The sequence below is a fragment of the bacterium genome, from assembly GCA_016789445.1.
Lineage (GTDB): Bacteria > Patescibacteriota > Minisyncoccia > Phycocordibacterales > UBA2100 > UBA10103.
This window is the reverse complement of the sequence record JAEUQT010000002.1, coordinates 1-115,343: the sequence shown is the minus strand read 5'-3', so window position 1 is coordinate 115,343 and position 115,343 is coordinate 1. Positions and strand designations below refer to the sequence as shown.

109 protein-coding genes, 6 tRNA genes and 3 rRNA genes (1 of these 118 running past the window's edge) are annotated in these 115,343 nt (G+C 54.1%); 23 read left to right on the top strand and 95 right to left on the bottom strand.

What is annotated here, in order from left to right; translation table 11 throughout:
• A protein-coding gene (locus JNK62_02610; GenBank protein MBL8158397.1) for a hypothetical protein crosses the window boundary here: on the top strand, positions 1–979 show its 3' portion. The gene continues 317 nt to the left of window position 1, outside the view; only the last 979 of its 1,296 coding nucleotides appear in the window; the start codon falls outside the window, past its left edge; it ends in the stop codon at positions 977–979.
• On the opposite strand, the gene secA is transcribed toward JNK62_02610, so the two are convergent.
• The 3 genes from secA to JNK62_02595 all read right to left on the bottom strand — a co-directional run bounded on the left by secA (position 980) and on the right by JNK62_02595 (position 7,581).
• The gene (gene secA, locus JNK62_02605; protein ID MBL8158396.1) at positions 980–3,520 is read right to left on the bottom strand and encodes a preprotein translocase subunit SecA; all 2,541 of its coding nucleotides are present in this window, start codon (positions 3,518–3,520) and stop codon (positions 980–982) included.
• Between the two features lie 1,073 nt (positions 3,521–4,593).
• Positions 4,594–6,777, bottom strand: coding sequence for an O-antigen ligase family protein (locus tag JNK62_02600; GenBank protein MBL8158395.1), 2,184 nt, complete (start codon positions 6,775–6,777; stop codon positions 4,594–4,596).
• Positions 6,778–6,789: 12 nt separating this feature from the next.
• Entirely contained in the window at positions 6,790–7,581 is a 792-nt protein-coding gene (locus tag JNK62_02595; protein MBL8158394.1) for an adenylyltransferase/cytidyltransferase family protein, read from the bottom strand.
• A 91-nt stretch (positions 7,582–7,672) separates the two neighbouring features.
• Between JNK62_02595 and gmd the strand changes: the two genes are divergently transcribed.
• The 3 genes from gmd to JNK62_02580 are packed head-to-tail and all read left to right on the top strand — an operon-like array spanning position 7,673 to position 10,117.
• The gene (gene gmd / locus JNK62_02590) at positions 7,673–8,710 is read left to right on the top strand and encodes a GDP-mannose 4,6-dehydratase (GenBank protein ID MBL8158393.1); all 1,038 of its coding nucleotides are present in this window, start codon (positions 7,673–7,675) and stop codon (positions 8,708–8,710) included.
• On the top strand, positions 8,707–9,183 hold the full coding sequence (locus JNK62_02585) for an NUDIX domain-containing protein (GenBank protein ID MBL8158392.1): 477 nt from the start codon (positions 8,707–8,709) through the stop codon (positions 9,181–9,183). Before gmd ends, JNK62_02585 begins: the two co-directional genes overlap by 4 nt.
• Before the next feature lies 1 nt (position 9,184).
• Entirely contained in the window at positions 9,185–10,117 is a 933-nt protein-coding gene (locus tag JNK62_02580) for a GDP-L-fucose synthase (GenBank protein MBL8158391.1), read from the top strand.
• Here the strand turns inward: JNK62_02580 and JNK62_02575 are convergent.
• From JNK62_02575 to JNK62_02565, 3 genes are all read right to left on the bottom strand, one after another.
• Positions 10,107–10,709: a class I SAM-dependent methyltransferase gene (locus JNK62_02575; GenBank protein ID MBL8158390.1), complete on the bottom strand. Its 603-nt coding sequence runs from the start codon at positions 10,707–10,709 to the stop codon at positions 10,107–10,109. The two genes, JNK62_02580 and JNK62_02575, sit on opposite strands and share 11 nt — an antisense overlap.
• A gap of 42 nt (positions 10,710–10,751) precedes the next feature.
• Entirely contained in the window at positions 10,752–11,609 is an 858-nt protein-coding gene (locus JNK62_02570) for a glycosyltransferase (GenBank protein MBL8158389.1), read from the bottom strand.
• A gap of 239 nt (positions 11,610–11,848) precedes the next feature.
• On the bottom strand, positions 11,849–12,994 hold the full coding sequence (locus tag JNK62_02565) for a glycosyltransferase family 39 protein (GenBank protein MBL8158388.1): 1,146 nt from the start codon (positions 12,992–12,994) through the stop codon (positions 11,849–11,851).
• Between the two features lie 73 nt (positions 12,995–13,067).
• On the opposite strand from JNK62_02565, the gene JNK62_02560 reads away from it, so the two are divergent.
• Entirely contained in the window at positions 13,068–13,844 is a 777-nt protein-coding gene (locus JNK62_02560; protein MBL8158387.1) for a hypothetical protein, read from the top strand.
• Position 13,845: 1 nt separating this feature from the next.
• On the opposite strand, the gene JNK62_02555 is transcribed toward JNK62_02560, so the two are convergent.
• From JNK62_02555 to JNK62_02545, 3 genes are read right to left on the bottom strand one after another with little or no spacing between them, the layout of a single operon-like run.
• Positions 13,846–15,105, bottom strand: a complete 1,260-nt coding sequence (locus JNK62_02555; GenBank protein ID MBL8158386.1) for a methyltransferase domain-containing protein — start codon at positions 15,103–15,105, stop codon at positions 13,846–13,848.
• 8 nt (positions 15,106–15,113) lie between these two features.
• Positions 15,114–15,779, bottom strand: a complete 666-nt coding sequence (locus JNK62_02550) for a glycosyltransferase family 2 protein (protein MBL8158385.1) — start codon at positions 15,777–15,779, stop codon at positions 15,114–15,116.
• Positions 15,776–16,747 (bottom strand): SDR family NAD(P)-dependent oxidoreductase, encoded by a 972-nt coding sequence (locus tag JNK62_02545; protein MBL8158384.1) that lies wholly within the window; start codon positions 16,745–16,747, stop codon positions 15,776–15,778. The genes JNK62_02550 and JNK62_02545 overlap by 4 nt, the downstream gene beginning before the upstream one ends.
• Before the next feature lie 98 nt (positions 16,748–16,845).
• On the opposite strand from JNK62_02545, the gene JNK62_02540 reads away from it, so the two are divergent.
• Positions 16,846–17,361, top strand: a complete 516-nt coding sequence (locus JNK62_02540; GenBank protein ID MBL8158383.1) for an adenylyltransferase/cytidyltransferase family protein — start codon at positions 16,846–16,848, stop codon at positions 17,359–17,361.
• Here the strand turns inward: JNK62_02540 and JNK62_02535 are convergent.
• Positions 17,331–18,233: an NAD-dependent epimerase/dehydratase family protein gene (locus tag JNK62_02535; GenBank protein MBL8158382.1), complete on the bottom strand. Its 903-nt coding sequence runs from the start codon at positions 18,231–18,233 to the stop codon at positions 17,331–17,333. The genes JNK62_02540 and JNK62_02535 overlap by 31 nt on opposite strands.
• A gap of 76 nt (positions 18,234–18,309) precedes the next feature.
• Between JNK62_02535 and JNK62_02530 the strand changes: the two genes are divergently transcribed.
• Genes JNK62_02530 through JNK62_02520 form a run of 3 tightly spaced genes read left to right on the top strand, consistent with a single transcriptional unit; the run spans position 18,310 to position 20,187 of the window.
• The gene (locus JNK62_02530) at positions 18,310–19,008 is read left to right on the top strand and encodes an HAD family phosphatase (GenBank protein MBL8158381.1); all 699 of its coding nucleotides are present in this window, start codon (positions 18,310–18,312) and stop codon (positions 19,006–19,008) included.
• A gap of 11 nt (positions 19,009–19,019) precedes the next feature.
• Positions 19,020–19,469 (top strand): cupin domain-containing protein, encoded by a 450-nt coding sequence (locus JNK62_02525; GenBank protein MBL8158380.1) that lies wholly within the window; start codon positions 19,020–19,022, stop codon positions 19,467–19,469.
• The gene (locus JNK62_02520; protein ID MBL8158379.1) at positions 19,462–20,187 is read left to right on the top strand and encodes an FkbM family methyltransferase; all 726 of its coding nucleotides are present in this window, start codon (positions 19,462–19,464) and stop codon (positions 20,185–20,187) included. Before JNK62_02525 ends, JNK62_02520 begins: the two co-directional genes overlap by 8 nt.
• Positions 20,188–20,190: 3 nt before the next feature.
• Here JNK62_02520 and JNK62_02515 read toward each other — a convergent pair whose 3' ends face one another.
• From JNK62_02515 to JNK62_02500, 4 genes are read right to left on the bottom strand one after another with little or no spacing between them, the layout of a single operon-like run.
• Positions 20,191–20,931, bottom strand: a complete 741-nt coding sequence (locus JNK62_02515) for a hypothetical protein (GenBank protein MBL8158378.1) — start codon at positions 20,929–20,931, stop codon at positions 20,191–20,193.
• Positions 20,928–21,968 carry an alpha-ketoacid dehydrogenase subunit beta gene (locus tag JNK62_02510; GenBank protein MBL8158377.1) on the bottom strand — a complete coding sequence of 347 codons (1,041 nt, stop codon included), beginning with the start codon at positions 21,966–21,968 and terminating at the stop codon, positions 20,928–20,930. Before JNK62_02510 ends, JNK62_02515 begins: the two co-directional genes overlap by 4 nt.
• Positions 21,961–22,920 carry a thiamine pyrophosphate-dependent dehydrogenase E1 component subunit alpha gene (locus tag JNK62_02505; protein MBL8158376.1) on the bottom strand — a complete coding sequence of 320 codons (960 nt, stop codon included), beginning with the start codon at positions 22,918–22,920 and terminating at the stop codon, positions 21,961–21,963. The genes JNK62_02510 and JNK62_02505 overlap by 8 nt, the downstream gene beginning before the upstream one ends.
• Positions 22,917–23,957 carry a zinc-binding dehydrogenase gene (locus tag JNK62_02500; GenBank protein ID MBL8158375.1) on the bottom strand — a complete coding sequence of 347 codons (1,041 nt, stop codon included), beginning with the start codon at positions 23,955–23,957 and terminating at the stop codon, positions 22,917–22,919. Before JNK62_02500 ends, JNK62_02505 begins: the two co-directional genes overlap by 4 nt.
• 51 nt (positions 23,958–24,008) lie before the next feature.
• On the opposite strand from JNK62_02500, the gene JNK62_02495 reads away from it, so the two are divergent.
• Positions 24,009–24,752, top strand: coding sequence for a hypothetical protein (locus JNK62_02495; GenBank protein ID MBL8158374.1), 744 nt, complete (start codon positions 24,009–24,011; stop codon positions 24,750–24,752).
• A gap of 21 nt (positions 24,753–24,773) precedes the next feature.
• On the opposite strand, the gene JNK62_02490 is transcribed toward JNK62_02495, so the two are convergent.
• The 3 genes from JNK62_02490 to JNK62_02480 are packed head-to-tail and all read right to left on the bottom strand — an operon-like array spanning position 24,774 to position 27,558.
• On the bottom strand, positions 24,774–25,499 hold the full coding sequence (locus JNK62_02490; GenBank protein MBL8158373.1) for a class I SAM-dependent methyltransferase: 726 nt from the start codon (positions 25,497–25,499) through the stop codon (positions 24,774–24,776).
• Positions 25,496–26,746 carry an ABC transporter ATP-binding protein gene (locus JNK62_02485; GenBank protein MBL8158372.1) on the bottom strand — a complete coding sequence of 417 codons (1,251 nt, stop codon included), beginning with the start codon at positions 26,744–26,746 and terminating at the stop codon, positions 25,496–25,498. The genes JNK62_02490 and JNK62_02485 overlap by 4 nt, the downstream gene beginning before the upstream one ends.
• The gene (locus tag JNK62_02480; GenBank protein MBL8158371.1) at positions 26,743–27,558 is read right to left on the bottom strand and encodes an ABC transporter permease; all 816 of its coding nucleotides are present in this window, start codon (positions 27,556–27,558) and stop codon (positions 26,743–26,745) included. The genes JNK62_02485 and JNK62_02480 overlap by 4 nt, the downstream gene beginning before the upstream one ends.
• Before the next feature lie 87 nt (positions 27,559–27,645).
• On the opposite strand from JNK62_02480, the gene JNK62_02475 reads away from it, so the two are divergent.
• Positions 27,646–29,556, top strand: coding sequence for a GtrA family protein (locus tag JNK62_02475; protein MBL8158370.1), 1,911 nt, complete (start codon positions 27,646–27,648; stop codon positions 29,554–29,556).
• Here the strand turns inward: JNK62_02475 and JNK62_02470 are convergent.
• The 9 genes from JNK62_02470 to JNK62_02430 are packed head-to-tail and all read right to left on the bottom strand — an operon-like array spanning position 29,543 to position 40,968.
• On the bottom strand, positions 29,543–30,811 hold the full coding sequence (locus JNK62_02470) for a class I SAM-dependent methyltransferase (GenBank protein ID MBL8158369.1): 1,269 nt from the start codon (positions 30,809–30,811) through the stop codon (positions 29,543–29,545). The two genes, JNK62_02475 and JNK62_02470, sit on opposite strands and share 14 nt — an antisense overlap.
• Before the next feature lie 16 nt (positions 30,812–30,827).
• The gene (locus JNK62_02465) at positions 30,828–31,523 is read right to left on the bottom strand and encodes an NAD-dependent epimerase/dehydratase family protein (protein MBL8158368.1); all 696 of its coding nucleotides are present in this window, start codon (positions 31,521–31,523) and stop codon (positions 30,828–30,830) included.
• A 2-nt stretch (positions 31,524–31,525) separates the two neighbouring features.
• On the bottom strand, positions 31,526–31,930 hold the full coding sequence (locus JNK62_02460) for a cupin domain-containing protein (GenBank protein MBL8158367.1): 405 nt from the start codon (positions 31,928–31,930) through the stop codon (positions 31,526–31,528).
• Between the two features lie 30 nt (positions 31,931–31,960).
• On the bottom strand, positions 31,961–32,695 hold the full coding sequence (locus tag JNK62_02455; GenBank protein MBL8158366.1) for a glycosyltransferase: 735 nt from the start codon (positions 32,693–32,695) through the stop codon (positions 31,961–31,963).
• A 2-nt stretch (positions 32,696–32,697) separates the two neighbouring features.
• Positions 32,698–34,110, bottom strand: coding sequence for a glycosyltransferase (locus JNK62_02450; GenBank protein ID MBL8158365.1), 1,413 nt, complete (start codon positions 34,108–34,110; stop codon positions 32,698–32,700).
• Positions 34,111–34,113: 3 nt separating this feature from the next.
• On the bottom strand, positions 34,114–36,813 hold the full coding sequence (locus JNK62_02445) for a glycosyltransferase family 39 protein (GenBank protein MBL8158364.1): 2,700 nt from the start codon (positions 36,811–36,813) through the stop codon (positions 34,114–34,116).
• Between the two features lie 6 nt (positions 36,814–36,819).
• Positions 36,820–37,851, bottom strand: coding sequence for a glycosyltransferase (locus tag JNK62_02440; protein MBL8158363.1), 1,032 nt, complete (start codon positions 37,849–37,851; stop codon positions 36,820–36,822).
• 3 nt (positions 37,852–37,854) lie between these two features.
• Entirely contained in the window at positions 37,855–39,786 is a 1,932-nt protein-coding gene (locus JNK62_02435; protein ID MBL8158362.1) for a glycosyltransferase, read from the bottom strand.
• 36 nt (positions 39,787–39,822) lie between these two features.
• A complete protein-coding gene (locus JNK62_02430; protein MBL8158361.1) occupies positions 39,823–40,968 on the bottom strand; it encodes a glycosyltransferase family 4 protein in 1,146 nt (381 codons plus the stop codon).
• Between the two features lie 9 nt (positions 40,969–40,977).
• On the opposite strand from JNK62_02430, the gene JNK62_02425 reads away from it, so the two are divergent.
• Positions 40,978–41,826 (top strand): Gfo/Idh/MocA family oxidoreductase, encoded by an 849-nt coding sequence (locus tag JNK62_02425; protein ID MBL8158360.1) that lies wholly within the window; start codon positions 40,978–40,980, stop codon positions 41,824–41,826.
• On the opposite strand, the gene JNK62_02420 is transcribed toward JNK62_02425, so the two are convergent.
• From JNK62_02420 to JNK62_02365, 12 genes are all read right to left on the bottom strand, one after another.
• Entirely contained in the window at positions 41,819–42,868 is a 1,050-nt protein-coding gene (locus tag JNK62_02420) for an FAD-binding oxidoreductase (protein MBL8158359.1), read from the bottom strand. The genes JNK62_02425 and JNK62_02420 overlap by 8 nt on opposite strands.
• 247 nt (positions 42,869–43,115) lie before the next feature.
• Complete coding sequence (locus JNK62_02415; protein ID MBL8158358.1) at positions 43,116–44,324, bottom strand: glycosyltransferase family 4 protein; 1,209 nt, start codon at positions 44,322–44,324, stop codon at positions 43,116–43,118.
• The gene (locus JNK62_02410; GenBank protein MBL8158357.1) at positions 44,321–45,172 is read right to left on the bottom strand and encodes an NAD-dependent epimerase/dehydratase family protein; all 852 of its coding nucleotides are present in this window, start codon (positions 45,170–45,172) and stop codon (positions 44,321–44,323) included. Before JNK62_02410 ends, JNK62_02415 begins: the two co-directional genes overlap by 4 nt.
• Positions 45,173–45,193: 21 nt before the next feature.
• Complete coding sequence (locus tag JNK62_02405; GenBank protein MBL8158356.1) at positions 45,194–45,937, bottom strand: lamin tail domain-containing protein; 744 nt, start codon at positions 45,935–45,937, stop codon at positions 45,194–45,196.
• A gap of 1 nt (position 45,938) precedes the next feature.
• Positions 45,939–47,708, bottom strand: a complete 1,770-nt coding sequence (locus JNK62_02400) for a type IV secretion system DNA-binding domain-containing protein (GenBank protein ID MBL8158355.1) — start codon at positions 47,706–47,708, stop codon at positions 45,939–45,941.
• A gap of 20 nt (positions 47,709–47,728) precedes the next feature.
• Positions 47,729–49,027, bottom strand: coding sequence for a hypothetical protein (locus JNK62_02395; protein MBL8158354.1), 1,299 nt, complete (start codon positions 49,025–49,027; stop codon positions 47,729–47,731).
• Complete coding sequence (locus JNK62_02390; GenBank protein ID MBL8158353.1) at positions 49,014–49,247, bottom strand: hypothetical protein; 234 nt, start codon at positions 49,245–49,247, stop codon at positions 49,014–49,016. The genes JNK62_02395 and JNK62_02390 overlap by 14 nt, the downstream gene beginning before the upstream one ends.
• Positions 49,248–49,262: 15 nt before the next feature.
• Entirely contained in the window at positions 49,263–49,928 is a 666-nt protein-coding gene (gene rsmI / locus JNK62_02385) for a 16S rRNA (cytidine(1402)-2'-O)-methyltransferase (protein ID MBL8158352.1), read from the bottom strand.
• A gap of 2 nt (positions 49,929–49,930) precedes the next feature.
• Positions 49,931–51,202 carry a UDP-N-acetylmuramate--L-alanine ligase gene (locus tag JNK62_02380; protein MBL8158351.1) on the bottom strand — a complete coding sequence of 424 codons (1,272 nt, stop codon included), beginning with the start codon at positions 51,200–51,202 and terminating at the stop codon, positions 49,931–49,933.
• The gene (gene murD, locus JNK62_02375; GenBank protein ID MBL8158350.1) at positions 51,199–52,512 is read right to left on the bottom strand and encodes a UDP-N-acetylmuramoyl-L-alanine--D-glutamate ligase; all 1,314 of its coding nucleotides are present in this window, start codon (positions 52,510–52,512) and stop codon (positions 51,199–51,201) included. Before murD ends, JNK62_02380 begins: the two co-directional genes overlap by 4 nt.
• Positions 52,476–53,273 (bottom strand): aspartate/glutamate racemase family protein, encoded by a 798-nt coding sequence (locus JNK62_02370; GenBank protein ID MBL8158349.1) that lies wholly within the window; start codon positions 53,271–53,273, stop codon positions 52,476–52,478. Before JNK62_02370 ends, murD begins: the two co-directional genes overlap by 37 nt.
• A gap of 164 nt (positions 53,274–53,437) precedes the next feature.
• On the bottom strand, positions 53,438–54,508 hold the full coding sequence (locus JNK62_02365) for a pyridoxal phosphate-dependent aminotransferase (protein ID MBL8158348.1): 1,071 nt from the start codon (positions 54,506–54,508) through the stop codon (positions 53,438–53,440).
• A gap of 52 nt (positions 54,509–54,560) precedes the next feature.
• Here JNK62_02365 and JNK62_02360 point away from each other — a divergent pair, with 52 nt between their 5' ends.
• The gene (locus JNK62_02360; GenBank protein MBL8158347.1) at positions 54,561–55,985 is read left to right on the top strand and encodes a LamG domain-containing protein; all 1,425 of its coding nucleotides are present in this window, start codon (positions 54,561–54,563) and stop codon (positions 55,983–55,985) included.
• 6 nt (positions 55,986–55,991) lie between these two features.
• Here the strand turns inward: JNK62_02360 and JNK62_02355 are convergent.
• The 3 genes from JNK62_02355 to JNK62_02345 all read right to left on the bottom strand — a co-directional run bounded on the left by JNK62_02355 (position 55,992) and on the right by JNK62_02345 (position 57,690).
• Positions 55,992–56,073 (bottom strand) — tRNA-Leu (locus tag JNK62_02355).
• 39 nt (positions 56,074–56,112) lie between these two features.
• Complete coding sequence (locus JNK62_02350) at positions 56,113–57,417, bottom strand: UDP-N-acetylglucosamine 1-carboxyvinyltransferase (protein MBL8158346.1); 1,305 nt, start codon at positions 57,415–57,417, stop codon at positions 56,113–56,115.
• A 201-nt stretch (positions 57,418–57,618) separates the two neighbouring features.
• Positions 57,619–57,690 (bottom strand) — tRNA-Ile (locus tag JNK62_02345).
• A 185-nt stretch (positions 57,691–57,875) separates the two neighbouring features.
• Here JNK62_02345 and JNK62_02340 point away from each other — a divergent pair.
• Complete coding sequence (locus tag JNK62_02340) at positions 57,876–58,025, top strand: hypothetical protein (protein MBL8158345.1); 150 nt, start codon at positions 57,876–57,878, stop codon at positions 58,023–58,025.
• A 253-nt stretch (positions 58,026–58,278) separates the two neighbouring features.
• Here the strand turns inward: JNK62_02340 and JNK62_02335 are convergent.
• Positions 58,279–59,740, bottom strand: a 16S ribosomal RNA gene (locus JNK62_02335).
• Positions 59,741–60,264: 524 nt separating this feature from the next.
• Between JNK62_02335 and JNK62_02330 the strand changes: the two genes are divergently transcribed.
• On the top strand, positions 60,265–60,468 hold the full coding sequence (locus tag JNK62_02330; GenBank protein ID MBL8158344.1) for a hypothetical protein: 204 nt from the start codon (positions 60,265–60,267) through the stop codon (positions 60,466–60,468).
• Positions 60,469–60,502: 34 nt separating this feature from the next.
• Here JNK62_02330 and secF read toward each other — a convergent pair whose 3' ends face one another.
• Positions 60,503–61,408 (bottom strand): protein translocase subunit SecF, encoded by a 906-nt coding sequence (gene secF / locus JNK62_02325; GenBank protein MBL8158343.1) that lies wholly within the window; start codon positions 61,406–61,408, stop codon positions 60,503–60,505.
• Position 61,409: 1 nt separating this feature from the next.
• Complete coding sequence (secD, locus tag JNK62_02320) at positions 61,410–62,714, bottom strand: protein translocase subunit SecD (protein MBL8158342.1); 1,305 nt, start codon at positions 62,712–62,714, stop codon at positions 61,410–61,412.
• A gap of 161 nt (positions 62,715–62,875) precedes the next feature.
• Here secD and JNK62_02315 point away from each other — a divergent pair, with 161 nt between their 5' ends.
• The gene (locus JNK62_02315; GenBank protein MBL8158341.1) at positions 62,876–63,766 is read left to right on the top strand and encodes a hypothetical protein; all 891 of its coding nucleotides are present in this window, start codon (positions 62,876–62,878) and stop codon (positions 63,764–63,766) included.
• 29 nt (positions 63,767–63,795) lie between these two features.
• Here JNK62_02315 and JNK62_02310 read toward each other — a convergent pair whose 3' ends face one another.
• From JNK62_02310 to JNK62_02300, 3 genes are read right to left on the bottom strand one after another with little or no spacing between them, the layout of a single operon-like run.
• Positions 63,796–64,557: a bifunctional 5,10-methylenetetrahydrofolate dehydrogenase/5,10-methenyltetrahydrofolate cyclohydrolase gene (locus JNK62_02310; protein MBL8158340.1), complete on the bottom strand. Its 762-nt coding sequence runs from the start codon at positions 64,555–64,557 to the stop codon at positions 63,796–63,798.
• On the bottom strand, positions 64,554–65,465 hold the full coding sequence (locus tag JNK62_02305; protein ID MBL8158339.1) for an NAD-dependent epimerase/dehydratase family protein: 912 nt from the start codon (positions 65,463–65,465) through the stop codon (positions 64,554–64,556). Before JNK62_02305 ends, JNK62_02310 begins: the two co-directional genes overlap by 4 nt.
• A gap of 9 nt (positions 65,466–65,474) precedes the next feature.
• A complete protein-coding gene (locus JNK62_02300; protein ID MBL8158338.1) occupies positions 65,475–66,830 on the bottom strand; it encodes a sugar transferase in 1,356 nt (451 codons plus the stop codon).
• 59 nt (positions 66,831–66,889) lie between these two features.
• Between JNK62_02300 and JNK62_02295 the strand changes: the two genes are divergently transcribed.
• Positions 66,890–68,026, top strand: coding sequence for a glycosyltransferase (locus JNK62_02295; protein ID MBL8158337.1), 1,137 nt, complete (start codon positions 66,890–66,892; stop codon positions 68,024–68,026).
• Here the strand turns inward: JNK62_02295 and JNK62_02290 are convergent.
• The 6 genes from JNK62_02290 to JNK62_02265 form a co-directional block, all read right to left on the bottom strand.
• On the bottom strand, positions 68,012–69,136 hold the full coding sequence (locus JNK62_02290; GenBank protein MBL8158336.1) for a rod shape-determining protein RodA: 1,125 nt from the start codon (positions 69,134–69,136) through the stop codon (positions 68,012–68,014). The genes JNK62_02295 and JNK62_02290 overlap by 15 nt on opposite strands.
• A gap of 32 nt (positions 69,137–69,168) precedes the next feature.
• Complete coding sequence (locus JNK62_02285) at positions 69,169–69,954, bottom strand: hypothetical protein (GenBank protein MBL8158335.1); 786 nt, start codon at positions 69,952–69,954, stop codon at positions 69,169–69,171.
• A 59-nt stretch (positions 69,955–70,013) separates the two neighbouring features.
• Positions 70,014–70,119, bottom strand: a 5S ribosomal RNA gene (gene rrf, locus JNK62_02280).
• Positions 70,120–70,393: 274 nt separating this feature from the next.
• Positions 70,394–73,352 (bottom strand): 23S ribosomal RNA (locus JNK62_02275).
• 588 nt (positions 73,353–73,940) lie between these two features.
• On the bottom strand, positions 73,941–74,633 hold the full coding sequence (locus JNK62_02270) for a hypothetical protein (protein MBL8158334.1): 693 nt from the start codon (positions 74,631–74,633) through the stop codon (positions 73,941–73,943).
• Positions 74,634–74,748: 115 nt separating this feature from the next.
• A complete protein-coding gene (locus JNK62_02265; GenBank protein MBL8158333.1) occupies positions 74,749–75,351 on the bottom strand; it encodes a helix-turn-helix transcriptional regulator in 603 nt (200 codons plus the stop codon).
• 115 nt (positions 75,352–75,466) lie between these two features.
• Between JNK62_02265 and JNK62_02260 the strand changes: the two genes are divergently transcribed.
• Positions 75,467–75,871: a response regulator gene (locus tag JNK62_02260; GenBank protein MBL8158332.1), complete on the top strand. Its 405-nt coding sequence runs from the start codon at positions 75,467–75,469 to the stop codon at positions 75,869–75,871.
• A 227-nt stretch (positions 75,872–76,098) separates the two neighbouring features.
• On the opposite strand, the gene rplL is transcribed toward JNK62_02260, so the two are convergent.
• Together rplL and JNK62_02250 are read right to left on the bottom strand one after the other, a co-directional pair.
• Positions 76,099–76,455: a 50S ribosomal protein L7/L12 gene (gene rplL / locus JNK62_02255; GenBank protein MBL8158331.1), complete on the bottom strand. Its 357-nt coding sequence runs from the start codon at positions 76,453–76,455 to the stop codon at positions 76,099–76,101.
• A gap of 18 nt (positions 76,456–76,473) precedes the next feature.
• Entirely contained in the window at positions 76,474–76,983 is a 510-nt protein-coding gene (locus JNK62_02250) for a 50S ribosomal protein L10 (protein MBL8158330.1), read from the bottom strand.
• A gap of 191 nt (positions 76,984–77,174) precedes the next feature.
• On the opposite strand from JNK62_02250, the gene JNK62_02245 reads away from it, so the two are divergent.
• The gene (locus tag JNK62_02245; GenBank protein MBL8158329.1) at positions 77,175–77,393 is read left to right on the top strand and encodes a hypothetical protein; all 219 of its coding nucleotides are present in this window, start codon (positions 77,175–77,177) and stop codon (positions 77,391–77,393) included.
• Positions 77,394–77,424: 31 nt separating this feature from the next.
• Here JNK62_02245 and JNK62_02240 read toward each other — a convergent pair whose 3' ends face one another.
• The 5 genes from JNK62_02240 to JNK62_02220 all read right to left on the bottom strand — a co-directional run bounded on the left by JNK62_02240 (position 77,425) and on the right by JNK62_02220 (position 83,505).
• Complete coding sequence (locus tag JNK62_02240; protein MBL8158328.1) at positions 77,425–77,616, bottom strand: hypothetical protein; 192 nt, start codon at positions 77,614–77,616, stop codon at positions 77,425–77,427.
• 71 nt (positions 77,617–77,687) lie between these two features.
• The gene (locus tag JNK62_02235; protein ID MBL8158327.1) at positions 77,688–77,906 is read right to left on the bottom strand and encodes a hypothetical protein; all 219 of its coding nucleotides are present in this window, start codon (positions 77,904–77,906) and stop codon (positions 77,688–77,690) included.
• A 2-nt stretch (positions 77,907–77,908) separates the two neighbouring features.
• Positions 77,909–80,293: a hypothetical protein gene (locus JNK62_02230; protein ID MBL8158326.1), complete on the bottom strand. Its 2,385-nt coding sequence runs from the start codon at positions 80,291–80,293 to the stop codon at positions 77,909–77,911.
• Between the two features lie 146 nt (positions 80,294–80,439).
• Positions 80,440–82,401 (bottom strand): peptidoglycan-binding protein, encoded by a 1,962-nt coding sequence (locus JNK62_02225; GenBank protein MBL8158325.1) that lies wholly within the window; start codon positions 82,399–82,401, stop codon positions 80,440–80,442.
• Between the two features lie 624 nt (positions 82,402–83,025).
• On the bottom strand, positions 83,026–83,505 hold the full coding sequence (locus JNK62_02220) for a hypothetical protein (protein MBL8158324.1): 480 nt from the start codon (positions 83,503–83,505) through the stop codon (positions 83,026–83,028).
• A gap of 450 nt (positions 83,506–83,955) precedes the next feature.
• Here JNK62_02220 and JNK62_02215 point away from each other — a divergent pair, with 450 nt between their 5' ends.
• Genes JNK62_02215 through JNK62_02200 form a run of 4 tightly spaced genes read left to right on the top strand, consistent with a single transcriptional unit; the run spans position 83,956 to position 88,327 of the window.
• Complete coding sequence (locus tag JNK62_02215) at positions 83,956–86,178, top strand: DNA translocase FtsK 4TM domain-containing protein (protein ID MBL8158323.1); 2,223 nt, start codon at positions 83,956–83,958, stop codon at positions 86,176–86,178.
• 3 nt (positions 86,179–86,181) lie between these two features.
• Complete coding sequence (locus tag JNK62_02210) at positions 86,182–86,601, top strand: hypothetical protein (protein ID MBL8158322.1); 420 nt, start codon at positions 86,182–86,184, stop codon at positions 86,599–86,601.
• A gap of 52 nt (positions 86,602–86,653) precedes the next feature.
• Positions 86,654–87,721 carry a recombinase RecA gene (recA, locus tag JNK62_02205; protein ID MBL8158321.1) on the top strand — a complete coding sequence of 356 codons (1,068 nt, stop codon included), beginning with the start codon at positions 86,654–86,656 and terminating at the stop codon, positions 87,719–87,721.
• 39 nt (positions 87,722–87,760) lie between these two features.
• A complete protein-coding gene (locus tag JNK62_02200; GenBank protein ID MBL8158320.1) occupies positions 87,761–88,327 on the top strand; it encodes a hypothetical protein in 567 nt (188 codons plus the stop codon).
• A gap of 55 nt (positions 88,328–88,382) precedes the next feature.
• On the opposite strand, the gene JNK62_02195 is transcribed toward JNK62_02200, so the two are convergent.
• From JNK62_02195 to JNK62_02025, 35 genes are all read right to left on the bottom strand, one after another.
• Positions 88,383–88,580, bottom strand: a complete 198-nt coding sequence (locus JNK62_02195) for a 30S ribosomal protein S18 (GenBank protein MBL8158319.1) — start codon at positions 88,578–88,580, stop codon at positions 88,383–88,385.
• 9 nt (positions 88,581–88,589) lie between these two features.
• Positions 88,590–89,033, bottom strand: a complete 444-nt coding sequence (locus JNK62_02190) for a single-stranded DNA-binding protein (GenBank protein ID MBL8158318.1) — start codon at positions 89,031–89,033, stop codon at positions 88,590–88,592.
• 13 nt (positions 89,034–89,046) lie between these two features.
• Positions 89,047–89,538, bottom strand: a complete 492-nt coding sequence (locus JNK62_02185) for a 30S ribosomal protein S6 (GenBank protein MBL8158317.1) — start codon at positions 89,536–89,538, stop codon at positions 89,047–89,049.
• 62 nt (positions 89,539–89,600) lie between these two features.
• The gene (locus tag JNK62_02180) at positions 89,601–90,419 is read right to left on the bottom strand and encodes a TatD family hydrolase (protein MBL8158316.1); all 819 of its coding nucleotides are present in this window, start codon (positions 90,417–90,419) and stop codon (positions 89,601–89,603) included.
• Complete coding sequence (locus tag JNK62_02175) at positions 90,416–91,861, bottom strand: methionine--tRNA ligase (protein MBL8158315.1); 1,446 nt, start codon at positions 91,859–91,861, stop codon at positions 90,416–90,418. Before JNK62_02175 ends, JNK62_02180 begins: the two co-directional genes overlap by 4 nt.
• A gap of 9 nt (positions 91,862–91,870) precedes the next feature.
• The gene (locus JNK62_02170; GenBank protein MBL8158314.1) at positions 91,871–92,923 is read right to left on the bottom strand and encodes an AI-2E family transporter; all 1,053 of its coding nucleotides are present in this window, start codon (positions 92,921–92,923) and stop codon (positions 91,871–91,873) included.
• Between the two features lie 24 nt (positions 92,924–92,947).
• The gene (locus JNK62_02165; GenBank protein ID MBL8158313.1) at positions 92,948–94,258 is read right to left on the bottom strand and encodes a glycine--tRNA ligase; all 1,311 of its coding nucleotides are present in this window, start codon (positions 94,256–94,258) and stop codon (positions 92,948–92,950) included.
• A 38-nt stretch (positions 94,259–94,296) separates the two neighbouring features.
• Positions 94,297–96,273, bottom strand: a complete 1,977-nt coding sequence (locus tag JNK62_02160; protein MBL8158312.1) for a hypothetical protein — start codon at positions 96,271–96,273, stop codon at positions 94,297–94,299.
• A gap of 16 nt (positions 96,274–96,289) precedes the next feature.
• On the bottom strand, positions 96,290–96,865 hold the full coding sequence (locus tag JNK62_02155) for a recombination protein O N-terminal domain-containing protein (protein ID MBL8158311.1): 576 nt from the start codon (positions 96,863–96,865) through the stop codon (positions 96,290–96,292).
• Between the two features lie 2 nt (positions 96,866–96,867).
• Entirely contained in the window at positions 96,868–100,308 is a 3,441-nt protein-coding gene (locus JNK62_02150; GenBank protein ID MBL8158310.1) for a class I tRNA ligase family protein, read from the bottom strand.
• Positions 100,309–100,328: 20 nt separating this feature from the next.
• Positions 100,329–101,918 carry an AAA family ATPase gene (locus tag JNK62_02145; protein MBL8158309.1) on the bottom strand — a complete coding sequence of 530 codons (1,590 nt, stop codon included), beginning with the start codon at positions 101,916–101,918 and terminating at the stop codon, positions 100,329–100,331.
• A gap of 18 nt (positions 101,919–101,936) precedes the next feature.
• A complete protein-coding gene (locus tag JNK62_02140; GenBank protein MBL8158308.1) occupies positions 101,937–102,176 on the bottom strand; it encodes a DUF1653 domain-containing protein in 240 nt (79 codons plus the stop codon).
• A 3-nt stretch (positions 102,177–102,179) separates the two neighbouring features.
• Positions 102,180–103,841, bottom strand: a complete 1,662-nt coding sequence (gene argS, locus JNK62_02135) for an arginine--tRNA ligase (protein ID MBL8158307.1) — start codon at positions 103,839–103,841, stop codon at positions 102,180–102,182.
• 73 nt (positions 103,842–103,914) lie between these two features.
• Positions 103,915–104,337, bottom strand: coding sequence for a 50S ribosomal protein L11 (gene rplK / locus JNK62_02130; protein MBL8158306.1), 423 nt, complete (start codon positions 104,335–104,337; stop codon positions 103,915–103,917).
• A gap of 5 nt (positions 104,338–104,342) precedes the next feature.
• Positions 104,343–104,885 (bottom strand): transcription termination/antitermination factor NusG, encoded by a 543-nt coding sequence (gene nusG / locus JNK62_02125; protein MBL8158305.1) that lies wholly within the window; start codon positions 104,883–104,885, stop codon positions 104,343–104,345.
• A gap of 4 nt (positions 104,886–104,889) precedes the next feature.
• Complete coding sequence (secE, locus tag JNK62_02120; GenBank protein ID MBL8158304.1) at positions 104,890–105,153, bottom strand: preprotein translocase subunit SecE; 264 nt, start codon at positions 105,151–105,153, stop codon at positions 104,890–104,892.
• 115 nt (positions 105,154–105,268) lie between these two features.
• On the bottom strand, positions 105,269–105,547 hold the full coding sequence (locus tag JNK62_02115; GenBank protein ID MBL8158303.1) for a hypothetical protein: 279 nt from the start codon (positions 105,545–105,547) through the stop codon (positions 105,269–105,271).
• A 58-nt stretch (positions 105,548–105,605) separates the two neighbouring features.
• Positions 105,606–106,433, bottom strand: coding sequence for an SIMPL domain-containing protein (locus JNK62_02110; GenBank protein MBL8158302.1), 828 nt, complete (start codon positions 106,431–106,433; stop codon positions 105,606–105,608).
• A 141-nt stretch (positions 106,434–106,574) separates the two neighbouring features.
• Entirely contained in the window at positions 106,575–106,778 is a 204-nt protein-coding gene (locus tag JNK62_02105; GenBank protein MBL8158301.1) for a DUF378 domain-containing protein, read from the bottom strand.
• Positions 106,779–107,013: 235 nt separating this feature from the next.
• Positions 107,014–107,086 (bottom strand) — tRNA-His (locus tag JNK62_02100).
• Positions 107,087–107,130: 44 nt separating this feature from the next.
• Positions 107,131–108,234, bottom strand: a complete 1,104-nt coding sequence (locus JNK62_02095; protein MBL8158300.1) for a DUF2914 domain-containing protein — start codon at positions 108,232–108,234, stop codon at positions 107,131–107,133.
• Positions 108,235–108,288: 54 nt separating this feature from the next.
• Positions 108,289–108,501: a hypothetical protein gene (locus tag JNK62_02090; GenBank protein MBL8158299.1), complete on the bottom strand. Its 213-nt coding sequence runs from the start codon at positions 108,499–108,501 to the stop codon at positions 108,289–108,291.
• Between the two features lie 337 nt (positions 108,502–108,838).
• Positions 108,839–108,922: transfer RNA gene (locus tag JNK62_02085), tRNA-Leu, on the bottom strand.
• A gap of 12 nt (positions 108,923–108,934) precedes the next feature.
• Positions 108,935–109,363, bottom strand: coding sequence for a 50S ribosomal protein L19 (gene rplS, locus JNK62_02080; GenBank protein ID MBL8158298.1), 429 nt, complete (start codon positions 109,361–109,363; stop codon positions 108,935–108,937).
• Between the two features lie 45 nt (positions 109,364–109,408).
• Positions 109,409–110,092 (bottom strand): di-trans,poly-cis-decaprenylcistransferase, encoded by a 684-nt coding sequence (uppS, locus tag JNK62_02075; protein ID MBL8158297.1) that lies wholly within the window; start codon positions 110,090–110,092, stop codon positions 109,409–109,411.
• 183 nt (positions 110,093–110,275) lie between these two features.
• Positions 110,276–110,348: transfer RNA gene (locus tag JNK62_02070), tRNA-Val, on the bottom strand.
• Positions 110,349–110,377: 29 nt separating this feature from the next.
• Positions 110,378–110,449: transfer RNA gene (locus JNK62_02065), tRNA-Arg, on the bottom strand.
• Between the two features lie 36 nt (positions 110,450–110,485).
• Positions 110,486–110,806, bottom strand: a complete 321-nt coding sequence (locus JNK62_02060; GenBank protein MBL8158296.1) for a hypothetical protein — start codon at positions 110,804–110,806, stop codon at positions 110,486–110,488.
• Between the two features lie 4 nt (positions 110,807–110,810).
• On the bottom strand, positions 110,811–111,326 hold the full coding sequence (locus JNK62_02055; GenBank protein ID MBL8158295.1) for a hypothetical protein: 516 nt from the start codon (positions 111,324–111,326) through the stop codon (positions 110,811–110,813).
• 2 nt (positions 111,327–111,328) lie between these two features.
• Complete coding sequence (locus JNK62_02050; protein ID MBL8158294.1) at positions 111,329–111,844, bottom strand: PilN domain-containing protein; 516 nt, start codon at positions 111,842–111,844, stop codon at positions 111,329–111,331.
• Between the two features lie 3 nt (positions 111,845–111,847).
• Positions 111,848–112,933: a pilus assembly protein PilM gene (gene pilM / locus JNK62_02045; GenBank protein ID MBL8158293.1), complete on the bottom strand. Its 1,086-nt coding sequence runs from the start codon at positions 112,931–112,933 to the stop codon at positions 111,848–111,850.
• A 32-nt stretch (positions 112,934–112,965) separates the two neighbouring features.
• Complete coding sequence (locus JNK62_02040) at positions 112,966–113,298, bottom strand: hypothetical protein (protein MBL8158292.1); 333 nt, start codon at positions 113,296–113,298, stop codon at positions 112,966–112,968.
• A 16-nt stretch (positions 113,299–113,314) separates the two neighbouring features.
• Positions 113,315–114,064 carry a hypothetical protein gene (locus JNK62_02035; GenBank protein MBL8158291.1) on the bottom strand — a complete coding sequence of 250 codons (750 nt, stop codon included), beginning with the start codon at positions 114,062–114,064 and terminating at the stop codon, positions 113,315–113,317.
• Between the two features lie 266 nt (positions 114,065–114,330).
• Positions 114,331–114,744, bottom strand: coding sequence for a Holliday junction resolvase RuvX (ruvX, locus tag JNK62_02030; GenBank protein MBL8158290.1), 414 nt, complete (start codon positions 114,742–114,744; stop codon positions 114,331–114,333).
• A gap of 8 nt (positions 114,745–114,752) precedes the next feature.
• Complete coding sequence (locus JNK62_02025) at positions 114,753–115,163, bottom strand: adenylyltransferase/cytidyltransferase family protein (GenBank protein ID MBL8158289.1); 411 nt, start codon at positions 115,161–115,163, stop codon at positions 114,753–114,755.
• Between the last annotated feature and the right edge of the window lie 180 nt (positions 115,164–115,343).

Here is a 115,343-nt window from a genome sequence, read left to right as displayed (position 1 = left end):
ATGCAGCTCGCTCAGCGATGGCGTCATGAAGTGCACCCCAACGGAAATCGGCAGCAACACCGTGGTCTTTAATTTCGGCGCCACGAGCGGTCAATTCTATGGACGAACCGTCGTTACGAACAACGAAGTCGCCGGAAGTACGGATGACTGCCTCGGCAGCAATTCCCCGATGCGTACCTACACAGTTTCCGGCAACGATTGCCGAGACGACATATCTTCGCAGAGACAATTCAAATCCTGCCAGTTCGCGAAGCCGACGGCGAACGTCTACACGCTTCCCGTTCCGGTGCGGACGATCTCATGCCCGATCACGGTCGTGGATGCGGTCGGCAACCCGCCAGCTGCACCTAATGTCACCGCCAGCGGCGGCGCATGTGTGGCCGGTACGCCGTACACCATCTCCATGAACGCCACCGATCCTGATGGCGACAAGATCCGCTACGCGATCGACTGGAACAACAACGGCACGATAGATGAATACGTCCCTGCTTCAGGCTTCGTCAATTCAGGTACGGCCGTCACCGCATCGCGCTCATTCGGTACTGCAGGCGCAAAGACCGTGAAAGTCCTCACACAGGACGAAAGCGGCCTCACATCTACCTGGGCGAGCGTGAATTTCACCTGCTCCGGAGGAACAGAGACCGTCGGTCTCAACGAAGACGATGATGGTGTCCCGGGCGGCGGCAATGGCGGAGCGGTCGGCCCTGCACCCATTGACCTGACTCTGCGCGCGATCCCATCACTCGTACGCCAGAACAACTCCACGAAAGTAAACTGGAGCGCGACCGGCGTCGTCTCCTGCACCGTCACCGGAACCAACAGCGATAGCTGGAACGGATTGACCTCCCCTGTCGGCGGCGAGACATCACGCCCGATCACCGGCGAGACGAAGTACACGCTTTCCTGCCGCGACGCACGCGGCGATACGCACTCGAGACAAGTGACCGTGCGCATCCTGCCGACCTTCCAGGAGAAATAGCTACTTCACGATCCTCCACTTCCCGCTCATGAGGAGCGGTTCGGCCTTCTTGTATTTCATTTCCTCAGTGGTTGTGCCGTCGGTAATGGTTACCTTATCGTTGCGGCCGTATTTCTTAGCTCCTGAGGCACCATTTGAGGCCGTAAGGGCCTGTGCGGCGCGTGCGACTGCGGCACTTTCCTGCTGACGCATCGGCGCGACCTGTGCCGGGCGCTGATCGAAGAGATTCGGCAGATTCGAGGCGACATGCGATGCAAAAGAGGCTTCAAGGCCTTGGAAGAGGCGTAGGCCCTCCTTCTTGTACTCGACGAGAGGGTCGCGCTGGCCATACGCACGCAAATTCACCGAAGAGCGGAGGTATTCCATCGCTTCAAGGTGCTCGACCCAGAGAAGATCGACGGTCTGGAGGAGGAGGCGTCGGACTGCTGGATAGAACGCTTCGCCATGCTTCGCCTTAAGGCTCTCCACTGCCTTGGTCCACGCATCGCGCTCACTTTCCTCAAGAAGCATGCCAGTCACATCTTCCAATTCCTTGTCCACTGCCTCATTCCCTCCCGTGAGTACCGCACGGCGGCGACCGTAGATACTCTTACGCTGGATATTCAAGACATCGTCGTAGGCAAGAACGTGCTTACGTGAATCGAAGTTCATTTCCTCGATGCGCGTCTGCGCCTTCTCGAGTGAGCGCGTGATCATGCTATTGAAGATCGGCTCGTCTTCCGGAATCTTGAAGGTTCCCATGACGCGCTTGATGACATCAGAGGCGAAGATCTTCATCAGCGAATCTTCGAGGGAAACATAGAACTGCGTCTCACCCGGATCGCCCTGACGGCCTGCACGGCCGCGCAACTGGTTGTCGATGCGGCGTGCTTCGTGGCGCTCGGTACCGATGACAAAAAGACCTCCCGCGTTCTTCACCGCATCGTATTCTTCCTGCGTTGCCGGATTTCCGCCGAGCTTGATGTCGACGCCGCGACCCGCCATGTTGGTGGCGATAACGACCGCACCCTTCTTGCCTGCCTGCGCTACGATCTCGCCTTCGCGTTCGTGGTTCTTCGCATTGAGGACCTCGTGCGGAATACCTTCCTGTTTGAAATAGGTACTAAGCAACTCGTTCTTCTCGACAGAGACAGTGCCCACAAGTACCGGCTGCCCCTTCTCATGCAACTCCTTCACCTTCTTTGCGATAGCGCGGAATTTGCCGTTCTCCGTCTGGAGCATGAAATCCTCGTGGTCGATACGCTGTGGCGGATTGTTCGTCGGGATAGCGACCGACGTGAGGCCGTACACTTTGAAGAACTCCTCTGAAGAGGTTGCCGCCGTACCGGTCATGCCGCCGAGCTTCTCGTAGAGACGGAAGTAATTCTGGAACGTGATGGATGCGAATGTGCGCGATTCCTTCTGGATAGCCACGCCTTCCTTCGCTTCGATCGCCTGATGCAAACCCTCGCTCCAGCGACGGCCCGGCTGCATACGGCCGGTGAATTCATCGACGATGACGACTTCGCCGCCACGCACGACGTATTCCTTATCACGATGATACAGCGCCTTTGCACGCACCGCCGTTTCCAGATGGTGCACGTATTTGATACCCGCGTCGGTATAGATAGAGCCGATCTCGAGCATCTTCTCCGCCTTCTCGATACCGGCGTCAGTCATGACGATCGCGCGATGCTTGTGCTCGATAGTGTAATCCTCGTCCTCGATCATCATTTCCGCGATCTTGGCGAACTTCGTGTAGAGACCCTCCGCATCGGCGGTCGGCGCAGAGATTATGAGTGGCGTGCGCGCCTCATCGATAAGAATCGAGTCGATCTCGTCCACAATCGCAAAGTAGTGGTTCTTCTGACGGATCTTTGCAGGGTCGTACTCAAGGTTGTCGCGCAGGTAATCGAATCCGTACTCATTGTTGGTGCCGTAGGTGATATCCGCCGCATACGCCTCTTCGCGCGATACTTTGCGCATGAATTCGTGCACGACCTTGAAACTTCCCTGTTCGTCCTGCACTTTCTCATCTTCTTTCTTCTCTTCCTCCGGCACGATCGTCGGGTCGTAAAGATAGGACGCCTCGTGATTGATGATGCCGGTCGTCATGCCGAGCGCCCAGTACACCTGCCCCATCCAGACCGCGTCGCGGCGCGAGAGGTAGTCGTTGACGGTGACCACGTGCACGCCTTTGCCCATGAGTGCATTGAGGTATGCCGGCAGCGTCGCCACAAGGGTCTTACCTTCACCGGTGCGCATCTCGGAAATACCGCCCTGATGGAGGACTGCGCCGCCGATGAGCTGCACATCGAAATGACGCTGGCCGAGCGTGCGGCGGGATGCCTCACGTACGGCCGCGAAAGCTTCCGGCATAAGGTCGTCCAAGCTTTCCCCTGAGGCGATACGAGCCTTGAATTCCGCCGTTTTAGCCTTCAGGGCGTCGTCATTGAGCGCCATAAAGCTTTCCTCGAGGGCATTTACCTTAGCCACGATAGGCTCCGCTTTGCGCAAAGCCGATCCTGAGCCGTCCCCGAACCATCGATTGAGGAATGACATACGTCGCGACATAGTAACTCAAAATACCCCTCGATGCACCCATATGCAGGCTTATACAAAGACAATCCCTCCGGAGGGAGGGATTGTCGGCTCAAGCAAGATTGCTCAGACCAGGTCGTCGCGGCGTAGCCGCGAATGACTACTGGCGCTTTGCCTTCTTTGCCTTCTTTGCCTTCTTTTTCTTTGCCATAGTATTTTTTACTTTTTCCCTAGGGAGTAAAATATTTTCTTTCGACCCGCATCAGCTCTTATTGAAAATCGCAGATGCGTTTTCTGAATTATTGCACTCGCTATTTTTATTGCATGCATTTTTATTTTTTTCTGTGGATAACTTTTATTTTTTATAAGTAATAAAAGATTAAAAAAGTTTGTATAAAAATATTTTTGTAACGATAAAAAGAATGGGCTGAAAGTTTTTTCGAAGAAGTTTTTTCTTTCAACAAAAAAGACCCACAGCGCAGACAGCGCAGCAAAGCTCGCACCCGTCCAGCATGTCTTTTCTCAAAAGAGAAAAGACCCACAGCGCAGGACGGGTGCGAGCACGCAAAACGCTACGCGTTAAGAACCTGCGGTTCTTAAATATCTCCTCCACGGGGAAACTACAGTTTCCCCGACCCCCTTCGCTTTTGGAGCTCGCATTCACCTCTACGCAACAAACAGAGCACCCAAACAAAAAAGACCCACAGCGCAGGACGGGTGCGAGCTCCAAAAGTGAAAGTCAAATGTGAGTGCCGCCGCCCTGCGTTGTGGGTCCTTTATCTCTCCCAAGTGTAGAACTATTCGCATTGAACGCAATCCCCTATAACGCAAAACCCACGTGTCGCTAAGTATTTTGTTCGCCATGCTCCAAAATACTAAGCGCTCGCGGGCCCGTCTCGCGACCCGCCAGATGCGGGTACCCCGCTCCGACCGGTTTTCCGTTCCTGTACGAATGAACCCGAGCAATGCTCGGGTGCGGTACAGGAACGCAAAACCCCGCCGAAGGCGGGATCTGCGGACTTTCGATCTTGAAGGCATCACACTTTGTGACACTCACTCCACTATTGTAATCCTGAGGCACATTCACGCAAGCGCTACTGAGTATTCCCCGTGCGAATCTGCTGAATGAGACCATCGGCCTGCGCTGCAGCAGACGGAATGGCGCGCTTCGTTTCCTCCAAAACTTCGATCGCTTTCTCTTTATTGCCCGCAGAGTAGTATGCGCCGGCAAGTACGAATCGCGCATCAGGAACCGTGGGATTCACTTCTACATATCGAGTCCAGATCTCGACGATCGTATCGAAACGATTTCGCCCTGCATACGCCGCCGCGATGCGCTGATCGTTCGTCTCCCCCTTCTCGATAATGGGCTTCAATACCTCATCAGCTTCGGCATCCTTTCCGGCACGAAGAAGCGCCGTTGCGTAATTGATGCTTGCCTCATGCGACGCAGGTGCGAGATCGTATGCTTTCTTGAAGATCGCGAGCGCCTCGTCCTTTGCGCCCCGCGCCTCCGCATTCAATCCAAGCTCGAACATGATTCCCTGCTTCTGCGGCGAGAGCGCCTGTGCTTTCTCGAGCGCGATCTTTGCCTCCGGATATGCACCAACGCGATTAAGAAGGACGCCGAGGAAGAACGGCGGTCGCGCCGCAAGCGGAGCCTCTTGCATCTGCTTTTCGAGTTCGCTGACCGCCAGCTGAAGGAAACGCTGCTTCACGTCGTTGCTGATACCTTCGGTACCGACCGCACTCATTGCCGCTTGGGCGAGCTGTTCACGAATCTCCTGATGCCCGGCGCGCGGCTTCGCGAGCGCCTCCTGGAAGAGCTGCAGGTTGCGTTCAGCGCCTTGCGGCTGTGGCATCATCGCCTGGATGAGCGTTCTATTCGCACTGATCATGCTTGCATTTGCATACCAGCCGATGCCCCACGTACCGATAAGCACGACAACCGCCACGATCGGAAGATACTTCGGATCAACTGGCCCCGCGATGCGTTCTCGTGGCTGCACCGATTGCGCTCGCACGGTGATATACGCAAGCATCGATGCGAAGAGAAGATAGCTGAGGAGATTATCGAACGTGAATACGAGATAGAAGAAATACGCCGCAAAGAAACCGGTGAGGAGCGCCTTTTCATACGGCGCAAACGCACCTGATCGCCAGACCATGAGAAGCGAGAAAAGATAGAGCGAGAGATAGCCCAAGAGACCCAAGATGCCGCCGGCGATGAGCCAGTCCATCACGATGTTGTGCGTACGATCAAACCACTGCTCCTGCGCATACATTGCTGGAAGATAATTCTTATCGAAGACAACCGCGTAGTTCTCTTGGCCCCACCCCAGGATCGGGCGCTCCTTGAAGCCTTCCCACGCCATCTGCGCGTTAAGGACGCGCGCGATGGTGATGCCGTCGTTATTCAAGGTGGCGATACGGTGCAAGGGCTCGATCTTCTGGACCCACGCCTGGTCCTTCACGAGCCAGAAACCGCCCGCGACGACGAGGAAGATGCCGATCGCCGTTCCCGCACGCCATGCGACACGCGAACGCGGCGCAAGTACGATAAGGATGAGTGCGGAAAGCATTGCACCGCCCAAGATGCCGAGGATGGCACCGCGTGTACCCGAGAAGAAGAGCACGAACGAATCGACGGCAATTATCGAAGCGTAGAGCCAGGTGTAGAAGCCCTTATCCTTCGCCTTCTCTGCCCACAGCCGCGCCATAAAGAGCGCCGCGATAAAGACATGGAAGAGCATGTAGACGGCCGCGTAGGTTGCGTTGCCGAGGCGAGCATCCAAACGGGTCGAGCCCTGATTGATGCCGACAAAACCCATGAATTGGAAGATACCGATGAACGCCACGACGACGGATACTGCGAGCGAGGTGTGCCACCATGCCCGCCAGAGTTTCTCCGTATTGAGGATCGAGGTTGCTGCGACGAAGTAGGCAAAGAGGTGCACCAGGGTCACCCAGCCATCCATGCGCTCGTAGTTGCTCCAGATACTCTTCATTGGGTAGACGCCGAAGATATCAGCGATACCAATTACTGCGACGAATGCCGCGAATGCCCAGAGGAGCCACGAATTACGCGGTCGGTATTCGGATCGGATGAAGGCGAGCGCAAGCCACGCGCCGAAGACGATCTCGGTAATGATGCGGAATGCGAAGTTCTTCCCCGTAATGAACGGGAAGAACATGGAATTCGCGACGTACAACACGACGAACGGGAGCGCGAATACTCCCGTCAGAGCTACGCCGCGAAGGAATTTCTCCAGCGCCATAGGAAGATTGTACTACACGCGACCGTGGTCGTCCTGGAGGCGTACGATGTCGTTTTCATCAAAATTGCCGACCGCGACCTCCACGAGCGTACCGCCATTCTTGGAAGTGAGGCGGTGCGGCATTCTTTTCGGCACGATGAAGGTCTCACCCACCTTGAGTTTGGTCTTCTTCTCCTTTCCCTTTTCGATCGTGACCGCGGTCGCATCGCCCTGCACCAAGACCCAACGCTCGGAGCGGTGATGGTGATACTGGAGCGAGAGGCGGCTATTCGGATTCACGTAGAGCGTCTTCAGATACCAGCCCTGACCGCTGTCCCATCCGTAGAACTCGCCCCAGGGGCGCACGCTCCGGCGCACCTCACGACTTGAGGCATTGATCATCCACGAGGAAGACTGCACTTTACCGCCCTTCCCGACATTGAAACGCATCGTGATACCGAGATCCTTGCAGACATCCATCTCCGGCGTATTGCCCTTGCCGCGATCGCCGCCGTTCGCGAAGATGTGCGGCTTCACCTTGCGGAGTGTGCGCGAGACACTGCGATCTTGGTCGCCTGGCTTGTGATCGGTGAGCACCACCTTGTCGACGAACGGGAATGATTTGAGGAGCTCCACCTTCTCCTTCTGCGGCATAAAGGCAAAACCCTTCTTGTCGCGCAGCCAGTGGTCGTTATTGAGGATGACGAGGAGCCTATCCCCCAGCTTGCGGGCCGCCTGCATCATGCGCACATGCCCGATATGAATAGGATCGAACCCTCCCGAGACAGCAACCCACTTCTCAGAGACGGTCTTCGTTTTCTTCATGATACGGAAGTATGCCCCTCACCCACTTGAGATGCAAGAGGTTTTCCTTGCGGAATGCGGGCGCCACAGCTACCATGCACTGGCTACCACCATGAAAAAAGCACTCATCACCGGCATCACCGGCCAAGACGGTTCATACCTTACTGAATTACTTCTCGAGAAAGGATATGAAGTCCACGGCATCATCCGCCGCTCTTCAAGTTTCAATACCGCACGCATCGAACATCACCTGCCGATCAAGCACAAGAACGGCGCCCGACTCCTTCTCCACTACGGCGATCTCGGTGATGGCAGCAGTCTCAATCGCATCCTCGAGAAAGTGCGCCCCGATGAGATCTACCACCTCGGCGCGCAGAGCCACGTCCGTGTCTCATTTGATATTCCTGAATACACGGCCGATGTCGACGCCCTCGGCACACTTCGCATGCTCGACGCCATCCGCGAGACCGGCATCAAGACCAAGTTCTACCAAGCATCCTCATCCGAGATGTTCGGTAAAGTTGCCGAGACCCCTCAGAAAGAGACCACGCCGTTCCATCCGCGATCCCCATACGGCTGCGCAAAGGTCTTCGGCTACTGGATCGCGCGTAATTATCGCGAGAGCTACAACCTCTTTGCGGTCAACGGCATCCTCTTCAACCACGAGTCCCCCCGCCGCGGCGAGACCTTCGTCACCCGCAAGGTGACCGCCGGCCTCTCTCGCGTGAAGCGCGGCCTCCAAGAGACCGTCCAGCTCGGTAACCTCGACGCAAAGCGCGACTGGGGCTACGCCAAGGACTACGTCGAAGGCATGTGGCTCATGCTCCAGCAGAAAGAGGCCGATGATTTCATCCTCGCGACTGGCGAGACCCACTCCATCCGCGAACTTGTGGAAGAAACGGGCAAACTCTTGGGCTTCGACATCGTTTGGAAGGGCAAAGGCCTCAAGGAAAAAGGCATCGACAAGAAGACCGGGGAAACCATCATCGAGATCGATCCGAAGTACTACCGACCCGCGGAAGTAGATCTTCTCTTGGGAGATGCTACCAAGGCGCGCAAGAAACTCGGCTGGAAGCCGAGGGTAAAGTTCAAGGAGCTCATCAAGATCATGGTGGAGGCGGATCTCGCTCTCATCGATAGCAAGGCATGAGCGAATTCCCGATCGTCGGCCGCGTCCCTCTTGAAGAATACCGACGCCTTATGGAGAACTTCCCCGTCGTGACGGTGGATGTTCTCTTTTTTAATCCCGACAGGACCAAGATCCTCCTCGGCAAGCGCACCAACGAACCCTACGCCGGCAAGTTCTACAGCTTCGGTGGTCGCCTCTACAAGAACGAAGACCTCGTCCAAGCAGCTTGCCGCATCGCCAAAGAAGAACTCGGTCTTGATCGCACTGCTTCTGACCTCGTCTTCAGCGGCATTATCAACGAGATCAATCCTGCATCGATATTCGACGGCGTGAATTACCATACCGTGGATGTATACTTCGCCTGTACGCTCGCCGATGAGAAAGCGGATGCGGATAGCCAACACAGCGAGATGCAGTGGTTTTCGATCGACGACCCTTCCCTGCATCCGAACGTGAAAGCACGCATCGAAGGTGCCCTGCGTGCCCTCAAATAGCATGGAAAAGAATTCAAAGATTTTCGTGGCCGGTCATCGCGGCCTTGTGGGCTCCGCCATCGTGCGTGAACTGACGCGCAAGGGATATACCAATATCATTACTCGAACCCATGCGGAGCTTGAACTCATGGACGCCGAGGCAGTACGCGACTTCTTCGAGAAAGAAAAGCCTGAGTATGTCTTTCTGGCGGCGGCACGCGTGGGCGGCATCATGGCCAACAATACCTACCCCGCTGATTTCATCCGCGAGAACCTCGTCGTGCAGACCAACGTCATCCATCAATCCCATGCAAGCGACGTGAAAAAACTCCTTTTCCTCGGCAGCTCCTGTATCTATCCGAAGATGGCCCCCCAGCCGATCAAGGAGGAATACCTCATGACCGGCCCACTCGAGGATACCAATAGCGCCTACGCGATCGCCAAGATCGCCGGCATTGAGATGTGTAATGCCTACCGTCGCCAGTACGGTTCGAATTTCATCTCCGTCATGCCGACCAACCTGTACGGCCCGAACGACAACTTCGACCTCGAACGCGCCCACGTCCTCCCCGCCCTTTTGCGCCGCTTCCATGAAGCAAAAGTGTCGAATGCGCCCTCAGTCACTGTCTGGGGCAGCGGCGCCCCCATGCGCGAATTCCTCCATGTCGACGATATGGGCAGTGCCTGCGTCTTTCTTATGGAGACCTACAACGATCCTTCGATCATCAATGTCGGCACCGGCGAAGACGTGACCATCAAGGAATTGGCCGAACTCATCAAGACCACGATTGGCTACAATGGCGATATCGTCTGGGACACCTCAAAACCCGACGGCACCCCTCGCAAACGCCTCGATGTTAGCAAAATACACTCCCTCGGCTGGCGCCACGCCATTGCGCTTCCTCAAGGCCTCGTCGATACCTATCGATGGTTCGCTGAAACCGCTACTTCGTAGCCAATACGTAATATCCGGAGGTGGTTGTGCGCTTTTCAGTCTGAAATAGCCGATCGAGAAGGTCAGCGACAGGGTTCAAGAACCATCGCATCTTGTGCTGCATCGGGACAAAGAACGAGAGCGCGAAGAAATATCCTCCTCGCTTCTCGATTCGCACATCAGAAAATCCCTTGAAGAGCTCCAACAGTGTGTCATCAAAGAACCGCCAGTAATCAGGATAGTGCCCTTTGCGTGCGTGATAGGGGTATATCGAAGGGACATACAGGAATATCTTCCCGCCGTCTTTAAGGATGCGTCGAAGCTCCGACATTGCAGTCAGAGGATCTCGCACATGCTCAAGAACAGAGGAACAAATGATCGCATCACAGAACCCATCAGCGATCGGCATCTTGTGGATGTCCCCGACGATGTCAGCCCCCGTCGATGCATCGTAATCGAACGTCTTGTAATCGCAACCCTCAAATTCACTCTTGTATCGTGAGAGCCATTTCCCGAACCGCTCCCCTCCTCCAACATCCAGAACCACACCTTTCCTCTTGCCTACGCTCTTCATTGCGGAATTGATGAAAGCTGTATTCCTGTCGGCAGTCATATGGTATGTGAATCATCGACGGGTCTAGAGGCACTGTCAATACTAAGCCACTCCAGCAAAATCGAGAACGCAGCTCACGAACTGTTGCCAGCTATGTTTTTTTTCAACAATTTCGCGGTTCTGCCGAGCTAATGAAATGAGCTCGTCTTCTTCCAAGTCTTGGAGAGCAGTGAGTATTCGCACGTTCGCATCCGTATCAGCGGTAAACAATCGCGTGACTGTGTCATACTCATACCCGGTCTCAGAGGTGCACGCAACCGCCAATCCGAAACACATCTGTTCAACGATAGTAGTAGCTTGAGGATCAGCGGTACTCACAGTAACAAATATGTCATATTCCTTAGCAAGACGAGCCATGTATGCAGGTGTCAGAGTCGCGAAATCCGCTATCTTTTTCCACCCTCGTACCGACCCTCCTCCGATATGTCCAAATTCAAACTGAGGCATTCGTTCTGCAATTCTCTCTAATTCAGCGGTGTTCTTATACCAGGCTGTATGCCCTATATATAGATATCGTCGCTTTCCTTTCTGATTGAAGCTTTTTTTTACAAGAGGATATTCGGCCGGATCGATACCCATTGCAGTTATATGTGTTTTTCGCAAGTGACCGAGATCCGCATACGGCGATTTCGTTTCCCAGTCCCGCTGCCAGATATCGCCGCCGATGAATATCGCACCTCCTCCAGTAGCATTATTTTCAGCGATAAGCTTTTTCGCGAACGTGGAATATTCAGTATCGTGAGCGTATGGCATCAGTATAAAATTTCTTGGACTGGGAAATTCGCGCAACGTTCGCGAAGTAACTGAAAGCGGATCGTCGTCAAGCGATCGCCTCTGCCCCATTCCCTTACTAGGCAGCGGCTGGCCGATGAATATATCCCCTTTTTTCATTGGTGCCACTCCGTGCTCATACAGACTATAGAGTCGCACAGGGTATCCTCGATCCCGGATCGCGTGCAAGAGTTGGTACGTGATGCTGTGCGGCGCACGAATCGGATGCTGCCACGGTATTAAGAAATCCTGACCACTTCGATAGAGCGGCGGAAGATGCGCAAGACGCAATGCCTTATCGATCCCCCGCCGTACCAGTGTGGGTCCAAAAGGAGCCGTATACGCGAGATGCACAGTAGGCTTCATGTTCAGATCGGCAGATTCACGAAATCGAGAATAAACGAGTCCATGGTGAACGCCGCAAGAATATATACGGCAAGAATCGGCAGAAATGCATACCAGTAGCGTTCGTATCGTTTGATGCAGAATCCAGCAAGAATGATCACCCATGGCACAACCAAGAAAAGAACGCGCTGGGTTATAGCCGGCCACATCACCGCAGGAATCGTTGAAAGCACGACTCCGCCGAGGAATATCTTGCGTTTCGCATCAATAGGATATCCGCCGCGAAGGAAAATTATCGCCCCCGCCAATGCAACCGGGACCAGGAAATTCAAGAGCGATCCGAAACTTTTAATGTACTCGACGATGATAGACGGGTAGACGAAAGTGCCCGCCAGGCGGATCCAGTACGTGTAGACGTATCCGTATTTGAGATAGACGCCGATGTGGAGAATCGCCATGGGAACCACCACCAACAGGCCGAGTGGAACAACTCGTTTCAAATAGCGAAAAGGAGTTCGATAGTTCTCATAGAGAAGCACGAGCCCAATCGGAATGAACGCGACGAACGAATTCTCTTTAAAGAAACCGCCTATCGCTATCGCCAATGCGGCGAAAAACACGTCACGATACCGCTCTGATTCGATATATCGGTAGAGCCAGTAGATCGAGAGCAGATAGAAGAACCAGCCGCCCATATCCATAAAGAGCGCGAGGCCTTGAGCCACCACCGAATAGTTCCCCGCCAAGAAAAGACCGCCCACGAATGCGACTTTAGCGCTTTGGAAAAAACGTTCTAAGAGACGATAAAACACTATCGATACACCGAAAAAGAGGAGGGTATTCCATATCATCCACCCTCCGATCAAGGAGCCGAAGATTTCCGAGAAGATACGAACAGCCTCTATACCGAGAAACGTCGTGAGGATGCGGTGTGCAGCAACAACATCAAGAGTATTCTCGGTGAGACCCGGCGGGATATGGAGCTGTATGGTTCCCTGGTACACCTGTATGGCATGTGCATACCCAACCGCATCACCGTCCATAACGCGCGGCAGTATCAAAGCTGCCCCGATTCCTATCGCACATATGCAGAAGAGGTACGCGATGAAAAACCATTTTTTCTCGCTCGCCGGCACGGCACTCATCGCATGTGACTCGTCAGGTTCCACAGGACAGGATTATAGCACTCAGTGTCGGGGTGGCGCGAAATTCGGGGCATGAGAGAATACCGGAGCCACCGGCATGAAATCCATCCAACGAGTTATCTCCCTGGGCCCGAAACGTGCCCTTATCTGGCTCCGGACACGTATAGGGAAGAAAATCGCCCATCTTGCACACCTGCCACTATGGCTTGCATTCAAGGTACGACACACCGCTTCTCCCGCAATTGACACGCTCGCTGATGACCCTCGCGGGCGTAAAGAAGACCGCATCTGTGAAATTCTTGCTCGCATTCCTGGAGGGAAATTCCTCGAGGTCGGTATCGGTGAATTCCCTCGCGCTGAACGCTTCGCGCTCATGCGCGATATGGACATCTCGTATGTTGGCTGCGATTTCGAGAGCGTGTGTAAAAGTCACGAAGTGGAGCTCGCGTTAAAAGAGATAGATCAGACACGGATCCGTTTTGCACCAAACTCTACTGGAACCTATGCATGGACTCTGTTTGAGATGCTGAAATCCGGAGAACAATACGAAGTGATCTATATCGATGGTCACCATACGTTCTATATCGATCTGCCAGCAATACTCCTTGCAGATAGGCTTCTCAAGCCAGGTGGCTACCTTCTTCTCGACGACATGCAATGGACGCTCTCATTCCTTAAAGCAAATCTGAAACGCAGCCTCAGTCAGTGGCACTTCTATCGCAAGATATACAATTTCAGCGAATATACAGAACACCAACAATCGGTGCCGCACATTCGCATGATCGCAGAAGAACTATTTCTCAAGGATTCGCGATATGCGAAGGATGAATCGCTTTCCCTGAAACAATGGTGGGCGCTACAGAAAGCGGAATAGGCTAATCAAGCCTCACCTCACCGTCCTTGGTGACGACATGTGGATACGGCATCGGGAAATAGAGCTTCCCACCCCCTTCAAGATACTGCCGCTCACGCTTCAAGAGTTCCTCTTTGAAAAACCAAATGAGAACGAGCATGGCGGACGGCTTCATGTCACGAGCCTCTTCTTCGGAGACGACACGAATATCCGTCCCGAGCGTACGCAGACCTACTTTCTCGGCGTAACGATCACTGATGGCCGGGAGCATCTCCTTGGTAATACCGAAATACTGTAAAAGAACATTGCCCTTGGTCGACGCGCCGAGGCCGATTACGGTACCGCCTGAAGCGCGCTCTTTCTCAATGAAGTCCACCGTAATGTCCTTGAGCTTTTGGATGGACGCCGCGAACCGGTCGTAGGTCGCCTTCTCTTCGAGCGCAAGTACTTCTTCGGTTGCCTCAATCGCACGGAGTGCATCGGATGGCTCACGCGGATCGTCAGCATGTACCGCAAAGAACCGTAGACTTCCTCCGTTGACGTCATTGAGCGATGCGTCGATGATCTTGAGTCCGTGCTTTTCCATGAGGAATTTAAGCGTGCGCAAGGAGTAGTACAGAAGATGTTCGTGACAAATGTCGTAAAAATTCATCGTCTCGACCGTGGTAGCAAGATAACTGAGCTGCACGCACCAGGTACCACGAGGCGCAAGGACCGATTTCACCTCCGAGACGAAGGCGTTTGGATCATCTAAATCGTAGAACATTGCGATAGACGACACTGCCTTGAAGAGTGCACCCTCGTTCGCAGTGCGCGCCTTCTCTGCTGAGAAATAATCCTGAATGACGGTGATCGAAGGATCGAGCGAATCGCGGTTTATATTCTGGGCCGGATCCATGCCGATACGTCGCATCGTGATCGGGTAGTACGTCAGCATAGTCCCATCGTTGCAGCCAATATCGAGCACGGAATCTCCCTCCTGCAAGCCCGCATGCGCCTTTATATCTCGCGTCACATCCGCAAGAGCATCCCGCATCATAGGATTCACGCCCGAACGATAGAAGTAACTGCGATACATGAGATCACGATCGACGGTCTGTCGGAGCTGTACCAGGCCACACGTTGAACACAAAAGGACCGTAAGTGGGACTCGAGCTTTTGCGAGCGGCTCTTCGAGATTATTCTTGACGAACGACGACGACAGGAATTGTTCGCCTAAATCCAAGACGTCGACCAGGGTATCCGATCCGCAGATCCGGCAACGGGAGATATTCGTATACATGGCAGGCATTATAGGGCAAACCGCTCACGAATGAGAAGCTTCAGTATTCGCCACCCCGTCCTGAACGGACGCATCTTACGCACGCCACCGATGCGCGCTGGTTCAATAGCCGGAATATCAGCAGTGCGGAGACGATGCTTGCGGAATTGAATGGGCATCTGGATGGACCATTCAAGGCCAGGTGCGTCCATACGCACCTTCTCAAGCGCCGACTTCCTGTATCCACGAAAACCCACCAAGACGTCGGTATACGAGCTCCAGAACAACAGATTAGTGACAAACGTGAATCCCCAATTCCCGATGCCGGTGAGGAAATCATCATCATCACTCCGTGCACCCGGCGCGTACCGTGATGCAATGACGAGATCGTACCCTTCTTCAAGTTTTTTCACTACATCAGGAACCTTCTCGGGAAGCGAATTCCCATCCGGCGGAAATTCGATAATAAGATCGCCCTTTGCGAGAGCAGAGGCTTCCCGCATTGCAGATCCATATCCGCGCTGTTTCTGACGATACACCGTGTACCCTTGCGATTCACAGAATTCAACTGTGCCGTCTGTTGATCCGCCGTCGACGACAATAATCTCATCAACGACCGATCGATCAATACGCGGCAAAACAACCTTAGCGGCCTCAAGCTCATTCAATGTTGCCGCGATCAAGGTGACACTCATATGTGGGCTCTGTACCAATCTACACACTTCTGAAGACCCTCACGCAACGGCATGTGAGCCTTGAATGCTATCTTCTCGAACGCTTTCGACATATCAGCACTCCGACGCATCGGACCATCAGGCTTCGACGTATCGAATTCGATATCTATCTTTTTTCCTGAAATCTCAATCAGGAGCCGGGCGAGATCAGCTATCGATATCTCCTCGTCACTGCCGATATTCAAGGGGTCAGCGACGGGATATTTTTCACACACATCAAGAATGCCTCGAGCGAAATCGGTCGAATATACAAACGAACGAGTCTGTGTACCGGTTCCCCAGATAGTCAGCGGATTGTCTCCACGGAAAATACGCTGAATGAGACTTGGGATCACATGGCTGTACTCGGCGAAATATGCGTCACGAGGACCGTAGGCGTTGTAGGCACGCGCAATTGCAATTTTCATGCCGAATTCCTCAGCGTATGCCTGTCCCAGATATTCCTCCATACGCTTCGCCCATCCATATCCCGCGTTCGCGGCTTCTGGAACACCCACAAATCCGTCCGACTCAACAGCATGATCACTTGCTTCTCGAGAATACACACATGCAGAACTAACGACGAGGAAGCGCTCGACTCCCGCGACCCGCGCCGCATCGAGTACCGTAAGGAACGGCTCCATGTTGTCTCGAAACAAGCTGCCATGGTGTCGCATACTGTGCGCGATGCCACCTCCTTTGGCTGCAGCAAGATTGACGACAATGTCTTTCCCTTGCATCAGTTCTTCAATCTTTTTTCGATCTCGGAGATCAGATTCAATGATCGAAATTTGACCCTTGACGTCTTTAAGGAAATCTTGGCTTGTCGTCGAGCGTACCGGCACCGTAACATCGGCACCACGTTCAACCAGCATCTCAACTGTGTGGCTGCCGATAAATCCAGCACCTCCCGTTACCAACACCTTCTTGCCGGAGTAAAAATCAGCCATGTATTTCAGTCAAACGTAAGTGCCTCACTATAGCATCAGGCGTACCACCCGACCAACGCTTGAATAAAGCCTGGGACGCACCTATGATGCGGATCTATATGGCTCCGAGCCTCACCTCCCCTAAGATACTGAGCATTGCTGCAGTAGCGCGCAAAGTACAGAATCTCCGCAGCAACGGCATGCTGATAGTCACCACCAACGGCACATTTGATCTCCTGCATCCCGGACATGTACACAGCTTAATTGAAGCAAAGAAGCACGGTGATGTGCTTATTGTGGGCGTTAATTCGGATGCATCAGTACGACGCTATAAAGGCAAGCTCCGCCCGATCGTTCCCGCAAAGGAACGGGCATTCATGGTGTCCGCCCTGGAGTGCGTCGATTATGTATTCATATTCTCATCGGACACGCCTGATCCGTGGATCAAGAAGGTGAGGCCCGATATCCACGTGAAAGGATCCGATCGCTCTCTTGCTGAGATTACCGAAGGCGCAATCGTCGCCTCCTACGGCGGGAAAGTGAAGCTGATCCGCCATACCGGTCGCCATTCGACGACACGGCAGATTGAGAGGATTGTTTCCGCTTATCGAGACAAGAAACCGGAATCGAAGTAATCCCTGATCCCTGTCTCGACGGTGTACGCGGGTCGGAACCCTAGAACGTCTGCCATGCGAGAGATATCGCACTCGATGTGATTCTGATAGAGACCCTCATACGGATTATCGATATATTCCGGCACGCGATCCAGCCCTAAGACCTTGTTGAGTATACGCACCAGTTCATTGAAACTGACCGGTACGCCGCTCGAGCAGTTCACGACAGTACTTTCGTTCGCCGTAAGCGAGCTGATATTCGCCTCGACCACATCCTTTACATAGATATACTCGCGCTTCTGCTCACCCCATTTGAATATGCGCGGATTTCCTTGGTGCATCTGCGTCGCGAGCTGATAGATCATGCTGGCCATCTTTCCCTTATGTGCTTCTCGCGGGCCGTAGACATTGCAGTATCTCAGGCCGATCACTCGTACCGCAGGATTGTTTCGAGCAAAATCCATTGCGTATGTATCGAGCGCAGCTTTCGATTCACCGTACGGATTTAAAGGCGCAACAGGGCCATCTTCCTTATACGGAGTAGGTAGATTACCGTATACAGCGGTCGATGATGCGTAGGTAATGTGATGTGCGCCATTTTTGAGTGCGTACTCGAACACAGCTCTCGAATCTTCGACATTATCGCGGAACATCTGCTCACGATCGAGAATCGAAGTATCCGCATTCGCGCCTTGATGAAAGAGGACGTCGATATGTCCGATCGATTCGAGCGGCAACCTGCCGTTTTCTCGATACAGGACCGTGCCGCTAAACCCGGCCAACGCAGGCTCGGCTCGGCTGCCGATGACCACGACATCATGTCCTTGCTTTTCCAGTTCAAACGCGAGATTCGATCCAACAAAACCGGTTCCGCCAGTCACTAAGGTTCGCATCGTGCCAGTATACAGAGCTCGCCCTCGTCGTCCATTTCACCTTGCATTCTTTCGTGATGCATTGCACTCTTCCGCTATGAAAGGTGTCGCATTCGACCTGGAAGGCACATGTGTCGACTTGGAAGAAATTCATTTCACAGCATATTCCCAAGCCTTCGCCGAACAAGGCATCATCATGTCTCCTCTTGAAATTGCCAGGCTGCCAAACGCAATGGGTGGCGGAGCGCGTTTTATTTTTCAGGCCATGTTGTCGAAATTTCCTGATTTTCAACTCGAAATTGCTCGAGAGCGCAAGCGAATTCATTTTGTCGAACTGTTTAATGCAACCACCCTCGCTCCTCGACCTGGCTTAATAGAGTTTATCGAGTCGCAATTATCACATGGTTGCACTATAGCCATCGGCTCTACAACGAGCCGAGATTTCGGAACAGATATCCTGATAAAAACTGGCTTGGATCGTTTTTTCCCACCTGCTGTATGTGTATTCCGAGAAGACGTCAGCGAGATAAAGCCCGCGGGAGAGGTCTTCGCACGCACCGCACATATATTACATGTAGTTGGAAATGACCAGCTAGTCTTTGAGGATTCAGTCGTCGGCATACAAGCAGCACACCAGGCTGGATCCTCGGTCATTGCCATCCCCGCCCCCTTCGCTCTTGATGAAGATCGAATATCCCTGCTTCAAGAAGCGGGACCTGTAGCCTTGTTTGAGGATTGGGAAGCGGTACCTCGACTTTTTCATCCAGCGCAGCATAATGACTCTACCGGCACGTAGCTCCACCTTTCATGAGTAAAATCCGTATTCTTAAGCCCGAAATCCACCCCAAAGGCTGGGGCAAGGAAATCTGGATCATAAATAATGATAAATACTGCGGTAAATTATTGCATTTCACTGCGGGCGCATCATTTAGTGACCATTTTCATCTCAAGAAAGACGAGACATGGTACATCCTTCAAGGAAGTATTGAACTGCGTCATTATGATTTAACGAATGCGGAACGTATTATAGATGTCCTAAAAGAGGGCGATGTTGTGCATGTTCCCATTGGTGCCCCCCATCAGTTGACTGCACTAACGGATGCAATCGTGCTCGAAGTCTCGACCCCTCACGATGAAAAGGACTCGTATCGGATCGGAAAAGGAGACAGTCAGAAGATAGATTCGGCAGATAAAAATCTGTGGGAAAACTATACGCAGTTTATACAGGACAAGATATCCCCTCCCAAGCATGAATAAATATCTTGATTGGAGAAAGTATGTGCTTTTTGCGCAATACCACTTGAGTACAAAATACAAGAAGAGTTATTCGCAATGCGGCGAGGATCTTCTCATGCGGTGCGCCCTGAACCTGATAGGTATCGAGCACCCGACCTATATCGACATCGGCACCAACCATCCGATCCTCAACAACAATACGTATCTCTTTTATTCGACAGGATCTCGAGGCGTGTGCGTCGAACCTGATCCTGAACTCTTTCGCGTGATCAAACGGACGCGAACACGAGATGTATGTCTTCAGGCAGGCGTCGGTCCTGAGGAAAGCGAGGGCGCAGATTTCTACGCCATGAGCTCGAAACCCCTTGGCACATTCTCTCAGAAAGAAGCCGAGAAGAACGCCTCGACTAAGAACTACGGCGATCAATCGATACAGAAGGTACTAAAGCTCCCTCTCTACACTGTTGATTCAATCGTCGAAAAATATCTCTCCGGGTCTGTCGATATTATTTCCGTCGACGCAGAAGGATTGGATTTCGAGATCCTCAAATCGATCAATGTAACGAAATACCGCCCGAAGCTTATTTGCGCCGAAACGTTACGATATAGCGATCAAGGTACGGTTGAAAAACAGAAGGAAATACTTGAGTACCTCGCATCAGTAGGATACATGGTCTATGCCGATACGAACGTGAATACCGTGTTTATAGACAGCGCATTCGCAGACCTGATCCGATGACCTCTACGGACGCTTGATGACGGAGACTCCTCGGTGCTGAACGGTGTTTGAAGCACAGAGATTGGCGAATTTAATCGATTTGATTACATCCTTCGTCTCTGCATATTTGACCACTAATGCCGCGAAAAAGCTGTCGCCGGCACCCGACGTATCCTTCACCTCAAATCGTCGAACCGGATATATCTTGTTTTTAAATAAAGCACCCCCTCCTCCTTGTGTCACGATAGTCTTCTGCATCACTTCGGGGGTGATGCTTGCTTTCGATCGTTCGTACTCGAAGTTGTTTATCTTTATGAAAGCTGCTTTTGCAGCGAAATTGCCGAGGATCTTCTTGGTGTCGAGGAACACACAGTTGTGATTCTCGCAGATATACTGAATATCCGCTTCCGATAGGAAACCCTTGTTATAGTCCGAGATCGCGATGACTGAATATCGTGACAAAGGAATCTTCCGCACCTGGGCTCGCGGCATGCGCGGGTTCGTGTCGACCCTGAGGAACGCATGATTGCTTGCATGGTGCATATACCGCGTCTTGGTCACGTTCTTCCAATTCGGGTTCGTCACAATATCGCAGCTCGAGAGTATGCTTTTGATGTTACGCTCGACATTCATCGCCATCCCGGGATTTTCTTTCTGCTCGATGACGTTCAAAACAGGGATCGGGAGATCAGGAGCAAGACGTTCTGCATGACAGTAGACGAAGACATCCCGTGCACTCTCGCCGATGACAAGGATCTTTTTCATTTGATGGTTATGCCCGGCGCGAGATGCAATTCTTCGAATCCGAGCTTGTGATCGATCGCGGGCTTTTTGAAAATGGTGTTCACGGCATTCGCGATGCTGACCTTGGTCGGATAATACGATTCGGTCAGGTTTGTCGAGGTCGGACACGGTACATTCGGCGTACTGAGCGCGTGCGGTCGCTCTTTGAGCGTCACGGATGCGTTCTGTACTACTTTCGCGGTGATTTCTGATCCCACATTGAACGCTTCATTCGTGGTATCTATAGAGAGAAGCCTGCCGGTCTTCTTGACCGAGGAGATGACCGTATCGATGTCTATGGGATTGATACTCACGAGATCAATAAGCTCTGCGTCGATATCGTCATTCATAAGCTCGAGCGCCTCCTGCGCCGCGATCAAACCGTCGCCATACGCGACGATGGTGATGTCCCTGCCTTTTTTCACGACACGGGCCCTGTCCAGCGGTTCTGCATACAGTTCAACCGGTACATGCTGCTTGATTCCGAAGAGCCAGCGCGGTTCGAGTATCACGACCGGATTTTTGTCTTTAAGAGCAGAGACGAGCAGACCTTTCGCCATGTAGGGTGTCGCGGGTATCACGACCTTGAGTCCGGGTACATTGCCGAAGAGCGAATATAACGCTTGGGTATGCTGCGGCCCGTTTCCCCATTGTCTTCCGACATTGATCCGGATGACGATAGGCACGGGATTACCGCCGCCGAACATATAATTCCATTTTGCCGCCTGGGTGAAGATGGAATCTGAGGCAAGGAGGCTGAATTCGACGCGGCCATGATGCACGATCGGATGAAGACCGGTTATAGCTGCCCCGACCGCCATGCCGGTAACTCCCGCTTCGGAGACCGGGACATCGAGCACGCGGGTCGGATACTTCGCCTTGAGTCCGGCAGTGGTACCGTCGGCACCGTTCTTATACGAGACGCCGAGACCGATGATAAACACCTTCGGATCGATTTCCATCATCTGATCAGCCGCTTCTTTCAGCGCTTCCGTGTATTTTATGATTCGCTCAGGCATAGACGTCGGTATAAAGCTCAGATTTCTCAGGGTACTCGGCAGCGATAGCATATGCGAGATTTCGCGCGGCTTCCTGTTGCACATCGGACTCGATCGCGCCCAGCCGTTTCTCTAAGACCCCCAATCGCAAGAGTTTTTTGCGCAGTCGCTGTACCGAATCTTTCTTGATGCGCACCTCAAACACGTCCTCTTCGCGATATCCCTGCGCATCATCGAAGATAGGAGCGCTGTGCGCCATATGCCGATAGGTCATGCATTCGAGGACGACAGGCCCTCCTCCCTTTCTCATCGCAGTCACTGCTTTTGCGGCCTTGCGATACACATCCTCATAGTCGTTACCGTCAGCTCGGATATACGCAGCACCGAAACCAGTGACAATCTTTTCAGAATCATGCCCGGCGGAGCGACGCTCATGCAACTTGGAATTGACGGAGTACAGGTTGTTTTCCACCACGAGAAGCAGCGGTAGTTTGAAGAGCGCTGCCAAATTGAGGGTTTCGTAGACAACACCTTCTTCGAAAGCGCCATCCCCGAAAAAAGCCACTGTCACGCCTTTTTTCTTCGAGTATTTCTGTTCGAAAGCGCTTCCGTTGGCCAAAGGCACAATACTTCCGAGAATCGGCGTCGATCCGATGAAATTGACCGACGTATCAATCATATGCATCGATCCCCCTTTACCATGCGCACAACCCCCAGCTTTACCGAGAAGCTCACACATCATCCGCTTCATATCCCCTCCTTTCGCAAGGTAATGTCCATGCGATCGATGATTCCCCATCGCTCGGTCTTCCGCTCGCAGGGCATCACTCACCCCAACAGCCACTGCTTCCTGGCCCACATAAAAGTGCACGAAGCTCATTATCTTATTATCGAGATAGTGCTTGGCTATCTGCTCTTCAGCAGCTCGAATGCTGAGCATCTTCGTATACGCATTGATCAATTGCTTCTTCATACGTGCATTTCGATCATGATACGGCCCGCCGTGCCGCTCCGGATCGCATCGATCGCGTCGTTCACCTGATCTAGCTTGATCCGATGCGTGATGACGTCGTCGATATGGAGCGCTCCGGTCTTATACAGATTGATATACCGCGGAATATCGGTCGTCGGCAAGAAACCGCCACCCTGTGTTGCACGAATAGACTTACCTTCTCCGCCGAACAGGTGATGTGCATTCGAAATCTCGATCACTTCTCCTGGCTTCGGTTGTCCGACCATGATGTACCGCCCTCCTCCTCGCAAAAGCGGGAGGGTTGTCTCGATGGCCTTCTTATTTCCTGAGGTGTCGATGATTACATCAAAATCCGAAATACCGAACGTCTTCTGAACTACCTCTCGTATATCACTTTGTGTCGAATCAACGAATAGATGCGCTCCACACTTTTCGGCCAATTCCTTCTTTCCAGGATGGATATCGATAGTCACGATGGGATATGCACGTGCTATGTTCGCCGCTTGAAGGATATTTAGTCCCAAGCCGCCTGCGCCGATGACAAGAACGCTCTCGCCGAACAGTACGCGCGCCTCATCATTTATCACACTTAACGCGGTCGAGAGTCCACAGCCGAGAAGTGCGCACAGCTCATCAGGAGTGTCGTGCGGAACCGCGGTCAGCCGATTTTCAGAGACCAACGAATACTCACTGAACGTAGTGACTTTTCCGCTCGGCATGTTCTTACCCGCATATTCGTATGTCGGGAAATCGGATTCTATCCCCTCGCCTTTACGCCAATGCATCACGACTTTATCTCCTTTTTTGACGCGCGTGACACCTTCTCCGACAGCCTCGACGATGCCGCATCCTTCATGGCCTAGAAGATGTGGCACGAACTTTGCATTCCCTTTGTTTCCGGCGATTTCCTGAAGTTGGGCGCCGCAGATCCCGCTCACGAGAACCTTCACCAATACTTGTCCGAAAGCAGGCTGCCCCACGGTAACCTCCCCGATAGTAAGGGGGGCATCTATCGTCTCAAGGATGGCCGCTTTCATTTTCACCGCGACATTCTAGCACGCAGCGACGTGAATGGTACACTCCGTTTTATGACGTCCGTACTTCTTTATTCTCACCTCGGATTGGGGGATCAAATTATCTGTCACGGCATCGTTCGTGACTACTGTACTCGCTTCACACACGTAACAATCCTTGCCGCACCTCAGACTCTTGCCTCCGTCTCATTTATGTATCGTGATATCAAAAATCTTGAAATTATCCCATGCTCTCATATCGAGGCACCACATTTTCTTGCACGGCATAAAGATAAATTCGATTCCATTCAAAAAATCGGTTTTGAACTTCTGAACCGCACCTCAGGCGTATCGGTTGAAAGACAGTTTTATGCACTTGCCAATGTGGTTTTTGAGAAAAAATGGACTAGCTTTCAAGTCCAAAGAGACCTGATACGCGAGCAAAATTTATATAATCGTATAGCGCCCCCAAAACCGTATATATTCCTCCACGAGGACCAGGAACGAAATTTCACAATTAAGCGACGGCGAATTTCGACCACATTGCCACATATCGCTCCTAATACTGGATTTACGGATAACATTTTCGATTACGGGAAAATTATCGAATCCGCGTCGGAAGTTCATGTCATTGATTCTTCCTTCATGTTTCTCATCGATTGCATGCCATATCAGACATCCGGACAAACGCTTTTTGTACATAGATATGCGCGCCCAAATTCTGAATGGCATTTGCCCACTTTAAGAAAGAAGTGGAAAATTTTGGGTTCGAGTAAGATGAATCTATTTCAAAGAATCGTACGTAAGATACGTCGATGAGTAACAAATGAGCGCTAGATCTTATGCAGTTTTAATAATGAAGCATTGAATTGTCTCAACTGGTTTTATTATTATTTCATTCTTGTCAGCAAAGAATTCATCAAACGCTCTTCGGGCGCCATCAATTTTCCCGTAATCGTGACATATGATTACCCCTCCTTTCGTCATCCTTGGATAGAAGAATTTCAGTCCATCCAATGTTGACTGATACAAATCAACATCGAGGTGGACAAATGAGAATTTCTTTGCCTTAATTTCTTCGGTTGCGGAGTCTGGAAAAAAACCCTTGTAATAGAAAATGTTTTGATAATTCTTAAGATATTCTTGCACGCCTTCGAGCGGAAAAGCTAATTCTCCCTCTTCTGCCTGATCAGGCTCATCTTTTTCAGAAGGCTTAGGAACTCCAGAAAAAGTATCGAAAAGATGCAGCGGTTTTGAGGTCGCTTCGCGTATGATTCTTGCAGAGCCTCCTCGATATACCCCAACCTCTGCAACTTCGCCGTCCAATTTGCTGGTTTTTTTTGCCAAAGAGAATAATTGATACATCTCGAGATTGCTTTGGAGAACCCATTTATCTTCTCGGATTTTTTCTATCACTTTTAGTGCTTCAGGGAAATCAAGATTCTTATAGCCATAGCTGGCAATAATCGCATAAATCCCTTCCAGAGGTAGAAATCCGATTTTTTCCCGAGTTTGAAGGAAGCGTGCAAATATTTTTTTTCCAATCCATTTCGGCGAATATTTCATGATGATTCCGTGTTATCCCATGGACTCTCGACCAGCATTACACCATGATGATGATGCGAGAATCGATTGGTTACGTTTGTAATCTGCAGCGGTATTATAGCTTCTCGAGAAGGATCTTGTTCAATCCGAACAGTCAGACTGTAATTTCCAACATTCATCGCAATATGACTATTGCTTGGAAACGTGAATACAGACCTGTGAATACCCTCCTTTCTACGAGCAAGCAAATTAGGATTCTTATCCGTGTCTCGTGAATAGAATACAAGAGCACCATGCTCATTAGTGCATGAAGCCGTAATCCAGAATTTTGATTTTTTATCACGAACCTCATATTCCACATCTACCCTAAAAGGAACATCGGGCTCGAAAGTAGTTGCCGGTTGCCCGTCGCCACCACGCACGGTAACAGATTTTAGTTCAAATCCTTTTGAAGAATCTTCAGGAAATTCAATGCGCGCAACCCCTGAGTTAGCTTCCATTCTCTCTAAATAGGTAGAGACTACTTCTGATGTCGGGCCCACCATTCTTACTTGACCTTCTTCGAGCAATACACTCCTATCGCATAGACTTTGAACGACATCCAGATTATGGCTGACGAAAAGGATGGTACGTCCGTATTTTCGAGCAGATTCATGTATTTTTGCAAGACACTTTCTTTGAAATTCAGCGTCTCCAACAGCCAATACTTCATCAATCAGCAAAATGTCGGGCTCCATATGCACTGCAACTGAAAAAGCCAGACGCACCTGCATTCCAGAGGAATATCGTTTTACGGGTGTATCTAGGAATTTATCGACTTCAGCAAACGCGACAATCTCGTCGAACTTACGCGCGATCTCGCTTCGCTTCATACCGAGGATTGCGCCGCTGAAATAGATGTTCTCACGCCCGGTAAGTTCGGGATGGAAACCCGTACCGACTTCAAGGAGCGACGAGATGCGGCCACGTATCACTACCTCTCCATCTGTCGGCTCGGTTATGCGATTGAGTATCTTCAATAGAGTTGATTTCCCTGCCCCATTCCTTCCAATGACGCCGACAATCTCGCCGGGCTCCACTGAGAACGTTACGTCCTTTAACGCCCAGAAAACCATCGATTCGCTTATTTGCTTTGTTTTCCGAGCAAGAAAAGATCCGGGTCTCTGTATCAGAGCCGCGAGCGAGTCACGCAAGGCAAAATAGTAATCGCTCTTGCCCGACAAGACATATGACTTGGAGATAGATTTAACTTCAATAATGGGCTTCATATGAGATCTGCAAAGAATCGTTCGGTCTGCTTAAAGTAGACAAGTCCAATTACCAGGACAATAAGCGCAGCGAGTGCAGCAAGACCGAGCAAAGTCCAATTGATCGGCTGCAGACCGAAAAGCGCTGCTCGTGCCGCCTTAATCACGCCGGTCATCGGATTCAGTGCGAGTACCCAGGAATATTTTCCCAGTATGGATGGTGAATAAATGACCGGGGTTACAAACATGAGTAACTGAACGAAGAACGGAAGAACATACTTAACGTCGCGGTATTTAACGTTCACTGCCGAGAGCAGAAGCCCAAGCCCGACCGCAAAAACACAGGTAATAAGAAGAAGGAGCGGCAGTATAAAAAGTCCCCGCAGCTCAGGAACGAATCCGTACCACACCATAAGACCCGCGAGGATTACTGACGCGATAAGGAAATCGATCAGATTTGAGAATACCGACGAAATCGGCAGAAGGATGCGGGGAAAATATACCTTCGTAAGAAGGTTCTGATTCGCGACCAGGCTATTGCTTGCCTGCAGAAGCGAAGCAGAAAAGAGCTGCCAGAACAGTAGGCCCGTGAAGACGAATACGGGATATGGGATATTGTCGGAAGGGATCTTGGCAAACTTGCCGAACAAGACCGTGAAAATCAACATCGTCGAGAGCGGCTGGAATATGGCCCATCCGACGCCGATGAAAGTCTGTTTGTACCGGATCTTGAGGTCGCGCCACGTAAAAAAAAGCAGCAATTCCCTTCCCTGCCAGAGCTCTCTCAGATCCATCCATGAAAATTTCCTTCGCGGCCGGATGACAAGCACCATAATTCGCCATTAGAGCACTACTTGCCTAACCCGTCCAGCAAGAGCTTTCATGCTACACTGCGCCAAAAACTTTCCGCCGTGAATCATATGTCAGCTCGAGAAATACTACTCTCTGCCGTAACCCTCTATCGAGAGCTGGATACTTCGCATCCCGCCACTGTGCGGTTGGTAAGATTTATCCTGTCAGGAGGTCTTGCGACCGCTGTTAATCTCGGAACGCTGTTTGTTCTCACACATTTCTTTGATATCTGGTACCTCTATTCCTCTATTGCGGCGTTCGCGGTCTCGTTCTTCGTCAGCTTCTCTCTTCAAAAATTCTGGACGTTTGCTGAGAACTCGCGCACTCATCTACACATACAAGCAACGCTGTATCTCTTGGTGATGATCCTGACGCTTATATTGAACACGACAATTATCTACACCCTTGTCGAACATGCGAATATCCACTACCTGATCGGGCAGCTCGTCAGCGGAATCTGCATAGCGATCATTAATTTCTTCAGCTACAAGCACCTCGTTTTCAAGTCTCGAACAGCAAAGTCTGATGTTGAACCGCTCAAACTAATCCACCTACTTATGATAGCGGGAGCGGTTGTGGCACTGTTACTACTTTCCTTCTATCGATTACAGGAGAATCCACCAACATGGTTGGACGAGGGATCGATCGTACAAGTGTCACAGAATCTCATAGACCACGACGTGTACGGAATACAGATTGCCCCGGGGGAATTCATATCGACCGACTTCTTGACCACCAGTATTCCGGTCATCTATCCGATCGCGCTGTCGTTCGCGCTCTTCGGCACAGATCTTTTGATCGCACGATGCGTTATGGTTGCGTTCATTATTCTCCTCGGATGGTGCATATTTGCATTGGTTCGAAGCATTGCTCCCGAGCGCGGGTATACGACACCCATTCTCTCCCTGCTACTTCTTGTTACATTCGCGCCTCTCTACGGTCACGGGAAAAACGTACTCGGCGAAGTGCCGGGACTCATGTTTTTCGCAGCATCACTGCTTGCATTTATACGCGCCGAACGATCAGGGCGCGTACCTGTCTGGGTTGGCGCCGGCATCCTTGCCGGACTCTCAATGGCCACAAAACCAATCTACCTCCTCATTATTGCTCCGTCAGCGTTTCTTATTTTTCTCATTCGACGCAAATCCCTATCCTTCAATGCGGCGTGCGCCTACGCACTCGGCGCTCTCGCGGTCGTATGCGCCTGGTTTGTGATTCATCTCGGCGGTGACGTCCATGCTCTCAGGGAGATTTTATTCGCCGCCAACGCCGATGGCTCCACCCCGTTTCAACGACTTCCCCTGATCTTCGTGCAATTCTTCACAGAATTGCAGCCGATGTATTTCCTCGGTCTGCTCGGCATATGGATACTCTCACTCATGGCTCGCTGGAAGCGCGGAATTAGAGTCGAGTCAATCGAGTTTTTTGCCGTGACGTTCGCTATGGTAAACCTAGGCCTCTACCTCATGAGTCGCGGATTCTATCGCTACTTCTTTCCTGCAGAAGTCCTCGCGCTCGTATTCCTTCCTCTCGCACTCGCAACCATTTCAACCCCGCCACAACGTCGGACCATCACTCGTGTGGGAAGCGGAGTATGTATCGCTGCCCTGATACTGTTCCAAGCGCATCAAACCGTCTTTAACTCGTGGATCTCTGAATACCGCAATAGTACTCGCTCAGCGGAACTTACTGAACATTTGCGGAATATTCCCGAGGGAAAAAGTGTTTTTTTCTATAATGTTCCGGAAGCAGTGATCTTCTTTGAATCCTCCGAGTATTACCAATATCTCAGATACGGCGACAACGTCATCCGCGGCGAGAAAAACCTGGCACTACTATTCTCCGGTACTCCTGATTTCGTACTAGTTGATCAGAAATTCGAAGAAACTGAGCGCCTTACCGGTCTATACACCCAAGTGGACAGATTCGATAAGTACATTCTCTACGAAAAGAAATCGGAGAATATCAGTTCCCGATGACCTTTACATCAGGAAGCGGGACGATGAATTTCGTCCCCTGCGAAACCAGTGCTGATTCACGCTTCATAAAGCCATCAACGAAACTGTACGGAAGTGCAATAAGGTAGTCTGGCTTCGCTTCGCGCATCTCTTCTTCAGTAGTAATGCGGATATCCGATCCAATGATGTACTTCCAATGCTTGAAGGGATTAGAATCCGCCGCTGCGGTGATAGTCTCGCCTCCTATGCCGCAGTATTGAAGGATGGTATTTCCTTTCGTCGAAGCGCCGTATACCCAGATACTCTTTCCCTCTGCCTTTATCTGGTTGCATAACTGTCGAAGATCATCCCGAGTCTTCTCGATGCGGCGCATGAACGCGTGATAGGTCTCCTCCTCGAAAAGGCCGTCGGCGATCTCTTGACGAAGATTAGCATTCAGACGCTCGGTCGTAGGATACGCGGCACAACCCTTCTTCTTGACGAAGACCCTGAAACTTCCTCCATACACATCATTCTCGGTGACATCGAATACTTCCAAACCCACCTGGTCCAGCAGCCAGGTCATATGATTTGTCGCGTAGTATCCCGCATGTTCATGGACAATATTGTCGTACATGTTCGTCCTGATCATCGCAGGAAGATACGCCATTTGAATGATCCACACTCCGTCGTCATCAAGACATGCCGCGACGTCTCGTGCGAGGCTGATCGGGTCGTCGAGGTGATAGAACATCGCGATGCTGAATACCAGTTTCGCCTTCTGCGCAGAGACAGCGTCAAACGCTGCCTTGTTGAAAAAATCACGTACCACTGTGTATCGCTCTGACGAAAACATTGGGGTGACGTTCTTCGCGGGGTCAATCGTAATGAGACGCACAGGATCTTCGCGGAAGAACGAGAGCAGCGTCCCATCGTTCCCTCCAATATCGAGTACAACATCACCCTCCTTAAGTGCGTTCAAAGTTTTTGCACTTGCCGCTACGTCTTCGAGAATGCGGGCCATAGAGGAATTGGTACTGCTGGTATAGGGGTAGGCGTCATACATCGCGGTCAGATCGAGGCGATGACCGAGCTGCACCAGTCCGCACGTGCTCCCATCTTCCTTCTTCTTACACATGACCATATCCAGTGGATACTTCACCGCATCGCGACGATATTCAAGGTTCTCCGGAAAGACAGAGGAAAGATACTGCTCGCCGATGTCGATGCACGGAATAATCTCGGTATTGCCGCAAACACGGCACCGATCAATACGAGGAGCGTTAGATGAAGTCATGTTTCGTAATCTGATTCTAGAGCTTCGGCTTCCAATTATCAAGAAAGGTGAATACCTCGCGAGCATAGGGGAAATCGTCATGGGGTTCCGATATCTCCTGATGATCGACAACGCCTTGAAACAAGATGTTCGTGCCGAGATGTGCAGCGATATCCTTGAGAGCAACCGCCTCCCTCCCGCCGACCTCGACAATTCCCGTGCGATCAAGATTAGATACAATCCATGAAGCAACGAAGTCACGAGACGCGAAACAATACCTACTTTCCCCGTCGACGAACACAGGTCTGCCGGAGACCATGTCGACCAAAACCCCTTTTTGCAAATCTTCGCTGTACATTGCCCCGAGACGTACTATGAGGTTGTCTTTCGCGCTACACAATGACTCCGCTGCCGCCTTGTGGCGTCCATACATCGTATCGAGTTGGGAGCGGGCAGAGATGGTGCTGATCTGGACGAATTTACCAAACTTCCATCGATAGAGGAGATCCGCGGTCTTTGCAACAGTCTCCCGGAAATCCCACTCTGGATCTTCCTTTGCTTTGAAACGAGCACTGGGCATCGCAGCGTTTATAAGAACGTCATACGATCCATGCATACTATCCGTATACGTATCCCGCGTGACCGGCGTCACCTCGTACGCAGAAGATTTGAGCGCCATGACTAAGGCCCTGCCGACATAGCCCTGCGCGCCGACTACTGCAATAGACGCCATGGCTATTCACGTGCCTCACCTTCTCCTTTGAGGTGATCGATACGAATGATCGGGGGGTCGCAATCATCCCACCGTTTAGAAAGCATAGCGATCGCCGTCACGGCAGTAATCGCATAGAACGCATGCGAGACCCCCTTCGGTGTCCGGACACACGAACCACGACTCATATGTATCTGCTCTTCTGGTGCATCTTCCGAATCCTTCGTGACCATGACTCCCGACCCTTCCACGACCAGAAAATACTCATTGAATTCCGGATGGAAATGATGCCCTCGCGTCTTCCCTGGTTGGAAATAGAGCATATTGAATTCCACCAATGGGTCTTCAGGAAGCCACGTAAAAATGCCGCCTCTCCCGTCTCGCACGGTCTCAAGGTTACAGGAGGGCTTGAGGATCTCGATTTTCATGCGGTCAGTGTACGTGAGGTACCTGATGCGTCAAGAAGTTCTATTGAAAATCACCAGGCGCAACAGGTTCAGGAAATACTTCGGCGCCTGTTGCAGGAAATTTAGTTTCGATTCGCCGTATTTGCGCGGATGGAACGTTACGGGAACTTCAACAATCCGGGCGCCACTTCTGGTGGCCCGGAATATCGTCTCGAAGAGGAAGAAATTCTTGTCCTCGATCGTATGGAGTTTCTTCCAGGTAGAAGTGCGCAGGATACGAAAATTCGTATTGTATTCACGATGTCCGCCGACGCGGCTTATGATGCGAACGATCCAGTTACAGACCCGGCCGATCGGCAGCATCATTTCCTGGGTTATCATCCGTCTGCGAATCTCACCTCCGGGTATTGTCCTCGGGATCTTGTAACCCAAAACCATGTCCACCCCTCCTTTCGCCCTATTGAAAAGAGTTCGCATGTCAGATGCAATGAATGAAAGATCAGCATCTGAGGATAGGATATATTCCCCCCGTGCAGCGTTATATCCGTCTCGCAACGCCGAACCAATACCCAAGAGGCCTGATCTTTCGATGAGTACCACATTCCCATATGTATTGTTTAATTGCGAAACCAGCTCACGCGTGCCATCTTTTGAATTATCGTCTACGATAATGACTTCAATAGGTACATCCTGAAACTCACGCTCGATCTGTGGAACGAATATCGCAAGATTTTCTTTTTCCCGGTAGGTAGGAAGCACAATCGAAAGGATAGGATCTGTTGCCATATCTATACAAATTTCACCTTCCGCATCGCGAAGACTGTCATTTTGAGGAGCAGCCAGCCGTGGCTCCAGCGACGGATGTTGGTCTCGCCATAGACTCGCTCCTTATAGCGGATCGGGAGATCGATGATTTTGCAATTAAGTTTGGACGCACCGAAAAGGAGATCGAAATCGCCAAATGGGTCGAAGTCGCCGAAAAACGCCCTTCCTGCCTTGATGTGCTCATAGTCCTCCCGCCAGAGCATCTTGGTCCCGCAGAGCGTGTCCTTGAGCCGTGAATTAAGCAGCCAGCTGAACGCGAGACTGAAGAATTTGTTACCCAGAAGATTCAGGAAGCGCATCGACTCTTTCTCGAGCGGATACACTAAGCGCGAACCATTGATGAAATCGCCACGCCCTTCGACGAGCGCGCGATAGAACTTCTCGACATCCGGTGCCGGGACTGTCATGTCTGCATCGTAAATCGTGAGGATATCCCCCGTCGCCATATCGAATCCTTTGCGTACGGCATCCCCCTTCCCTTTCCCGTCTTGCTGCGCGATGACGATCCGCTTCTCATTCCCATACTTCCCCGCGATGCGCTGTATCTCTTCCCACGTGTTGTCCTTCGAATTGCCCTCGACGAAGATAATCTCCGTAAACGCACCGAGCTGCGGCAATTCAGTCGCGATACGCTCGATCATCCCCGCTTCGTTGCGCGCCGGGACCACGATAGAAAGCGATGGATTCGTGAGCGGCGTGCGGGAATCCTGTTTGCGCAGAACCACGTAGTGATAGAGGCCGAGGTGCGAGAACGGAAATATGTTCGCAACGTACGTATTAAAAAACCAGCTGACGAGTGGAATGTATTTCGGAATCAGCATGCGGCTGCCACTGCGCACCGCCTCCAATCCTTCAAGGCGCGCGAAGTTCTCGATGTCCGCACGCGACACCCAATTCTCGAGTCGAGACGGCATACGCAAGCCGAGGAGCGAGGCGAGGCGAAGGATTGGTCCCCAGAACGCACTATGCTGCGTCACGATAATCCTTCCGTGCCACGATATGTGCTCATTCGCTTCACGGAAAAGCATCTGGATATCTTCGACATGCCCGAGGAGGTCGGAAATGACCACGTAGTCGAATTCGCCCTCTACTGCTGAAAGCTCCTTCGTCTCGAAGGCGAGCTCTCCCTGATCATATGTGCGGATATGCTCGATGAGCGCCTCGCTCACATGGATACCAAGCCCGCGCGACGGCTGCACGCGCTGTAATAAGGATGGAGAGTCGGCGCCGACATGCAGTACCGAGCTCCCTTTCGGCACGAGGAACGCGATGAACGACTCGATATGTTCGTGATAGAAACGGTTCTTCCGGCGCCACTTCAGGCGCTGATGTGCATGCTGATTGAAATATTCGCGTGCTGCCGGGTGGAGATGCATAGATTACGGTATCGCGTACGGATCGCTGTCGGCACAATCATACACGTACCCCTTGATGACGCCAGAGTGCGTCTCGAAAAGCGGCGTGCAGGTGTTGAAGAAAGAGCGATAGAACCCGCCTTCGTTCAAGAGTGGCACATCGACGACGAGGTACCATCCATCATGCTGTGCGAATCGCTCACGATGCTCTGTCACATATGAAGGTACCGCATAGAATCGGCCCGCATATTTCCCGATCGTATTCAGTTCATAGGCACCAGCATCGGCATGCGTAATAATGCTCGGCGCATCCGACTGAGCGATGAATGCTACGCTTTCAGCAAGAACGTCCGCGGAACTGCCATACATACCGCCCCAAAAGTATTCTTGGATGAAGAGAAGGTTATACGAGACACCGATGACGACCAGTGCCGTGACCGCACTCGATCGGAATGGCGACGAGATTCTCGCCATAAGCACGAGAAGCGCTGATACCAGAAACGCTACCGCCATGAAAAGAAATGACATGTAGAAGCCGAGGGGGCCGTTGCCGCCAGTAAACGGCATGAGGATATTCCAGTGCCCCGATACAACCGCTGAAGGCCACGCCGTCTTTGGATAGAGCGGTATCACCGTGTGTGGCAGAAGTGCGAGGGCAATAAGTACGATACTGAGCCCCACCCCCACAAGGAAGCCGGTTCGCCGGCTGGCTTCAGGACGATTCGTGAATACCGCGGCAAGCACCGTTCCTGAAAGAGCAACAAGCGGCACGATCGTGTACATGAGGTATTTATCCAAAGCTCCCTGCGAGAAATCAAACAGAATGAAATAGAAGAGGGATCCGAGAAGACCATAGATAATGAAGATGCTGTTTTTCTGCAGCTGCTCTTTCGTCGCAAGAAACGGAAGGAGAATGAGAAGCGGCGAGAGGTAGAACAGTGCCTTCACTGCCTGGATGACGATCTGCATATATCCCCTTCCTTCAAAACGGATGTAGGACGTCGCATGTGAGATAGTCGGGCCGATATCGAACGCCGGCATGAGCTTGTCCGCAAGAATGAGTGCCACCGCCAAAACACCAGCCCCGAGAACAAAAAGTCCGGCCGCGCTCGCAACGAACCGCGCCGTAAATCGATTCCGCATGTGCCAGAGATAATCCAGAAGGATGGCGGCCGGCACGAGTACAAAGCTAAGCTTCGTCATAAAGCCAAGTGCCACCGCGCCGAAGAGCGCGCCAAGCCAGCCTAGTTTGCCGCGAGTCGTCTCGGCATCAAAAAAGCGGCCATAGGCATACACAGCCGCTAAAAAGAAGGCAGGCAGTATCGTACCGTCCATATCCAGCATGAGGGACGCCAAGACGCCATACATGGATATCGCATACAGTCCGGTTGCCCACGCCGCTGCTGAAGCACTTACGCGGCGTCGCATCACGATATAGAGAAGCCACGCCGAGAGCACGCCGAATATCAACGGCATGAGACGCAGATTATCCGCTCCGAAAATCGCCCCGCTCCAGACGTAGATCAATTCCATGAGCGGTGGGTGCGCTGAGAGCCCGCCCTCGATACCTACGCGCACCATTTGCGCGTTTTTCCATTCATCTTGATGGTACGGAAGATCAAGCCCCAGCAGACGGATCAGCGCAAATACGCCAAGGAGAAGTGGTAAGAGATACATCGCACGATGGTGCAGAGAAGGAATACTAGTCATGATTTTTCGCATAATCGCTGATTGCGAGGCGTGTTTCTCGTACTCGCTGCGGGCATTCACCGCCAGCTGTCTCCTTTTTTCGGGATCATTTTTGAGCGCGATGATGGCGTCGGCAATCGCACGAGGATTCGCCTTCTCAAGCATACAAAATGCTGCGCCACTGAAAATCTCGCGTACCGCATCAGAATACCCGGTTATGTACGGGATGCCCATGACCGCCGATTCGAATGCCTTATGCGGGATAGTACGATCGAGTCGCGGGTTATTTTCGAACTGACCGAGACTTACGTCTGCATCAGAAATATACCCTCGCATCTCGTCGAAGGAGAGATGTGTAGAGATGAGCTGTACATTCGTCAGATTCTGCTCGTGAATCACCTGCTCTACGTGCTTGAGTAAGTGCCCATATCCGACAATACGGAATTCAATATCACTCTGAGATTGCAGCAGGTGCGCCGCCTCAAGGATATGCATAATCCCTGATTCGGGCGTGAGTCGTCCACGGAAAAGCACCGCGAATTTCTGATTCTGCTCCTTTCCTTTTTCTTTGAAGAAGACCGATTCGTCGACGCCCGTATAGATCACCGCATATGACTTTGCACGACCGAAACGACTAATGAGGTAGTTCTTCTGCGCCTCACTCTCGACAAGAACACGGTCCGCACACCAGATAGCGAGCCAGTCCACGATCGTAAAGATCCATTTTTTAAATCGCGACGCACCATGCGAATGTGCAAGCGCATCAGAGAACGAGCCAAGAAAATCGACAATGACCGGCGCACGCGAAAATAATCGCGCGATCGGCACGGTCACATGCCCTGGATACCCGACGATGAGCGCGTCATATGTCCCACGAAGAGAGAGTAGCCGCCATGCGAGGCGCGCGTATTTCATCGGCCCCGGAGAAGTATCGCGACATTCCACAATCTCGTGACCCGCAGCGCGGAGTGCGCGCATGTAGATCCGATTGCGCGAGAAGTCAGGATCGTAGATACCGAAATACAGGAAGCGCATGTGAATTTATGATACACAGATTTCTGATACCACCCGATTGACGAGAGCTGAAAGACTATGCGCTGCAATGTTCTTCTCCGATGCACGCTGGAGAGAGCTCAGGGTCGGTGCATCGAGCGAGAGGATCACAGCAAGCTTCTGTGCAAGATCCTGCGCGTCCTTCTCGCGAAAGACGAGTCGTGGATCTGCATCCTGTGCGTAGTCCTTACTAGACGCAAGCGAGAGCGCGCCGCACGCTCCCGCTTCGAAGATCGTCTTATCGAACATGCCGCTCGCACTCGCATTTACAAAAATTTGATATGCGGCAAATATTTTCGGCGTTTCGGTATTCGGAACTCCCGGACAAAAACGCACACGACTCTTGAGGCCCTGATCAGCGACATACGCACGCAGGCTGTCGTGATACGCACGATCCTGCGGCAATGAATCCCCATAGATCGACGCAGTGAATTCTGCACCCTGATCCTTTAGGGTCCTCAGTGCCTGCAGTATCACCTCGATATTCTTTGATGGCGCGATGCGTCCGAGCGAGAGGATCGAATGCGGCACCCTCTCGCCGTGCGGCGTGAAGTGCGTCGTGTCGATGCCGACCGGCATGACCACGGTCTTACGGTACTTCCTCGTATATGAATGTTCTGATGTGCAGAACACTTTGGTAGCGAACATCGCTGCAACATCCGTAAGGAATCCGCCTGCATAGTGATTACGCCACAGATAGATGCACTTCCCCATCAGCTTCCAGAGCCAGCCGGCAAGAAGCACATACTCCTGATTCATGTGCACGAAGACCGCATCGTATTCATGACTCAGCTGCCATACATATCGGAAAAAATTGGTGAGGTACTTCCATCGGGACTCTCCGCCTTCTTTGCCTAACGAGTGCACTGTAACGTTCTCAGGCAGCGCATGCTCGCCTTCTTTGAGGCAGATGACATGAATGTGTTCGTAGTGAGTCGCGAGTTCCTCGAGCCAGCGATGGAAAAAACCGAGGAACGAATCGTTCCGATCGACCACCTGTGTCACGACAAGAAGTCGCATAGCTTATTTCCCGTACACTCCGTCCAGGAGATCGAGGTCTTTCCCGGAATCGCGAAGCAGCTTCTTGTTCTTCTCTTCCATTCCCTTCAGTGCTTCGATGCCTGCACGATCCTCAGGGAACATCTGTTCATACAAATGTCGGAACGCCGCATAGTCCTTGATGAAGCAGTGCCCACCCGCACCGCGCCCCGCAGGACCGCCGTGTCCGCTCTGGTGTACCGGATCCAAGTGAGAACGTCCCATGCGTGGATCAGCGGCGAAGGCATCACGCACCGCGTCGTACTTGCCGCCGAGCTTCTGCGTGAGGTCATACAGCATGTTCATGTAGACGACCTTGAGATAGAGCCAATTGTTGCCGGCGTATTTGATGATCTCAGCTTCAACAGCGGAGCAGATGAGCTCGAACGGTGCAGGCGGAAGTACCGAGAGCACCTTCTGAGCCGCCGCACGATTCTCCGGCGTATCGGCGCAGATACCGATGATGTTCCGATCCGGATGTCCGGCATCATATGCAGCCGTCGCCTCGCGCAGGAATTCCGGCGAATGCATCACGATCTTGGTGGGATACGCTGCTTGGATCGTATTGGTCATTCCCGGCAGCATCGTCGATTTGATGATCGCGATCTTCCCATCGCCGACGAGCGACACAGCGTCCCGGACGATCGCATCGCTGAAGCCCTCAGGTGTCGTCGGCGTCGGCACCGCAATGAAGACGATGTCGCACTCCTTGATGTTCTCTTTGTTCGCACGATACGGCTCTTCAAGCGCATAGCGCACCACGGTAAATCCGCGACTCTCGAATTCATCCGCGTAATTCTTCCCAATGAATCCCTGCCCCACGTAGCCGATGACGAGTTCCGAAGACGGCTTCTGGCCACCCTGACGTCGCTCTACTTTCCCCGACGATGAGATGTCCGAATACCACATATCGCGATACTCCGCTTCGTTCGGAAGATCGAGCATCAGTTTGCTCCGCTTCCCTTCCGAAAGCATCGCGATCGCGACACGCGGAAGCTCTTCCGGCGACGCAATGACGGCGCCCGCCTCTTTCGCGAATCCGACATCGTACGAGACGACCGGACATCCTGCCGCGAGTGCTTCAACCACCACGAGTCCGTATCCCTCATAGTGCGACGTGAGCATGAGGAGATCGGCCGCTTTGTAGAACGGAAACGGATCTTGCGCACCTTCGAATACCACCTTCTTCTCGATACCAAGCTCTTTAACAAGATGTTCAAGTGAGGCGCGCTCGCTGCCACTGCCGACAATGACGAGGCCCGCACCGGAATCCGCGTTCGCGATTTCCGCGAATGCACGGATTGCGCCGGCGACATTCTTTTCTGACTCAAGCCGCGAAACCACCAAAACTACTTTCGTAAAATCAGGATAGCGTTCGCGACGATTGATCGCTTCCGCTTTATGCAGTGCCTCGAGATCAATGAAAACCGGGAGAACCGACGGCGCATTGAAACCGCGCTCAACGAGTGACTGGGCGATACGGTTCGAGACCGCGCGCACCGCGTCCGCACGAGCCAGGACGAATCGCGCCAGAAGAACCTTCAGGCGGCTGCCAAACGAATGTCCGGCAAACTGCGCATCAAAGAGATCGGTATGTATCTGGACATGCAACCGGCTCCCGCGCAGGCGTGCGATGACCCAAGCGATAAGTCCCGTGAAGAAGGGGTCCTGCGCCGAGACGACATCCGGACGCTGCACCCGAGAGCCCGCGGCAATGGCCCGAAATGCCCCCAAAACGCGACCTAAACCGAAGCCGCGAACCGAGGCGTTCCCGGCGATCTGGATGACCTGACGGGGCCCATGAGGGACCAACACGTCCATGCGCTCGACGGTGCGCGCCTGCATGCGCAAACGCCGCGTAACGGCGCTTGATTCTTCAAAGGCATTCCGGTCGGTAGAGAGTACCAATACCCGCATTGGCGCATTCTAGCGGGGTTTGCCGAGGGTATCAAATCACACCACGTTTCCCCCACCCTGCGCAATATGCGCATGCTCCTCGGCGACTTTCTCCCACGTCTGGTCAGTCGGTAGCGCAGCCACATCGCGCAACGCCTTCTCATAGGTTTCGGTATCGAAGAGCGACTCCATTACCGCCTGCATGGAGTCGGCATTAAGCGGATCGAACTGAAGATACCCCGGAAGCTGTACCGAAAGCCCGTTGTCGCGGCTGATGATGGCGGGTTTTCCATGCGCCAGACTCTCAAGGATGAAATTCGGATTGAATTCGGAGAGCGCCGGAGCAAGCGCAACGGATGATGCATCGATGCGTGCAAAGAGCGATTGCTGATCCATCTTCGGTAGGATCTCGATTCGCTCTCCGAGAGATGCCGCCTCCTTTGCAATGAGTTCACGATCCGGTCCGTCACCGATGAGCACCAACCGAGCCTCGGGATGTTTCCCGCTGACTTTTGTAAATGCCTGAAGCACCACAGGCAGATTCTTGTACGAGACGAAACGGCCGGCGAAGAGAAAGGTGAAGGTGCCTGATTCTCGCGAAAATACTGTACGCGTCGGGAAGGGATTTCTGATGATGCGCACGCGATCCGCTGGAACACCGTAGTGCGTCACATAGATCTCTTTGAGAAATTCGTTGTAGGTCACGATAGTCTCCGCAGACTGCACCACACGTCGAATCGTGCGAAAGAGGCGCGGTCGATCTACTTTAAAAAGTCCCTGCTCGTAGTACGCCCGCATCGGCACAAACCGCTCACCATGTTCGACAACTCGCTCCCAGATAGGATCACCTCCGATGCGCAACAAGAATCGCTTTCGCAACAGACGCGCAAAGAACGCCGACGGTACGCCTGCGGTCGTGAGATCGAATGCGTAGATCACATCATGTCGGAGGGATTCTCGCGCGATCGCGAGCGCATAGAGCGCCCATGACACGAGCTTCCCGTACTTCCTGCTCGCACGCAATACACGATATTTCTCGTCTCCTGTATGATCGCCGAACGCAACGACGCTCACCTGCCAGCCGAGCGAATGGAAGTGTTCAGCGATCTTCTGGACATGCGTCGCCGGGCCGCCGACGTCCGGGAAAAAGATGCCAGTCGTGAGGAGGATTTTCATATTGCCTTCGATAGAGGTGTCACGCATAGTATACCGGTGACGCACCCAATCAAGACAGCACTTATCGGGGCCGGCCGCTGGGGCACAAACGTCGCCCGCGAACTCCATACACAGTCGGACTTCGTCAGCTTCGCAACCAAAGAGAGTTCCCCCACCTTTTTCGAGGCGAAACATCAGACCGTCGAGGAGATCCTTGCAGACACCTCCATCAGCGCCGTCGCAATCACCACCCCCATCGCCACGCATGGTGAGATGACCCGCCGTGCTCTTGAGGCCGGCAAGCACGTATTTTGTGAGAAGACTCTCGCGGGGAGTTCTGAAGAAGCATATGCACTCGCCCACCTCGCGAAGGAGAAAAACCTTATACTCATGACGGGTTATATCTTTCTCTACCATCCGGTCTATCAGGAATTGAAACGAATCCTGAAAGAGGAGAAACCACTCCGCATCGAATGTGTCTGGAAAAAACACGGCACCTTCACCGAATCCATCGAATCCAATCTCCTCACCCATCACCTCGCACTGGGCTACGACCTTTTCGGCATGCCGCAATCCGGCGTAATTACGCACCGCGAATCCGGCGAGACCGCGTGCGATCGCATTGAAGCAACTCTTTCGTATCCCGATTGCAAATTCGTCTCGCGCATCGACCGCCTTTCAGAGGAACGCTCGCATACCATCACCGCATCGCTCGCGAATGGTGATACTCTCGTTTGGAATGGTGCTGAGCTTACTCGTAACGATGAACCTGTTTTTCACTCAGAAGAAGAACCGCTCACGCGAGAAATCCGTGCGTTCTTACACGCCGTACACGGCGGCCCCACGCCTGTTACCGCCGGCGATTTCGGCGCACGCATCCTCGAAATCCACGAACTTCTCAGATAAGCCTAACCGCTTCTTTTGCCGCTTCGACGCAATTCCCGATCTTCCCCGAGAAGATGCGGATGTGACGATCGGAAAGCTTGGACACGATCGTCGGGCGCGCATCCGTTGCATCCATCCGCGGAAGGACGGTACGTATCGTAAAGAGCGAACCGACATGCTCCGCATGCCTGAGTCCGGGTATATAACGCCTGCCCGTCTCGATAAATGCTTCAAAATTGGAGAGTGGCGGATTCTCGATCAGGCCGTTGTTGAGGAGCGGGAGGATCGCCTCGGGAATAACCGGCGTTTTCCCGGTATTCGTTGCATGGATCGCATGCACGACGTTCCCCATCACATGCAGACCGCTCTTCCCCCACGGATCGACACACATGAAAGGACCATCCATGACGACGATACCCAAGTCGGCGAATCCCGGTACGCGTACTACCGGCTTCTCGCACACCTCGAACTGATACTCGCGATGGTGCTCGCCAGGAATGAGTTCATTGAGGTGCGCGTACGTCGCGATGATGATGGTCTCGAATGAATCAAGCATTTCATGTGTTGCTCGGGAGCCGAGATGCACACTCACGCCAACCTCTCGCAGCTTCTCTGTAATATCTTCGCGAAGCGTGTGGGGATCCATCCACGATTCCTCGACCTCAATCACGAGATCGATATTCTCCGGATCGCAGTACTGATCGATCGGCAATTCGGTATACGCAAGATCATGTGCGCGGCAGAATTCGAGGAACGCCCGCGCATCAACAAACGTGTCTTCCCGAGCGATGGCATAGATATTCCGTCCTCCACCGATCACCGATTTCCCATACTCACTACGGAATGAGGATTCGGAATCACGCGCTGATCGCGCGGTATCCGAGCTGCGTGGATAGTGATAGCCACGATGGAGACGATACTGATTGATGCCGGAGGCCGCTTGCAGAAGTGCGGGTTTCTCCTCGAAGAGATGTACCTCGTGCCCAGCGCGCGCTGCATGAATCGCCGCAGTCGAACCGAAAATACCGCCGCCGACCACGGCCACACGCTTGGGGGATTGCATCGCCAAACTGTATAGAAAAAGAAGAAGGCGCGCCAGGCGCGCCCTCAACTACATGTCTACGCTCACCACAGTGAGCGCCTGCGTCAGGACCAATTATGGATTGGGCCGGGCGCAGTGATATTGAAATTCAAGAAGTTCTTTACCCTCCGAGGTTGAGATGGCACCAAGCATCATGGTCTGCATCTGCATTTCGAAGTCCCTTCTCAAGTTGCACCCAGCGGCTACCCGCCGAGTGACTGCCATTACCCTATACCCGCTCATCCGAATGCGCAACCGGGGATATCTCAAGCGCTTCGGCGAAGACCTTTTCGCGCATATCCTTTGCGACCAATGACCAGTCGAACCGCTCATGAACCATCTGGCGCGCGGTTGCGACGATTGCGCGGACTTTTTCCGGGCTCCGCATGATATTCTCGACCGCCGCCACGATTTGGTCCGGCGAATCCTTATCGACCGCCCATCCCGTGACCGGCTGATCGGGATTACGCTTCGCATCGAAGAGGAAATCCGCAAGTCCCCCTTCCTGGGTCGCGATAACCGGTAAACCTGCGGCCATCGCTTCAACGAACGAATTCCCCATACCTTCCGAGCGGCTGGGGCGGATGAAGATATCGCTTGCCTTCAAATATTTGGGCATTTCTGCATGCGAGATCTGTCCGAGGAATTCGACACGATCAACGACACCTTCTTTCTTCGCGAGAGCGCGAAGCATCGTCTCATCATTACCGGTCCCGAGCACCATGAATCGAACATTCGCCGGGAGCTTCGTAAGTGCACGGATCACGTCATCGATCGCATTCTTATGGACGAGACGCGACGTAGTGATAAGGAACACATCGCCCATTCGCTTGCCGAGAGAATCCTTGATTTCATCGATCACCGACTGAGGATGTTCCTGGGAAAAGTGTGCCGTATCGACACCGTTTGGCACGACATAGAGCGGCCCGCGGAATCCCGCGGAACGGGCCCATTGGGCAAGGAAGGTCGAGATCGTCTGTACCACACTCGCCTCGCGAAAACCTTTTTTCAGAAGCGGCATAAGGAGTCGGATATGCCAGCGCCCGAAGACATGCTCGAACGGGTCTCCTTCCTGCAGCGTGAGGACATACGGCAGACGGATTCCCCACAGGCGCATAAGCAGCACAGGAAACACCATGTAGCTCATCATCGCCCAGGCAGTATCGAAATGATGTGTGCGATGCAGCTTCGCGCCGAGCGCAGCAGCGCGCAGCACGAATAAAATCTTGGCGAGATACGATGCGCCGTTCCCGATGCGATAGACCTGCACGGTACCGATGCGCTCCTCGAGCGGGAGTGATTCATCGAAGCGCTGCGTAATCAGATGGAATTCGATATCCGATGGTTTGATACGATCAGTGATCTCCTTGATGGCGATCTCCGCGCCGCCGATATGTCTCGGAAAGTACGCAAGCGAGAAAATGAGGATCTTCTTCATGTAATAACCGAGCGGATGTACTCCTCTACCGAACGCGTAGCCTTCCAACCAAGCTCACTGGTCTTTGCGGTGTCGACAATCCCCTTCATGCGATTCCCCGGAACTTCCGGCTTCATCTCGACGGGACCACCGAAAAGTTCGGCAATCTCCAGGATCGAATAATCTTTCTCATTGCCTAAACCGTACTCATCTCCCTCACCTTTTTCGCCGACCAAGAGAAGCCCATCGACGATATCATCGATATGCGTGAAATTGCGACGCTGCGTTCCCGGAGATGTGACCTGCAGCGGCTCTCCTTTTTCTTTCTTCTGACGGAAGATCTCGATCACCGTGCCGTACCTGCCCGCACGCTCGCCCGGGCCATATACGTTATAGAAATACGTGATCGCGTACTGCAGGCCGAACCATGCGCCGTAATTGCGTACCAGTTCCGTATTCGCCGCCTTCGTCCACGCATACGGACTCTGGTCGCGACCAAGGCCGCCGTCGGCGAACTTCGTCGATGATCCTGCGTACACCAGCTTGCACTTGCGGGTCCGCCAGAACTCCAAGACCGAAAAAGTGCCGACCATATTCAGATCCCATACCATCGCGATATCCTCGAAGCTCTTCTCCGGACGCGCGTACTCGGCAAGATGGAAGATGATGTCCGGCGTCTCAGGGATGAGTTCACCGATATCCTTCGTATGCCCCGAACGGTATTCGACACCATCGATACGATTCCCTTCAGGAGCCGTCGAGTGGTTATCCAGGGAGATGACCCGATAGCCCTCAGAGACGAGACGCTTTACGAGATTCGATCCGACGAATCCTTCTCCGCCGGTCACCAGTGCGAGCTTTTCTGACATTGCGCCAGAGTAGCCCCTTTTTCAGCTTTCTTCAATGATCTCCCACTCGGTTCCCTGCAAGCGCCGTGCATAGACGATCCCTCCCGCTCCCCAGAGTGCGATCAGAACGACGGCGCCCCACCACATGATTGCCGGCACGTCAGTACCTCCTGCTGCGGCGATCTGAAGTCCACTGCGCTTCACTGGCTCACCTTGTATAGGAGTCGCTGAAATCGGCGCCGAGACCGTTTTCGATTCCGAGCCGCTAGACACTTGCGGCGTTCGTGCAAGGCCGCTCTCAGGAATTGATGCTCCCGGTGTCGGAATCCCCGGAGAGAAGACGCGCGCTTCAAGATCCACGCGCTGCAGGGAGTCCCCGGTCCCGCTACCTCCGTCTTCTTTGGTGAATCCGACTTCGTCTGCAAGAACATCGTCCGGCGCATACAGGAAGAGCATCTCACCGTCATTGCTCAGGCTGAATGCGCTATCGAACAACGCGCCTGCGTAGTCAGGATGATCAACGGCGAACTTGGTGGGATTGTCCGCAATAATTGCATACGTACCCGCAGCAAGACCCCCTCTCGTTTTCGAGATCTTGTGATTCTTCCCGCTCTCCACGAGCTTCCATTTCGTAAGATCAACGGTAGCAGTACCGCTGTTATACACCTCGATCCACTCCCGACCGCTGTCCGAACCTTGGTGCAGGTCATACATGATCTCGGTTATCGAGACCTGCGCAGACGCGAGACACGGCACCATGAGGATGAGTGCCGCAATGATACGCATACTAGTCCCCGCTCAATATCTTCTTGAGGTCTTCGGTTGCGATTTCATCGCGCTTGGCTCGCGGAGTTCGGGGCGCCTCAGATTCAACTCGTGGAGGCCGCACGGGCTGTGGCTGAGCCTGCGGTGCGCGCGGGAATTCCGGAGGTGCATCGCCCGCATGTCGTGCCATTTTCTTGGCGAGGCGCGAACGCATGATTTCTGCTGGCGAACGAACGTCGCTCCTTGGTACCTCCTCCGGCTTCTTCTGGACCGATGCGATCGCATCTCGCAGAGCCGAGCGCTGTTCTGCCACGGGCGCTGGCTGTGGTTGCTGCGGTCGCGGTTCGCGCGGAGCCTCGTCACGAGGACGATCTTCTCGTCGCGGCTGCGGTGCTCGCTGGTGATTACCGTTTGCACCAGAATTGTTCTCCCGCGGATATCGATCGCGCTCTCGCGGTGGTGCTTTCGGAGGCGGCGCAAATTCTTCTTGCCGCTTCCCGATGATGGCCTCGACTTCCGAACGGTGCTTCGCGTGTGCGCTGCGCGTGTGATGAATGACGTCCTCGCGATACGAAACATGCGGCGCCTCGATAGGCGGAACCGTCTCGGCTGAGAATGGCGCCGATCCCACGCCATCGATCATGAGCGTGAGGTAGATCTGACCGAGACCGAGGCCGACGAGATCCTCCGCTTCGAACGTCGGTTCGAAAACCGTCTTCAAGACCTCCGCATCGAAAGGTCCCACGCGGAACGTGACGAGTGTTCCCACGTTGCCGAAGACCGCATTGCGTACATTCTCCTCCATCTGCTCGATGTACTGGTTTGCGAGGGTGAGCGCGAGCTTGTATTTGCGCGATTCCGAAAGGATGTCGGCGAACGCCTCATTCATCATCGACTGGAACTCATCGACATAGAAATAGCAGCGTGGCAGCTTCGCCATGCGTGCGGGCGGCTCATCGGCACGCGACATCGCCGCGAGATAGATCTTCACCGTGAGCATCGAGCCTAAGAGCGCGGCATTCGATTCACCCATGCGCCCCTTGGAGAGATTCACGATGAAAATCTTCTTTTCGTCCATCATCTGACGCAGGTTGAATGTCGATTTCGGCTGGCCCACGATATTGCGGATCAAAGGATTCGCTACGAATTGACCCACCTTGTTCTGGATCGCTGGCGTCGCTTCCTGGGTATAGCGATCGGTGTAGGTTGCGAACTCCTCTGTCCAGAACGCTTTCACGATGGGGTCGGTGATCTTTTCGATGACCGCCGCACGGAAGGGTTTGTTCGTGAGCATGCGGTTCACATCGAGGAGTGTGGAGCCGGGATACTCGAGAAGCGCGAGGAGGACGTTCTGGAGGATGTATTCCATACGTGCCGACCAAGCATCGACCCAGATGCGCTTGAAGGCACCCATGAGGCCTGAGACGACGAGGTGACGCTTGTCGTAGCCAACATCTTCCATGACATTAAAGCCCACTGGATAGTCGGTATCGAACGGCGCGAAGTAGAGCACATCCTTGATTCGTTCATGCGGAACGAAATCCAAAAGTTTCTCCGCCGTCGAACCATGCGGATCGATATACGCGATACCTTCCCCGTTCTGGATATCCTGGATCGCCATGTTCTCGAGCATGGTGGACTTCCCCATACCGGTTTTCCCGATCACGTACATGTGCTTACCGCGATCTACCGCACGTATGCCGAACATCTCCCGCTTGCCGCGGGTATGGGTCGTCGCAAAGTACGTGATGCGGCGCTCATCATCAGCCCCACTATCCCTGATGGGTTGCATTCCCGATAGTATAGCGCTTTTTAATGAGAAGCTGCCAGATCCTGTTGCGGCTTCAGTACCGGTTTCAAGCTCGAATACTTGTTACCGGGATCCCATACCATGTAGGAATGGAGGCCTAATTCAGCATTCGCACGTAGCTGGGCTTCCACCATGGCCGGCGTGTATTCAACGGGATAGTCGAAATCCTGGATCCAGGCACGCATCTTTTTCTTGTCATACGCAGGCTTGGAATACACTGCGGGCGTCGAGGTGCCGATACGGGTATAGGCCATACTTGGGATCGAGGTGGTCGTGGCTTCGGTTCGCTTCACCGCACTCGCCATCACATATTTCATGAGCTCATACGGCACCGCATTCACGTCGTTCCAGCCATTGAATCCCTTCGGATAATGCGAGGGATACACCATAGGGCCGATATAGTCGAAATACGGCAGCGCCCGCTCCAGCACCTGTCCGATATTCAGATCGTCATAGTTCGTCGTGACCATGCCGAAAAGATCGGCGGAGATAACGATCTCCTGCGGAATATTGGTATCAAGATACTTATAGAAATCCTCGAGCATCTCCTGCTTCGTCTTCCCGTCGCGCTTGATGAAATCGGTATCAAGCATATTGCCGTCCGATGGATAGCGGATGTAGTCGAAATTGATCTCATCGAATCCGATCTCGTACGATTCTTTTGCCAGCGCAACGACGCTCTCCCAATACGCGGTTGCACCCACATCGACGAACGCGAGACCTTTGTGATCCTTCCATACGCCCCCTTTCTTGCTCTGCACTGCCTGTTCGGGGTGCATCTTGGTATAGAGCGGATTCTGGAAGGTCGTGATGCGACCGATCACATAGATGTCTTTCTCGTGTAATCGTTCGATGAACGCCTTCATGTCACGCGCGCCGCACTGATCGGAGACCATTGTCTTGAGAAGCGGGTGGTCCGTCGGAAACGCGATGCCGCCCGTGTAATCACGGATGTCGATAACGATCGCATTAAGCTCGGTCTCATCTACAAGCTTTACCAAGGAGTCGCGGAAACTCGGGGTACCCACGACACACTGCGACATATAGATCGCCTTAACCGGATCCGGCGTCGGGACATGCTTCACGACCGGCTTCGGTGCTGCAGGAATCGGTTCCGCTTCCGACGTGGTGCTTGCGCCACGGGTATACACCATCGTCCCCGGAGTTACCGCGAATGCGGCATTCGCGATCGTTCGGGTCAGACCCGATGCATAGCCGCTCGCAACAAAAGCGCCCGCGACGATAACGAAGCAGACGAATCCGAGCGCAATTATGCGCCCTGACCCTCTAGGCCGTCTCATGCACTTCCCCACGCACCTGCGGCGCACTTTCGACGTACGTATGGACACGCTTCGCGCGTGCACGAGCTGCAACTGCGCGGCGACGGATGATGATGCCGAGCGAGATCACGATGATGCCCGTGACGACCATGATGATGTTGTCCATGCGGATCGGGAAACCAAGGAATGGCAGTGTAGCAATAAACGCACCCACGAACATGATCAAAGCATCGATTGTCATGACGGAAAGTATACCCTACTCCGTTGCGTCGACAATCACGACGAACTCGCCTCGCGCGGTCCCCGAAGTTTCCAACCGCATGCGGAGCTCATAGGCGCTGCCGGAGACCACTTCTTCATGGATTTTCGTGAGTTCCCGCGCCACAAGGATGCGGCGATCGCCGAGTATCTCAAGCTCTTCCAAGAGCTTCAGTATGCGATGCGGCGATTCATAGAGAATGATCGCGCGCTTCTCTTCCGAAATCGCCTTCAGTGCCGTCTGTCGCCCCTTCTTGTGGGGAAGGAAGCCGAGGAAGATGAATTCGTGACCGGAGATCCCCGCGATGGAGAGCGCCGCAGTGAGCGCCGATGGTCCGGGGATGGCGATTGCCGAATGCCCTGCTTCACGCACGATGCGGACCAGCCGAGCACCAGGGTCGGATATACCAGGTGTTCCTGCGTCAGATACGTACACCACATTCTCGTTCTTCTCCAAGCGCTCAATCACCTCGGCGGCCTTGATAGCCTCTTTTGCTTCATCAAGACGGAATACCGGCTTCTGGATATCGTATTTTGCCAAGAGCTTTGCCGTCACCCGCGTGTCTTCCGCGTAAATAACATCCGCCTCCTTGAGTGTGCGCAGTGCGCGCAAGGTGATGTCCTCGAGATTCCCTATCGGCGTTGCAAGGATGAAGAGCGCCATAGTTAGTGGACGAGCTGCTCAGCGACTTTATAAATATCTCCCGCACCCATCGTGATAATGAGTGTTCCTGCCGACTCTGCCGCAAGAGCTTCACGAATCTCATCGAAACTATCCATCGCTTCTACATGCTGACCGACTTCAGCGACTGAGTGATTCGAGATCGTATGCGTCTGCTCGTGACGGGCTTCATAGATCGGGGCCACGATCGCGCGATCAGCACTATCGAGTGCCTGCGCGAATTCATGCAGGAAGGTTTCAGTGCGGCTATGGAGATGCGGATGGAACGCGACCACGATGCGCTTACCCGGGAATTTCTCGCGCGCTGCTTGGATGGTTTTCTCGACTGCAGTCGGATGATGTGCGTAGTCGTCATAGACGATCGCGCCGTTCTTTGTCTCCCCTTTGTATTCAAACCGGCGCCACGCGCCCTTGAATTCCTTGAGTGCGATGTCGATCACCTCGTCTGAGATATCAGGAAACGCCGCCTTCGCAGCGCACTTCGCAGCCCGCGCATTCGCCGCATTGAATTCCCCGATAAGGTCGAGCTTTGGTACTTCCTCTATGGTGTAATCGAATATCTCCGCCTGCACCTTCTCCAAGACCGATGCAACGTTTGGATCGTGCGTATTGGTGATGATCACCCCCTTCTCGGGGACACGCCGCACTGCTTGCGAGAAGGTCGATTGGAGTGCAACGAGCGACGGGAAGAAATCAGTGTGATCGAGTTCGATATTCGTGATGACGAGAATCTCCGGGGAGAGCTCGAGAAGATGATCGCGGTATTCGCATGCCTCGACGACGAAAAGATCGTTCCGGCCCGGAAGGAAGTTCGAATCGAAATCACGGACGATGGATCCCACGATCGCGGTCGGCTCTTTGCCCGCAGCCTTAAGGATCGCCGCAAGCATGCCGGTCACCGTCGTCTTTCCATGCGTTCCTGCGACCGCGATCGTCCGAGAACCCTTGCTGATTTCCCCCAACATCTCGAAGTAAGAGATCTGCTTTATGCCAAGCTCATGCGCCTTCATGCGTTCCGGGCTCTCTGCGGGCACTGCATCGCTGTAGATGAGGAGCTCGGTATCGGTGGGAACAAACAATGGATCGTGACCGATGAAGACCCGGATTCCCTTTTTCTGAAGAAGCATCGTAGTCGGGGATTCTTCCCGGTCGGAGCCGGAAACCGCGAGTCCACGTGCGACCAAGAGCTGTGCGAGACCCGACATCCCGATACCCCCGATACCGACCATATAGATACGCTGCGGGATAGGGCTCATAGTGCGTTGATGATCTTAAGGAATCGATCGTTACGATCGTATTCGTTCTTGAACATACCGAATGATGCGAACGCCGGGCTGAAGAGGAGAACGTCACCTTCTTGCGAGCGCCCGAGGGCCGCCTGAACTGCCATATCGAGATCGTCATAGCGATACATCGCTTTCTTATCGAACACACGGTCGCTGCCGCTTCCGGTGAGCAATACTACTTCCTTGCAACTTTTCTCAGCCTGCCCAAGAAGATCGTCGAAAGAAAGTCCCTTATCTGCCCCGCCCATGATGAGGATGATGTTTTTCTTTCCTGCATCAAGCGCCTGAAGAGCCGCAATAGTGGCTTGTGGCGTGGTGGCATTGTTGTCGTTATAGATTTTCACGCCGGCGAATTCGCGGACGAACTGGAGCCTGCCTTCCACGCCAGCGAATGATTCAAGACCAGTACGGACCTCTTCGGCGCTCAGACCAAGCACCTCAAGTGCCGCGGCCGCAAGTGCCGCGTTCACGCGATTGTGCTCGCCCGGCATGTTGAGTTTCCATTCTGCAGGTGCGGGAGATTCGACATGCGTGCGGTATGCCTCTTCCCCCGCCGCGATCGCCGTGATCTTTTCCGCAAGCTCGGGCGTCGCAATGAGCGAATCCCCTTTCTTCTGGAAACGGAAGATATTCGCCTTATCACTGAAATACGTATCCATATCAGGATAGTAATTCTGGTGGTCGGTCTGCAGATTCGTGAACACCGCTACATTCGGGCTCATCTCGAGATCCCCGAATCCCTGCAGCTGCCACGAATCAAGTTCCAGAACCAAGAAGTCGCCCTTCTGCATCTCCGGCAGCAGTGCCAAGGTCGAGACACCGCGGATATTGCCGCCGAGGTGCGCTCGCTTTCCTGCTGCCACCAGCGCGTGATGAATCATGTGGGTCACGGTCGATTTGCCGCGCGTGCCGGTCACACCAACGACGGTTACTCCGGACTCAGCGGCAAATTTCGCCGCAAGCGCGGTCGACATATAGACCGGAACACCCGCCGCGCGCGCGGCCGCGATTTCCGGCGAATCGAGGCGCACGCCCGCCGCCTTGATTACCATATCGGTATCGGTGAAGTCGCTCTCAATATGTCCGCCGAGATGGAACGTGATGTCGTATTCCGCAAGTCGTTGAATGGATTCCTGAAGCTCGGCACCGGATTTCCGGTCAGTAACCGTTACAATGCCGCCCTGCGATGCGATGAACGCAGCATCCCCAATACCCCGACCAAGCAGACCGAGACCGAGGACGGTTACGCGTTTCCCATTGAAAAATTGCTGGTGAGCCATACGGAGCTGAAAGGAGGAATTATCTTTATAGTATGTTCGTACTCCGGGAACAACTCCTGAATGCGGCGACGAAAATGCTCCGAATCCTGCGAGGCACGGAAGAAAATGGATCCCGAGCCTCGTGTCTCGAAGCGTCGGTCGGCTTCTTCCGCAACTGATTCTGCCGGGTCGATGATCGAAATGGTACCGAATGCCGCCTGCGCCTCCTCTTCGATGATGTGTCGTGCAAAAGGATAGTGCGTGCAGCCGAGAAAGACGTGATCGAAATTCTCCCCCCAGCGCTTCTGGAATTCGCTACGTACGATATCGCGGATCTTGTCGTCATGCGCACCGAATTCGATAGCTCCCGCGAGATCATGTATCGCATGCTGATGGAGGATGACCATCCCGCCGAACGCACTTTCGTAAATACGTGCAGAAACGGTTGCAGGTGTCGCGAGAAGAAGCACTTTTCCCCCAGCGTGCTGACGCATGCCGCGTGCCGCTGGACGGGTCATCTCGATAACATCGGCACCTTCCGCACCATGACTCAGCACGTGCGGGGAGACCGTGTTGCAGGCACTCACGATCTCTTGCGCCCCAAACATGCGGAGCGTGCGGAGGCCATTGGTAGCAAGATGTACGAGCTCATGTGCTTCGCGCGTCCCGTACGGTGCGTGCTTGATATCGCCGAAGTAGACGACATCTGCATTCGGATTGCGCTGACGGATCGCCCGGAGAACCGAGAGCCCGCCAGATCCAGAATCAAAGAGACCAATCATATTATGTGAAATTATAGGTCATATTCATCGGGCGAGCGGCGATCTGGCGACGCACGACCCCGTGTCAGGAAGATAGGAGCGGAGCGACGTAAGAAACCTTTGGTTTCTTAAGCGGGGGTCGGGGTTGTGCGCGACTGATCCTGAATCGAAAAGCCCGATCATACTTAATAGTTTTTGTACTCGTTTTCAAGAAATTGCTTCAGTCGCTTCAGACCCTCTTCGATCTTCGAGACATCCAGGGCGTAGCTGAACCGCACGCGATCCGAGGCACCGAACCAGGCGCCGTCATACGTGATCATGCGGTACGTATAGTATAAATCACTCACGACCCTCCCCGAGTGCTTGAACTTAGGGAGCACGTAGAACGCCCCCTCCGGCTCCCACAATTCGAGGCCGAGCGCCTTCATTCCCTGGTACATGAGGTCGCGGCGCGCTTTCCATACTTCGACGTAATCCGTCACATACGAGCGCGGTGAAGCGAGCGCCGCGATCGCCATCTCCTGCGCCGGAATGCTCGTGTTCATCGCCGTGTGTGTCTTCATCTCGATGATCTTCTCGATGAGCTCCTGATCCTGCGAATATACGTATCCGACACGGAGACCACACATAGCGTACGTCTTAGAAAACGAATTGACGGTCACCACATGCGGACCATGCAGGAGATAATTCTCGCGCACATAGATGAGATCCTTGTAGACCTCATCGGAGATGATGTAGATATCTTCTCGCGCGCAAAACTGCTCGATCGCCTTCAGGGTCTCAACCTCCTGTACGGTACCGGTCGGATTCGATGGCGAGTTTATCATCACCGCAACGACACCCTTCGCTGCCTCCATGAAGGTACCGAGATTGATCTTCCCGTTTTCATCAAGGTCATAGTAGACCGGCTCCATGTGCGCCAAGGTCACGTTGTGCGGATACGAGTAGTAGTACGGCCGCGGCAAAAGGATCTTGCCACCCGGTTCGTAGATCGCGCGCAAGACGAGATCAATCGCCTCGGACGCCCCATTGGTTATGACGAACTGATGCGGCTCAGCGTCCGGATACAGCTTCGCGAGCTCGCTGCGCAGGGCGACGGATCCCTGTACCGGACCATATTTGAAGCCGCGATACTGCTGCAGGATGCGGAACGCCTCCTCCGGCGGCGGAAGATCCGGCTGTCCGGAACCGAAGGAAATAAGGGATTCGTCGCCCTTCCCGATGAAAAACGAGGGTCCGGGAATGGGCGCGTTCATTGGTCGATTCTAGCCGAGCCTCCTAGAGAGCACAACGCAGTGCACAACCCACATGCTGGTTATCGGCCCATGCTACGATTGCGGCAATTACTTCTTCATCTACCTAATTATGCAACGAGCCCGTTTTGGTGTTCCTGCAGGTATTTTAGTCTCTTTAGTACTCGCCACCGTCGCACTCGCTGGCATCACAGCCGGGTCGTCATCGACCGCATTTTCGACAAACGTTGCGTATTCAGAGGTAAGTGTCGACACACCCGCTGATGTAGGTGCTGGCGACATACTCATTGCAAACATAACCTTCCTTGGAGGCACTGGTCCTCAAATCACTATTCCTGATGGCTGGAATGTAATCGAGCACACGAACAAAGGAAATGAGATCTCAATTGCATCATATTGGAAGCTCGCAACGGGATCCGAGCCAGATGCCTACATCTGGAGAATCTCCCCTACCACCCGCGCAGCAGGAGGCATCACTCGATTCAGCGGCGTCGACGCGGGTGATCCTATCGGACCAGTGTCTGAATCGAGCGGACGCGGCACTACGGCCACCGCCCCGTCCATCACAACGACCACCGAGGATTCCCAACTTGTCGCACTCTTCTCTATTGATGCAGGATTGTTCTCCGGAGGCAGATTCAGCGCTCCGAACGGCATGTCAGAAAAGTACGATATCTCTTATGCTCCATTGGGCCCCTCAACAGCGTTGGACGTCAGTGCACAATCGTCAGCCGGGGCGTCAGGATCTAAATCATCTACATTCAGCAAATCCATCAAACAAAACTGGGTATCGCAACTCATTGCACTCAATCCGAGACCATCCGTCTCAATTCCGGAACCGATTGCGTATTGGAAGTTTGATGAGTCAAGTGGCGATGCGGCAGATGCTACGGGGAATGGAAAGACACTTACTAACATGAATTCGATTTTGTATGCTTCCGGACGAATTAATAACGGTGCGGACTTAGAATATTCATCATCCCAGTACTTTTCCCGCGCAAATGAGGGTTACTTTGACACGACGACAGGAACGTTGAGTTGTTGGATAAAAGCCGAAACCCTCGACCCTTCTCCCGGAAATCCATCTATCTTTAGTAGCGCTACTAATGTCACAACGGGTGGACTGGATTTTGGAGTAGCGGTACATAATGGTGATGTTCTGTTCGGCTACATGGGGGCAGGAAACAACGCAGTACTTGGAAACACCCCCCTTGCCACAGATACGTGGTACATGGCGACTTTCACCTGGAATCAGTCAGGCAAGGAGCTGTTTTTGAACGGGGTAAGTGACGGCACGAACACTGCAGACGAAACTTTGACGGCTGGAGAGACAAGTATCAGCATAGGACGATACCAGAAATTGAACTTTAATTTCTTCGACGGCATTATTGATGAATGCGGCATTTGGGACACCGTTCTCACCAACGAACAAATTGAGTCTCTCTACAATTCAGGGAACGGACGCACCTATCCCTTCTAAATTCAGTGGGCACGGGGAGACTTGAACTCCCAATCCTTGCGGAATACGCTTCTGAAACGTACGTGTATACCAATTCCACCACGTGCCCTTCGGAGGCATTGTACGCAGTAAGCCTCGTTTGGCCAATCTATTCGATAGCCTCGATCTCCGCACCGATCGCCTTCAGGCGTTCGTGCAATCGTTCATATCCACGATTGATCGGATACACGTTCTCCAAAACTGATTCACCTTCTGCGGCAAGCATACCGATGAGCAGCATCGTCGAGGGACGAAGCGCCGGCGGTGCCTCCATATGCACCGGATGCAATTTCGACGGGCCGGTCACCTCGACGCGATGCGGATCAAGCTGCGAGACGTTGGCATTGAGTTTACTCATCAAGAGATAGTACTGCGCACGGCCTTCGTACACCCAATCATGAATGAGTGTCGTCCCCTTCGCTTGTGTCGCCACCGGCACGAAGAACGGAAGATTATCTATGTTGATGCCCGGGTACGGACGCGGCGCGATCTTCTCTGGCGGCGCATTCAAAGCATCTGCTTTCTTGACGGTGATATCGATGAGTCGCGTCTTGCCGTTGTCGGCAAGATATTCCTCTGAGCGAGTGTGACGAAGTCCCATACTCCAGAGGGTTGCGAGTTCGAGCTCGAGGAAATCGATCGGGCAGCGCTTCACGGTGATTTCCGAATGTGTCGTCGCCGCAAGAGCGATGAAGAACATGCTCTCGATGGGATCCTCGCTTGGATACGCTTCAATGTCCGCATTAATATCTTCGACACCATGCACAACGAGTGTGGAAGTTCCGATACCCTCAATCTTTACGCCGCATCGTTCCAAGAAGAAGCAGAGATCCTGCACCATATAATTCGCGCTCGCGAATTTGATCGTCGTAACTCCAGGAATCTTCGCCGCGGCCATGAGCACATTCTCGACACCGGTATCCGACGCTTCGTACATAATGATTTCGCGCGGACGCCTCTCACCGACTTCGACATGATAGCTATGCGTGTCTTCGCTTCCTTCGATCGCAATTCCGAGACGAGAGAGCGCATCGATGTGTGCCCCGAGTGATCGCTTGCCCAAGTCGCACCCCTTCGGAGCAGGAAGATCGAACGAAGAAACGAGGTGTGCGAGCGGTGCGATGAAGAGCGCGATCGAGCGCGTGCGTTCCGCCGCCGCACGATCTACTTTCGTGATATCAAGCTTTGCCGGAGGAGTGATGACTACATCGCCATTCACCCACTCGACGGAAACACCGATGGATTTCAAGACCTCGATGAGACGATTCACCTCCTCGATCTTCGGCATCTTCTTGAGCGTCGTTTTCCCCTTATTGAGGAGAGACGCGGCAAGCAACACCACGGCGGCGTTCTTTGAGATATTTGTGGTGACCTCTCCGGAGAGCGTCTTCCCGCCTACGACTCGGTAGTTCATATGAATGAGGGTCAGTTTTACACGGACTTGGTGGTATGTCGACAGCTTGAGGAAGGCTTCAGTGGTCACAGATATTTCTTGCACCGTCGTGCAAGAAATTCCGCGACCCCGCCTCGGCTGTTTCGCGTACTCACGAAACATGCCTCCGGCTCGCACTAAAGCAGAAAAACCTGCCGCAGGGCAGGTCTTTTCTGTCTTTAGTGCGCGTTGTAGGGATTGAACCTACGGCCTTCCCCTTATCAGAGGGATGCTCTACCACTGAGCTAAACGCGCGTTATTGTGTCACTCTATCAGCACGCACCTCCCCGGCCCAACTATCAGCATCATCCGCCGGAGCTCAACGCACATATCGCTGGTTCCCCAACGTGGAAAGGATAGTAGCAAAAATATGGCTGACATGCTACCTTTCTGAGCGCGGCAGGTGCGAAGCCGCTTTCAAAGTCTCAGAGGAGCTAGAAATGGCTAAAGGCAACGATTCGCGTAAGAAGGAAGATCGCAAGGAGGCAACCGGCCGATTCAAGTCCGGCAAAGTCAGCCGTCGGCAGGCATGGCAAGACCAGGCACGAGCCGAGACCGACAGGGCCTGCCAGCGACCCGGCGCACGCTGATCGACTTTGATCTCAGTACATTCCGCGGCGCGTCGAAAGACGCGCCGCATCCATATTCCGACAAACAAAAAGCCGCCAGAGAAGGCGGCCTTTGTTTTTGTTTACGTCACACAATACACACTCTTTTGTTCCGTCCATTAACCCGCGGTCTTTCCCGCGTTGTCCGACACATTGAGGGGTCGTAGTGTCATGACCCTCGTATGCTCAATTGAGGCATACGAATCGACTAACAGCTTCTCCGAAGAGAAGGTTGTTTAGAATGAATCCACGAGCAGCTTCCGCTACCCGTGCCTTGTTACGACTTAGTCTTTGTCATTGAGTTTGCCTTGAAGCATCGCAAGGATGCGCTTCGGGCACTCCCAACTCCCCTGACTTGACGGGCGGTGAGTACAAGGCTTGAGAACGTATTCACCGCGGTGTGGCTGACCCGCGATTACTAGTGATTCCAGCTTCATGAGGTCGGGTTGCAGACCTCAATCCGAACTGAGGCTACTTTTGAAGGATTTGCTCAGGGTTACCCCGTCGCGCCCCGCTGTAGTAGCCATTGTAGCGCGTGTGCAGCCCAAGATATCAGAGGGACATGCTGACTTGGCGTCATCCCCACCTTCCTCCCCCGTGAGGGGGCAGTCTCGCCTGACAAATATAACAGGCAACGAGGGTTGCGTTCGTTACCCCACTGAAGGGAACGATTCAAACCACGAACTGACGACAGCCATGCATCACCTGTCCTACACCCTCGAAGGCTTCCTTCCTTTCGGAAGGCGTGCAGTAGGATTTCTAACCTTGGTAAGGTTCTTCGCTTAGCGACGAATTAAGCCACACGCTCCACCACTTGTGCAAGCCCCCGTCTATTCCTTTGAGTTTTAGTCTTGCGACCGTACTACCCAGGCGGATAACTTAACGCGTTAGCTTCGACTCAGAGAGGGTCGATACTCCCTAAATCCAGTTATCATCGTTTAGGGCGTGGACTACCGGGGTATCTAATCCCGTTCGCTACCCACGCTTTCGTGCTTGAGTGTCAGAAACGTGCCAGTGAATTGCTTTCGCTTTCGGTGTTCCCCATGATATCAACGGATTTCACCCCTACACCATGAGTTCCATTCACCTCTCACGCTCTCGAGTCGTACCGTTTCGAACGCGATTCCGGAGTTAAGCCCCGGGATTTAACATTCGACTAATATGACCACCTACGCACCCTTTACGCCCAATGATTCCGGGTAATGCTTGGGGCCTCTGTATTACCGCTCCTGCTGGCACAGAGTTTGGAGCCCCTTATTCATGAGGTAACGTCAATAACTTCCTCCCTCATAAAAGATGTTTACGTCCCGAAGGACTTCATCCACCACGCGACGTCGCTCGATCAGGCTTTCGCCCATTGTCGAATATTCTCGACTGCAGCCTCCCGTAGGAGTATGGACCGTATCTCAATTCCATCGATGGGGGTCAGCCTCTCAGCTCCCCTAAACGTCATAGCCTTGGTGAGCCATTACCTCACCAACTAGCTGATATTACGCAGGCCGCTCCAGAAGCGATAAATCTTTACTCTTGCGAGACCATCGGGAATTACCCCGCCTTTCGGCGAGCTGTGCCCGACTTCTGGGTACGTTCCTACGCGTTACTATCTCGTCTGCCGGTTACCTTGCGGTCCCCTTGACTTGCATGCCCTATCCACGTCGCCAGCATTCACCCTGAGCTAGGATCAAACTCTCAGTTAAAGACGGAGTATTTCTACTCCTATCTTGATTAGGTTGGACGGAACAAAAGAATGTACATCTTTTGTTCCAATGCTTTCTTTTACTTTCTTGTGTTCTTGCTTATGTGTGTGTTCCCCGAACCCTTGCGGGTCGGAGATCGTTTGTTTCTCTCTTCAGTTTTCAAAGGTCTACCCCACGCCAAAGAAGGCCTCGTGGGATCCTCGATCTCACGAAGCTCTAGATCAGTAGAGTGAGACAAGTAGAGGCAGTATAGTCGCTTTCCGACCCCTGTCAAGCGCTACCGCGCCTCAACTGAGCCATAAAAGAGGGGTCCGCCGCGGGACCGCCCCTCCCCCTTGCGGACCCCCAGTGCCGTGCTACCCTTTCCGTATGCAATCGAAGGTCCGAAACCTCCTCCGCACCGCCAGCTTCGTCTGGTATTGGTTTACGCACCCCCTCGCGAAGGAGAGGATTGTGATTAAGTAACCCCCACTTGATACCAACCCCCTCCTTCCCGGAGGGGGTTTTGGTTTCTGTTCTTTAGAATGGAGGAGACTATGGTCCATAAGGATCCTGGCGAACACGATGATCTCTATGTCCAGATCTGGGGTGTCGAGTATCGTTCATCGCCTGAATTCCAGGAGTGGCTCAAACAGGTTCGCGCTGACACGAAACGCGGCATGATCGCTCACAAGAACGATCTTCGCGACCGACTGTCGACGCGCACCACGGAGATCCGTACCTGGTAATCAAAAAGGTGCCGCCAAGCGGCACCTTTCTCTTTTAGGAACGCTTGGCACTCCAGCGTTCGTAGGCGACGAGGAGCGGCGTCGCAAGTGCGATGGAAGAATAGGTTCCCGCGATGACACCGATGATGAGCGTCAGTGCGAAATCCTGCGTCGCGACCGGGCCGAAGAAGAAGAGGGCTCCGAGCGAGACGAGCGTGGTCATCGAAGTGTTCACCGAGCGCACGAAGGTCTGCTCGATCGAGCGTCCTGCGACGTGCTCGAAGTCCTCCTTGCGCTTATGCTCCTCATTGAGACGCAGATTCTCACGAGTTCGGTCGAATACGACGATGGTGTCGTGCACCGAGTAGCCGAGGACCGTAAGGATCGCGGTGACGAACAGCGTATCCACCTGCGCACCCCAGAGATGTCCGAAGATCGCGAACGCGCCGAGCGGGATCGCGAGGTCATGCAAGAGCGTAATGACCGTGATCACGCCGTATACCCATGAAGAGACCGGCTTCGAGACCTTGCGGAAGACGAAGGCGATGTAGAGCATGATGCAGAGCGCCACGAGACCGAGCGCGATGATCGCCTTCGTGCGGAGCTCCGAACCGATGGAGGGCCCAACGTCAGTGAGGCGCTCGATGACCGGCTGCGTGCCGTTGATAGCGACCGCCTCAGCAACTTTCGCGCGAGCATCCTGCGAGAGCGGCGCGGCACGCACGATGTAGCTGTATTCTCCTGCACCACGCACGGTCACATCTTCAAGTCCCGCATTCGTGAGGGATTCTTTCACTTCCTCTACCGAAGGACGATTCTGCGGATACTGCACTTCAATGAGTGCCCCGCCCGTGAAGTCGGTACCGATGTGGAGCCCGAAGACACCTAGCACGACGAGCGCCGCCACCGCAAGGGCTGCAGTGAGTGCGAAGAACGTGTTCCTGTATTTGACGATAAGCATATTAGATCTTGATGCCGCTACCGAAGAGGAATTTGGTCATACGACCAGCCTTCTTGGGGGCAATAGCGAGGAGGAACGTGCGCGAGACCGTGATCGCCGTGAACATCGAGATCACCACGCCGAGACCGAAGACAAGTGCGAAGCCCTGGATGATCGAAGTACCAAACCAGAAGAGGATGATCGCGGTGATGATGGAAGAGATATTCGAGTCGCGGATCGAGAGCCATGCGCGCGCAAAACCGTCGTGGATCGCTTCTTCCATATCCTTACCGCGAGCCAACTCCTCACGCATGCGGGCGAAGATAAGTACGTTGGCATCCACCGCCATACCGATCGAGAGAATGAATGCGGCGATACCCGCCGCCGTGAGCGTCACTGGAATGAGCTTGAAGAGCGCGAGCGAGAGGATGACGTAGACCGAGAGGGCGAGGATCGCGACAAAACCCGGAAGGCGGTACCAGAGGATCATGAAGAGTGCGACCGCCGCGAAACCGATGAGGCCCGCCATGACACCGTCCTGCACCGCTTCGCCACCGAGCGTACCGGACACGGTCTGCGTCGAGACGAGATCGATCGGTACTGGAAGTGCGCCGAAGTTGAGGTTGCGCACAAGTTCACGCGCCGCGTCCGGCGTGAAGCTGCCTGAGATGACCGCCGTACCATCAGGGATCGCCTCGTTGATGACCGGCGTGGAGATCGGCGTTCCATCGAGGAAAATGCCGAATACCTTGCCGACATTATCCTTAGTCGTCTTCGCAAAGATGTCCCTACCTTCAGTATTGAAATGGATGACGACCACCGCCTCGTTGGAGAAGCCTCCTGCCTGACCGAACTGCAATTCGGCGCGGCTGATGTGGCGACCGGTAAGGATGGCTGGACCGAACTGCTCGTTCACCGTCGTCGATGCGGTTTGTGGCGCATCTTCCTTGAGCATGCGGAATTCGAGAACCGGCGTCTGGCCGATCTGACGGATCGCCTCGTTCGCATCAGTGACTCCCGGCAATTCGATGATGAGGCGCTCCTCGCCTTCGCCCGCGACCGAGCTTCCTTTCTCACGCTGCACGATCGGCTCCGCGACGCCGAAGAGGTTTACGCGGCGCTCGATGGTCTCACGCAATGCATTCATCGATTCCTCGACATCCCCCGCGATCGCGCTGGTATCCGCCTTGTAGAGGAGCTGGGTGCCGCCCGAGAGGTCGAGCCCGAGGCGGAACTTCTTGGAGCCGCTGACTTCAGACTGGTAGACGTACCACACCAAAAGCGCCCCGAGAATGAGGATGACGACTGCTCCCAGACGGTACTTCATATAGCGCCGTATTGTACCCCGTTTCCGGTTATCCACCAGATATCCCCATATGAGGCCACGAATCCCGAAAGCGGCAAAATCCCCCGTTTTTAAGAGGCTACGATGGGCTACAGGGTTCAATACTGAACCTTCACAGCCGGCACTGGAAAAGGAGTTTTCTCATGCACGGTACAGCGACGTTGTCTCGCAGTGAGGCACACGCCTATGATCTTAGAGAAACCATACGTGAAGCCGGCGGCGTTGAAACATTTCTTCGCCAAGGCTTCCTGCAGATCCGATACGACCCGAGCGTACTCGCCGAACATACACCGGCCATCATCAATGATGTGCGCCGGATGATCGACGGCGAGGATCGCGACGCATTCGCAGCCGACATCTTCGGTCGCGATGAAGTCGGCTGGCAGCACGACAGCGGCCTCTATCGCCGCAGTGAACGGGAGCAGAAGTGGTTCTTCCACTGCTTCAAGGAAACTGCCGATCGCATGATCGCACGAGCCGCTCCCGTGGATCGGTACACCGATCTTTTCCATGCGATGGAAGATCTGAATCGTCGCTCACTGGGAATCGCCACGCTCGTCGGCACGCTGCTCGATGAATATCATGCTGCGAACGGGATACAGGTTCCCTATTCGCTCGAGCAATCATTCATCGGCGGCGCATGCGTCACGCGCACGCTCCGATATCTGGAGCGGGCAGTCGGAAAGCCTGATGCGACCGCTCATATCGATCGCGCCGGCATCACCGTCCATTGGTGGGGCAGCCGACAGGGACTGGTTGTCATCGACGAATCGGGAACGCGCCACCGCATTCTCGAGACCGAGTACGACACGATCTGCATCTTCCCCGGCAAGAAGTTCGGAGCCATCACGAAGTACGCGTACGGACACGGCACGCTGCATGGCGTCGTCGACACCGCACGTGAATCAGGCGCGACAGATGACCGTTTCGCCGTGGTTTCCTTCGTGCATCCGACTCTCACCAAGGAAGAAGCTGCTCAGGTCCTCGCTCACGAACAAACGTGTGCGGAAATCGAGCAGAAGTATGCACTCTAAGGAAAGCGGGAACCTCTGGTTCCCGCTTTTTATTTTGCGAGCTCGACGAGATTCTTGAAAATCATCGCGACCGCGATTGGCCCGACACCGCCAGGAACCGGCGTAAAAACAGATGCTTTATCAGCGCATGCGGGATCAGCATCACCGATCACCTTCCCTTCGCTCTCACTCGTTCCCGCATCGACAAGCACGGCGCCCTCTCTTACATACTCAGGCTGTATAAGTCCCGGCTTCCCTGCACCCGAGACGATGATATCCGCTTCTTTCAATCCATCTAAAGAATCCCCTAAGGTAAGCACGTGGACGTCTGCACCGAGATTCGCGAGAAGCGCAGCGACCGGTGCGCCAACCAAACGACCTGAACCCACGACCGCCGCTTTCTTTCCGTGCGGATCAATACCTGCACGAACAAGGATTTCCCCGACCGCCTCAGCGACCGGCGGACGGACTTTCGGATGCGGCGAGATACCATCAACATCCTTTTCAGGCGGGATTGCCGCGAGCACGGTCTCGACTTCGATTCCGTGCGGGAGCGGAAGCTGTACGATGATGCCATCGGTTGAGCCAACAAGTTCAGCAACGCCAGCGACCGCACGTTCAGTCGTTGCATCCTTCGCGATCTCGTGACGAACCAAGGTAACACCCAGACGCGCCGCGGCTTTTTCTTTGATGCGCACGAACGAATCGGTTACCGGATTCTCCGCTCCGACCAGGATGCCGAGCGTAAGCGGACGCGGGAGCTGCAAGCTCCCGTAGATTTCTTCCGCGATTCTCTTCCCGTCGATGATCATGTAAGTCCTGCAGCTTTCTTAAGCTCGGCAACACCGTCTTCAAGCGAGATCGTTGGTTCCCAACCGAGGAGTTCCTTCGCCTTCCGATTGTCGGCGAGTGCGTGCGCCGGCTCCAAGCGTTCCGGTTCGTTAACGGTAGGTCCCCCGACTGCTGCTGCGAGCTCGTTCACCGTGCGGTTCTTACCCGCGCCGATATTGATAACCTCTCCCTTCCCCACCTTTGTCGATTCCGCTGCCAAAAGGTTAGCGTTGACGACATCTGTCACATGGGTGAAATCGCGACTATGCGTTCCGTCACCCCAGATGGTGATCGGATTTCCGTCCTGACGCTGTTTGATGAACTTTCCGACCGCGAGCGCATAAGCACCGTTCGGATCCATGCGTGAACCGTAGACGTTGAAATAGCGAAGACATACCGTCGGCAATCCATATACCTCGCTCCAGACCTTGCATGTCAGTTCGCCAACATGCTTCTGCAGGCCATATGGACTCTTCGGCTGCGCGCTCATATCTTCCGTGAGCGGCATGGTTTCCTGATCGCCATACACCGAGCCGGAACTCGCGAAGACGAACTTACGAACACCGCCTTCGTGCGCAGCTTTCAGCGTTGCGACGAGACCTTCGACGTTTACTGCAAACGTCTCGATCGGATTCTCGATGGAAAACTGCACGCGCGGAAGCGCGGCTTCGTGGAATACATACACAGCATCCTTGAGGATTGGAACGAGCTTTTCGTAATCCCGTATGTCTACCTCGTGATAGGTCACCCTCGGATTGATGCGATCTTCGAATCGCCCTGCGACGAACGTGTCGACGACATGCACGTCGAATCCCTTAGCGACGAGTGCATCAGCGATGTGCGCACCGATGAATCCTCCGCCGCCGGTTACTACTGCTTTATCAGCCATATCCTGATACTACGTGCCCTTCGCGGTGAGCACAATACGTACCGTCTGGAAGATGACGTAGAGATCGAGCAAGAGCGAACGACGCAGGAAATAGTAGAGATCGTACGAGAGTTTTTCTTTCGTGGCCGCGACGTCGGTGCCGTGGTGCGGATGACGATCGTGCAAAATCTGCGCCCAACCGGTGAGTCCGGGGGTGACGAGGTAGCGCGCGTTGTAGTATGGAATGCGTGCGTTGTAGTGCTCGGCGAGCGTCGGGAATTCCGGGCGCGGTCCGACGACCGAGAGATCGCCCTTCAAGACATTCCAGATCTGTGGCAGCTCATCGAGACGCAGGACGCGTAGGATCCGGCCGACGCGCGTAACCACCAGTTCACTCTTGCCGCTTTCGCCGTACTTGCCACTGTCATTCCCCGTCATGCTGCGGAACTTGTAGACATAGATGGGCTTTTGGAAGCGACCGACGCGTTCCTGTTTGATGAAAATATCTCCCCCATCATCAAGCTTGATCGCGAGCATGATAAAGGGATAGAGGAGCAACGAGAGCGCGCCACCGATGAGCGCCGCAGCGACATCCATGAGTCGCTTCAGAATATCGTACGCCGGTGAGATGGATGAATTCTCCAACACCCACTCGTACTTCACTAATGAGAGCGGGACGCGGTCGAAGACTTCCTGATAGAGATCCATCATATTCACCATCACGAAGCGGCGCTTATGGAACGCAGCATCGTAGAGGATCGGCAGTGCCGTCTGGATCGCATTGTCGGAGACATCCACCACGAGGAATGCAATATCGTCTTCCTCGGCGACACGGCATGCGTGTTGGATGACCTCGTGTGATGGCGTCTGCGACGTATCGACGACATATTCGAAGGCGAAGGGATAGCGTGAATCCGATCCGATCTCTTCTGCCAATGCACGAGCATCAGCTCCCGCGGCGATGAGCACGCCCTTCAACTTCCGACCGCCACGCAAACGCGGATAGAGAAACGCACGCCAGAAGATAATAAGGAACGACGAGACGATGAGATAGATGAGAAGGACCGTCTTCGGTGCGATAAGGAAGAATTCGACGAAGAAGAAGAAGAGGGCTGCGATGATGACGTTGATGAGCTGCGTATACACGATGGTCGAGAGGAGCTTCGTGCGAAAGATGCGGGTGTAGCGACCATAGAGCCCGGCAAGGAAAAAGATACCGACCCACGCCACGAAGAGGATGGAAAACGGTGCAGTGTGGAGACTGAGGAAGCTCAGGGACGGAATCTCCAGATACCGCAGCGTCAGCGCCACCCAAAGCGAGGCAGCAAAAATACACAGATCTCCCAGAAGGAGGATGAGATAGTCCCGTTTCGGAACCAGGGTCATAGTCCTGGCATCATACCGATAAAAAAGCTATACTACAAGCCACATTTCGGCCCTCGCGTATGGCAACAAAAGTACTGCTGGTGGTCACTAAATCCAACTACGGAGGAGCCCAACGCTACGTCCACGACCTCGCGACGAACCTCCCTAAAGATCGCTTTGAGGTTACCGTCGCCTTTGGCCCTGCCCCCGACGGAAAACCAGGTCGCCTTGCGAAAGTGCTCGCTCAGGCAGGCATCCGGATCCTCCTCGTACCGGAACTCTCCCGCGACGTGAACCCGCTCGGGGATATGAAAGCCCTCGGCGCATTAGCGCGACTCTTTAAGAAAGAAAAACCAGATGTCGTACACCTCAACAGTTCGAAGGCCGGCGGTTTGGGCGCGCTTGCCGGACGCATTGCGGGCGTGAAGCACATCATTTTCACCTCGCACGGACTCCCGTTCGACGAAGACCGCGGTACGCTTTCACGATTCGCCATTACGATCGCGACGTGGATGACGGTTCTTCTCTCCCACCACACGATCGCCATCGCCAACGACACCGCAGACCGTCTGAAGAAATTGCCGTTCCTGCCAAAGAGAGTGGCACTCATCCACAACGGCATCCTCACACCACGCTTCCTCTCACCTGAAGATGCGCGGCGCGATATCCGTACGCTGGACGCCAGCATCCCATCGGACGCGAAGTGGATCGGCATGATTGGAGAATTGCACGTCAATAAAGATTATGCGACGGCGATCGAGATGGTGGGCTTTCTTGAATCCGATGCACACCTGATCGTCATCGGCGATGGCGAGGAGAAAGAAAAGCTCAGCGCGCGCGCAGAAGATGCAGGCGTCGCATCACGCGTGCATTTTCTCGGCTTCGTACCGGAGGCTGCGCAGTATCTGCGCGCCTTCGATGCATTCCTGCTCACCTCACAGAAAGAAGGACTTCCCTACGTTCTCATGGAAGCGGGCTATGCCTACATCCCCGCGGTCGCGAGCGATACCGCAGGCGTGCGCGACATCATCCTCCACAATTTCACGGGACTGACCGTCCAGTCAGGTGCAGCTCGCGCATTCTCTGAAGCTATCGAGAAAGTACTGGGAGACGCGACGCTTGCGCGATCACTCTCCGACGAGCTTTTAAAGCGTATCCAGAAAGTCTTCTCGCTTGATCAGATGGTTGAGAAAACCGCTAAGTTATACACCGAGTAACTCCTTCTCGCGCGAGAGCGGTCGCTCAGCGCGGCGCAGGCCCATGAGCATGCCGAGCGCGAGGAACTCGGTCAGCAAGTGAGAGCCGCCATAACTCATGAACGGCACCGTCGTACCGGTAACCGGCAGGAGCCCGAGATTCATACCGATATGCACGATGATGTGCGCCAGGAACATGATCGCGATGCCGACGCCGAAGAGGACCGCGAAGTTGTCCGATCCATGACTCGCAATGACCAGCGTACGGAGCACGATGACCGCAAAAAGGCCGAGCGCGATGAGGACGCCGAGGAATCCCCACTCCTCCGCATAGGCGGCGAAGATAAAGTCGGTCTGGTATTCGGGGAGGAAGCGTAGCTTCGACTGCGTGCCGAAGCCGATTCCCTTTCCTAACAGTTCGCCTGAGCCGACCGCAACGGTCGATTGATACGCGTTGTATCCCGCACCGTGGATGTCAGCTAACGGATGGATGAACGTCATCACGCGCTCCTTCTGGTAGGGCTGCAGTACGAACATCCACAAGGACCCTGCGGCGATGAGTCCGGTTATAAGCAGGAACGCGAGATGCTTCCACGAGATACCGGCGACCAAGACCATACCGAACCAGATGGACGCGATGATGATGGCGCCGCCGAAGTCAGGCTGCAGGAAGACGAGTCCGCAGATAGCAGCGGCATACGCACCGGAAATGAAAATGTGCTTGAAGTTCGCGATCTCGACGTGACGCCGCGCGAAGTATTTCGCCAAGACGATGATAAGGATGAGCTTCGCCGGATCCGACGGCTGCAGCGCGAAGAAACCGAAGTCGAAGCGCTGCTGCGCACCTTTGACGATGGTTCCGGTAAGAAAGATGAGCGCAAGCAGCGAGAGGATAAGGATGTAGAGAGTGGTCACGATCTGGGTGCGGCGCAGGAATGTATATTCCGGTATCGCTGCGAGAAAGAAGACTAGGAGCGCGAGGCCGATCCAGATGATCTGTCGATCGAAGAAGGCTTCGCCGCCTTGCCCGAAGGGATACATCGTCACCAATCCAAGAACGGAGACACTCAGTGCCGCAAAGAATAGGTACCAGTCGATGTGTCCGAAGAGGCGCCCGAGAAAACCTGACATCCGCACATTCTGCCGCAGCGGGGCTCTGCGCGCTAGCGCGGCTCCATGAGGGGCTTCATGATCGGAAGGACATCAATGCGGCCCGGAAGATACGGGAAGGGATCCTGCCACGTAAAGGCGACATCCATCTGCTTACCACGCTCGAGGAACTGCACTTCAGTCGCAGAGCCGGCAAACGCGTTCCCTGCCGTATCGAAGACGATGGCGACGAACTGCGTGTTCTTGAGGTCGACGACGGAGCCATTCCTGATAACCGCATTGAGGCGCGGTTCGGTATTTGCATTCACGATCTCTTTCGTCGGGACCGTGATCGGCTCGGTCGCATCATACAGGCGCTGCCACACCAAGGGCGCCGTGAATTCGAAGAATGCGCGCGTCGCTTTGCGGAAACCGGTATTGATGCCACCGACGAAAACCGGCGTCACATTGCCAGGGATGATCGGCGTCACGCCTTCGACTTCTGCGACCAACACATTGTTCTCATCATAGAGGCGGAAGATGTACGGTGCCTCCATGACACCCGCACCGACATTCGGATTCTCGACATACGCGACGGCACTGAAACTTCCCTGCTCCGCACCCGGCATTCGCACCGGCATCGCGCGCGACCATACGATCGTCGTCGGCAGGAGTGCACGCTCATCGAGCAAGCGACAGCTTCCACCCTTATCGATCGCGGTCTCGCCGTTATTCATTTTCCCGTCGAAGCAATCCCCTGGCTCGTAGAGATACATCGCGAGCGGGATGAGCGTGAGAGAGCCCACGATCACGAGAAAGCTGAAGATGTATGCGAAACGCCTGCGAGAAGCCCAGGACATATATCAAACAGTATAAAGCCAAAAGCCGCCTCGCGGCGGCTTCGGATTTGAAAACTCTGTGTTGGCGGCGACCTACTCTCGCCTTTCGACTACCATCGGCGCAGAAGGGCTTAACTGCCGTGTTCGGAATGAGAACGGGTGTACCCCCTTCGCCAAACCACCAACACAGAATCTTCAATAGTCTAAGTATTCATGGATTTCAGAGAAGAGCGGGGAGAGAGCATTGCCCTTCATAGAGGAACTTAGCCCGACCGAAGTGGACAGATGTCCAATGTGTGAGCCTATCCCTCACCCCCGCCGAGGAGAAGTCATGCGACTTTCCTCTCTGAAATCCACGAATATCTAAAAGATCATGCCCTTTGGCAACTGAAGAACGACACCATCAAAAACGAAAGACTTGCGTTGGACACCGTGCGAACACGGATACCCACAATTCCCTAACGAGAGATCTGTCGACGTATTAGTACACCTCGGCTGAGCACATCGCTGTGCGTACACCTAGTGCCTATCAACGTGGTCATCTCCCACGGGTCTATAACGATTCCTTATCTTGGAGCTGGCTTCCCGCTTAGATGCTTTCAGCGGTTATCCATTCCCGACATAGCTACGGGGCGGTGCCACTGGCGTGACAGCCCCCAGACCAGAGGTCAGTTCATTTCGGTCCTCTCGTACTAGAAACGAATCTCCTCAAGAATCAACGCCTGCAGCAGATTAAGACCAACCTGTCTCACGACGGTTTGAACCCAGCTCACGTACCTTTTTAAATGGCGAACAGCCATACCCTTGGGACCTTCTTCAGCCCCGGGATAAGATGAGCCGACATCGAGGTGCCGAACATTGCCGTCGCTATGGACGCTTAGGCAATACCAGCCTGTTATCCCCAGAGTAACTTTTATCCGTTAATCTTCGGTCGCATCTAATGCGGACCGTCGGTTCACTTTGCTCCGCTTTCGCGCCTGCTCGTCACGTACGACTTGCAGTCAAGCTACCTTATGCCAATGCACTATCGTCACGGTTTCCATTCGCGACTAGGTAACCTTAATAGGCTCCTCCGTTACTTTTTAGGAGGACAGCGCCCCACCGAAACTGTCCATCAGGTACTGTCTTTTTACGGTTTTGCCGTAGAAGTTAGAAAATACAATTTCTAGGAGAGGTGTTGCATTGGCGACTCCACAGAGGCCTAAACCTCTGCTTCAAAGTCTCCCTCTTACGCTACGCGGAGAAATCGTATCCTCAATACCAAATTACAGTAAAGCTTCTGGGGTCTTTTCGTCTAGCTGCAGGAAGGCGGCATCTTCACCGCCCTTGTATTTTCACCGGGCAAATCCTCGAGACAGTTCCCAACTCGTTATACCATTCGTGCGCGTCTGAACTTACCAGACAAGGAATTTCGCTACCTTAGGACGATTATAGTTATCGCCGACATTGACCGGGGCTTATGAAGTGCCAGCAACAAGCATTGCTGCTTGAGACCGACCTCACTTGACCTTCCGGCATTGGTCAGGCATCACCCCCTATACTTCCTCTTACGAGTTTGCAGGGAGCTGTGTTTTTGGTAAACAGTCGATTGGGAATCTTTAGCTGCGGCACTCATTGCTGAGTGCGGACCTTATTGCGAACGTACGGTCGCTTTTTTGCCGAGTTCCTTGAGGATCTCTCACCCGTTCATCTTAGGCTACTCGCCCTGAACACCTGTGTCGGTTTGCGGTACGGTTTGTATATAGATAAGCTTAGAAGTTTTTCTTGGAAGCGCGCTCCTCACAATTCGCTTTGACGAATCTCCACTTCTACAGATAATTCTCGTTTACCTGCCGGATTTACCTAGCAAGCACAATCACTACCTGACCCCCAATCCAATAAGGGGGTGTGAATACAGCGCTCCGTCCCTCCATCACTCTACACACAAGTCACGGAATATTAACCGTGTATCCATCGCCTGCGGCGTTTGCCATTGGCTTAGGACCGACTAACCCTTCGTTGATCTCCATTGCGAAGGAAACCTTGTTCTTTCGATGTGCAGGAATCTCACCTGCATTGCGGTTACTCGTGCCAACATTTTCACTTCCACGCGCTCCAGCATGGGTCACCCCTTTGCCTTCATCGCACGTAAAACGCTCTCCTACCACTCAACCTCAATCAAGAGGTTAAATCCGCATCTTCGGTACAACGCTTAGCCCCGATCATTTGTGGCGCGAGATCTCTAGATGAGTGAGCTGTTACGCTTTCTTTGAATGGTGGCTGCTTCTAAGCCAACATCCTCATTGTCTGAGAAATCTCACCTCCTTATTTGCACTTAGCGTTAATTTAGGGACCTTAGATTGCGATCTGGGCTGTTTCCCTTTTGACGTATGGAGCTTCGCCCCCATCGTCTAACTGCCGTATTTTAGCCTGTGGTATTCGGAGTTTGATAGGTCCAGTGGTCTTGCGACCTATCCAGACCTTCCAGTGCTCTACCCCCACAGGGAACATACGACGCAAGCCCGAAAGCTCTTTCGGAGAGAACCAGCTATTACAAGGTTCGATAAGCTTTTCACTCCAACCCACAAGTCATCCCAAGATTTTGCACAATCTACGGGTTCGGCCCTCCATCCCTATTTCTAGGAACTTCAGCCTGCTCATGGGTAGCTCACCTTGCTTCGGGTCTAATACAATCGACAAACGCGCTATTCACACTCGCTTTCGCTGCGGCTCGGGGGGATTACCCCTTAACCAAGCCGATTGCATTAACTCGTTGGCTCATTCTTCAATAGGCACGCCGTCGTGGCTTAAGCCACTCCGACTCCTTGTAGACATACGGTTTCAGTTCTATTTCACTCCCCTCACCGGGGTTCTTTTCACCTTTCCCTCACGGTACTAGTTCACTATCGATCTGAAGAAATATGTAGCCTTACCAGTTAGTCCTGGCGAATTCACCCGAGCTATTCGTGTCTCGAGTTACTCAAGAACTACAACCATAGAGATGCTTTGTTTTCGAATACGGGGCTATTACCCTCTGGGGCTCTGCTTCCCAGCAGATTCCTCTAACTCAGCATTTTGTGACTCTACCTGTTTCCAGCGTTGTAGCCTTATAACCCCCATCCCCAATATCGTTTCGCGACTTTCGTCGCGCGCCGATATTGTGGTTGAGTTTGGGCTCCTCCCTTTTCGCTCGCCGCTACTAGGGGAATAACTATTGTTCTCTTTTCCTCTTGGTACTGAGATGTTTCACTTCCCAAGGTAAGCTCTCAACGGGTTTATTCGTTGAGTCATTGCGGTTTACGCAATGGGGTTGTCCCATTCGGAAATCTCCGGATATAGCAATTGCTAGGCATTTTCCCGGAGCTTATCGCAGCCATGCCACGTCCTTCATCGCTTTCTTCAGTCTAGGCATCCACCGTACGCCCTTACCAGAAAACTCGTTATGAGAATTCTGGGAACCGCGTGTTCTTTTACTTCGCATCATGCATGTCTAGTGCAGAGGATACGAAGGTTTTGGTGTCCTACAAGCCTCCTTCCTTTCGGAAGAAGGTTCCTGATCTTATTTCTGGAGACTTGTAACCAGAAATAAGAACATTTGATTCTTTCGTTTTCTTTCTCAACGCAAAGCCTTGCGGCTCTACGCTGAATTTGATGTCGTTCTTCAGTTGTCAACGAGCTACACACGGGTACAAAAAAAGCCGCTCGGAAGCGGCAATCGGAAGGACAGAAAAAATCTGGCTATCCACGCCACTTCTTTTGCATCTGCTTAAGTCCCATATGTAAGGCGGAGTATATACGTCCGTCTACCACCCGTCAAGCGGGAGCCGAAATGGCCGAATCTGGGCATAAAATGTGGATAAAATGGGCCTTCCGGTCACACATATTCGCCTGCTGGCGAATTGCGCGACCCCGCCTCGTCTGCCCGAGGCAGACTCCGGCCTTGCGACGGGGCCCCGACCCCGTCTCACCCTACGGATTCACCCCGCCTGAAGGCGGGGTGAAGAGCCGAAAACCCAAGGTATTGGGCCTTATTTGTCGTGATGCAGAGTCTCTGAACGGAGGCGCTCGATGGTACGAGCCGCTGCCTCCTTGCCGCCAAGGCCGAAGGCCAAGCCGAATGCAAGGGAGAGCGCGACCACGATACCCGTGAAGAGCGTCTGCCAGAAAGCCGCCGCGATGCCGAGCTGGTTGAGCGCAGCCAAGACTGCGAAGATCCAGATCGCCCACTTGGCGACGGAGCCTGCGAGGTGCGCCTGACGAACGCCAGCAGCACGAGCGGATCCGATGACCAAGTTGCGCACCACCTCTGCGACGATCGCCGCAAGGATGATGATGAGGACCGCGACGATGACCTGCGGGAGGTAGTACAAGACCACCTGCTGCAAGAACATCGTGACGCGGACCAAGCCGAGTACTTCAAGCGATGCGATGAGGAACACGACGATGATGAACCACTTCACGAGGCTGCCGAGAAGGCGTCCTGCATGGAGATTGAATCCGGCGTCTTTGACTGCCTCATGCACGCCCGATGCCTTGAGAGCATCGTCGATGCGGAGGACGTCGACCACCTGTTCGATCACCTTTGCCAAGATCATTCCTACGATCCAGCCGATGATGAAGATCACCGCGGCTGCGAGTATCGCCGGAACGAACGTGACGACCGTGAACCACACATCATTGAACGAACCCTGCAGAGTCGCCGCTGATTGTGCAACTATCATATATACCTAGGTACTATCACTAGTAATTATTAAAAGTCTTCGACCGAAGAGTGTCTTCATGATAGCAACCCCCTGCTTTTTGCGGTGCGGTAAGTACGCGCAGTGTGGATAGGCTCTAGAGGTAGTTGGTGCGGTTGATGAGCACCCGATGCGGGTAGTCCAGGATATCGCGCAAGATCTTATCCTTGATCGTGAGGCGATAACGGAATTCCGGCGTCGAGAAAACGGCGTAGCGCACCTCCCTCCCGTATTTCGATTCGAATGATTTCACTGCCTTCTCCAAGCGCTCGTCGTTTAAAGTATCCGCGACGATGATGAGATCCGCCGGACGTGTGATGTCTCCCGTGAACACACCAGAAAGGAGCACCACCGACATACGTCCTGCGCGACGAAGCGCAGCTTCGACGTCGTTGTACTGCGCGGGAGAAACCGCGTGCACGAACGTGGTGACGGCGTTCAGCTGCTTGCACTCAGGATTGAGCGAATAGTATGAGATCTTCTTACGTGCAGTCGAACCCTGTCCTTTCTCTTCCTTCAGGAGTCCGGTCTTCTTGAGCGATTCCACTTCCGTGTTCACGCTGTGCGCACCCACTTTCGCGCGGCGCGCGATCTCGGCCGGCGTGAACGTCTCTTTCGGGTGGAGGACGAAGAGTCTCAGTATCTTGGCTCGGGACGGGTTCCCTAGTACTGCCTCCAAGAAATCGTGAGCTTTCGTCATATCCGTAGTAAGCGGATTGTAGCATGAGGTGATTTTCTGGTAAAAAATCTCCTTGCTTGACCCGCATTATCGTTGTATTGTTCGATCCTCGCACTCTTCAGAAAGGAGATACGCGGTGGAAAAAGTTCTTTTGCTTGCACCCGAAGGCTCATTCGGGAACATGCTTTCGGAGAATTTGAGACGTTTCGGGATCGACCATGTCGAGAGGTCGAGATCGCCTTTAAATCTTCGCTGGCGATGGACCGAGATGCTTGATACCGACATCATCGTAGTGGATGCGAATTTTTGCGGGAACGGACGAGAAACAGCGCGACTTGTCCGAAAGATCCGCAGAGAATTCGGAAACCCGATGATCGTGTTTGAAGCCTATGCAACGAATGAGGGGGCCTTCGCCTGTCAGGTCGCAGGCTGTAATTTCTTCGCATCGGGTGATACGGAGCAAGAGCTGCGATTGAACATATGCCAGCAAGCAGGGCTGATCTTTCAAGAGCTTTCACGCGATCACCAGAAAGCAGCGTAAACGAAAAGCGCCCGACACATCGTCGGGCGCTTCTCTTTTTGATACGAGAGATTACTTGATCGTGACCTTCGCACCAACAGTCGTCGCAAGCTCCTCCTTGAGAACCCTCGGTTCTCAACGAAAAAGATCCGCTGGTGCGGATCTTTTTCTGCTCTCCGAGACGGGAAACTCTTTACGCCGCTCCTTAACCCACGGCTCACCCGACTCTTCCCGAGCACTCGCAAAAGTTACTTGATGGTAACTTTTGCTCCTGCTCCTTCGAGCTTCGTCTTGAGCTCGTCGGCTTCCTCCTTCTTCATGTCCTCCTTGAGAACCTTCGGAGCACCGTCCACGAATGCCTTCGCTTCCGCGAGACCGAGGTTGAGTGCTTCCTTCACTACCTTGATGACTGCAACCTTCTGGTCGCCTGCTGCGGTGAGTTCGACGGTGAACGAGGTCTTCTCCTCGCCCGCTGCCGCTGCCGGACCTGCTGCTGCAACTGCAGTTGCAGAAACGCCCCACTTCTCTTCGATCGCCTTCACGAGCGTGTTGAGCTCGAGGACGGTCATCTTCTCTACTGCTTCGATGATCTGTTCCTGTGTCATACCTTGATAGTTGATTGATTAATTCTTCGTCTTCGCCACTTCCGCCATCGCGATTGCGAAACGCTGGATCGGGCTGTTGATCACGTTCGCGAACATGCCACGCAGGCCTGCCATCGACGGGATGGTTGCGATCTCTCGCATCATCGCCTGGTCGACAAGCTTACCTTCGAAGATACCGCCGAGGATGTGAAGCTTTGGCTTCTTATCCGCCGTCTGGTACTTCTTTCCGAATTCATGGATGAGGCGGGCTGGTGCGGTCGCGTCGTCGTTGCCGCCGTACGCAAGCGCTACTTCCCCTTCCATCGGCACGCCCTCGGTTTCGTGACCGAGCGATGCGAGCGCACGCTTGATGAGCGTCTTCTTCGCCACGGTGTACGTAACACCTGCCTGACGGAGTTCACGGCGCATCGCGGTCTCCTCGCCGATGTTCACCCCCTTGAAGTGGATGAGAACCGACGTGGCTGCGTTCTTGAACGCAGTCTCGAGCTTCGAGACGATCTCTACTTTCTGCTGCTTCGTCTGTGCCATATGTTTCCAAACAAAAAGACCCTTATAAATGGGCCCGAGTTCTCCTTCGAAGAAGGATAGTTCGACCTCGGCGGGACTTACCTGTGTGCCCGCTGTCTCTGGCCCTTGGGGAAGACTCTACTACGCCAGCGGTTGTCTGTAAAGGAGGGGCGTGGTACCGTGCTCGAGGTAAAACACAGGAGTAATGCGTAATGCTTGATTCCACGGAATTAGCGCCCTACCAACTCTCACAAGCGGAAACGAAGCTGGCTCAGGCGATAGAGGGCAAGTTCGGCAAAGGCTCGGTTGAACACAACGAGACGCTCTGCGTTCTCGGCAAGTCGATCCAGCGGTTCTACAATACAAAGCCGAATCACCTGCAGATCATCCGCAAGCTCTTCGAAAGTCACGGGGTCAAATTCCCTGCCTAAACAACACCGATGCCACATGGCATCGGTTTTTCTATTTCCACACCTCCCACCACGCAGTCTCCTCTGGCTGATTGAGCATCGCCTTGAACGCAGCAGCGGTCTGCTCTTCCCTATCCTTCTTCATGGCATACGTCGAGACCGTAAACGCTAGCCCAAGAGAAGCGGCCACAAAGAGACTGAATCCCAGTACGAATCTGAAGAACGAATTTACCGCAGCGCCCATATTCCCTTACTTGGATTATACAATGTCTTTTGGCAGCCCTCCCTTCGACCTCGGTCAAAAACTATCTAGTCTTAAATCAAGGAATACCCAATGAGTTTTATGTACGCATAAAAAAGGAACGGTGAGCTTATTGCACCGATCAGCCCTACTGCAATACTCATTAAAATTGAGTTCGCAACACTCTTTTTCAGCAGAAAACGAAAAAGCAGAAGTGATAGAACAAAGAAGGCGGAACTACACCACACGGCCAGCCCAAGAAGCGCGTCAGTCAAACCGATTGCGTCAATCATATTTAATAATTTATTAACCAAATGATGTCTTCTTTTAGTAATTGATATGCCCGCTCATCCAACCCCTTTCCTCGATATTTATCCAACTCCTTTAGGATAGCCTTGGCTGCAAGCTTATCTAGTACCTGTTCGGATACTTCGACTTTCTTCTGCACCTTCTTCGTTGTTTGTTTGCCGCCTGGATCAGGCTCGACGATCGTCTGAACAATATTCCTAATCACCTTCCTCACTACCAGAATACCCTTTATTTTCTGCCGCAATCCATCATAAGTCTTCTTGGTCATCCAGCCGAGCATGTATGCACGCTCGAAGTCAGAAATGGTACTACTTGCCGTCGCGATTATGCGAAAAGATTGCGATGTCGTGGTGCTATTTCCGAATACATCGGTAGACGAGGCCACAATCGTGGAAGTTCCGAGTTTCTGGAAGAATAAATCAATAGTTCCGCTATTTGGAATAGTCGTAGAGCCGAACTTTGTTTCGAGGATGAACAGTCCAGATGCGTCTTGCGCGATCACTTCCACCGGCATTTGTGTGGAGCGCAGATAATCCTTGGGCTCTGGCGAGACTATTGAAATCAGTGGGGGGATTGTATCGGAGGCCGTGATTTCAATTTCTTCGGGGATCTCGCTGTTCACTATAAGATTCAGCTCGGTGACTAGGCCTGGATAAGTATCTTCAGTGTATGAGCCTTCTGTGGTAGTGGCACCGTTAATATAGTTTGTCTCAATTGTATATTCGCCACTGCCTGTACCTTGAATGAGAATTTTATACTCCCCATCGAGCACATTTGGGATGGCAACAAATTCAGTATCTGTATGGAACCCGGAATAGAAGGAGTTTGGTATCTCGTTTATCTCAGCATTCGTTGTTGGATCTTTACCAATGCGTCGCCCATCAGGAGCAACAACCATAAAATCAGCTGGTGAAAGAATTTTGAATAGCAAGATATTTTGTATGAGTCCCGATTGGTCGGTAATCAAGACGCTAGCATCGTCTCCAGTCAAAATATTGAAGATTGACCCTTGGGCATCAGTTACCATTTCTCCGTGTTCAAAGGCATTAACACTTAAATTCAAGCTTATATGCGAGGCGCTCTCTAACGGCACTGTTCCATCACCATCTCCTAAAATGAGTCCATGGTTCCCGAGCGGAGCATCAAAAACACTCGGATACCCATGTTCCCACTTCGGAAAATGGGATTGTGATGCCACTACCTCAAGTCCTTTTATCGAGCTCCCTCCAATATTTCCCACGAAATTGTGTACTTCCACGCCCGATTCGTAAAGCTTATTTTTCTCACTATCTAGATTTTCCAGGAAGTGATTAAAGGGATATTCATTCGGATACTCGCGCAAAACATTCCCCTCAAAAAGGTATCCATAAATAGGGAGTAGCTCTTTCACTGATGCAATTGGTGAATTCCTTATATAGGCAAATACGTCTTCAAATCCCTTCTCCTTTGCCTCGAATAGTAAGAGCAATTCAATAATCGAATCAACCATATAATCCGGCCGAAGACCGAGAGGAGAGAACTCGCCGGCCTCCCACATCAAATACGCTTTCGGAGCACCGAGGTGCGGTGTACCCAAGAAAATGAGCTGATCCACATCCTGCTCGTAGGAATCTGACTGGATATACTGTCGCGCGACGAGACCTCCCATCGAATGCGCAACGAGATCGACTTTTTCACACCCACATATCAATTTAACCTCATCGATCTTCTGCTTCAGCAACTCAGCCGTCTCTACATTCGATTTCCGCCAGTTGTATGGGAAGGTGAATAGATCGACTTCGGGGGTGTAGTGATTGACATCAAGCGTGGCGATCAGGTCATCATAGGTATGCAGAATCGGATCGATTACCCATTCCCCTGAACCATCCTGCTGTGAGCCAAGAATACCGGGAATGATGATGACCGGATCCGGCTCCTCTGGCTCTGATTCCGGCGGCACTCCCCACTTGAAAGGAAGGAATCCATAGTTATTCGATAGCGGAATCCCCGCTCCTGTCTGGAAGTACGCCCTGAATTCGCTCACGAATTGCGCCGGAAATACCGCGACTAATATATCCTCTCCCTGTGCGCCGTTCGGTATTACATCCCCAGATTGCGGAGAGCTCGTGGCATTGAAGCCGAGCAAGTGGCCATTTACGAGAGTCGAACTACCGACCGCACCACGATAGATGTCTCCGTAGCGCGAACCGGTGATTTTCGGCGAGAGATACGTGCACTGCCCGTCGGGAATATAGAACTGGTTCGCAATAATCGAGCTTGTCGCATTGCCGCAGAAGAATCCGATTGGCTGTGGACTTTCGAGCGCCTCCGCAATCGAGAAAGTCCCAAGGAAGAGGGGCATGATCGCGGCGCCCCGAAGCCACGTTTTCATGCCCCTATTCTCTTCCCAAACTTCATGAAGCGCGAGACCGCGCTGTGCACAACCTCACAAAACAAAAACTCCCCCTTGCGGGGGAGTTTTTGCTGTTGGGCCGATTCCCAACTGGAGATCCCTTGCGAGACCTGGATCAAGCAACGTTAGTTGTTGACCGTGTAGTAGCCAGTGCGGAAGTCCTCTGCAGGAACAGTCCTGGTGAGAGTTGTCGCCGCAGTAGCGTCGGTGAGTGCAGTACCAACGCTGCCGATCTGTACGCGCCACTGACCAGTGGAAGCCGGTACATCCGGATTGTAGGTAACTGCGAGCTGGAAGTCAGCCGAAGAGCCGCCGCCGATACGAACGGAGTTCGTAAGCTCAGTACCGCCCGAGACGCGAGAGAGTGTCGCCGTAACCGTCGTCGAAGTGGCAGTAGTGCCATTGTAGAGGTAGTACGAGACGCCCTTAGTGCTGTTGTCACCAACTGCACCTGCAGTCGTCGATGCGAGAGCGCTAAGCGGGACATACACGTCGTTAGAACCGAAGTTCGTAACGCGGAGTGTCACCTTGAACTCACCCGTGCTGTTAGCAGACGTATCCTGAGGGTTGTGGGTGAAGCTTTCGCCAACCTTCGAAACCTGGATACCTTCTGCGTAGAGCGTCTGGGTGTAGGTCGTGACCGAGCCTGCACGAGTCGTGACCGACTTGCCATCAGACGTCGACTTAGCAGCGATGTAGTATTCACCGCCGTTTACATCAACCTTGATGCTGTCACCGTCATCGAAAGTGCCAGTGCTGGTCTTGTTAACCTTAGCAACGATGCGGTAGGTCTGCGTAGCATCCTTTGCGATCGTCTCCGTATCATCGAGATCGAACTCGAGGTACGAAGTGGTCGAAGTCGCGGTGATGTCTGCGAGACGAGTGCTACCACGCATGAGGTAGAACTCCTGAACCATATCGCTGTTAGTTGAAGCGCCCGTGATGGTGCTCGTTGCCTTGAGGGTATCGAACTCCATCTCTGCACCTTCAGCCTTAAGGGTGAACTCAGCGAGCGTGATTTCAGTCGTGCCCGTGGTCGAAACCTTAACGTTGCCTGCCTTCGGATTGCCAGAACCTTCCGCGATGCGGAGCTTCACGTCCGAAGAAGACGAGAGGCGCTTCACGTTGACTCCAGCATTGCTGACGCTCGTCGAGTCGAAGAGCGTTGCGCCAGAAGCGTCGGTGTAGCGGGTCTGAACAAGCTCAGCCGTCCAAGCCTTCGATACGTCATCCGTATCTACACTTGCATTAGCCGTGAAGCCAATGTTGAAGGTGACCTTGTTGTTGCTGCCCATGCGGACAACCTGAGAAACCGGGATGCTTGCAGAGTAGACACCTGCGGAGTCACGGACGAAGCTCGACGGCGACATTGCCGCGATCTTCTGGCCGTTTGCCCAGACGCTGATCTCAGAAGCGTAGTTGCCGAGGCGATCAGAGCCAGTCGAAGCACCGGTGTAGGTGAACTTCACGCGAGTATTCGTCACGCGAACGTCACCACCCGAAGCCTCAACGCGGAAGCCGAGGACCTTCTCAGTCTCACCAGTGTAGACATCGTCTTCGACGTCTGCAGAGTAAGAGTTGAGCGAGATGCTGCCAGCTGAACCGCTGAGAGACTCACCGCCAGTCGACGGAGTACCCGTTGTCGGAGCAGATGCGCAGAGGCTCTTAGCCTTTGCGATCGTGATCGGGCCCCAGTAACCAGCTGCCGGCGTGATGCCGTTAGCTGCCTGGAACTTTGCGACAGCGGCCTTCGTCATAGCGCCGAAGTATGCAGTCTCGTTGCCTGGAGAACCAGCGCCCGAAGCTGCAACCTGTGCACCATGGCTGTTAAGGAACTTCTGGATCCACATGATCTCGCCGCCGGACTGACCCTGCTGATGAGACTGTGTGAACGCGTAGCAGCCTGCACCGGAAGTAGTCGTAGAACCACCGCCGAGAGCTGCGATCTGAGCGAGCAATGCCTGAACCTGAGCCTGGAGGTCAGAGAGCATGTCCGCCTTTGCCGGAGTGACAAAAGCAAACGAAAGCGCAAGAACCAACACAGAACCCACGAGCACTGTCGCAACATTCTTTGTTGCTAAACTCATAGTTTTGATATTTGACCTTTTTCAATCTCCCACCGCCTTTCGGAAAGCAGAAGACCGCACGTGTGATCGTTCGACCGGGTCACACATGCTAGATACGTGCGTTGCGAGCACGCATTAATAATTTGCTAGCCCCGAGCCGTGCTTCTAAAAAGTGACGGAACGAGGGTTAGCATCGTTTGGGAAAAGACATTCATCCGTACAGCCGTAACTGGACATTTCTACCGTTTCTGGAATCGCGTAATTCTCTACTGTCTAGTAGATGGAGACGAGCGAACGCCCCCAACCTTTCAGCTGGAAGCTCTCCATGTAATGCCTATGAAGATGTCAATGAACGTCGCACCAAGACCAGCCTGTACTGCGAAATGCATGCTCCGGAAGCCGGACCAGCATCGACGCAATTATAAACTAGCTGTATTTCAGAACACCTCTCTAAGGCATTCATCTTTGTGGATAACTAGTGGAGAGAAACGGCTTAATTTAAGCGTTTCTAGCCAACTAGCCACCACGGGACGATACGGCAGGATGAAGAAAAAGTCAACGAAAAACGCGACTAAAACACGGCATTTATCCTCACGCAAAAACGTCTAAAAAACCCAGCAAATAAGCCACATAAATGGCAACTATCTACCCGAGGAGCTGGTAGCGGCTCCACCGCTTCGCGCCGATTTTCTTTACCTTCCCCGCCTCTACCAGATCGGCCAATTCCCTCTGAACCATCTTCTCGCTGTACTGCGGGAGGTTTGAAGCGATGTCTCGGATGCCCAAAAGGCCACCAAGCTTCAATATATCCATAATGCGCTCCGCACGCTGGCTCGAGCCTGCATCCCCTTCCCCTGTGGAAACCGCCGTCATCGGTGGACGTCGCACCGGTCGAGGTCCGGGGGAATGCGAGCGATCCTGGCGCATAAAGCCGATGGGAGACGTGGGAGGAATCAACTGATCAGACGTAATGGTGAGCTGTTCCGCCAATGCAGAGCGCTGGGATACCACGATAAGGCTGCCCAGCTCATCAAGCGCCTCGGCGATCGCATTGGCATTCTGGACCGAGATGTACCCCGAAACAGCGAGAAGACGGATCAGGGATATGAGCTCACGAATGGACACCAGGGCGGACTGTCCCTTTTCTGAAGCCGGCCCACGGAAACCCGATCGTAGTTCCAAAATTACGGACAGAAGCTCAAGGCCTTTATTTCTTATTACCGACCTCAATGGCTCTTCCTCTGGGACATGATTGGTCACGAGGTGTAATGCAGCGCTTATTCTCTCCGCTCTACGATATGAATTATCACCAGATACGTTGGCACCAAAAGGATTTGTCCGTATAGATATACTGTCCAATATAAGAAGTACGTTTGATACATCCTGCGCGTCTTTTATAGATTCCGATGTGGGATTCGAGGTCGTCTTTGAAACTTCCTTTTCATGTCCCTTAGGCATGACTCGAGTATAGCGCCGGCCTAGAGCACTTATCAATGTCTGAAAGCGTTAGGCGTATTTTATGGCATAACGCAAGGGAAAATCGCCACTTCCCCGCGTGATATCATGTGCGCACCTATGGCAAAGAAGGAGCGTGAGAAACGCAAAAGCAATAAGCGTTCAAAAGATGAAGATGTAAGCATCCCCGCATTTCCCGTAAGCATCGAGGCGCTCCGCGGTGTGTGTGCGGTCCTTGCGGTTGCGGTCGGCATCTTCCTTGCACTTGCTGCGTTTGAAGTCGGCGGGGCGGTCGGCGCATTCCTCTTCACCATTCTCTCGAAGCTCCTCGGAGTTGGGTACATGCTTCTTCCGTTCTCACTCCTCCTTCTCGCCATCGCGCTCATGCGCTCGTTTGAGAAGCGGTTCGGTGCCATCGAGATCATAAGCATCCTGGTATTCCTTCTCTCAAGTTTGGGGCTCATTGCACTCGCGTTTCCCGAGCAAGGCGGCATTCTTGGTGCTGCAATAGCCAATCCCCTCGTTGCGGCAGTGGATACCATCGCGACCGTCATCTTCCTTCTCTCATTCAGTGTTGCCGCGCTCATCATCGCCTTTGATGTCCATTTGAGTGTCTGGATCGCCTCATTGCGCGAAGGCATGCGTGGCGGTGAGAGTCTATCGGACGAAGAAGATCGTGAAGTCACGATCGCTGGCATTCCTGAAGAACAAGACGATGAGCCTGATGAACTCGTTGAGACCGTTCCCGATGAAGAGGACGCCCGAGAAGCACCTGCGCCACGCGTGCAGATCGCTGAAATGTCCGGCGAATCGAATGCGAATGCTGGCTTCCCGATCATCGCCGCGAGTGCGAGCGTCTATGATCCGCCGCCACTCGCCCTTCTCGGCAAGAACAAAGGTAAGCCTGAAGTCGGTGACGTAAAGGCGAACATGAACATCATCAAGCGCACGCTCCAGAACTTCGGCATTCAAGTAGAGATGGATGAGGTTTCGATCGGACCAACCGTAACTCGGTATGCCATGAAGCCGGCCGAGGGCGTCCGGCTTGCGAAAATCGTTGCCCTTCAGTCGAATCTCGAGCTCGCGCTCGCCGCTTCGCCGGTCCGCATCGAAGCGCCGATTCCTGGAAAAGCACTGGTCGGTATCGAAGTCCCGAACATCTCTCGCACCACGCTCGGTCTTGCCCCGCTCTTTGGCGACAATGAATTCACGCAATCACCGAAACCGCTTCTCCTTGGCCTTGGCCGAACGATCACCGGCGCCGCCCACTTCGCTGACCTCGCCAAAATGCCACACATGCTCGTGGCAGGTACGACCGGCTCCGGTAAATCTGTCTGTATACACGACTTCGTCGTATCCCTTCTCTATCGCGCAGGCCCCGAGCGTTTGCGCTTCATCATGGTGGACCCGAAGCGCGTCGAACTCACGCTCTACGGCGGCATTCCCCACTTGCTTGCACCGGTCATTACCGATGCCAAGAAGGCCATCCTCGCGCTGAAGTGGCTCGCCAAGGAGATGGATAGACGCTATGACGTCCTCCAGACGGAAAAGGTCCGCGATATCGCCTCGTATCACGAGAACGTCGTCGCTCCGGCAATCGAGAAAGGCACCGCCGAGCAGATGCCGGAAGCCATGCCGTACATCGTGGTCATCATCGATGAACTGGCGGACATCATGCAGACCTATCCGCGCGAACTCGAGGCTGGCATAGTCCGCCTTGCCCAGATGAGCCGCGCTGTCGGCATCCATCTCATACTCTCGACCCAACGACCATCGGTGAAAGTCATCACCGGCCTCATCAAGGCGAATGTCCCCTCTCGCGTCGCCTTCCAGGTCGCCTCACAGATCGATTCCCGCACCATCCTGGACACCGGTGGCGCAGAAAAACTGCTTGGCGCCGGAGACATGCTCTTCCTCTCGAGCGATATGTCGAAGCCGCGCCGTATCCAAGCACCGTACATTTCCGAGAGCGAGGTCAAGAAGGTCGTTGCACACATCATCAAGAACAACGACGCAGGATTGGATAGCGTGGACTTCTCCGAGAAGCAGCAAAACGATTCCGGCTCCATCTTCGCCTCTATGGAAGATGAGGAGGGCGACGACAAGTACGCCGAAGCGAAACAAGCGGTCTTGGAGGCCGGCAAAGCATCTACCTCCTACCTCCAGCGCAAGCTCGGTGTAGGCTATTCACGCGCCGCAAAGCTTATCGACATGCTCGAGGAGCGTGGTGTCATCGGCCCTGCCGACGGCGCGAAGCCACGAGAAGTCATCGGTGCCGGTAACGCCGACGAGCTCGTTGCCGCTGCAGAAGCAGCCGAAGAAGACGAATACAACCGGGGTTAGCGTATGCGCCCTTCACGTGATTCCCGCTTCATCCGCCTCCTTCTCACGCTTTTCTTCCTCCTCGCGGGAGGCTACGCACTCTACGAAGCACAAGGCCTCGTGTATGGACCCTCGATCGAGCTTGAACACACGGCCACTTCTTCGGATACCGCCTTCACCTCAATCAAGGGTCATGTTGAGCGCATCTCCGAACTCCGCCTGAATGGAAACACCATCAGCGTGACGGAAGACGGTGAGTTCGATGAACCGTACCTGCTCGCCGACGGCTCGAACCGCATCATCCTGGAGGCGCGCGATGCGCGCGGTCGCACCACCTCGGCGACCCTCGATATCGTCTACCGTGCGCCTGAGGGCTCTTATGTGCCAGGTGCTTCCCACGCAACCTCATCCCCAGCCACTTCGACCCCCTCCACCCCTCTCTAAGCGGCACGATATACTTCATTCATACTTACCCATTAACCGATACATTTCCCGTATGGCAGTCAAAAAGAAAGAGAAAGCTCCTCCGAAAGAAGTGGGTACCGGCACCGACAAAGACATCGACCGCGCATTATCTGAGATCAAGACAAAGTTCGGCGACGAAGCGATCATGAAGCTCGGCGACACACCGAAGGTAGACGTGAACGCGATCTCTACCGGTTCTATCGGTATCGATTGGGCGCTCGGCATCGGCGGACTCCCCCGTGGACGCATCGTCGAGATCTTCGGACCTGAAAGCTCCGGTAAGACCACGCTCTCCCTCCATGCAATAGCCGAAGCACAACGAAAAGGCGGCGTGTGCGCATTCATCGACGCAGAGCATGCGCTCGATCCTGAATACGCCAAGAAGCTCGGCGTCGACATCAATTCTCTCCTCGTCTCGCAGCCGGACACCGGCGAACAAGCACTAGAAATCACGGAATCGCTCGTGCGCAGCGGCAAGATCGACGTCATCGTCGTCGACTCGGTCGCAGCCCTCACTCCAAAAGACGAAATCGAGGGCGATATGGGCGCGCAGCATGTCGGCAAGCAAGCTCGCCTCATGTCACAGGCGCTGCGCAAACTCACCGCAATCGTCTCCAAGACGAAGACCGTCGTCATCTTCATCAACCAGATCCGCATGCAGATCGGCGTCATGTTCGGCAATCCGGAAACCACTCCGGGCGGCAAAGCACTCAAGTTCTACACGTCGGTCCGTATCGATATCCGTCGCATCGCACAGATCAAGAAGGGCGACGAAGTCATGGGCGGCCGCCATCGCGTGAAGATCGTAAAGAACAAGGTGGCAGCCCCCTTCCGTCAGACAGAGTTCGACATGATGTACGGCGAAGGCATCTCCCGCGAAGGCGAAGCCTTGGCGCTCGGCGAGAAGATGGGCGTATTGGAGAAATCATCCGGCGGCTCCTATCAGTACGGCGAGCACAAGCTCGGTCGTGGCTACGACGCAGCCCGCACCTTCCTGCGCGACAATAAGCCCGTACTCAATTCCCTCCTCAAAGATATCCGCAAGAATCTCGAGAACGGCGGCACTCCGTCCCGTGGCTCCGGAAGTGAAGAAGAATAAGGTTGGACAAGGGCGTGTTTCTGGCTAGAATACGCCGATATGTTGAATTACAACGAAGTAAAGCCTGGCGTCGCCGTCATCGTCGAAGGCGAACCCTACGTCTGCACGTGGAATAACATCATGCAGAAGCAGCAGCGCCGCCCGGTCAATCAGACCAAGCTGCGCCATCTCATCCGCGGCAATTCCATTGAGTACTCGTTCCAGCAGTCGGACAAACTCAACGAGGCCGAGATCGAGAAGAAGCCGGCAACCTTCGTCTTCCACGACGAACGCAAGGGTGAGTGGATCTTCCACGAAGGCACTGACAAGTCGAAGCGCTTCTCACTCTCTGACGAGATGATGGGTGACGGCGGGCAGTTCTTGAAACCGAATACTGAAGTCGAGACCGAGGCATTCAACGGCAAGATCTTCCATGTGAAGCTTCCTATAAAGGTCCAGCTCAAGGTTAAGGAGGCTCCACCAGATGTCCGCGGAAATACTGCTCAGGGCGGCTCGAAGATCGTTACGCTCGAAACCGGCGCAACGCTCACGGTCCCGATGTTCATCAAGGAGGGTGATGTCTTGGTTATCAATACCGAGACCGGCGAATACGTCGAGCGCGCCTAGCGTCTCTCCCCTATAGAAAAAGCCCCGCGAAAGCGGGGCTTTTTCTCCAGAAGCATTACTTCTGAATGTAAGGTAGAAGCCCCATGAAGCGCGCACGCTTCACCGCCTCCTCAACCGCGCGCTGCTGCTTCGCGGTGAGATTCGTCTTGCGACGATCCATCACGCGGCCATGCGGATTGATGAAGTTCTTGAGCAAGTCGACATCCTTGTAGTCGACGTGCTGGATATCATTCTGGGTAAGTATATTTGCCATAAAGCTTGTTTAAAACGGGATATCGTCTGGGTTTATATCATCCTTCGGGTAATCGATGCCTGCGCTGCTTCCGCCGTCATCTTCAGGCTGCGAATCATGCGAACGATTACCGCCACCTCCTCCGCCGGCACCTCGTGGTCCGAACTGGACCCGGTCGGCAACCACTTCGGTTCGGTACATCTTCTGACCTTCCTTCTCCCATGAGCGGGTCTGCATACGGCCTTCAACGAAGACTGCGGAACCCTTCTTGAGGTACTGCGAGACGGTATCCGCCTGGCGTCCGAAGACTACCACGTTATGGAAATCCGTCTGTTCCTGCTTCTTGCCGTCACGATCCTTAAAAGTGCGGTTCGTAGCGATCGAGAAGTTAACGACGTTCATGCCGCTCGGCAAGGAACGAAGCTCAGGGTCGCGGGTGAGATTACCGTAGAGCAGCGCTTTGTTCAAGTACATACGATAAGTATACCTATTCCTGCGTCAGTGTCTCGAGAGCCTTCTCAAGATCTGCTTCAGAAACCGGTGCCTTATCTTCCTCCTTACGAGGCGACGCCTTGATAGCGTCGGTGCGCTTCACCTCGCGAAGCTGCGGCGCCTTGAACTTGGCACGCGTATCCTCGCGGAGCGTCTTGAACACCATGGAGCGGAGGATCTGTGGGTTCGCCTGGAGCGAGTCCGTAAGCGCCTTTGCCGCATGGGTGCCTGCCTCGAACTTGAGCCAGCCGAAGTAGCCGCGGTCATACGCGACATGCTTCTCGCCCTCGCGCTTGTCCATGTCGAACGAGAGCTTGATGAGGGTAGGAGCGCCTTCGGCGATGAACGAACCGCCGAGCTTCTCGATCTCAGAGCGGATGCTGGAGACCACCGTTTCGACGTCCTCTTCCTTAACGGTAGGAACAATATGATAGCCCGCCTCGTAGATGCGGGTTACGACCTCGTTTTCATGGGATTCTGCTGACATATTTGAGTTCGGGCACTGTAGCACGCGGGTATGAAAATCGCAAGAATCGGCTCATTTACGGGCTATTTCAGCCCAAATACCCGCCGAGCATTGGCCGCGAGCTGTTCCTGGACCTTCTCGAGAGGCTCCCTGCGGATCTCAGCGATAGCCTTCACAACCTCCACCACATAGGCGGGCTCGTTCCGCTTCCCGCGGTAGGGCTTCGGTGCCACATATGGCGCATCGGTCTCGGTAAGGAGCATGTCCAAGGGGGCATTGCGGACGACCTCATCGTAGTCCCGCGCGAAGGTGAGCACTCCGGTGAACGAGAGCGTGAAGCCGAAGTCCAAGAACTGCTTTGCGACATTCCAATCCCCTGCAAAGAAATGCACGTCCCCTTTTACCTTCGCGTGCGCCTTCAGGAGCGCGAGCGAATCCTCGTATGCATTACGGATATGGAGCATGAGCGGCTTCTGGAGTCGATTCGCCATCTCGATCTGCTGCACAAAGGTTTCTTCCTGCACTTTCTTCGTATCGCCTTCGAGGCGATAGTAATCGAGTCCGCATTCTCCTATCGCCACCACCTTGGGCGACTGCGCGAGCGCCTCGTATTTCGCCGCGTCGAAAACCTCTCCCCGAGACGTAAATTCCTTCCCGCCCTCACCGAGCTCCTTCTCGTCGTGATACGACTTCGTGCTGTGGATCGGATGCAAGCCGATGGCTGCGTACACGTTTTCATGCGCCTCGGCAACCTTCACCGCGTCTGCCGAAGTATCGTACTGCGTCCCGACCATGATCATGCCCACCCCCGCATCCTGCGCGCGCTTAATGGTCGCATCAGCATCATCCTTGAACGCCACAAAATTCACGTGCGTATGGCAATCGTAATACTTCGGGCTCATACCTTACGCGGGAAAAGGTTCTCCGGCTTCTGGTTCGCCAGTACCGCCGCCGTGATGGCATCACTGGTTGAAGGAAGGATCGGTTGCAGGAGGCGAGCGATCTCATACAGGCGCGTTACCATGCTCGCGATCATCGTTTTGCCGGCTTCCGGATCGGTCTTCACGACCGCAAACGGCTTCGTATCAGTCAGTTCTTTGTCCAGCACTCCGATGAGTTTCCATACATGATCACACGCGGCGTTGTAGTCGTATCGATCAAGAGCATCAGCGTATTCCTTGGCGAATTCCGCTTCTTCGGGTCGCTCGATAGCCTGCGGGAGATTTGCCTGTGCAAGCGTGAGGATGCGCGCCGCTAGATTGCCAAGACCATTTGCAAGATCGGCATTGTAGCTCTCCTTGAATTTCTCCATCGTAAAGTCGCTATCCTCAAACGGATGGATGTGCCGTAACAGGAAGAGGCGCAGCGCATCAGCGCCGTATTCATCGACGATCGCATACGGATCGATCACATTACCGAGCGATTTCGACATCTTCTGCCCTCCAGAAGTTATGAATCCGTGGATGACGATCTGGCGCGAAGAAGGAAGATTTGCTGAGATAAGCATTGCCTGCCACATCGCCGCCTGCTGACGGATGTTATCCTTCCCTGCCATCTGCAGCGCTTTCGGCGATGGGATGATACCCCAGTACTTCTCGAAGTCCGCTCCATTCTCAGGCCAACCGAGTGTGGAAACGTAGTTGATGAGCGCATCGAACCACACATACATCACCTGCGTATCGTCGTCCGGTACCGGGACACCCCACGGCATCTTGTCTTTGCGACGCGAGATGGAGAAATCCTGCAGGCCCTGCGCGACGAAACTCTTGATCTCATTGAAACGGAAATCAGGCACGACGAGATCCGGACGACGCGCATACAAGTCGAGAAGCGACGTCTGGTAGCGCGAGAACTTGAAGAAGTAATTCTCCTCATCGATCATCTCGATATCAAGAGTGGGGTGGAGCGGGCACTTCCCGTTCTCGAGCTCCGAATCGGTCTTTTCCAGCTCGCAGCCGACGCAGTACTTCACTTGATAGTTCTTCTTGTAGATATCCCCCGCTGTGAGGCAGCGCTTCCAGAATTCCTGTGCTGCAGCCTTGTGCTTTTCATCGGTCGTACGGATGAAGTGAAGCTCCGGAAAGAGATCGAGCTTTTCCTTCAGGGATTTGAACTTCGCGGCGTATCCATCGACATACGCCTGCGGATCCTGTTTCGCCTCGGTCGCCTTCTGCCATATTTTTTGCCCGTGCTCATCGGTCCCGGTATTGAAGAAGACCTCGTCCCCCAGAAGACTGCGATAACGCGCGATGCAATCCGCCTGAATAATCTCGAGCGCGAATCCGATATGCGGATCCGCATTCACGTACGGAAGCGTGGTCGTGAGATAGAAAGGCTTAGCCATGCACGTACCCTATACCTTCCCTCCCTCGCCTGCAAACATCTTTCCGTGATTGAGGTCGCGCACTAGTTCCTGCAATACTGCCGCCATCGGGACGGAGAGGACGATGCCGAGGAATCCGGCAAGGTTCCATCCGGCGATGAGGCCCAAGATAACGAGAAGCGGCGGCACGCCGACCACCTGCGTCACCACGACCGGATAGATGAGATGGTTTTCGAACTGCTGGATGATGACATAGAGGAAGATGATAATAAGCCCCGTACTTACTCCCCCTTCTGCAAAACCGATAAGGACCGCTGGTACCGCCGCGAGCGTTGGCCCGAAGACGGGAATAAGTTCGAATACGGCTGCAAAAACCGCAAGGAGAAGCGCGTGCTTGATGCCAAGGATCATAAGACTGAGATAGACCATGACACCGATGATGACGGCGAGAATGAGCTGCCCCTGCATCCAAAGACCGATCTTGTGACGAGAACGGAACCACAGATCAAGTGCATACGACTGATGCTTCTTCGGCACGATGACGCGCAAGAAGTCATCGACACCCGTTTCAGCGACCGTGAAATAGAACGAGAAGACGACGACAAGAATGAACGCGAAAAGGCCCGTGAAGATGCTTGCCGCCGCGCTGAATGAATTACCGAAAAGCCCTGTGAGACTCGCTCCCGCACGGACGCTCTCCATAACCCCGCTGGTGTCCCCTCCCGGCAGACCGAAGATGGCGCTGTAGTCCTGCAGCACGGGAGAACTATCGATCGCTGTCAGGTACACCGGTAGCGATGCCAGGAATGCCGCCAGCTCATCCAGGATGAGCGGCATGAAGAAGTAGAAGATGCCGACGAGAAAGAGCGCCAGAAGGAGGTAGATGAAGATCACTGCGACCAACCGCGGCACCTTCCAGCGACGCAAAGCCGCAACCGCCGGCTCAAGCGCTGAGGCCACGACGATTGCGGTAAGGACGATGAGGACGACATCGCGCAAATACCATAGGAGCCATGCCCCGATAAGGATAAGGAGCGTCTTAACTATCGTGCCGGTCGTGATGGAAATCTGAGTCCCTCCCATGAGAGGATGATAGCATAGCGACGTTTAACGGATGCGCGCAAGGAGATCCCCCATCGCGACGCGTTCCTGCTCTCCCGTATCACGATCGCGCAGAGTGACGGTGTCTTTCTTCTCGTCACCACTTTCGCCCAGCGTATCGAAATCAATGGTGATGGTGTACGGCGTACCGATCTCGTCCTGACGACGATAGCGCTTCCCGACATTGCCATTGTCATCCCACATGATGTTCGGAACCTCCTTCTTGAGCATCTCGTATACCTCGCGCGCCTTCGCGACGAGTTCAGGCTTGTTCTTGAGAAGCGGGAAGACCGCCGCTTTCACGGGCGCAATCTTCGGATCAAGCTTCAGGAAGACGCGACCGTTCTCGCCGAGCCCATCTTCGGTGTATGCCGAGAGTAAGACCGCGAGCACCGTACGTTCAAGCCCGAACGACGGCTCGATGACATGTGGTACGTATTTCTCCTTCGCCTCCTCATCCATGACCGAAAGATCGACATTCGAGTGTTCGGCATGCGCTTTGAGATCGAAATCGGTACGATATGCGAGACCGTAGAGCTCTTTCTTTCCGAACGGATACTCGAACTCGAAGTCGATGGTGCGCGACGAGTAGTGCGCACGGTCTTCAGGAGCCACTTCAAGCTCGCTTACTTTCGACATATCGAGCCCGACCGCTTTCATCCATTCGTGCATGGCCTTCCTCCATTCCTCGAACTTCCCTTCCCACTGCGACGGATGGACGAAGTATTCGATCTCCATCTGCTCGAACTCGCGGGAGCGGAAGACAAAGTCGCGGGGAGCTATCTCGTTGCGAAACGCCTTACCGATCTGTCCCAAGCCGAACGGCAGCTTCGGGTGCTGGCTGTCCATCACATTCTTGAAATTCACGAACATGCCGCCGGCGGTTTCCGGTCGCAGATACACCGTCGCCGCAGCGTCTTCGCTGGCGCCTGCCTGCGTCTTGAACATCATATTGAACTGCTTGGCCTCGCCCAATTTCCCACCGCATTCAGGGCACACATTCCCTTCGACATGATCGGCACGGAAACGTCGCTTGCACTTGGTGCATTCCGCCATCGGATCAGAGAATCCGCTCACATGCCCCGATGCTTCCCATGCTTTCGGATTCATGAGGATGGCCGCGTCGACGCCGAACATATCATCTCGGCTCTCGATAAACATCCGCCACCAGAGATTCTGGATATTCCGCTTCAGAGCCACTCCCATCGGGCCGTAGTCCCAGGTACCCGAGAGCCCTCCGTAGATCTCCGATCCGGGGTAAATGAATCCTCGACGCTTGGCGAGGGAGACGATCTTTTCCATACTGACGTCGCTCATAGGGATTCTGTATAGCGCATTTTAGTCGCCGAGGCTATTTACCGGACCACGTTCGCGTTGGCTGCGGTAAAGCCCGGGTCTCCGCTGATATTGGTGGTGACATCGTCCGCGACGCGCGTGATATTCGCCCCCGTCGCCTCGTCCTTACCCTTGAGAGTGACGTCGCGAATGAGGAGCGGCTGCTGGCCGATCTGCGACGTCGAGGGCGTAAAGCCGATCGCGATCGCGGCCTGCTTCGGGAGCGATCCATTCACGCCGGTACCCGCTTCGATGTCCCCCACGCGCCACGTCATCGTGCTGTCGTTCTGATTGAATTTGATGTCTTCGCTCGACGGACTGTAGATACCCACCCAACGCACGTACGGCGGCAATACCGCAGTTATGACGCCATCTTTGATCTTGTTCGTGGTGTTGGTGAGACTGAATACCAAGGCATACGTGGTTTCGGAATTCGCCTTCGGCGGCATCGGTCCCGAAGAGCCGAACGGATTCGAGTAGTAGAGCCCCTGTGCGATGAGCTGGAGATCGCTCGCAAGCTTGATGTCCTGCACCGCCGTCGCCTGAAGCGTCTCAGGAACACCGTTTTCCGAGACACGCTTCCCTGCCGCATGCACGCTGATCGAGAGCGAAGGATTGCGGATCTCCGACAGAACGTCGTTGGTCGGCATCTGGAATGAGAAGTTGAGCGTACCCTTGGCGCCGGATGCGATGCGCCCGAGCGTGCCGCGCGTCGTCGTCTTATCCCAGAGCACAACCTTATCCGTCGAACGATAGAAGCCATCGGTCGATTGCACCGTCGCGCCGTCGATCTCCACTCCGCCGAGTCGCGCGACGATGACTGCATCCGTCACTTCAGTTGAAAGATTGTTCTCGTAGGCGACCGAGACGTTCACAGTTTCCCCCGGAGAAACCACCGCGCTTCCGCCCACCATATCCTTGTTGAGCGTCACCGCGAGTCCGAGGAACGGACGCGAGACTATCACGTGATGCGCATAATCCGCGAGCGTCGTCGTGAGCACGTTCTGCTCTGTGTCCGGTCGCGTACCTGCTTTGAAACGGAAGACGCGCTCATCGCCACTTTCTCCGCTTATGACGCCGCGCAGAGTCACCGTCTTCTTCTGCCCTGGAGAAAGGTCTCCGAGCGTCCAGAGCTGGCCACCCGCGACCCTCTGCGCCGCAGGATCGGCATACGACATCGTGAATCCGAACGGCGTATTCACATTGAGAAGCACATCCTTCACGACGGATTCCGCATTCGATGCAAGCGTCGCCTTGAATTCGATCGGCTGTCCCGAGACGGTCTCGCTGTTCCCCTCGATGGAAAGCGAGATCGGCGAGGATGCGAAGACGATCTGATACTTGGTCGAAGCGACGAAGATCGAACTCGAATCGACAAGACGGTATTCGAGATCGATCTCGATCGTGCCGCGATCACCTTCGACACCGGAAAAGACCGCCGAGACCGTTCCTTGTCGACGACCGCCCGGTTCGATGTTGCCGAGTGAGATGCGTTGATCCTTGAGATTCGTGCTGAGATCAACCGGAGAACGGGTGCCGTCTGGATACTTGATAACGAGATCAGCAAGTTCAAGTGCGCCGCGATTACGGTTCACGACTGCGACCTGTAGTTCAGTCGGAGAACCGCTCGATACCTGCAATGGACCAGAGACCGAGATATCGATATTGCCCGGATCAACCGGCGTCGAACCCCCGCCGAGCAAGAAGTAGTAGGCAAAAAAAGCGATCGCGCCGACAAAGAACGCAACAGAGGCCATGATCGCCCATCGGATAAGGACACGGGTGAAGCGGATGCTTTTCGGTGCGACCGTGCTGCGCTGGAGAAGCGGCTCCTCACGGATGAATTCTTCACCGACCGGCGGCGGGGTCACTTCGAGTTCACGGCGCGGCTTCTCCTTGATCAGGGGTTCGAGCTTGCGTGAATACATCGCTTCACGCAGCCGTTTGATACGCTCTTGTTCTTCCCTATCCCTTGGAGAAGGCTCCCGCGGAGGCATTCGGGAATGATACCACTTAGAGCTGGGTCTCGGACAGCGATTTGTTTACAGAGGCAAGCACTTGGGAGCGGACTCCCTGCACTTCCCGCAAACCCGCTTCGGTGTACGCCGTCTCCGCGAAAAGCGCCGTACCAAACGCATCCTGCGAAAGGTAGCCGAGCGCGAAGAGCATGCGCGCCACCGTGACCAATTCAATAACCGGATGCAACTCCGCCCCCTCTCGCATCAGAGATGCGTACGCGTGAACCAGTGTGTCGAAGAGATACGAATTCGGTTCCTCCCCGCCACCGAGGCGCTCTAGAAGTGCGCTGATGCGCGTAAACGCATGCACGCCGCTCACCTTCCGCATATCAAGCTGTTCGATGGCAGTGGCTCCTGCGACACGCCATCCTTTGTGTCCACGCACCAAGGAGACCATAGAGCGCGATCCGCTCTGCAGTGCATAGCGCTGCCGTGAATTCTCGCGTCGCACCGCCGTCGCACGTGCCCACACCAATCCGAATTCCCGGGTAAAGAGCGCGTAGATACGATCCGCCTCGCCGCGCTCGTAGCTACGCAGGACGAGCGTATCGGTCTGATATTTCTGATACATACCTAGCCGAGGCGGATGTTGGCGCTCCCGCTACCAAGCTTCACGCTCACACCTTCGACATTGTCGGTGAATACGACTCCCTTCACACTCGCGATGCGATCCAGTTCGTCCTTTGCAGATTCAATGAGCATGCATGCTTCATCAGTAGCCGAGACCAATATCGTTGCAGCATCCCCCGGATTGAGTCCTCCTTCCTTGCGGAGCCCCTGTACCGCGCGCAGCAATTCGCGCACTTCACCTTCGCGCTGCAGTTCCGGTGTGATGACCGTATCCAATCGCACCTCCCCTGCCGCAAGATCTTTCGCAGGCATAACCTGCTTCACATTTACTTCGTCACGGATGATGTCGCGCAGTTCTTTTGAGATATTCGAACCGATCTCCAGGAGATTGAGTGGCTGACGCACCTTGATGCCCGCCTTGTCGCGCGCCTCAAGCGCCTTGGTGACGATTGAACGCACATCCTTCATTTCCGCAAGGATGGCATCCGGCTTAGCGAAGAGTCGCGCGAAGAACCCACGCTTCACCTGCGGCCACTCTTCGAGATGCACGCTGCCGCCATCCTCGATGTTGCGCCAGATCGCATCCGCCAAAAAGGGCATGATGGGTGCGATGAGTTTCGAGAATGTGAGCAAGACTTCCCGTTGCGTCGCAAGCGCGAACTGACGTTCATGCCATTCGCTTTTCACGCGCTCGCGTGAACGGCGCACGTACCACGTCGAGTATTCGTCGACGAAGCCACGGATCGCTCGTGCCGCGCGCGGAGTGTCATACCTCTCCATAGCCGCCGTCACCTCTTCAGTCACTTCGTCGAGAAGCGCGAAGATCCAGCGATCGAGCACATGCTCGCTCTTTCGCCCCTCTGCCTTGCCGTCGTACTCCTTCTGATAGAGATCGAAGAATTTGAAGCTGTTCCAGAGGATACCGATGATGCGGTTATGTGCATCACGCACATCCTCATCGCGGAAGCGCAGATCCTCCGCCTGCATGACGGGAGAGCCCATAAGGTAGAGGCGCATCGCGTCCGCGCCATAGGTGTCGATAAGCTCCAAGGGATCGGTGTAGTTCTTCTTCGATTTCGAGATCTTCTCCCCGTCGGCCGCGACGATGGTCCCGGTCGTGACCACGTTCTTGAACGCGACATGGTCAAAGAGCGCGATACTCATCGCATGCAGGTAGTAGAACCACGTGCGCGTCTGTGCGATGTATTCCGCAATGAAATCGCCCGGGCTTCGCTTCTCGAATTCCGCCTTATTCTCGAACGGATAGTGATATTCGGCGAATGGCATAGAGCCCGATTCCACCCAGCAGTCGATGACTTCCGGAATGCGCTGATATTCAGTGCCGGCCTCGTCGAGGAGCACAATGGAATCCGTGTACGGACGATGGAGGTCGAGTTCGAAATCAGCATTCACCGGAATGGGAGAGAACGGGAGTTCGGTAATCTTTCCCTTACTCGGATAGTCGGTCTTGTAGGTCGCGACGATCTCTTCTTTCGTGAAGCCCTTAGCAGCACCCTTTAAGAGCCAGAGCGGCGTGCCATGCGAGACGATGAGGATGTTCTTTCCTCGATACTTCTCTTCCAGTTCCCAGAGGACAGCGCCCATGCGTCGACGCACCTGAGAGTCATTCTCGCCACCTTCCGGACCTTTCTCGAAACGCTCTAGATTTGCCGGATATTCGAGATGCCACTCTTCGAGCGAGATGCCGTCTTGAGACCCAAGATCGTATTCGCCAAGACGATCATCGAAGACGATGTCGCTCTTCTTGAGCCCGAGCCCCTCAGCGGCGATCTCAGCCGATTCACGCGTACGCACGAACGGTGACGCGACGATGAGATCGATTTTCTTTCCAAGATTCTTTGCAGACTCACGCACATCCTCCTTCCCCTTCTCGGTGAGATGGACAGGCGCATCCTTCTTCGAGCTCAGCGTATTCGTGACATTGGATTCCGCTTCGCCATGGCGCATGACAAAGTACGTGTTGCCGCTCTTCTTCGCCTTTTCTTTCAATTCACCCAGGGAGCCTATAACCATCACCTTCCCCTCTTTCGATTTCCAGATCGGAAGCGGTGATGCCCAGAAGCGGTTGCGTGAGATCGTCCAATCCGGTGCGGTTTCCAGAATCTTCCCGAAGCGACCGTTCTTCAAGTGCTCCGGAACCCAGTTGATCTCCTGGTTCGCCTCGATGAGTCGGCTTTTTATCTTCTGGATATTGATGAACCAGGAAGAAACCGCGTTATAGATGAGCGGTGTGCCGCATCGCCAGCAGTGCGGATAGGAATGCGTATGGTTGGCGCGCGCAAACAAGAGGCCGCGCGATTCGAGATCTTTCTTGATGTCTTTGTTCGCGTCACGCAGGTAGAGTCCATGCAGGAACGATGGTGCCAGATCGTTGTACGTACCATTCGGATTAAGGAGCTGTACCATCGGCAGCTTCTCGCGCTGCCCGAGCTGGTTGTCGTCCTCGCCGTACATCGGCGCGATATGCACGATGCCCGTACCGTCTTCAGTGGTGACGAAATCCGCCGCCTGCACTTTGTGTGACTTTTCTGTCTTCAATGACGCCACATCAAAAACCGGCTTGTATGCTTTTCCGACGATCTCGCTTCCCTTCAGTGTCCCCACGATCTCGTGGGTGACATCTTTAAGAACCGATGCGGCGCGCTCTTTCGCAAGTATGTAGACACTACCCCCCGCTTTCGCTTTCACATACTCGATCTCTGCCCCTACCGCGAGCGCGACATTACCCGGCAACGTCCATGGCGTCGTGGTCCATGCGAGGAAATAGGTCTTTGATTCCTCTTTCAATTCGAACTTCACCGTAATCGCCTCTTCGGTTATATCCTTGTAGGTGTTGTCCATCGCGATCTCCGCTTTCGCAAGCGGCGTCTCGCAATGTGTGCAGTACATGAGGACCTTATTCCCTTCGTAGAGAAGTCCCTTTGTGTCGAGCTCCTTGAGTGCCCACCAGACGCTACCGATGTACGTATTGTCCATCGTCTTGTAGGAGTTCTCATAGTCCACCCAGCGGCCGACGCGGTCGATATATCGCTGCCAATCATGGACGTACTTCAATACCATCGAGCGTGCCGCGTCGTTGAATTTCGCTATGCCGATCTCCAAGATCTCCTTCTTGGTCTTGAGACCGAGCTCTTTCTCGACAAGCGATTCGATAGGGAGACCGTGCGTGTCCCACCCCCAGCGGCGGCGGACCTTGTAGCCACGCATGGTCTTGTATCGCGGGATGACGTCCTTGATTATCGAGGAAAGAAGCGAGCCATGGTGCGGCAATCCGGTTGCAAACGGCGGGCCGTCGTAGAAGACGAATTCCCCCTTCGGGGCCTTCTTATCCAAGGAGCGCTCGAAGGTCTTGTTCTCCTTCCAGAAGGCCAGAACCTCTTCTTCCCGCTTGGCAGTCTCTGATTTTCCCCGATTTTCAGCCATGGAAGCTATCGTAGCAAAGGCTACTCTTCAGCGCGAGGTGTCTTGTTTTTGTTCGACCAGTACGGGTCTTCGATAAGCTCAAGCTTCACGAGCCGTGCCGTAATAGCACTCGCTTTGCGGCCGAATTCCTTGGCGATGGTTTTCATGGGCGTGTCCGCTTCAAAGAGCTCCGTCAGGCGCTCATCATCATCTTTCGTCCACGGACGACCGGCATTCGGGAACTTCTCACGTATTTTTTCGAGCTTTCCCTTTTCGAGAGCTTTCTTGGGTTTTATGGGTTCCGGCTCGCGTGCGCCGATGGCACGTAGGAAGTTCTTCTCCAACACTCCCCGCTCCTCATCAGGTATGGTCGAAATGCGTCGCTGTGCGGCGTCGGATTTTGCACGGAAGAGTTCGTCCTGGCGCACGATCTGCGGGTGCAGCTGCAAGGCTCGCTCGTTAAATCCTTCAAGAAAAAGCCCGTCGAGCGAACGCACGCGCGAGAGCGCGACATATCCCTGCCCGAACTCGAACGCCTGTGATAGATCGATGATCGCCGCATCCAGCGACATCCCCTGCGATTTATGCACCGTGATCGCCCACGCCAAACGGAGCGGCACCTGTTTTATCTGCGCCAGTATTTTCGAGCCGTCGGTGATACTCCACTCTCCCGGCACCGCCTCGATACGATCCCCCCTCTTAGTCTTCACGATCGGATACCCACTGTTCGCGAAGCCCACGACTTCACCGAGCGTCCCGTTCACATACCCCATATCGAAATTGTTGCGCGTGAACATCACCGTCGCTCCTTCTTTAAGTACCAACGTCTCCGGCGAGAGTGCATTCTGCTTCAGTGCGTCGACGAGCGTACGTGAACCTTTCGTCGTCATATGGAAGACATGGGTCTTTCCATCTACCTCGGCGAGCGATTCGTCATTGATGCGATCCGCCTCAGCATTATGCGTATGCAGTCGGGTCACTTTCTTTTTCTCGCTCACTCGCTTCATGCGGGAGCGAAGTGATTCATAGTGCACGTCTTCCACCTCTCCGCGACGCACGGCATTCAAGAGATCCAGGAATGCTGCATCCTCCTGACGGTGCTGCTCGGAGAGGTAGCACACGACCGGATTCGCGGCTTTCCATGCATCTGAATCAAAGGCGAAGCGTACGTTCTCCCCACGGGAAACCGGCGGCAGCTGGAAGAAGTCCCCCACGAAGATGACTTGGAGACCGCCGAACGGCCGACTCTCCTGCATGACCGGCTGCCGCAACGCACGCAGCACCGCATCCACGCTCTCAAGCGTGTCCGCATCAAGCATGGAGATCTCGTCGATGATGAGAATCTTTGCGTCATAGATACGCTTCGCGGTCTTCTCCCGAGCTTGGATGTTCTCGATATCCCAGTCGGTCAATCTCTTCTTCACGCCGATACCGCTCCAGCTATGGATCGTCATGCCTCCCACATGCGTCGCCGCAATACCGGTCGAAGCCGTCACTGCCGGCTCCACTCCCCGCTCGCGCAGCCAGTGGATGTATTGGTTGATCGTATGCGTCTTCCCCGCCCCCGGCTCACCGGTGAGGAAGACATTCACGCCAAGCTTGAGTATGGAGAGTGCATCTTCCTGCGTCATGCAGGCAGTGTAGCAAAACTATGATTCGGCAACGTATGAAAAACGCGGCCCTTTATATCCGTCGCGGTCGACCTCTTCAATAAACATCGGTAACGGCCTTATCCAAATATGTCCACGATCAAGTGACTGATATACGACAAATTCTTGATCTCGCTCTTCGCTGCTTCGCCCGATGCAGATCGTCTTATATATTCCACCCTTGAAATGGCGGTAGGTACCATGTTTAAAGTTCTGTGCGATTTCCGAAAGATCCGCCATAGCCTAGACCTTCTCCGGCGTCGGGATACCGAGAAGCCAGAGGCCGTTCTTGAGGGTGAGGCGGGTTATATCGGTAAGTGCGACTTTGTGCGCTGCGGCAGGAGTGCCATCGAGGATCTGTTCCTGTGCGTACCAGCTATTGAATGCGGCCGCGACGGCGATGAGGTAGTTCGTCACATGGTGCGGCTCGAGCTCAGCGCGAGAGCGCTTTACGACGTCATAGAAACGGAAGATGAGGCGCGCAAGCTCTGGCACAGATGCAGCAGGATCAAACGCGGCTTCTACGCCAGAATCCTTCGCCTTCTCGACGATCGCATGCGTTCGTGCGTGCGTGTACTGGAGATATGGTCCTGAATCGCCTTCGACGGAAAGTGCGCGTTCGCGTTCGAAAATAATGTCCTTGCCGGTACTGCCTTTGAGAATCTGGAATTTGATTGCCGCAACGGCGATATCTTGCGCAAGCTTCTCTTTGTCGTCGGCACGACTCTCCGCTGCACGCTCTTTCGCGACTTCTGCGAGGTCCTTGATGAGCGATTCTCCCGTGACGACGTTACCGGTGCGAGAAGACATCTTCCCTTCAGGAAGCTTCATCATGCCGTGCGAGACGTGCGTAAGCTTCGCCGCGATTTCCGGATGGACGATTTCCATCGCCTTTTTCACCACGCGGAAGAAATCAACGACTTCATTTGCCGTCACGATGTAGAGCGTCTCCGCATCCGGATATAGTTCGGTCTTCAGTTTCTCCAGACCAAGCTCTTTCGCCTCGTACGTCGGAAGCCCTTGGGAATTGAGAAATACTCGCGTATGGAGCCCATGCTCTTCGCCTTTGAAAACACGTGCGCCCTCGGATTCTGGGAACACTGCCGGATTGCTCTCGACGATCTTCTTTCCGATCGGCCCTGTCTCGCTTTCAAAGAAATAGTGATCAAACTTCGTACCAAGAATTGCGTAAATCCGTTCAAATGCCTCAAGAGATTCTGTGCGTCCCGTATCGTACAGTTCATTCAATTCAGCATCAGATTGATCGTAGAGTTTCTTATTGATCGCATCGATCTCCGTTTTTGCTTCTGCATTCTCTTTGTAGGCGGTCGCGCCTTCCGCATAGGCGCGACCGAATTCATCGGCGTTTGTCGGATGGATGCCGAGCTTCTTGATTCCCCAGATGGCACAGGCGACATGCACGCCGAGATCGCCCTGATAGTTCGCACGGATGACTTCGGCACCAGCAGCTTCCTGCAATCGCGCGAGTGATTCGCCGATCGTATTGCTCATGAGGTGCCCGATATGGAATGCCTTAAAAGGATTCGGATCGGTATATTCCACCATCACCTTCTTTCCCTGCAGCTGCATGCTGCGCCCCCATGCGTCACCGTGCGCGAGACCAATCTTCAGCATCTCAAAGAGAAATTTCGCCTCGAGGGTGAAGTTGATGAACCCAGGACCCGCGATCTCAATCTTCGAAACACCTTCGATATTCCCCATCGAAGCGACGAGCTTTTCTGCGAGAGAACGCGGATTCGTATTCAACTGCTTCGCATATGCGAGCGCAACGCTCGACGCATAATCACCGTGCGCGAAATCCGCCGTGTGTTCGAGAGTGAACTGAGGATCCTGAACTCCCTCCTTCTCGAGGGCCGTAGCAAGAGCGTCGCGTACCTGTGGCATGCGCGAATTGTACACGGCTTCCCCAATAGAAAAAGGCTCCTTACGGAGCCTTTTTCTTTCCGAGTCAGAACTCTTAGAGTTCCGCGTCGATACCCATGGAGCGGGCGGTACCGGCGATGATCTTCTTTGCGTGCTCTACATCGTACGCATTGAGGTCTTCCATCTTCTCCTCAGCGATCTCCGTGAGCTGCTGCTTGGTGAGCTTCGCGACCTTGTTCTGAGCTTTGGTTGAACCCTTTTCGATGCCGAGCTTTTTGAGAACGAGACGGGATGCCGGCGGCTTCTTCACGATGAACGTGAACGAACGGTCCTTGTAGACAGTGAGGACGACCGGGACGACGTTGCCCATCATAGGACGGGTCTGCGCGTTAAACTGGTTGACGAACTCGCCGATGTTGACGCCGGCTGGACCGAGTGCAGTACCGACAGGAGGAGCCGGTGTAGCGGCACCCGCCTGGATCTGCAATTTGATGATTTTAGTGATTTCTTTTGCCATATGAATTAGAGGCGTTGGACCTGGTCAGCTTCGAGCTCCACCGGAGTCTCGCGGCCGAACATAGGAACCAGTACTTTAACCTTTCCTCGCTCTTCGTCAATCTCGCCGACCTTGCCCTCGAGATCCTTGAAGGGACCGTCGATGATAGCGACTGCATCGCCCTCGGCGAGGTCGATCGCATGGCGGACCTGCTCCCCTGCGGTGCGCTTGAGGATCTTTTCGACTTCATCCGGAGAAAGTGGCACTGCCTGGTTGGCGGTACCGACGAAACCGGTCACCTGCGGGGTGTTGCGGACGACCGACCATGCCTCATCGGTGGCGATCATGTCCACGAGGACATAGCCTGGGAAAGTCTTCTCCTTCACTTCGGTCTTGCGGCCATTCTTGATCTTGATCTTCTTCTCGGTGGGGACGACGACATCGAAGATGCTGTTCTGCATGCCGAATGATTCGATGCGCTGCTTGAGATTGCGCGCGACCGCATCCTCATACCCGGAGTAGGTATGGACCGCGTACCACTGACGATCTGTGCCGTAGGTCTGCTTCATATGATTATTCTACCGTGGTCGTGCTGGTAGTGGTCGAGAACTGGACGTCGTCGAGATTGATCGGAGTCACCTGCGGAGCAGCTGGTACCGTTTCAACGAGCTTGCCGAGGCCGTTCGTGAAGAGGAAGTCGAACACGCCGAGATAGAGGGAGACGAGGATGGAAATAACAACCACAAGGATCGTATACACGATGGTCTGCACGCGCGTCGGCCACGCGACGTGGTTGAGTTCGCTGCGGGTATCTTTGATGTATTGTCCGAGTCCCATAGTGATTGTTTTCCTAATTTAAAACCCCCTGCGGGGGCTTTAACTAACGACATCATGATACTCCCTTTCTGTCCAGAAGTCAAGCGCCCCAGCCGTCGGCTGGGGCGCATCTCGCCTACCTTTTGTTCGAGGCATCGGGGACGATTTTAACCGGGACCACCGTCACCTCTTGGAATGGCGGTGCCGAAAGCAAAGCTACCAATCTCTTTTGAAAGCGATTGATGTTACCGTGCGGCCGTAGGGTTATCTCCTTCGGGCATCCCGACCACGCTCCTCGGATATGGATCCGTATCGTGGCGTCCTTCTGCTTCGTCCGGATAAAACGGATAGCATCCTTCACGTCACCTGTCGTCTCCGCTCGTTTCGCGTATTTGTAGAGCTGTCGCTCGGCCATGACTCTCTCCTTGTCTGCCGTCCCCGAGACTACGCTGGGATGGGCACGAACGCAAGAATTACCGAATCTCGTAGGTAACGTTCACGTTCGAGACGATCTTGTTCTCACCGGTCGGGAGCGTCGGTGCGACGCGGGATTCGAGTGCCGCATCCATAGCGACACCACCCTTGCCGTACGCATACGGCATCGGAGGATAGCCACCGGCATCTTCGTAGAAGCCGACGACGCGCACGACGGAAACGCCAAGCTGCTTTGCCAAGGCATCTGCCTTCTCCTTCGCTTCACTGATTGCCTGCTCGCGGGCCTGTGCGCGGAGCGCATCTTCATCTTCAACGGTGAATGAAAGCGAGCTCACCTCGGAAGCGCCCTTGCCGCCCACGCCGGTGAGCAGCTCCCCAGCTTTCTTCGGATCCTGCACCTTCACTTCGAGCGTCTGATAGACCTCAAAGCCGGCAAGTTTCTGATTCGATGGCGGACACGAGAAGTTGGTGCATGCCGCCTGCGTATACTCGTACTTCGGATTCACGTTGTAGCTCTGCGTCTTGATATCTTTCTCTTCGACGCCGGCTTCCTTAAGGTACGCGATGATCGCATTGATCTTCGCCGTCGATTTGTCCTGTGCACCCGCAACATCTTCAGCCTCTTCGCGCACGCTTACCGTGAACGTCGCACGGTCCGGCACCGCAAATACTTCGCCGTTACCGGTGACCGTGATGGTATTGGTCGCCGTGACGCCGCTACCGACATAGCGATACTCCTTCATGGCCTTTACGGTCTGTATGAGGAGGAAGAGTGCTAAAACACCAAGCGCTGCAGCTGCAGTCTTGACGATGATGTCCGGCGGCGAGAAACGTACCGCGCGCGAACCATTGAATTGTTCATCCATAAAAAGACGAAAGAGCGTGAAAATTAATGTGTAAATGGTATCACGCTCTGGTCAGTATCTGAGGAGACGGCGGAGCACGCACCGTCTTACTGAACGCACAAAGCCTCCACAAGGGAGGCTTTGCAACCTATCGAAAAACACTTACATCGCCGAACCGCCCGACCACTTGTGGGTGAAGAGCTGGTAGAGCGCTGAGAGACCGACGAGCAGGTAGATGATCTTTGCAATCATCGAATCCATGCCGCCGAGGATGGAACCGACATCCATACCCGTGAGGGCGAACAGCAGCCAGTTGAGACCGCCGACGACCAAGAGGATGAACGTCAGAGAGTTAAGTGAGCTCATGGCATTCAAAAGAATGGCTCATATATCGACCTTTCCATCAGTATAGCCCCCTCTCCCGCCCGTATACGGACCTGGGTGCATAACTACGGGATTCACTTGGGGTGATCGATGGGCTCGGTCACGGGTTTTCGCGCGCTCGCGAAACCCGCGACCCCGACTCGGCGCCGTCGCGCCTCCGTCTTTCGAGCCCCACCGCGAAGTGCGCCGCACTTCGCTTCAATCAGGACTTATCAGGGGTGATCGATGGGACTCGAACCCACAGCCGCTGGTACCACAAACCAGAGCTCTACCAATTGAGCTACGACCACCATTGCACGAGTCTTTATAGCAAAAACCCTTGGATTACGCGAGATTAACGGATAACTTCGGTTGTCGTCGCCCGCACCCCGACATCTTGGATGCGGAACGTAACCTTCCCGATAAGCCGATCATCGCTCGTGCGGACATTCACGCGCCAGAGGCCCGGCACGGTCACGTCTTCGAGCGTATAGCCACGGTACCCGCCATCACGTCCGCCCTGGATCGGGAAACTCACCTCGCTCACATCCACCCACTCCCCCGTCGTCGGTTCCTTGAACTGCCATTCATGGGTAACCGTCGTCGAGAGTCGTGTCGGCGCGAAAACCGACGTAAACACATACACCGTCTCTCCCGGCGCCTTATGGAATACGTTGTTGTATTGCAGGTATTGCTGGTACCACTTCAACGGCTCGGTCTGCAGGTGGTATTCCCCATTGATGCGGCGCACCGAGTGCGCGACCGTCGCCTCTTTAAGTGCGAGCGGTAGCGGCGGGATCGCATTCGTGAAATACAGAAGATTGAAGATGAGGAAGATGGATGCCGTGCTGCGGAAGAACTGCACACGCGATGCGCGCCAGACTTCCGGCGCAACACGACCGAAGAGGATGACGAACAGCGTGATCGCTCCGACTGCGATCGCTTCACTGATAAGGAAGATCGCCATGCCGATCTTCCCTGTCGCGACCGGCAGGAAGAAGATGAGGAACGAAAGCAGCGTTACGAAGAGCACGCTCGCTTGGAATACGAAACCCGTATAGAGCTTTCGGAAGCGCTCATTACCGATGAGGAGCGCCGCGAGCAAGACGACAAATATCCAACTCGTCGCATATGCGGCGCTTTGGCTGTAGAGGATCACGAACCCGCTGAAAAGACCGCCGAAACCGAACTGCATCCCCACCGGCACGAACGGCAATATCGAGAGAAAGAATTTGCCGCGCAATTTACCTGATTGGATGAGATGATAGAGAACGATCGATGTCGCCGCGAGCGTGAGATACGTGAAAAGGAGCAGATTACTCAGGAGGAGATCGACGCGCTTGAACGCGAGTGTGTCCAACGTGAACGCGATAATGAGCGTCGCGGGAGAAATGTAGTGCTCGTACCAGCGCAAAAGTTCCTCGGTGCTCCGTGGCAGCTTGGAAAGGTACCGTCGCATACACAAATCATAGCAACAAAAAAGCGGCACGATTACTCGTGCCGCTTCAAGTGCTCAACGTCGCCCTCCCATAAGGAGAACCACGCCAGACACGATCATGAGGCATATCAACGCAACGACAATAAGCGCCGCAGGAAGCGATCCTATTCCTCCCAGTGCCTGCTGTACGTATGCCGTCATCCGCACCGCAGTTTCGTGGGATGGCAGAAAGATAAGCGCCAACCCTCCCAAAAAGAGTAGGATGCCGAGCATGTTTCGATCGCTCATAGACACCTCCTTCTGGGGACATCGTACGCGCCCCCATGGATTGCGCAATGAATATCGCTAGTGGTCACGGATATTTTTTTCGCCACCGCAGGGACTCGGTCACAGATATTTTGCTCGCCGTCGCGAGGACTCGGCCAAGAACATTTTCTTATGCCGTCGCATAAGAAAATTTCTCGGCCCTGCTCGCGCTAGGGTTTTCGTGGTCACGGATAATTCGTTTGCCGTCACAAACGAATTTCCGCGACCCCGGCTCGCGGTTTCCGCTACTGCGGAAACATCGCTCCGCCTCGCACTAACGCGAAAAAAGCTGGCGCAGGCCAGCTCTTTTCGTCGTTAGTGCGCAGGAGAGGACTCGAACCTCCATGCCCTTGCGGGCGCTACCACCTCAAGGTAGTACGTCTACCAATTTCGCCACCTGCGCGTGGGACTAGTATTACTTATTTTCCTCAGTCGTACCAGCTTCCGCTGCAACGACTTCTGCTTCTGCAGCAGGTTCGTTGACGTCAGCATCCGCCTCATGCACGAGGCGCGAACGGCGGAGCTGGCGGCGAGCTTCGCGCGCCACCTTCTCGCGGATGAAGTAGAGCTTCGCGCGGCGCATACGTGCGCGCTTGACGAGCTCGACGCGATCGATCATCGGCGAGTGGACCGGGAAGATCTTCTCGACGCCGACACCGGAAGCGACCTTGCGGACCGTGAAGGTTCCGCCGATCTCATTGCCGTGCTTACGAGCAAGGATAAGGCCCTCGAATGCCTGGAGGCGGGTCTTACCCTTTTCCTCGATCTTCTGCCACACGCGCACCGTATCTCCCGGTTTGAGCTCCGAGATCTTGGTGCCAGTCTTTGCCTTAGCCGCTGTCATAGTGGGGGGACTGTACCACAGGCCAGAAACATGAGCAACTGCGCCCTACTTTCCCATCCGGCGCTCCCGCTCCGCATACTCGGCAAGGACCTTGTCGAGGGTCTGTTCGCTGAAATCAGGCCAGTGCGGCTCAAGAAAGAAAAGCTCGCTGTAGGCCGCCTGCCAGAGGAGGAAATTAGAAATACGCTGCGCCCCACCGGTTCTGATGATGATATCCGGATCGGGCATCTCTGCGGTCCATAGATGCTGACGGAGGAGGTCCTCGGTGAGTAGTCCTTCGTGCTCACTTGCCGCTTGTGCAGCAGCAATGATTTCTGCTCGGCCACCATACGAAAGACACACCCATAAGGTCATCGCCGTGTTATTTCGGGTTTTTTCTTCAGTCTCCCGCATCCCTTGTTGTAACGAATCCGAAAATCGATCACGCTGACCCGCAAAACGGACTCGGATACCATCTCGCCCCAACTCCTCCCCGCAATCACGGATCGCGTCGCTGAATATATCCATGAGATACGAAACCTCCTCCTCAGATCGATTCCAGTTTTCCGTGGAGAACGCGAATACCGCAAGGTGCGGGACCCCGCGATCGCGCACCCATCGGGCGGCGGATTTGAGGTTTTCAAATCCTCGACGATGCCCCTCAAACGTGGGAAGGCCTTTCTCTTTCGCCCAGCGGCGATTGCCATCGAGGATGATGCCGATGCATTGGACCGGCTTCGGTTCGGACATCTAGATACCTTAATACATTGAGGGTGGTGCGTCACTCACGCTTTGTGGTCAGGAATAATTCTTTCGCCGTCGCTCAAGAATTTTCCCGACCCGGCCTCGGCCGTTTCGCCTACTGGCGAAACATGCCTCCGGCTCCCACAAACGCGAAAGGACCTGCAGCAGTGCAGATCCTTTCGTCGTTTGTGGGCGATACAGGACTCGAACCTGTGACCTTTCCGGTGTAAACGGATTGCTCTACCAACTGAGCTAATCGCCCTCCTTCGTACGCGCGTACTATACACTAATTCCCCTCGGCTGGAATCGAACCAACATCAACGGCTTAGAAGTCCGCTGCTCTATCCATTGAGCTACAAGGGGTCCCTCGCATCCTAACGCGCCCGTCCAACCGGTCAATCACGACGGATCACGTGCCACGACCGGTGCCGTCAGGCGCTCCTGGAAACGATCGGCACGCATATCGAATTTCTCGAGCAGCTCCTGCAATTGGGCCTTGGTAAAAGCCGTTTGCGGACGAACGCCTGAGAGGCTTTCGTCGACAACCGGCATCCGGAAGAATTCCCACACGCCGAATGCGATAACGACGATGACGGCTGCCACGAAGCTCGTGATGAGGAACGCCCAATACGCCTGCGCCAGGAGACGCTGCGCTTCAGGCTCATGACGCGCCGCATACGCATCTTTTACTTTTATCTGGATTGAAGAATCGAATCGCATATTACTATTGCGTGAGGTAGACCCGCACGCGCACCGTTGCCCTCCATGAATTCCCGAGCTTTTCCATCTCGAACTGCTCAAGTCGGGACGGAACGGTCAGCGTCTCGTACAAACTGATCGCCCGCACGATCGACGCAAACGATCCTTGCAGATTCACCACGGCCGACACCGAGGTGAGGCCGGCGGGCACGTTGCCGCTCAGCGGCATCGGCGTCGCTTCGCCGATCGCAACCTCCGTTGCACCTGCCTGCCTCCCGGTCGTCTCGATGATTTCAACTGCACGCAAGATGCTGACATCCAAAAGACTGTTCAGTGCTGCTCGTTCTACTTCGGTATCCTGCACGCTTGCCCGCAAGCGCGCGACCGACTGTCCGCGCAGCTCACTCTCCTGCGCAACGCTCGCCGCCTCCAGATACATGATGCGCTCATCGTAGAGTGACCACACGAGGAATACGAACGCTCCCCAGAGAATGAGTGAGACGACGAGTGAAAGCCAGGCGATGAGACGTGAATTAGCCATAATCAGATTCCGGTGAGCGTTATCGTGAACCTTCCCTCTTGGGCGCCGACGAGCGCCGCGACCGGTACCGCGACCGTCGAGAAACGCTTCGAGGCTTCGAGTGCATCGCGCAAGGCGCTCACTGCTTCGCGCCGCGAGGCGGTTCCCGTGAGGACGATCGTCGATTTATCCGACGTGTACGTGATCGACGTTATAGAAAGGCCCGCCGGCTTTTCAGCGAGCGCCACGGCAAGCGCGCCTACCGGCGAGGTCGTTGCGTTCGCGATAGGTGTAAGATTGGTGATCAATCCCTGCGTGCGCACCGCCGCTTCTTGATCAGCCGTGGCAGTACCGCCGGATTGTTGTGCTGCAGTTTCCACTGAGGCACGCGCGACGCGCACCGATAAGTATGCCGGCATGATCGCAAGGATCGCCACGATCGCCGCCGCTGCAGACATGCACGCGCCCACAAACAGGAAGCGGGCGGAATTCCGCTTTCCTATTTTCGATAGCCCTTCCCTAGGGATTACGTTTGCCATATATCAAGTACCGCGCAGCGCTAGGCCGATCGCAGTCGCGTATTGCAGCGACGCGCGATAATCGAGCGGTGGAATATATTCCTCGAACGAGAATGCGTTGCACCACACATCGGGTCGCAATGTTTCTGCATGCACTTTACCCGCGATGTATTCAGGGAGTCCCTTCAGATTGGCGCTTCCGCCGAGAAGGTAGACTCGCTCAACCGGCATGGCACGCTCCCCTTTTTCATTACGACGCGTATCCCAGAAGCGGTAGTGTTTGCCGATCTCTTCCGCGAGAGAGCCCGCGACCGCATCTAATGACTCCCATACTGCTTTTCGTGAAGGATCGTCCGGCACGAGCCCGTGTTCGTTCTTAAAGATACGCGCATCCTCCTCGGTGATCTTGAGAGAATCCATGACCGCCTTGCTGAGATGCGCGCCGCCGATATCGATGGTCGAGGTGAAAATCGGTATGCCGCGCTTGAGGATTGCGACACCAGTACGCGCATAGCCACAATCAACAACGAGCGCGGTCTCGCTCTTATCTTTCGGAGAGATCGCGCGCCCGATCGATCGCGGCTCGATCTCCAGAGAGATTAGATCGATCCCGGCAAGCATGAACGCCTGCGTATACCCTTCGGCAAGATCGCGCGGGAACACCGTCACGGCAATCTCTTCGGAACCATCATCGCGGGTCTGTACGGTATCGAAATCATAGACCGCTTGCGTCGGGGGGATCGGTACACGCGCCTCAAGCTCAAACTCGATCATATTAACTATCTGCGAACGGGAACTCTTGGGCGGCACGTGCATGCCGAATACGTATGCGTCCTCTTCGGGAAGCGCTGCGTGTGCCGCAGTAAGCCCGCTCTTTTTCTTCACCTCTTTCAAGACCTCCGCAAGAACACGCGGATCTTTGATGGCGCCACGTTCGACGACGCCTTGCGGAAGCGGCTGAGTACCGCACGAGACCACCCGCAAACCGGTTGCACTCTCTTTGAATGAAAGCCATTTCACCGATGTGTCGGTAATATCGACACCCGCAGCAGGCGGCGTGAGAAGTTTTGGCACCGGAAACCAGCGCGCAAGCGTGCGCGAAAAGCTCATGCCGAAATTATACACGCTAATTCCGCGCGCCTTTATCCGATCTTCGTGCCGGGAGTGACCTCAGTATCCGGCATGATGAGCGCGATTCCCCCGTCGGGAGTATGCGATGCAAGAAGCATCCCCTGACTCTCGACACCGCGCAGCATGCGCGGTGCAAGATTCACGATATACGGCAATTGTTTGCCCACCAGCTCTTCCGGCTTCTTCCATTCAGCAATACCGGAGACTATGGTGCGCTGCCCCATCTCACCGAAATCAATCGTGCACTTGATGAGCTTATCCGCGTCCGGGACCATCTCCGCTGCTATCACTTTCCCGATGCGGATATCGAGCTTCGCAAAATCGTCGTATTGAATGGTATCCATGCGTGCAGGATACCTATTAGAAGAGCGATGACAAGATGCTTTGGATACGCGCGGTCACGCTCTTGATTGCGGCAAGGATCGGACCTGTCTGTGTATTCGTATCTGCCTGCACGCCTGAACCGAATCCGGTCACGGTGCTGCCGACACCTTGGGTACCACCAGCGTTAGTAGCGCCTTGCTGGGAGCTGCCTGCCTGCGAGGTGATCTGCCCCGCCTGCGACGCACTCGGGGTGACCGGCGTTACGACTGCCTCAGTCGGATTAGTGGTGCCGGTATTCTCCGAAGTCGCTGCAGGAGCGTTTTCGCCGCTGAGGAACGATTGCAGTTTCGACGCCGCAGACTGCAGCGCACCCGAAACAGTGTTCGTACCAGCACTCTCAGTATTTGAATTCGAACCGAAAAGGTTACTGAGGAATCCGCTCACGCCGCTTGGCGTCTGAGTAGACTTACACTCCGAACTCGATGCATTTGCTGCGCACGGCTCCTTCGGCTTCGGCTCGCCCCCACCGCCCCCCTTTGGCATCTCCGGCAACTTCGGCATCTCCCCACCCTTTCCTTCTTCCTTTCCTTTTTCTAGCTCGGTCTGTTTAGGATTGCACTTACCGTCCACCTTATCGCGACAGGTGTTGCCATGCTTCGGACCACCATCGCAGCAGCTGATCTTTCCGCCCTGCGACGTTGCTGATTCGGTGCATGACGCCTGGCATTCAGGGTCTTGAACACACTGCCCGACGGCACCAGCACCTCCCATGCATTTGTTTGTCATGCATTGCACCCATTGCGAGTGGCACGCTGCTGAATGTCCTTGATTGTTTATTTTTCCGCAGGATTCCTCAACTTGCTGACACGACCCGCTTCCCTGCGCGTGAACAGGCGCAGTCTCCCTTTGATCCAGATACACAACGCCAATACCAAGCGATATACCAACCGCGACAGCAATCACTCCTATTGATAGGCGATGTTCTGGAGTCTTTACCATATCCTGCATGGTAGCAGGGATATACCGAGAGCTAAGCGGAAGCAGTGGATTGCTCAGAACTCCTCGTCTATGTCTTCTTGCGACGGCCGGTTCTTATCGAGGTGTCGCTGCAGGATGATGGCAGCCGCCGCAGAATCGTCGTGCTCTTTCCCCTTCGGCGCAAAACGCGCTGCTTCTACGGAACTCCACGCCTCCCAGACGCTGTGTACCGGAAGCCTCAGATGCATCTCGATCATTTTTGCGAACTTCTCACTCTCTGCGGTAATAGGATTTTCTGCACCACTCACCGCTCGTGCATCTCCGATCACCACTTCCTGTACCCCCTCCTCTTTCACAAGCCGGGCGAGCCGATCGATCGCGGTGTAATCATTGGGAATCGTCTCGCGCGGAAATGCAAAACTTCCCGCAACGTCGGAGACCGCGATACCAATGCGCTTCGCGCCGTAATCCAATCCGAGATATCTCATGGCACACACTATGACTGAAGCTTCGATGTTTTGAAAGCGTGCTCTTGAAACGGCTCCAGTCGCACTACACGCACTGAGAGTCCTGCATCCTTCAGATCCCTCTCGAGATGTTCGACATATTCCCCCTGCTGATCGTAGCCCAGCGCGATAATATCCGGCTGCTCTTTCTGGATATGATCGATATAGCCACGCTCATCACCCACGACCACCTTGTCGATATCCGCGTGCGCTTCTAAAAGCACCTTCCGCGCTTCCTCGGTATTTCGCGGAGCCTTCCCTTTATGCCGGATGACGGCACTGTCGCGCGCCAAAGATACGATGAGATACGGATCCGGCGCGAGCGCACGCGCTTGATAGAAAAGATCCTCGTGCCCGGGATGAATCATGTCGAACGTCCCGAAGATCATAATCTTTGTCATATTGAAAATATATCCGCGACTTTTGCGAAGCAAAAGCTTTAAACCCCGTGGAGGAAGGCGTGGGAAACCGAGAGGTTTCCCAGACGGGGGTCGGGGTTTAAAGGCGGTGATGTATTAGCCTTTGCTCGAACCCACTTCGCACGCGCGGAGCGCGTGGTGACTTGAAACTGAATCGTACGC

Bases quoted from the DNA above. Each gene is read 5' to 3' on its own strand.
- secA (MBL8158396.1), bottom strand. From the start codon at position 3,520: ATGTCATTCCTCAATCGATGGTTCGGGGACGGCTCAGGATCGGCTTTG.
- JNK62_02600 (MBL8158395.1), bottom strand. From the start codon at position 6,777: ATGGCGCTGGAGAAATTCCTTCGCGGCGTAGCTCTGACGGGAGTATTC.
- JNK62_02595 (MBL8158394.1), bottom strand. From the start codon at position 7,581: ATGAAGAAAACGAAGACCGTCTCTGAGAAGTGGGTTGCTGTCTCGGGA.
- gmd (MBL8158393.1), top strand. From the start codon at position 7,673: ATGAAAAAAGCACTCATCACCGGCATCACCGGCCAAGACGGTTCATAC.
- JNK62_02585 (MBL8158392.1), top strand. From the start codon at position 8,707: ATGAGCGAATTCCCGATCGTCGGCCGCGTCCCTCTTGAAGAATACCGA.
- JNK62_02580 (MBL8158391.1), top strand. From the start codon at position 9,185: ATGGAAAAGAATTCAAAGATTTTCGTGGCCGGTCATCGCGGCCTTGTG.
- JNK62_02575 (MBL8158390.1), bottom strand. From the start codon at position 10,709: ATGACTGCCGACAGGAATACAGCTTTCATCAATTCCGCAATGAAGAGC.
- JNK62_02560 (MBL8158387.1), top strand. From the start codon at position 13,068: ATGAAATCCATCCAACGAGTTATCTCCCTGGGCCCGAAACGTGCCCTT.
- JNK62_02555 (MBL8158386.1), bottom strand. From the start codon at position 15,105: ATGTATACGAATATCTCCCGTTGCCGGATCTGCGGATCGGATACCCTG.
- JNK62_02550 (MBL8158385.1), bottom strand. From the start codon at position 15,779: ATGAGTGTCACCTTGATCGCGGCAACATTGAATGAGCTTGAGGCCGCT.
- JNK62_02545 (MBL8158384.1), bottom strand. From the start codon at position 16,747: ATGGCTGATTTTTACTCCGGCAAGAAGGTGTTGGTAACGGGAGGTGCT.
- JNK62_02540 (MBL8158383.1), top strand. From the start codon at position 16,846: ATGGCTCCGAGCCTCACCTCCCCTAAGATACTGAGCATTGCTGCAGTA.
- JNK62_02535 (MBL8158382.1), bottom strand. From the start codon at position 18,233: ATGCGAACCTTAGTGACTGGCGGAACCGGTTTTGTTGGATCGAATCTC.
- JNK62_02530 (MBL8158381.1), top strand. From the start codon at position 18,310: ATGAAAGGTGTCGCATTCGACCTGGAAGGCACATGTGTCGACTTGGAA.
- JNK62_02525 (MBL8158380.1), top strand. From the start codon at position 19,020: ATGAGTAAAATCCGTATTCTTAAGCCCGAAATCCACCCCAAAGGCTGG.
- JNK62_02520 (MBL8158379.1), top strand. From the start codon at position 19,462: ATGAATAAATATCTTGATTGGAGAAAGTATGTGCTTTTTGCGCAATAC.
- JNK62_02515 (MBL8158378.1), bottom strand. From the start codon at position 20,931: ATGAAAAAGATCCTTGTCATCGGCGAGAGTGCACGGGATGTCTTCGTC.
- JNK62_02510 (MBL8158377.1), bottom strand. From the start codon at position 21,968: ATGCCTGAGCGAATCATAAAATACACGGAAGCGCTGAAAGAAGCGGCT.
- JNK62_02505 (MBL8158376.1), bottom strand. From the start codon at position 22,920: ATGAAGAAGCAATTGATCAATGCGTATACGAAGATGCTCAGCATTCGA.
- JNK62_02500 (MBL8158375.1), bottom strand. From the start codon at position 23,957: ATGAAAGCGGCCATCCTTGAGACGATAGATGCCCCCCTTACTATCGGG.
- JNK62_02495 (MBL8158374.1), top strand. From the start codon at position 24,009: ATGACGTCCGTACTTCTTTATTCTCACCTCGGATTGGGGGATCAAATT.
- JNK62_02490 (MBL8158373.1), bottom strand. From the start codon at position 25,499: ATGAAATATTCGCCGAAATGGATTGGAAAAAAAATATTTGCACGCTTC.
- JNK62_02485 (MBL8158372.1), bottom strand. From the start codon at position 26,746: ATGAAGCCCATTATTGAAGTTAAATCTATCTCCAAGTCATATGTCTTG.
- JNK62_02480 (MBL8158371.1), bottom strand. From the start codon at position 27,558: ATGGTGCTTGTCATCCGGCCGCGAAGGAAATTTTCATGGATGGATCTG.
- JNK62_02475 (MBL8158370.1), top strand. From the start codon at position 27,646: ATGTCAGCTCGAGAAATACTACTCTCTGCCGTAACCCTCTATCGAGAG.
- JNK62_02470 (MBL8158369.1), bottom strand. From the start codon at position 30,811: ATGACTTCATCTAACGCTCCTCGTATTGATCGGTGCCGTGTTTGCGGC.
- JNK62_02465 (MBL8158368.1), bottom strand. From the start codon at position 31,523: ATGGCGTCTATTGCAGTAGTCGGCGCGCAGGGCTATGTCGGCAGGGCC.
- JNK62_02460 (MBL8158367.1), bottom strand. From the start codon at position 31,930: ATGAAAATCGAGATCCTCAAGCCCTCCTGTAACCTTGAGACCGTGCGA.
- JNK62_02455 (MBL8158366.1), bottom strand. From the start codon at position 32,695: ATGGCAACAGATCCTATCCTTTCGATTGTGCTTCCTACCTACCGGGAA.
- JNK62_02450 (MBL8158365.1), bottom strand. From the start codon at position 34,110: ATGCATCTCCACCCGGCAGCACGCGAATATTTCAATCAGCATGCACAT.
- JNK62_02445 (MBL8158364.1), bottom strand. From the start codon at position 36,813: ATGCGCTTCCTGTATTTCGGTATCTACGATCCTGACTTCTCGCGCAAT.
- JNK62_02440 (MBL8158363.1), bottom strand. From the start codon at position 37,851: ATGCGACTTCTTGTCGTGACACAGGTGGTCGATCGGAACGATTCGTTC.
- JNK62_02435 (MBL8158362.1), bottom strand. From the start codon at position 39,786: ATGCGGGTATTGGTACTCTCTACCGACCGGAATGCCTTTGAAGAATCA.
- JNK62_02430 (MBL8158361.1), bottom strand. From the start codon at position 40,968: ATGCGTGACACCTCTATCGAAGGCAATATGAAAATCCTCCTCACGACT.
- JNK62_02420 (MBL8158359.1), bottom strand. From the start codon at position 42,868: ATGCAATCCCCCAAGCGTGTGGCCGTGGTCGGCGGCGGTATTTTCGGT.
- JNK62_02415 (MBL8158358.1), bottom strand. From the start codon at position 44,324: ATGAAGAAGATCCTCATTTTCTCGCTTGCGTACTTTCCGAGACATATC.
- JNK62_02410 (MBL8158357.1), bottom strand. From the start codon at position 45,172: ATGTCAGAAAAGCTCGCACTGGTGACCGGCGGAGAAGGATTCGTCGGA.
- JNK62_02405 (MBL8158356.1), bottom strand. From the start codon at position 45,937: ATGCGTATCATTGCGGCACTCATCCTCATGGTGCCGTGTCTCGCGTCT.
- JNK62_02400 (MBL8158355.1), bottom strand. From the start codon at position 47,708: ATGCAACCCATCAGGGATAGTGGGGCTGATGATGAGCGCCGCATCACG.
- JNK62_02395 (MBL8158354.1), bottom strand. From the start codon at position 49,027: ATGAGACGGCCTAGAGGGTCAGGGCGCATAATTGCGCTCGGATTCGTC.
- JNK62_02390 (MBL8158353.1), bottom strand. From the start codon at position 49,247: ATGACAATCGATGCTTTGATCATGTTCGTGGGTGCGTTTATTGCTACA.
- rsmI (MBL8158352.1), bottom strand. From the start codon at position 49,928: ATGGCGCTCTTCATCCTTGCAACGCCGATAGGGAATCTCGAGGACATC.
- JNK62_02380 (MBL8158351.1), bottom strand. From the start codon at position 51,202: ATGAGCCCTATCCCGCAGCGTATCTATATGGTCGGTATCGGGGGTATC.
- murD (MBL8158350.1), bottom strand. From the start codon at position 52,512: ATGGCTCACCAGCAATTTTTCAATGGGAAACGCGTAACCGTCCTCGGT.
- JNK62_02370 (MBL8158349.1), bottom strand. From the start codon at position 53,273: ATGATTGGTCTCTTTGATTCTGGATCTGGCGGGCTCTCGGTTCTCCGG.
- JNK62_02365 (MBL8158348.1), bottom strand. From the start codon at position 54,508: ATGAACGCGCCCATTCCCGGACCCTCGTTTTTCATCGGGAAGGGCGAC.
- JNK62_02360 (MBL8158347.1), top strand. From the start codon at position 54,561: ATGCTGGTTATCGGCCCATGCTACGATTGCGGCAATTACTTCTTCATC.
- JNK62_02350 (MBL8158346.1), bottom strand. From the start codon at position 57,417: ATGAACTACCGAGTCGTAGGCGGGAAGACGCTCTCCGGAGAGGTCACC.
- JNK62_02340 (MBL8158345.1), top strand. From the start codon at position 57,876: ATGGCTAAAGGCAACGATTCGCGTAAGAAGGAAGATCGCAAGGAGGCA.
- JNK62_02330 (MBL8158344.1), top strand. From the start codon at position 60,265: ATGGAGGAGACTATGGTCCATAAGGATCCTGGCGAACACGATGATCTC.
- secF (MBL8158343.1), bottom strand. From the start codon at position 61,408: ATGCTTATCGTCAAATACAGGAACACGTTCTTCGCACTCACTGCAGCC.
- secD (MBL8158342.1), bottom strand. From the start codon at position 62,714: ATGAAGTACCGTCTGGGAGCAGTCGTCATCCTCATTCTCGGGGCGCTT.
- JNK62_02315 (MBL8158341.1), top strand. From the start codon at position 62,876: ATGCACGGTACAGCGACGTTGTCTCGCAGTGAGGCACACGCCTATGAT.
- JNK62_02310 (MBL8158340.1), bottom strand. From the start codon at position 64,557: ATGATCATCGACGGGAAGAGAATCGCGGAAGAAATCTACGGGAGCTTG.
- JNK62_02305 (MBL8158339.1), bottom strand. From the start codon at position 65,465: ATGGCTGATAAAGCAGTAGTAACCGGCGGCGGAGGATTCATCGGTGCG.
- JNK62_02300 (MBL8158338.1), bottom strand. From the start codon at position 66,830: ATGACCCTGGTTCCGAAACGGGACTATCTCATCCTCCTTCTGGGAGAT.
- JNK62_02295 (MBL8158337.1), top strand. From the start codon at position 66,890: ATGGCAACAAAAGTACTGCTGGTGGTCACTAAATCCAACTACGGAGGA.
- JNK62_02290 (MBL8158336.1), bottom strand. From the start codon at position 69,136: ATGTCAGGTTTTCTCGGGCGCCTCTTCGGACACATCGACTGGTACCTA.
- JNK62_02285 (MBL8158335.1), bottom strand. From the start codon at position 69,954: ATGTCCTGGGCTTCTCGCAGGCGTTTCGCATACATCTTCAGCTTTCTC.
- JNK62_02270 (MBL8158334.1), bottom strand. From the start codon at position 74,633: ATGATAGTTGCACAATCAGCGGCGACTCTGCAGGGTTCGTTCAATGAT.
- JNK62_02265 (MBL8158333.1), bottom strand. From the start codon at position 75,351: ATGACGAAAGCTCACGATTTCTTGGAGGCAGTACTAGGGAACCCGTCC.
- rplL (MBL8158331.1), bottom strand. From the start codon at position 76,455: ATGACACAGGAACAGATCATCGAAGCAGTAGAGAAGATGACCGTCCTC.
- JNK62_02250 (MBL8158330.1), bottom strand. From the start codon at position 76,983: ATGGCACAGACGAAGCAGCAGAAAGTAGAGATCGTCTCGAAGCTCGAG.
- JNK62_02245 (MBL8158329.1), top strand. From the start codon at position 77,175: ATGCTTGATTCCACGGAATTAGCGCCCTACCAACTCTCACAAGCGGAA.
- JNK62_02240 (MBL8158328.1), bottom strand. From the start codon at position 77,616: ATGGGCGCTGCGGTAAATTCGTTCTTCAGATTCGTACTGGGATTCAGT.
- JNK62_02235 (MBL8158327.1), bottom strand. From the start codon at position 77,906: ATGATTGACGCAATCGGTTTGACTGACGCGCTTCTTGGGCTGGCCGTG.
- JNK62_02230 (MBL8158326.1), bottom strand. From the start codon at position 80,293: ATGAAAACGTGGCTTCGGGGCGCCGCGATCATGCCCCTCTTCCTTGGG.
- JNK62_02225 (MBL8158325.1), bottom strand. From the start codon at position 82,401: ATGAGTTTAGCAACAAAGAATGTTGCGACAGTGCTCGTGGGTTCTGTG.
- JNK62_02215 (MBL8158323.1), top strand. From the start codon at position 83,956: ATGGCAAAGAAGGAGCGTGAGAAACGCAAAAGCAATAAGCGTTCAAAA.
- JNK62_02210 (MBL8158322.1), top strand. From the start codon at position 86,182: ATGCGCCCTTCACGTGATTCCCGCTTCATCCGCCTCCTTCTCACGCTT.
- recA (MBL8158321.1), top strand. From the start codon at position 86,654: ATGGCAGTCAAAAAGAAAGAGAAAGCTCCTCCGAAAGAAGTGGGTACC.
- JNK62_02200 (MBL8158320.1), top strand. From the start codon at position 87,761: ATGTTGAATTACAACGAAGTAAAGCCTGGCGTCGCCGTCATCGTCGAA.
- JNK62_02195 (MBL8158319.1), bottom strand. From the start codon at position 88,580: ATGGCAAATATACTTACCCAGAATGATATCCAGCACGTCGACTACAAG.
- JNK62_02190 (MBL8158318.1), bottom strand. From the start codon at position 89,033: ATGTACTTGAACAAAGCGCTGCTCTACGGTAATCTCACCCGCGACCCT.
- JNK62_02185 (MBL8158317.1), bottom strand. From the start codon at position 89,538: ATGTCAGCAGAATCCCATGAAAACGAGGTCGTAACCCGCATCTACGAG.
- JNK62_02180 (MBL8158316.1), bottom strand. From the start codon at position 90,419: ATGAGCCCGAAGTATTACGATTGCCATACGCACGTGAATTTTGTGGCG.
- JNK62_02175 (MBL8158315.1), bottom strand. From the start codon at position 91,861: ATGGCTAAGCCTTTCTATCTCACGACCACGCTTCCGTACGTGAATGCG.
- JNK62_02170 (MBL8158314.1), bottom strand. From the start codon at position 92,923: ATGGGAGGGACTCAGATTTCCATCACGACCGGCACGATAGTTAAGACG.
- JNK62_02165 (MBL8158313.1), bottom strand. From the start codon at position 94,258: ATGAGCGACGTCAGTATGGAAAAGATCGTCTCCCTCGCCAAGCGTCGA.
- JNK62_02160 (MBL8158312.1), bottom strand. From the start codon at position 96,273: ATGCCTCCGCGGGAGCCTTCTCCAAGGGATAGGGAAGAACAAGAGCGT.
- JNK62_02155 (MBL8158311.1), bottom strand. From the start codon at position 96,865: ATGTATCAGAAATATCAGACCGATACGCTCGTCCTGCGTAGCTACGAG.
- JNK62_02150 (MBL8158310.1), bottom strand. From the start codon at position 100,308: ATGGCTGAAAATCGGGGAAAATCAGAGACTGCCAAGCGGGAAGAAGAG.
- JNK62_02145 (MBL8158309.1), bottom strand. From the start codon at position 101,918: ATGACGCAGGAAGATGCACTCTCCATACTCAAGCTTGGCGTGAATGTC.
- JNK62_02140 (MBL8158308.1), bottom strand. From the start codon at position 102,176: ATGGCGGATCTTTCGGAAATCGCACAGAACTTTAAACATGGTACCTAC.
- argS (MBL8158307.1), bottom strand. From the start codon at position 103,841: ATGCCACAGGTACGCGACGCTCTTGCTACGGCCCTCGAGAAGGAGGGA.
- rplK (MBL8158306.1), bottom strand. From the start codon at position 104,337: ATGGCAAAAGAAATCACTAAAATCATCAAATTGCAGATCCAGGCGGGT.
- nusG (MBL8158305.1), bottom strand. From the start codon at position 104,885: ATGAAGCAGACCTACGGCACAGATCGTCAGTGGTACGCGGTCCATACC.
- secE (MBL8158304.1), bottom strand. From the start codon at position 105,153: ATGGGACTCGGACAATACATCAAAGATACCCGCAGCGAACTCAACCAC.
- JNK62_02115 (MBL8158303.1), bottom strand. From the start codon at position 105,547: ATGGCCGAGCGACAGCTCTACAAATACGCGAAACGAGCGGAGACGACA.
- JNK62_02110 (MBL8158302.1), bottom strand. From the start codon at position 106,433: ATGGATGAACAATTCAATGGTTCGCGCGCGGTACGTTTCTCGCCGCCG.
- JNK62_02105 (MBL8158301.1), bottom strand. From the start codon at position 106,778: ATGAGCTCACTTAACTCTCTGACGTTCATCCTCTTGGTCGTCGGCGGT.
- JNK62_02095 (MBL8158300.1), bottom strand. From the start codon at position 108,234: ATGCGACGGTACCTTTCCAAGCTGCCACGGAGCACCGAGGAACTTTTG.
- JNK62_02090 (MBL8158299.1), bottom strand. From the start codon at position 108,501: ATGAGCGATCGAAACATGCTCGGCATCCTACTCTTTTTGGGAGGGTTG.
- rplS (MBL8158298.1), bottom strand. From the start codon at position 109,363: ATGACAGCGGCTAAGGCAAAGACTGGCACCAAGATCTCGGAGCTCAAA.
- uppS (MBL8158297.1), bottom strand. From the start codon at position 110,092: ATGTCCGAACCGAAGCCGGTCCAATGCATCGGCATCATCCTCGATGGC.
- JNK62_02060 (MBL8158296.1), bottom strand. From the start codon at position 110,806: ATGCGATTCGATTCTTCAATCCAGATAAAAGTAAAAGATGCGTATGCG.
- JNK62_02055 (MBL8158295.1), bottom strand. From the start codon at position 111,326: ATGGCTAATTCACGTCTCATCGCCTGGCTTTCACTCGTCGTCTCACTC.
- JNK62_02050 (MBL8158294.1), bottom strand. From the start codon at position 111,844: ATGGCAAACGTAATCCCTAGGGAAGGGCTATCGAAAATAGGAAAGCGG.
- pilM (MBL8158293.1), bottom strand. From the start codon at position 112,933: ATGAGCTTTTCGCGCACGCTTGCGCGCTGGTTTCCGGTGCCAAAACTT.
- JNK62_02040 (MBL8158292.1), bottom strand. From the start codon at position 113,298: ATGGATACCATTCAATACGACGATTTTGCGAAGCTCGATATCCGCATC.
- JNK62_02035 (MBL8158291.1), bottom strand. From the start codon at position 114,064: ATGACAAACAAATGCATGGGAGGTGCTGGTGCCGTCGGGCAGTGTGTT.
- ruvX (MBL8158290.1), bottom strand. From the start codon at position 114,744: ATGAGATATCTCGGATTGGATTACGGCGCGAAGCGCATTGGTATCGCG.
- JNK62_02025 (MBL8158289.1), bottom strand. From the start codon at position 115,163: ATGACAAAGATTATGATCTTCGGGACGTTCGACATGATTCATCCCGGG.